The sequence below is a fragment of the Legionella quateirensis genome, from assembly GCF_001467955.1.
Classification (GTDB): domain Bacteria; phylum Pseudomonadota; class Gammaproteobacteria; order Legionellales; family Legionellaceae; genus Legionella; species Legionella quateirensis.
This window is the reverse complement of sequence record NZ_LNYR01000031.1, coordinates 179,777-270,688: the sequence shown is the minus strand read 5'-3', so window position 1 is coordinate 270,688 and position 90,912 is coordinate 179,777. Positions and strand designations below refer to the sequence as shown.

The following is a 90,912-nucleotide window of genomic DNA, read 5'->3' as shown; positions in this document are numbered from 1 at the left end:
GTAAGTACTTCTTTAGTACTCACTCCAGAAATACGCTCTGAGCCTTCAACAGCCAATAAATATCTGCTGAAGTTATCCGTGACAGTTAATGGATAGCATAATTGGTTATTACCCAATCGAAATTGTCCTTTATAATCGATACTCCAGGAGTCATTAGGATGCTCTATCTTGATAAAGGGCTCCATATAAGGCGCTGTACGTCTTTTACGTTTAGAGGCTCGCACTAAGCCATGTCTTTTAAATAGTTCATCGATAGTGCTTTTAGCAGGCCATTGGGTTTCTTGATATTCTTGCGTCAGCCAATTACTTATCTTTTTAGAGCCCCAATAAGGATACTTAGTTTTCGCTTCCAGTATTCGTTCCTCTATCTGCTGAGGTAGTTTTTTTGCATTATTATGCGGCGCTCTTGAGCGCTCCTTTAAACCATCAATCCCTTCTGATTCATAACGATTGATGTACTTATAGCCCGTCTTGCAGCTTATATTAAATCGGGAGCAGAGTTCTTTAAATGTACATTCGTGTTTCAACTCTAAAAATGCCGATATAAACTTTATTTTTTCATTCATAGGTTCAGTCTCTAACCAACTCATTACAGACACTCCTTTTTCTGGTCTGTATGAATGTTAACTGTTACCTATGTGTCCGGTCATTTGTGTTACCGATGTGTCCGGGTCGGACCATCGGCTCCCTTCTCCCTTTCTAAGGGAGAAGGGCTGGGGATGAGGGTTCCTTATCAACTGTCACGATGACAGTTTTTAATTAGGTTTTGTGGCAAAAGCAACATCAATAACGTCATTGGGCTCAAACATCTCTATAAAATACTGCAACATTTCAATTCTGAACTGATCATTTTGATCCCGTGCAAGCAAATCGGTCCCATATAAAGCTAAATCTTCAACAATACGTTCATGTCTATAATAAGACAACATCGTTTTGTCGATAGTTGTTGTACCATAACCCTCATAAAAATAATCAATTTCATGAGGCTTATTCCAGACATTACCCACACCACCGCCTATAAACATCAGATCTCGTTCTTTAGGGCCCATCATTGGCTCATCCCAATCAATAATATAAATCGAGTCATCATTGGCGACTAGGATATTGCCTGCATGAATGTCTGAATGACACAGAACATAGTGCTCCGGAACTGGATGAATTTTCATTGATAACTCTTCTGTAGAGTCAACTAATCGATGAATTTGATCATTATTTTGTTTAAAAAAAGATTTGAAGTCCGCTGTAATTTTATCATCTGATGTATCAGGTTCAATCCGGCTATAAAAGGATCGAACCATTTCTCGCCATTTAGATGAGAAGGTTTCTTTTCTTAATTGGTTCTGAATCAATTCAGGTACCGGTGTATCGTGAATTTTTCGTAATGCTGTTCCGAGCTGATTCCATTGTTTTTCTGATAATTTTTGAGTGAAACCATTGGGGGCATGGATAAAAGGATAAACTATTGTTCTAAATTGATCTGTTTGCTGTGATGATTTTCCTTCAAGTGTGTTAATTGGAACAATCAGTTCTTTTATTCCAGAATCGTGAAGGAGACGTATAATCGATAAACTAATATCATCATGCTCGCCATGTTTAAATTTGATGAAATAGGCGTTAGAGTTGTCTTTAGCATCTGCTCTATAGGTAAGCGCGTTGAAATCAGCACCGTCAGAGATCAACTGCGCTGAATGAACATTAATTCCATAATAAATCTTCAGGAGTTGGATAAGTTCCTCTTCTTGAATTGGTTTCTTTGGCATAGCGATCAGTTATTTGTGTTAAACAGATGCTCATGTTAAATCAAATAATAATACGAGGATACTGATAAACTGCTGTTCTGATTAAGCTAATGATTTATTCAGAATATTCAAGAGAAATTTGTCTGGTAATTTCCTCAATAGGCAATCCCATAACATTGTAATAGGAGCCTTTTATATCTTTCACAAAGGTATCATATACATTCTGAATGCCATATGCTCCTGCCTTATCAAAAGGATCGCCCGTATCAATATAATTTTGAATTTGCTGTTCTGTAAGGGTATGAAAAGTGATTTTCGTTGTCACATAATCAATACACCATCGTTGCTCTGGTAAAAAAATCAGAGCATAGCCGGTATAAACTTCATGTGATTTGCCACTTAGCATACTCAACATTCTATATGCATCATTGTGGTCGATCGGTTTTTCTAAAATATGGTCCTGAAATACCACTGTTGTATCTGCGGCTAGAATTAAATCAGCATTATCGACTTCAACCAGCGATAAAATAGTTTCAGCTTTTTCTTTGGCAAGTCGAGTTACATATGATTTAGCATCCTCCCCTTTTTGCTGAATCTCTGCAATATTGGCGGGCATAGCATTAACATTCAATCCGTGTTCTTGCAAGATTCGCAGACGTCTTGGTGACGCGCTGGCTAGAATGATTTTTAGTTGGTTATCAGGTTTCATAAAAAAGTTCTGCTCTTATGCAGCAAATGTAGGCTGAGCTGTAAAGCTCAGCCTACTCTGAATAACTGTCTTACTACTTGGCAGCTGCAGCTTTCTTTTCTTTCTCTTTGGCAATCACTGCTTCAGCAACACTGGTTGGGCATGGAGCGTAGTGTGAGAATTCCATAGAGAATTGACCACGACCCGATGTAAGTGTACGCAAGGTACTGATGTAACCAAACATTTCTGAAAGAGGAACATCGGCTTTAATGCGAACGCCAGATGCGCAAGGTTCTTGTCCGGAGATCATACCGCGACGACGGTTCAAGTCCCCTATAACATTACCCACATCATCTTCTGTGCTGTATACGTCAACTTTCATGATTGGTTCAAGCAATTGTGGAGCAGCTTTTGGAATCGATTGACGAAATGCGCCTTTTGCAGCAATTTCAAATGCAATTGCCGAAGAGTCAACGGCATGGTAAGCACCGTCAGTGAGGTTAATTGCAACATCCAAGACTGGGAAACCGGCTAAAGTACCTGAGTCCATCATTGAACGGAAGCCTTTCTCAATTGCAGGGAAGAATTCTTTAGGAACGTTACCACCCACAACAGAGGTCACAAAAGTGAATCCAGAGTTTGGTTCCCCTGGGGAAATAGTGTAGTCAATTTTACCGTATTGACCAGAACCACCTGATTGTTTCTTGTGAGTATAGCTATCCTGAATCTCTTTTGTGATGGTTTCGCGGTAAGCAACCTGGGGTTGACCTACTATTAATTCAACATCATAAGTACGTTTCAAAATATCCACTTTAATATCAAGGTGCAATTCACCCATACCACGAAGTATGGTTTCACCTGAATCTTCATCAGTTTCAACCCTGAATGTTGGATCTTCAGCAACCATCTTACCGATAGCAATACTCATTTTTTCAGTAGAGCCTTTATCTTTTGGCGTAACCGCAATAGAGATTACCGGTTCTGGGAATACCATCGCTTCAAGGGTACACTCGTGATTAGGATCGCAAAGAGTATGACCGGTTCGAACGTTCTTCATGCCCACGATAGCAATGATGTCGCCTGCTTCAGCATGATGCAATTCATTACGCTCATTCGCCTGCATCTCCACCATACGGCCAACACGTTCTGTTTTACCAGTAAAGGAGTTCAGAATGGTATCGCCTTTATTCAATTGTCCTGAGTATATACGTACGAAAGTCAGAGCACCAAAACGGTCATCCATGATTTTAAATGCCAATGCGCGGAATGGCTCATCAGGAGAAACGATAGCGAATTCGCCATTTGGCTCACCTTCAGCATTGGTCAAAGGCTGTGGATTAACTTCATGTGGAGCAGGCAAATAGTCAACCACCGCATCCAGTAATAGTTGCATTCCTTTGTTTTTAAATGCTGAACCGCAATAAGTCGGGAAGAAGGCTAGTTCGAGAGTACCTTTACGGATACAACGCTTGATGTCTTCTATTGAAGGCTCTTCACCATCCAGGTAAGCCATCAGTAAATCATCATCCATTTCAAGTGCCGTTTCAATTAATTGAGCGCGGTACATTTCAACGTCGTCATGCATATTGGCAGGAACGTCAGTAACGGTGTAATTTTCAGGCTGACCTGATTCATCCCAAACGTATGCTTTTCGAGTTAATAAATCAACAACACCTACGAAGTCATCTTCAATGCCTATTGGCAAAGTCATAATTAATGGGTGTGCACCCAATACTTTTTTCACTTGCTCAGTTACTTTCAAGAAGTCTGCGCCGACACGATCCAGTTTGTTTACGAAAATCAAACGAGATACTTTTGAATTGTTCGCATAGCGCCAGTTGGTTTCTGACTGAGGCTCAACACCACCGGAACCACAGAATACTCCGATACCACCATCGAGTACTTTCAGTGAACGATATACTTCTACAGTAAAGTCGACGTGTCCTGGGGTATCGATAACGTTGAAACGAGTACCTTTCCAGAAACAACTTACAGCTGCTGACTGGATAGTAATACCGCGTTCCGCTTCCTGTTCCATGAAATCGGTTGTTGATTCACCTTCGTGAACTTCACCCATTTTGTGGATTCTACCGGTGAGCTTAAGAATTCGTTCGGTAGTGGTGGTTTTTCCGGCATCAACGTGGGCGAAGATACCAATGTTTCTATAAAGGTTTAAGTCAGTCATAGCGCTCTTATAATTTTAAATGGAATAAAAATAGTGGCATAGTATACAGTATAATAACCAGATTTGCAGCAGTTCCGTGCATCGAGTTAAAGAAATTGATCAGAATAAAAAGTACTCGCTTAAACAGAGGTGAAAATAGAGGCACTCATGGACCTTTGAATGAGTTTAAATAATTAACAGTCCCTCCAATAATGTACTAAAATTATCAATATAAACCCTATCTATCAGGTGCATCATGAATAACCAGGATCCTGCAATTACCTGTTCCAATCCACGGTTAATCTCAGCCATTTACTTTGGATTATTATCCGTTGTAGGCACCATTCTTATAAATGCTTTTCTAACTTCTATTGGAATTAAAGAAATCATTCCGATTTTTGAAGCAGTGATTTTGGGGATGGTTATTGCTTCATGCACCGGCGCATTAATGGGAGAGAAAATTATTCACTGCCCAGCACCATACAAAGCCAAAACTTTTCTGTTTGGGTTTTCCATGGTTATAGCCTCTTTACCCATTTTTGATTTAGGACTTTTATTGTTTATGATAAAAGAAAGTTCAAGTTTATTACCTATCGCACAGATTCAGAAGATGATTTATTTCTATCTGTATATACTGGCCTATAGCTATATTCTTTTTGGTATCCTACTGGCCATAGGCGCAGGACTGGCAGCCATGTATTTACGTGGTCAACTGGTATACGATATTTTATCTACCTATCAACCCAAAGAAAAAATATCAAAATTGCCAGATTCACCATTAGAAAAAAGCAAAATTGAACATTCTGATCGGGTGAGCATCAAGCATCACTGAGATACCTGACCAATGCACAAATTTAGTTTGCGTTATTATGTGCTGTAATTAAATCTGGAATTATAACAGGTGATTTATAATTTAAATTATCAGTTCCTCTAAATATATAAACCTTATGAATAAAGAACGGATAGATACAGAAGGGAATAAAACGCTTCGCTTGCAGACGATTAAAGCGATTACTTTCGATGTACAGGGAACCTGCGTTGATTTTGTTCAACCTCTTCTGCGCGCCGGAGCAAAACTCAATCATCTAAAAAACATGAATATCGATTGGGCTACTTTGTCATTTGAATGGCGAGAATTATATCGCAACAGGCTTGATGAAGTAATTTCGGGCCAACGTTCATGGATGAGGGTTGATCACATCTACCGTGAAACGTTAGATATCTTGTTAGAAAACAAGAAACTGTCATCGTATTTCTCCATCGCGGAACGAGATGAGCTCAACATGATTTGGAGCCATCTGGAACCTTGGCCAGACAGTAGAGAAGGGCTTGGCCGATTACGCCAAAAGTTCGTTCTTTCAACACTTTCCAATACAGGCATGTCGACAATGGTTTCTATCGTTAAACATGCCAGGCTGCCGTTCGATGCCTTGCTAACCGCTGAACTGGCACATGACTACAAACCTTCCCCCGCTGTGTATCAGCTTGCGGTAGATTATCTGGGTTATAAACCAGATGAACTACTAATGGTGGCTTGTCATAAATATGATTTGAACGCTGCGCGATCCTTTGGAATGCGTACTGCTTTTGTAACCCGCCCGCTGGAATTTGGTCCAAACGGTAATCCAGACCTTGCTCCTGAACCTTGGTTTGATTTATATGTCGATAGCCTTATTACCCTGGCCAAAGCTTTAGGAGCATAATTACGACAAAGTCATCATTGCTATTATATTAATGAATCTTAAGTAATACATGAAATTATGTACGACATTTCATACCAATAAATTGAGACTAATTCCCCCGTACTGCATAGCATATCCTGGTGAATCAATAAAAGCTGATGCTTGATGGGTATTTACATAATAAACTGTTACAAAAAGAGTTTTGAATAGTGGGCCATTTATACCCATACCCCATTGGTAGGTCGGACTGGAATTTGTTTCTGAGTCTGGAAGATTTTTAATATATTGTCTTCCCAGTCCACCATCCAAATAATAGTGCCAGGTAGCCCCCAACTTTCTACCTAACTTTACTAATATCTTTTTTTCCTGATATTGAGCAGGACTGAAATAATTACGTGATCTGAACTGATTGGTAAAACCTCTAACTATTGCTGTTGCAGTTAATCCTAAATCAGGATTTACAATCAAAGATGGTGCAAGATAATAGCCATTTCTTTCATTATTATCACTGATCCTCATATGTGAATAGGAACTGTCAAGAGACAGGTAAGGCAACGGACTCAATGTAATGTTTGTTCCGTATAGAGTAGTGGTAATTCGATTATTAAAGGCCGGAAACGTTTCCAGAACTTCCTTCTGACCTAACCATTTTAACTTGATGTAATCATTAGGCGAAAATGACAAAGAGGTATGCCACAAAAACGGGGACCAACTATCATGTTGCCCAAAAGTTCCATTCCTGTATTCCATAGGCTCCAACGTTCCATCTAAAATCAGGTAACGGCCTGAGCGAATAATTTGGCCTACGTAAAATCCTTTTGCATTCATCTCTCTTAAATAATTCTGAGTATATTTTATGTATTCAGGCCCTAATACCGTTTGACTTTGCTGACTCCAATAATGTCTGTAATCCAGAGTTGTTTTACTCTTTGAAAATGTCTCTGAATCCACTGACCTATAGTAGGACGGACTGATGACGTTCGGCCACGTAACCAAGTTGGTTTGCCATGCCAAATCCCTGAGATCTCTACCTAGTCCAGATTTTAAATCAACCTTATCAAGAATCTTTCGATTTTGATTCAATGTTCTATGGGTCAAGTCAGACCAGTCAGACCAGGAACTTGCCTGAGATGATGCGATAACCATTTCAGGTGTTGTAAACTCCTGGTTTGATGGAATCTGACTGTAAGCCAATCGGGGCCTATCATAATAAGCAAGACTTTTCACTAACCCGGCAAGGGCAAGCTCATGTTGTTTGTTTGACAAATCATAAGTTAATAATTGTTTGTAAAGATTTTTTGCCCTGACATAACGAGCCATCCAAAATTGCATTTTCGCCATGCCAAACAATGCAATAATGTGATCCTTTGGTTTACTGGAGCAGTTGAACATCAGCTGATAATAATTAAAGGCAAATTGAGGCTGATTCATCATGGCCATACTTTCTGCTGCCAAACGATATAACAAAGGATTTTTTTCTACATCAAGATACCATTTAATCGAGTTATACATCTCCTGCCCATTATTTAATTCAAGATAGTGTTCTGCTTCTTTTATTTGATCGTCAATCTTTAATTGGTTCAATTGTTCTATAAATTCTTGCTTTTTTTTCTCTATTCCGTGGAGATTTTGGATTGAGGACATTTTATCAAGGAGAAACAAATAGTGCTCTGCTACAGTTCTATTATTTAACGCCAGTTGCATTTTGATCATGCCCATGAGAGCAATAGAGTGATCCGTTGCATTCTTGCTGATGAAATATGCTTTTTGGTAATAAGTGAAAGATTGTTTGGGTTTATCCATAATTGCCATAGATTGAGCAGCAATTATCATGATTTGAAAAGACTCTTGTGAAATCAAATAAGGGTGAATTAAACGAAAAGCATCTTGACCCTGATTGCTATCAATTAACTCACGAGCGCGTTTAATTATTGCATCTTTCTTAAGCTCTTCTGCTTGTTCTAAACCTGTTTTTGCCACTCTAGAGTCCTGATCATTCAAACACATTGACAAGAGACGTTGATATAACTTAATTGCCTCTTCATAATTCAGCAACCAAAGCTGGGTACGAGCTATTTTGAATAAGGCGATCCGTTGAAGAAGGTCATTTTTGATAAACAAAGCCATTCCATATGCTTGTTGATAAGTATTGAGGGCTTTAGCTGGCTCTTCCTTTTCGGCAAATTGATTACCTTTTTTAATCAAGCTGTTGGTTACAATATTGATTTGTTCCTGAGCGGTATCAATGCCCGATTTTGCGATAGAATAGTCTTCTTTATCCAGTTTGAAGGACAGCAAGGTTTGATACGTTTTAAAAGCCGATTCATAATCTTTTAATTGAGTTTGTAATTTACCTATTTTAAATAAAGCTACTCGTTCAATAACAATATTATTATTTAATTTTCCATGGTAAAGCGCTGAATTGTAACTATCCAATCCTTTCTGTAAATAGCCTAGTGCTGAATAAGTATCTCCCAAGGTCAGCTCAATATTATAATTTTTTTGCCTTTGCTCCAGCTGCTCCAGTATCCTTAATGCCTCTGAAAACTTATTTTGATTATATAATTCCTTAGCCTTTGAGTAGTCCCGCCAATAACTAGTACCTGCAGAATCCGCATAAGAGCAATTCATAATAGAATGCGCCAGTAATAGAACAAGCAGCTTGCGAATCAACAATTAAATCTCCATATTTTTGGATCGGTATTCAACACAATATTCAAGATCGCCCTATTATTTTTTTGTACCCCAAGTTTTTTTACGTTGCAATAATTCTGAAACATATCCATAGATCACGGCTGGATTCATTAGAAATTGATAAAAAAGAACATAAAGTACAAATCCTAATATATTTTTCCTGACTTTAAAGTTACATCGTTGAAATAAATTACGTTGCCCCACATAAAAAATTAAATTACTCAAAATTCCCAAGGGCAAAACCGCAAGTGTCATAGGACCAGCAATATAAAAATACCCGAAAAATGCAGCAATTACACCCGGAATAAATATGAAAAAAAATACATTATCAAATAATATAAAAAATAAATTCCAGTATACATAAAATGTCGAAAGACGAGGTCGCAACAATATATCAGGATATTGATAAAACGCTTCAAACAAACCTCTTGCCCAACGACTTCGTTGAAAGAAAAACTGCTTGTATGTTTCTGGAACATTAGTAAAAGATATCGCCTCCTCCGCAAAATCAATTCGATAGCCTTTATTTAATAGAGCCCATGTAAGAACAATATCTTCTCCTACAACTTCTGGCCATCCTTTTACTTCCTGCAAGGATTCTTTGGTATAAACAGAAAAACATCCTTGAGCAACCAAAGTACCTTGATAGAAACTTTGAGAGCGTTTAATAACTGCAATTGCATGAAAATAATCCCACTCCTGGATACGTGTTATTAAAGTAGCACGGGAGTTTTTAACATAAACAGATCCAGCACATGCAATTGTTCCTTGTGGTCCGGTCAGTAGTTTGTTCATGAGATTTTTAATAGCCTCAGATTGTAAAAAGGTATCTGCATCAATGGTAATTACATAATCAGTTGTTACATGCTGTAAAGCAAGATTTAGAGCCGCAGCCTTACCTTTATGTTTGGCTTTCAGTATACGAAAATTATTTAATTTCAAGTTTTTTGCTTTTTCAACAGTTCTATCAACGGATCCATCGTCTATCAGAAAGAGCTCGATTTTAGCAGGATACTTCTGATTTTTTATGGAGTTCAAAGTAAATTCAATAGAATTTTCTTCGTTGTATGCTGCAATCAGAACCGAAACAGCAGGATATTGAAGTTCATAAGTTTTGTTTTTACGTGAATCAGTCAAATAACTGGTCAATAAAAACATGTACATAAAACCAGGAACTAAGGCAATGGAGAAAATAATGATTACTGAAAATACTAACGTAACAAGCCCTGCCAATTCTTTTATCCAAGAGATGGATAAATAAAAGCATAAAAAAAACCACCCCAAAGCTATAATGAGATTGAATATAAATTTTGTTCTAACTTTAATATACATAATTCAGTCTATGGAGCATTTCGCAAATAGCAAGTATTGATATCAGTTAATTTCAAAAAATATAAAAGCGTAAGGCAAAAGCCTATTTAACTAATATGGAGCTTAAGGCACAGGAAAAAAAAATAATACGGCTATCTGAGATAAGAATGAATAAAGATTAAAAAAAATTTCAAGAATTCTTAATTTTGGATTGAGGCAGACCGATTAGAAACTCATAAATTTTATCAGGAAGATCTGGTGCTTTATAAAAATATCCTTGGGCAAAATCACATCCATGGGACACTACAAAATCTCTTTGAAACTCATTTTCTATTCCTTCAGCCAATACCTGAATATTCAGACTATGGCCTAAGTTAATAATCGCTTTGGCAATAGCTGCATCATTAGGATTGGATGCCATCTCACTGATGAACGAACGATCAATCTTCAACTTATCTACCGGGAATTGTTTTAGATAGGATAGACTTGAATAACCTGTACCAAAATCATCGATAACCAACTTGGTCCCCATATCTTTTAATGCATACATGGTTTCAACCACATGATCTATGTCTTCAATCAATAAACTTTCAGTTAATTCAAGTTCCAGATATTTTGCCTGTAATCCGCTGGATGTTAATGCCCTTGAAATCATCTCAGGCAAATTGGTTTGACGGAATTGTCTTCCTGATATATTCACTGCAACACTTAAATTCTTTAGTCCTTGTTTTTGCCATGTTTTCATTTGTCTGCACGCTTCATTCATGGCCCACTCCCCCATCTCAAGAATTAGACCATTTTCTTCAGCCATGGGTATAAAATCAACAGGACTTACCAGGCCCAAAACGCTGCTGTGCCACCGCATTAACGCCTCAAAACCAACCACTTTAGATTGCTTCAAATCAATTAAGGGTTGATAAACCAAAAAAAACTCCTTATTTTTTAGAGCATCTCTTAATGCAGAATCTAATTGCATATGATTAATAACTCGCCTGTTCATTTCCGGTTCGTAAACTCGATAGGTATTCCGCCCACTATCTTTCGCATGATACATGGACAAATCAGCACTCTTCATCAAGGTCTCATAATCACCTCCATCTCGAGGATAATAACTAATACCTAGACTCGCTGTAATTTTTAAACTATGTTGATCAATTTGTATTGGTTTTTCTATTGTATGTAAAATTTCTTGAGCCAAAACCTCAGCCTGTTGATAAGAGTCAATTTCTGAAAGCAAGATCACAAATTCATCGCCGCCAAGTCTTGCAACGGTATCAAAATCATCTGTTGCGATTAAAAGTCTGTTCGATATAGCTTGTAATAATTTATCACCCATAGTATGACCCAAAGTATCATTGGTCATCTTGAATCGATCCAAATCTAAAAACAGAAAAGCTAAAATGGCTTTTTTCTTTTTGGCCAGAAGAATAGCTTGGTCAACTCGGTCCATTAATAACACACGATTGGGTAAATGAGTCAATGAATCATAGGTTGCCTGCATTACCAATTGATTTTCCATATCCCTGCGCTGCGTAATATCATTTAAAATACAAATATAATGTTTCACATGACCAAATGAGTCTTTTACGGGAGCAACACTTATTTCACACCAAAAAACTTCTCCATTTCTTTTAATGCTTTCCATTTCAACCGTTTCTTCACGTAATTCTCTTATCGCCAGCTCTATCCTTTTATTATTCACCTCTTCAGAGTTTGAACCTAATAAACTGATCAAACTTTTTCCAAGGGCCTGTTGCTCGGAATATCCTGTCGTCCGTTCAAATGCCCGATTGACATAAATCACTTTATTTTCATTTTTTGAAATATCGATAATTGCTATTCCATGAGTACTTGCTTCAATGGCTCGCTCACGTATTCGTAATTCATCCTGGGCAAGGCGTTTTTGAGTTACATCTCGAAAACTGTATACCCGCCCAACAATCTGTGATCCCACGCGTTGTGGTTGAGTGAAACGCTCATATATTCGACCGTCCTTAAAAATCAATTCGGGTAATTCCCCTTGCCACTCAGGATTTTGATATAGATATTGAACATCAGAAATTAACGATTGAGGATCAATCAACTGCTCCAATATATACTCAAAACTCATGCTCTCCTTTCCAGACTCGAGCATATAAGAAGGAATGCGCCACATTTCAACAAACTTTTGGTTCCAGTCAACTACAGCTCCATGACCGTTTACCATCATGATCCCATCCGCAGTGGATTCCAAAGTGGCTCGAAGTAAGGACAGGGATTTCTCAAGCTCGAGGTTTTTTTCAACAATTTCATCGGTTTTAATAGATATATTCTCAGTCAAAGGAGATTGACTTGAACGCTGAAACTCAGGTTGTGTGTGATACCATTGCTCCAACAGATCGGATAAGCCGGGATGATTACCCACGATTCCCAATTCGTCACTAATATCTGTTACAGACGGCTCTTTGCCTCTTTTTTTTATTTTTTCTGCGGCAGCGGCAACTTTTTCGTAATTGATTTCTTGCCTACGCATGCATCCCTCACTAGAATGTCCTTCATGATAATTAGCGGCATTTTCTATATTTACTTTAGCAAATAAAGAACCGAAAGTACAGTTAATGAACAAATAAGGGTCTGGTTACTCAGGAACAATACTGAGTTTGAATTTATAAAAAAGGATTACAATAAAATGAAAAAAACTCACTTTGATACACGGGCAATTCACGCAGGTCAAGAACCTTGCCCAAGCACCGGTGCTGTAATGACCCCTATATATGCTACATCTACTTATAAACAAATTGCTCCAGGTGAGCATCTTGGTTATGAATATTCCCGAACAAAAAATCCAACCCGATCAGCTTATGAAGCGTGTATTGCCAGTCTGGAATCAGGTCAACATGGATTTGCATTTGCATCAGGTATGGCTGCCATCAATACAGTGATCGATCTTCTGGATGCTGGAGATCACGTGATAGCTATGGATGATTTATACGGTGGTACCTTTAGATTATTCGATAAAGTAAAAACGCGTACTTCCCATTTATCATTTTCCTTTATTGATATGTCAAATCCAGCAACTATAGAAGCAGCTATTACCCCAAAAACAAAATTAATATGGATAGAAACACCATCAAATCCCATGTTAAAATTAGCCAATTTACGTGAAATAGCGGCCATTGCTAAAAAGCATGGACTCATCACTGTTGCAGACAACACTTTTGCAACGCCCTGGATTCAACGACCAATAGAACTGGGCTTTGATATAGTGCTTCATTCTGCGACCAAATACCTCAATGGACATTCAGATGTTGTCAGTGGTGTTGTCGTTGTGGGAGATAAGCCTGAATTAGCGGAACGAATAGCTTATCTGCAAAACTCCTGTGGTGGAATTGCAGGTCCCTTTGACAGTTTCCTGGTTTTACGAAGTCTGAAAACCTTATCCATTCGCATGGAACGGCACTGTCAAAATGCCAATCAGCTTGCAAAGTGGCTAAGCAGCCATCACAAAATCAAAAAAGTTATTTATCCTGGTTTAACAAGCCATCCGCAGCATTCATTGGCAAAAGAACAAATGCATGATTTTGGAGGTATGATTTCCATGGTAATTGATGGCGATCTGGAGCAGGCCAAAAGATTTTTATCCCGTTGTGAACTTTTTACTCTTGCAGAAAGTCTCGGAGGGGTTGAGAGTCTGATTGAACATCCTGCAATTATGACTCATGCTTCTGTGCCACCCAAACAACGACAAGCCTTAGGTATCGATGACGGTTTAATCAGATTATCTGTTGGAATTGAACATATAGATGATTTACGTGCTGATCTGGAATATGCCTTAAGTTAAAAATATCAGTTACTATCAGGAGTAGTGATTCATGCAAATACCAAATAAATTTCGGGGGCAAATTCATGCCGTAATTGCTACCCTGCTTCTTATTTTTTCGACTACCCTTTGCTTTATCCCCATCCTGTTTATTGGGTTATTTAAATTGTTTCCCAATAAATCGTGGCAGGCTCTCTGCACTCGATGTGTGGATGCTATTGCCACGTTCTGGTGCGGGGTTAACAATTACTATATAAATAACGTACAAAAAATTAATTGGGAAGTTACTGGTTTGAATAACCTCAACCCAAAAGACTGGTATCTTGTTGTTGCCAATCATCAAAGCTGGCTTGATATTGTTATTCTTCAGCGAATATTTAACAGAAAAATTCCCGTGTTAAAATTTTTTATAAAAGATCAATTAAAATGGGTCCCTTTGCTCGGATTTTCCTGGTGGGCTATGGGCTGTCCTTTTATGAAAAGATACAGCAAAGAATATCTGGCTAAAAAGCCACATAAACAAGGAAAAGACTTGATTTCCACGTTCAAAGCCATAGAAACATTTAAAAGAACTCCGGCATCAATCATGAATTTTGTTGAAGGGACCCGCTTTACCTTATCTAAAAAAGAACAACAGCAATCACCTTACAATCACCTGCTCAAACCCAAAGCCGGAGGCATCAGTTTTATTATCAGTTCTATGGGGTCACAAATCAGCAGCCTGCTGGATGTAACCATAGTCTATTCAGAAAAGAATCATTCACTTTGGGATTTTCTATGTAAACGAGTAAAATCCATTAAAATAAATATTCGACAGATTCCCATACCAACTCAATTTACCTCATTAAATCTCATTAATGACAACACGACACAAAATGAATTTAAAGACTGGTTAAACAAGCAATGGGCTGAAAAAGATGCTCTAATTGCCTCACTACAGGAATAAAAAATGAACTCACTGCAAACTATAATTGAACACGCATTTGAACATCGTCAAAGCCTATCCATGAATACTGCTTCACCAGAGCTGATTGCCGCCATTGACGAAGTCCTATCCTGTCTTGATAATGGGCAAGTTCGTGTCGCAGAACAAATAAATGGTGAATGGACCGTTCATCAATGGATAAAAAAGGCAGTGCTTTTATCATTTAAACTCTTTCCAAATCAGGTGATTGATTCTGGCTTTTGTCAGTTCTATGACAAAGTCCCTCTAAAATATACTGGTTATAGTAATGAACAATTCCAACAATCAGGAGTTCGGGTTGTACCTCATGCCATGGTTCGACGAGGAGCCTATATTGCAAAGAATACGGTATTAATGCCTTCCTATGTTAACGTAGGAGCTTATATTGATGAAGGCGTTATGGTAGATACCTGGGCAACAGTCGGTTCCTGTGCCCAGATTGGCAAAAACGTTCATTTATCTGGAGGAGCCGGCATAGGTGGGGTTCTAGAACCGCTCCAAGCCAATCCAACTATTATTGAAGACAATTGTTTTATAGGAGCACGCTCGGAAGTTGTTGAAGGTGTCATTGTAGAACGAGATTCAGTCATCTCTATGGGCGTGTTTTTAGGCCAAAGTACGAAAATATACAATCGTCTGACGGGAAGCATTACCTATGGCAGAATCCCTGCAGGATCAGTAGTCGTAGCAGGTAATCTGCCCAGCGAAGATGGCAGTCACAGTTTATATTGTGCCGTTATTGTAAAGCAGGTTGATGAAAAAACACGCGCTAAAGTAAGCATCAATGAATTACTAAGAGCTAATTAAAATGAATGATATTGAAAGTATCCTGGCTAAGCTTGTTAGCTTTCCTTCCATAACTCCAGAGGATGCAGGTTGTCAGGACTTTATGATCCAATTCCTGAAGAAATTGGGATTTTCTTGCCAAATAATGAATCAAGGACCTGTATCTAACTTTTTTGCCTGTTATGGATCTATTGGACCTTTATTAGTATTTGCAGGACATACAGATGTAGTTCCGGTTGGCGAGATCACGAAATGGAATTCCGATCCTTTTGTGCTCCAAGCGAAGGGCGATACGCTTTACGGGCGTGGAGTTGCCGACATGAAAGGCAGCTTGGCGAGTATGTTGGTTATGGCCGAACGTTTTATCAAAACCCATCCTTCATTTTTGGGAAGATTGGGATTTTTGATCACCAGTGGTGAAGAAGGTGATGATTTTGATTTTGGAACCCCCTATGTTATGGAGCAATTACAAAAGCAGGATACCCAGATCGACTATTGTGTTGTAGGTGAACCATCAAGCACCACTCAAGCCGGAGATGTAATTAAAATCGGCAGACGAGGTTCCTTGAGTGCCAAAATCACCCTGAACGGCAAACAGGGTCATGTAGCCTACCCTCATTTGGCTGATAATCCAATTCATAAAATTAGCCCTGTACTTGCAGAATTAACCGCAATTCAATGGGATAATGGTAATGCTTTTTTTCCTCCGACTTCCATGCAAATTACTCATATTCACTCGGGTGGACAAGCCAATAACATCATACCTGGTGAGTTGAATCTGCATCTTAATTTCAGATACTCTACTGAACAAACTGAAAGCACGCTAATCGAAAAAGTAATGAGTACTTTCAATCATCATCATTTGGTTCCCATTATAGAATGGCGCCTCAATGGAGAGCCATTCCTGACGGATAAAGGAGACCTTCTTGAAAGTTGCAAACAGGCCGTAACCAAAATTACTGGGTTAACCCCCGATTTATCGACCAGCGGTGGTACTTCAGATGGTCGGTTCATTGCTCCTTATGGGGTTGAAGTAGTCGAGCTTGGTCCAAGCAATGCAACAATTCACCAGGTGAATGAATGTGTTTCACTAAGGGATCTTCAATTATTGGAGGCCATGTATTTTTCGATTTGTGAACACTTATTACTTAATTAAAGTCAGGACTTACGAATTACCACTGCCGTGTGTCTGAGAGTATAATTTCGAACCCGTATTACATTCTGCTAATACGGGTTGGAAGGGTTTTGTAAAAACACTCTGAATACCCTGAGTATGGCTATAATTATCCCAGCTCAAGCTCTAAAGCAGAGTGCTTTTTAGGCTTTATTTTTAACTCTTCTTCAGATACCGCTTTATCATTAACTACTTTAGTGACACAAGCATCTGACCAGACATTTAAAGCCGTTTCCAACATATCAATCAAAGCATAGAAAGGTAAAATAACGCCCATTAAGGTAATTGGAACATTCATACTGGATAATAAACTGATGCTAAGGAAAAAACAGCCCATTGGCACCCCCGCATTTCCTATGGCCGCAATCGTTGAAACCAAAATCCACAAGCCCATGGCAGAATAAGATATTGGCATACCATGACTTTGCATCAAATAAATCACGGTTGCAAATATAAACGCAGCACATCCATTCATATTAATGCTGGTGCATAATGGCAATACAAAACGGCTGATCTTCGGTTTGACCTGCAAATTGGTTTCTACTGTATTCATCGTTACCGGTAAGGTGCCTACAGAGGATTTTGAGAAAAAAGCTACTGATAATGCAGGTATCATTGCACGCATCGTGGCAAAGGGTTTAATACCATTCAGTCTCAGCCACAAAGGTAAAATTATAAATCCTTGTATCAGATTAGCTAATACGATAATCAATAAATACTGACCTATACCCTTAATATCCATCCCTGAACGCAACTGAACTACTGTGGAAGTGATAAATCCAAATAACCCTAAAGGGATTAGTGTAATAATCCAACGGGTCATGACTAAAAACATGCCATGAGCACCGCGGAAAAATTGAGTAAGAGTTTCTCTTGAATCATCTTCGGGAATTTGACGTATCGCAAATCCAATAACAATACTCAGCAACAATACTCCCATTACTTGCTGCTCCAGGAACGGAGATAATATGTTAGTAGGAATAATATTAGCCAAATAACTCAGATAGCCCAGATTATTCACTGAATTTGAAGCTGTTGCCTGCAAATTTACCTGGACCGTATTAGGGTTAATGATTATATATAGCAAGCAGCTGATCGTTGCTGCAACCAGGGTGGTTAAAAAGGTATATTTAATGGTTCGTTGCCAAATCCGTTTCATCACCCCATCAGTTTTATAATTTGCCAGAGTAACAATTATTGAAAGAGAAATAATAGGTAAACTGATGCATTTAAATATTTTTATGAACAATTCAGAAATTAGCAGTCCCAGGCCTTTTAAAAAAACGATATCAGACATACCGCTAATAATTCCCAAGCCAATCATGAGAAAATAGATTAAAGGAGTAGTTAAAATAATTTTTTTACTTTGTTGATGTGCTGCACACATGTTTAAATCCTTAATTTAAATAATTAAAAAACAAGAAATATCAGGGATTTAACAGCAACAACAATACAATAGTTTAGTGTTAGAGTTAGATAGAAGGCGGGTAAAATGTATGGGTTGAATTGACATAAACACATTGCCTTGATTAAAATTTGAACATATCGGATATATTCTAACACATTATGATTTTAGGTCAATACTATACAGCAATAATATGCAAAATAATCAATGTTATAAAAAAACAGGAATAAACTCATTGTCTCACTATAATGTCTCTATTAGTTCCTGTTTCGTCATTCTTAACGCAGTGAAGGATCTCCAAATGCAGGCACTTTGTCGAGTTCAGGAGATCGCTCACTGTGTTCGAGATGTTGGGAAATACTCAGAAATGAGTAATCCCTTCATAATTTATAATGCCGAAAATGTATTTATTTAATTCTCAATGGTCAATTTAATATCCGTCTTTACGTGCAACGCGAATCAACCCAGAACGGAGCCATGTTGGAACTGTGTTCTGGGTTGCTTCACTTCGTTCGCAAAGACGAATGTCTATACTGTATAGTAGATAATTAACTTCACAAAGTGATGCTTTACTACCATCACTAATTCAACGCCAAATTAATTTCTAATAATCCACCAGTTCAATACTGTTGATTTGTTGCTTGAAACGCATAATGCGTCTGAACGCATCATCTATCCGTTTGGGATCAATCGTATTATTTATTACTAATTGCTCAATGCAATCAATCACTTGAGTCGCCGAAATACTGTCTAATTGATTCGCAAATATCATCATATCTGCACCTGCATTAATTGTAAGGGCAAGTGACTCATCTAAAGTATAATGTTTTGAAATAGCCTGCATTTGCAAATCATCACTGATGATAACGCCATCGTATCCCATAGTCTCTCTTAAAAGCCCGGTTAAGATTTCATGAGAAAGTGTTGCTGGAAGTCCGTCACTGTCCAATTTCTTATTAACAACATGAGCAGTCATTACCATAACTGGTTTATCACTATCTCTTAATAAATTACGATAGGGAACCAATTCATCAAATTGAAAGGTATCAGTAACATCGACAAATCCTTCATGCGTGTCACCAACAGCACTTCCATGTCCCGGAAAATGCTTATAGCAGCATCCTATTCCATAATTGCTGAATATCGCAACAAATTGTCTGGCGACTTGAGCTACGAGTTCAGGATTATTTGAAAAACTCCGACCCAATTTGCCAATGATACCTTGTTGATCATTTAAATTTAAATCCACTACTGGAGCAAAGTTAAGATTAAAACCTAAAGATTTTAATGTGGATGCCATTTGACCTGTTTCTTCGTTAAAATCAAGTGTTGATAATTTAGCAAGATCGCAAGGTCTCATTGTGGTCATACATCCAGCGATTTTCGATAATCGATCAACAGCACCACCTTCATAATCTAATGAGATGAGTAATGGAAGCTTCTCATCGTCAGTAAATAACTTTGCAGAGTAATGATTTAGCTGATGAGTCAAATGTTTGATTTGAGCCTGGTTTTTTAGATTTTTACCATACATATCAGTAGACAGGTCTTTATCAAATAATAAAACACCTCCGAGTCCATCATTGGATAACCACTGAGCTATAGGGCTATGTTCGTGTAATTCAGCACCACTAAACCCCATAATCAACATTTGTCCAATTTTATTTCTAAGAGTAATCATTTGCTTGCCCCATCCTGACTTATGCACGAAATAATACACAAAGATATGAAGTAAGGCTATGTGTTAATCGCAGAACATACAAAAAACGCGTGCTATGCCACTACTGTTCGGATTTGGGCTCAGGAATACTACCAAAATCACACTTACAATTTCCTCTCGCATCCGGAGGTAACGGAACCTGTGAAAAATCAGCAGTAAAACAAACAGGAATAGTCCAGGCTACATGCTCTGGATTAGTTGTCCTGGGTAAAGTCCAGCTTTTAAGAGCAGAATAAGTTTTACCTTCCTCACTTTGCCAAAAAACGGGAGAATATCGCGCATAATAAAGTAAACGTTGACCAGCAGTACAAGTAAACTCCGTCCGTCCCCAAGATTTTCCTTTTGGTACAGTGAGACTGAATAATTTACTATTATTGGTTGCATCAAAAACGTCTACAGTTACATCATAATTAGCCCAACAACTGTCCTTAGCCAATGTATAATAACAAGTAAAGGACCAGATAGAGCTACTAAAAAAAATCATCCAGGAAAGAACTACTAGACGCATCATCATAATAAGCCCTTGTTTAACCAGATCGATGAATATTATCTTTAGTATATACACTTCTTGATAGAAATGTATGGTGCTCTAATTCAACTTAGGCAAAAAAGGACAATATCCAGTTCACGAACACCATGTGCTATGCACTACTGTTTAGGTTTTGGTTTAGGAATGGTACTAAAATCACACTTACAATTTCCTTCCGCATCTGGTGGTAAAGGAACTTGTGAAAAATCAGCTGGGAAACAAACAGGGATAGTCCAGGCTAAATCACCTGGATTTATTTTACCCGGTAAAGTCCAGTTTCTTAAGGCAGGATATGTTTTGCCTTGTTCACTTTGCCAAAAAACGGGAGCATATCGCGCATAATAAAGTAAACTTTGAGCCTTAGTACAAGTAAACTCCGTCCGTCCCCAGGATTTTCCTTTCGGAACAGTAAGGCTGAATACTTTCTTTAGATTAGTTGCGTCAATGACGTCTACAGTTACATCATAATTAGTCCAACAATTGTCTTTAGCCAATGTATAGAAACAAGTGAAAGACCAGATTGGGCTACTAAAAAAAATAATCCAGGAAAGAACTACTAGACGCATCATCATAATAAGACCGTGTTTTAACCAGATCAAATAATATCTTTAGTATATACAATTCTTGATAAAATTGTATCGTCGTCGTTTTTTACACGGAAAAGAAGTGGGAGGTACTACAAGAAAGAATGAGTTGAATTCCCTTTCAACTGGCGCTCATGTTAATTGTTATTCCATAAATCAGGGGCAAAAACAACAGCTGCCTTCATAATCTTCATCTCGTTCAGACTCAGCTTCCATTCCTGGATTAATTGCCTGTCCCAACGCCATCAAACCAAATCCCAAGGCCAGTACTGTAGCTGCCAAAGCCCAACCTGCCAAGATCGCCGCACCTACTGCTGGAACTCCTAATGCAACTGATAAACCTACCGCAATTATTGAAGTAATAGGAGAGGCAATAAGCAAAGGAAGAGGATCAAATTTTGGTCCCCAAAACATTGTTCCCAAAATATATCCGGTTAAAAAACTATTATGATTTTTTTCAGCATAGGCAAGAAGGACGATATCAATTGAAACTGTACCAATTGCAGCCATAATCAATAAACCAGCTCCACCGCCGTACATTAAGCCTTTTCCTATGATTAAACTAAAATCTGCAACTCCTTTTTGCATGGTATTCTCTAAAGACATAATTAATCCCTCTCCAGTAAAAAAAAAATGCAAAATACATCATATTTAAACCATAATCAATAAATTTTAAACATATATTTTTTATATAAGTACTATTAAGATGTAAGAACAACTCCAAAATCGAGGCCAGATAAATTTTGTCACTGTTCAATAATCCCGGAACTTTTGTCATCATGAAGTCATAAATGACACATTTTCTTACCCAATTTTAAGTTCATTTCATGCATGGTCTTGCATTTATTTTCTGACAAGTATAAGCTTGGCCGGTTGGAGAGGTGGCCGAGTGGTTGAAGGCGCACGCCTGGAAAGTGTGTATACGGCAACGTATCGAGGGTTCGAATCCCTCTCTCTCCGCCATAATAAATCTCACGCCCATACACTATAAAAATAAGATTCGCTTTCTGAATGAACTAATTTATTTAGGGATATGACAGATGAAAATGAAATTACAATTATTCACATTAGGAATTTTATTCTCAGTCAACGTATTCGCAGACGGATACTACCCCGAATTAACGTCACAAGATCAGCCCTGGACTGTCACAGCGAGTGTAGGTAATGGGAGATTTCAAGATATATATTCTAAAGATGGAAAAACAGTTATAGGACGCCTGGCTCTTGGAAATGAACTGATGCTGTCTGGAGATTTTGCCCTGGGACTGGAATTAGGTATGCAGAATGGCAATCAGATGCGTCTTAATATTCCTAATGAAACATTAGCTGTTCTGGAATGGCTTCCTGTTAAAACGACTCTTGGCCCCATGCTTGATTTATTAATTACAGCTAAAAGCGACCCTTTATTTGGCAGTTCCTTCTTTGCTCAGTTGAAAGGTGGTGTTGCTTACCGATACTGGCAAGTAGAACATCGGCCAATTAAAGAAATCTCACAACTGGCAGGTGAACTACAAGCTGGTTTTGGTTATCCAATTACTGCTTTGGCCAGTTTAAATGTGTTGTATCAGGGTGTATATGGTAACGACCCGAAACTGAAATTCTATACGTCCACTAAAACTGCAAGTATATCTAATATACCTATTTTGCACGCAGTATTATTAGGCCTTACTGTAAACCTCTAAATTCTAAACAGACGATCCGCTGGATTGGTAATGAATTAAAAGAAAAATGAATTCATTGCTGATTATCTTTATTTTCTATAAATTGCACTTAAATCAATATAAATGACTATAATTTAGTCATCAGATGTTAATAAAACCACTATAGAGATCGAGTTTAGTATCCAATTTGCAATGATGAATTCAATGGAGTAGTACCATGAAAGAAAAACATTATGCCTATAAGATAACTCAATCCCCTGCAGATCTGGTTTGTACCCATGCTGAAATTGAAGAAGATAAAATGCTGGACCTCTTAATTGAAATTCAGAATGATCATACGGAAGGTATATTCTGGATATTTAAGCAGTTTGGTGATCTACCGAAAGAACCTTTGAGTATTATCGATTGTGCGCATAACAGAATATACTACCACTACTCTGGAGAAGTAGAACAATTGAAGGATGCCATAAAAAAATTAACTCATTGATGAGTACTATTCAATGAGAGCACAATACCATTGACTTTTTTCTGCATACACAAAGTTGTTTTTGCTTGCTTTCATTATTCGAAGCACGACATTTAGAACGTCATTAAGAGTGTTTGCTCATCACTCCTTATAACCAAAAATACGATCATCAAGATTTAATCATCATCAATTATCAAGATAAAATTCAACACGTTCGCAAAAACCCAATTGTATATTTCTTGATCTTTTTAATATTAATTGTACCTAAAAGAATAAAATAAAATTTATATGTTCTTTTTTAGATCCATAAATCTCTAGACAAATGCATGATTTTTAGTAACCATTCAGCTCATTATTCTTTCTAATCTTAAAGAGGCACAATGATGTACTTAAATAAAACTAAAATAACAGTAATTCTCACCTCCATAATTTTAAGCTTATTTCAATTGGCTTTTGCAGGAAAATCAATAGAGAAAGCCAACAATGATACAGCCATCCAAAATTCCATATTGTATTACATTAATGAATACAGACAGCAGCATGGATTAAGTCCTCTCAAAATGGACAAACGAATTGTAAAAGAAGCAAAGCAGCACTCCTTAGATATGGCAAATCATAAAATGCCATTTGGTCATAAATATTTTAAAAGTCGCATCGACCGTTTACATAGCCAAATCAAAGATTCCAACGCTGGTGCTGAAAACGTAGCGTTTAATTATAAAGATGCACAGGATGTAGTAAAGAACTGGTTACGCAGTCCAGGACACAAACAAAACATTGATGGAAATTATAATCTTACTGGTATTGGAATTGCTCGTGACAAGAATGGAAAAATATACTTTACTCAGATTTTTCTAAAAACAGGGGCTACAAGTAAATACGCAGCGAGAAGGCCATTTACTCATTTATTCAATAATTCACTATTCAGAAGAACAACTTAAGATTAATGGATCACGGGGACAAAAATTGTGTTCAACCAGTGTTTACAAAGAGCATCCAGGCACTTAACGAAATCTTTGCAATAAACCCATTTTAGTCAGTGGATTTAATAAAAATTGTAGCCTATTATAGAATCATAGGCGGTACACATTGTTCAGCCAACATCACAACATTGGAAGCCAGATTGAGAATGTGGTGAGCATGCTTAGCCAGACTAAGAAGCCAAAAACATTCCGGAGGAGTCCACCTAGTGAACTAGGACTGTAATCAATCTTGCTGTCTATATCCACTTTTAAAAAACAGGGCGTATGTGATACGCCCTTTTTATTTTATCAAGGTACTATTCCCCGAACACAACGTACAGCATAAGTATTGGCTTTACTGATTGGAAATCTGGCTCCTGCTAATGAAAAGTTCTGAGCCCATGCTTGAACCGGGTGCATGGCATTAGGTGGATCTTCTGTGGACGACCAATAGATACCCGATGCGATTAAGAGATTACCATAGATACAATTAAGCTGCTCTTTAGCCGGTAAAAACCAATCACTATAACACTCATTCCCCGTTTGACAGGGAGAATTTCCTTGTGAGTCCACTGAGAAAGCATCACAAAGACCCGCAGCATAATTGGTTGAACTGCCCAGTGTATTAACTATCGCAGTAGTGTTGGCCGCTCCATCAAAATTATGCTGTGCGCTGACTCCAATTACGGTATTTGTTCCTCCCCATTGGATCCCGGAACTATTATCTACCGTGGTCATTATAAATTGCTGTACCGCACCAACATTCAAACAGGCAATCACTCCCCCACCTGATGGCTGCCCTACAGCTGTAGCTAAATACGTGAACCCATTAACTAATGAAGTACTTCCTTGAGTCGCGGTGAGCACCACATTAACCAGTCCCGGTACCGCTCTTGGTGGTGTTACCGCGGTAACAGTGTTTGAATCGACCACATGAACAAACGAAGCTGGTGTCCCTCCAAACGTAATAGTTTGCGTTGAAGATAAATTATCTCCCGTCAAAGTCACTCCAGTTCCCCCTATTTGTGGGCCCGAAGCAGGAGAAATTCCAGTGAGCGAGGGTATCCCCTCATAGGTAAAACCATCATTCAAAGTATCGCTGCCACCTGAAGTCGTAATACTGACATCTACAGAACCTACAGGATGAGCCGGTGTGACTGCGATCACTGTTGTAGAATTAACTACGTTTAGACCAGTAGCCTCTATTCCACCAAAAGTAACTCGTGTGGTATCCATTAAATTAACACCCGTCAGAGTAACTGAGGTTCCACCCAGTTGTGTTCCAGCAGCAGGATTAATCGCCGTTATTACAGGAACCAAAGCAGGTGCCTTGCTGATATGCAATATATTAAATTGGCCAGGTCTATAACATTCATTAATTAAGCCCTGCTGGCAGACAACTGGCCCATCATTAATGGGTTGGGTTAATTGACTGCCTTTGATTTGTAAGGACAAAATACAAGAACGGCCTTTCGTAGATAAAACAAAAACGCTTCCACAAATATCCTGTCCAGTAGTAACCTGGGTCACTCCAGGAATGGGAGTCATTACCAAAGTATGAGGCCTATTCGTTTGACTGGTCACCCGATACTGAATTGTCACCGTGCTGTTTTCAGGAACCGCGACTTGCGTAGCTGTCAAAGGGCTAAAAGTCCATAGAGGAATCCCTGAATGTACTGCCGTCAACATAAGTAAGGATATAAATCCCAACAAGACTCTGGACAGTATATTATTTACTTTCATCGTTTATCAGCCAGCTACTACTGTGATGTTGAACATAACACCATGAGTATAATAGTGATTTAAACTTAAACCAGTACCCAAAGTTTGTCCGAAAGCTCTACCCAATTGACTTTTCCCCCAATCAGCAAACTCATAACCAACACCGATTTGCCAATTTTGATTCAGTGCTTTTTGCACTCCAGCCCCGAGAGTATAAGTAAAAGTTGTCTTATTATGAGAAACGAAATCTGGATTAGGCAAAGCTTCAAAAATAACAGGAACATTGGAAAAATCTGATGCTCGATTAAATCCAGCTCCCGCACTGGCACTGATCCAGGGAGTAACAATAAATCCTAAATCGGATAATAACTTTCCTTTTAGTGCAATATGACTGTGCTTTATTTTATAGCTGTATACAAAATTATTATGTTCAGGGTCAGCATCATCCCAGATTTCACCATTAAGCCTGGCCTTGCTGGTCGTAGCGAATGCGATCCCTAATTGACCGGTAAAGGAATGATGTATTTTTTTTTGTATACCCAGAAAAAACTCGCCATCAGCTAAAGTGCCGGTAGATTTGTTTGCTGCATAAGTTTTTTCAATTTCAGGTGTTAAAAAGAATGTCTGAGTTTCACCACCATTTTGCCAAACGGGACCCGCACTCAATGTAGCAATATAATTCCAAGGAGCTGTTTGAGGAGTACCCATAGTGCCAGATACAGCATCAGGGCTTGATACAACAACAAATAATGAGAGCATTACGGTTGATAAATTCAGTTTAATATGAGTCATCCATTCTATCCATTGAAAATTAAGGTTCAATTACATCATATAAAGAATCCACATTAATGCCAACACGTTTTCCTGCATTTGACATTTTATTCAGTAGCAAATTATTCTAATTTACAATAGGATAGTTTATAGAACGGTAAAAGGATTACCCCATGAAAATAGCAACCTTACTTGAATCAGGTCGGGAAACCCGTGTAGCAATTACTCCCAATTCAGCAAAACAACTTATAAAATTAGGATTTGAAGTTGCCATTGAGAAGAATGCGGGATTGGCTTCCGATTTCTCTAATGAAGAATACCAACGTGTTGGTGTTCAAATAATTGATAATAAAAAAACATTGCTCCAACAGACGAATATTCTTCTGTGCATCAATGAACCCAATCCCGATGATTTAAATGGATTGGCTCAAAACGCATTGATCATTGGACACATCGACAATGATCCACAAAGTAAACTGATTCAATGGTGCCAAAAACAGCACATTAATTTATTTTCCATGAACTTGATCCCCAGAATCAGCCGGGCGCAAAGTATGGATAGTCTGTCATCCCAAGCAAACCTTGCAGGTTATAGAGCGGTGCTGGAAGCAGTAACTCAATTCCACCGTGCCATACCAATGATGATGACCGCTGCAGGCATGATTCAACCTTCTAAAATCTTGATACTGGGTGCAGGCGTAGCAGGATTACAGGCTATAGCTACCGCCAAACGACTGGGTGCGGTTGTTTATGCGTTTGACGTAAGAAAAGCAGCCAAAGAACAGGTTGAAAGTTTAGGGGCTGAGTTTGTAGAAGTAAGCCAGGAACTGGACAGCGAAACCAAAGGTGGGTATGCCTCGGAAACCAGCGATGAATATAAAAAATTACAGGCCGAGTTGATCGATCAGTACGCTAAAATGTCCGACATTGTCATCTCTACCGCATTAATACCAGGACGTAAAGCTCCTGTTTTGCTCTATAAAACCACCGTTGAACAGATGAAACCTGGGTCTGTCATTGTAGATCTGGCTACCTCGCGAGGTGGAAACTGTGAAGTAAGCGTTCCCGATCAGGTTATAAAGCACGGTACAATCACCGTTATCGGAATAAGTAATATGGCAGGCCTCGTACCAGCAACGGCCAGTGATCTCTACGCAAATAATCTGGTTCATTTAATTAATTTATTGGCTGCGACTCCTCCAGAGATTAAATTTAACCCTGAAGATGAGATTATTCAGCAGGCTGTTCTTTGTTGCGAAGGAAATTACTTACCTTTTCAAGCAAACAAGGAGAGACAAAATGCATGAAGTTCACTCTATAGCTAATCCTTATATAACCATACTGACTATTTTTGTCCTGGCCTGTTTTGTAGGTTATTACGTAGTATGGAAAGTCACACCAGCACTCCATACCCCCTTAATGTCTGTTACTAATGCGATTTCAAGCATTATTGTATTAGGCGCATTAATCGCAGCAGGAAGCGAAATGGTTGGGTCCATCACCTGGTTAGGGGGCTTGGCAATATTCATTACTTCTATAAATATTTTTGGTGGATTTGTTGTAACCCAACGCATGCTTCGCATGTATAAAAAATAATGACTTAAAGGATGGAATCAGTAATGAATTCAATTGTTCCCCTATTCTATTTATTAGCCGCTGTCTGTTTTATTCTTGCTTTAAAAGGATTGGCCAGTCCAGCCACATCCAGAAGAGGAAATCTCCTGGGAATTTTAGGTATGACACTTGCAGTAGGCTCTACGTTGATGATGCCTACCATATTCCATCACTATATTCTGATTGGATTAATCGTCGCCGGTGGAATCATTGGCACATTCATCGCACTAAAAATTAATATGACTGCCATACCTCAACTTGTAGCAGCGTTCCACTCACTGGTTGGTATGGCTGCCGTTTTAGTAGCGTTTTGCGCCTTTTTATCTCCCGAATCGTTTCATATTGGCAGCACTGGCGACATAGAAAAAGCCAGTCTGATTGAAATGAGTTTAGGGTTAATTATCGGTGCAATAACTTTTTCAGGCTCAGTAATTGCCTTTCTAAAACTCCAGGGGATCATGTCCGGAGTACCGGTACGATTTATGGGACAAAGCATTGTAAATCTGATTATCGCTTTGTCAATTCTAGGATTTTTTGTTGTATTTTTACTAAATCAAAGTTTATTGCTTTTTGGTGTATTAGCCGGGTTAGCCTTTCTCATTGGTGTATTGCTGATCATCCCTATAGGCGGTGCTGATATGCCCGTAGTGATTTCCATGCTCAACTCTTATTCCGGATGGGCTGCAGCAGGTATAGGATTCACCCTGAGTAATGATCTGCTGGTAATCACTGGGGCTTTAGTCGGAGCCAGTGGAGCCATCCTAAGCTACATCATGTGTGTTGGAATGAATCGTTCCATTTTCAATGTGATTTTTGGAGGAATTAACTCAGCGGGAAATACCCAGCAAGCTCATGCAGGTGACGAATCCAGATCGGTAAGACAAGCAAATGGGGAGGATGCCGCTTTTCTATTAAGTAATGCCAGAGATGTGATAATTGTACCCGGTTATGGTATGGCTGTTGCTCATGCACAACATGCGGTTAAAGAGTTGGTTGATGCCCTGGAAGCTCGCTCTATCAAAGTCCGTTTTGCTATTCACCCTGTTGCAGGCCGTATGCCAGGCCATATGAACGTTTTACTTGCAGAAGCCAATATTCCCTATGATCGCGTTTTTGAGCAAAGCGAAATTAACAGGGATTTTGCAGCCTGCGATGTTGCTTTTGTTATAGGGGCAAATGATATTACGAATCCGGCTGCTAAAACAGACTCCAGCTCCCCCATTTACGGCATGCCTGTATTAGAAGTTGAAAAAGCTAAAACCGTTTTATTTGTAAAACGTGGAATGTCCCCAGGATATGCGGGTGTCGAAAACAGTCTATTTTTTCATGACAATACGTATATGTTATTTGGAGATGCAAAAACCATGACTGAATCAATTTCCAAAGCATTAGGAGAAATATAACCCAATAATTTTATTATTTATTCAAATACTTGGGGTGGGATCCCATTTGCTCTGCGCAAATGCCTTTTAATTTGCCAAGGAAACAAAATAATTGTATCTTAGCCTGTTAATTTTTCACACTGGAGATATCTATGCTACGAAAAATCGGCTTTTCCTTATTATGCGCAGCCACAGCATTCAGTACGAATGTTCATTCAATAGTCACTAATACCCTTCAACCGAGCATGACAATTGATTATGAATTAGTACCTAACGAACCTCAAGTATTTATTAATTACCTGTATTGGGATATTGAAGCTAAATGTAAAATTATTACCAAAGATGAAAGTAATGTGCTGTTTGCTGAAGCATTAGCCAAACAAGGTAAAGTAAACGATGTCACGTTAACCAAAGGAAGTTCAATGCAGGTGACTGTACATCAAGGCGACACGCTAAAAATCAGTGCCGAATCTGGTGCAAAAGTTAGAATTACAAATCTGGGACAACACACCGTTAAAGCGAGCTGTACAACCTAGTTTTAAAGAGAAAATCCATTAAGTCAAATGACCTGCATCTACCTAAGGTGGATACAGGTTATAAGTATGTGTATCTCCAGTTAATGCTCTCTTGTCGCTCGGAACTTAATCTTTGGGTAGCGCTCTTCCGCCATTGTTAAATTCACTCGTGTAGGTGCGAGATACATTAAGGTATCACTGCCATCCAGGGCTAGATAATCATAGGCTTTATCACGGAATTCACTCAAGGCTTTGTCATCCTCAGCGTACACCCAACGGGCACAAGTCACGCTGACTGATTCATAAAGGCAATCTACCTTGTATTCATGCTTTAATCTGTGGGCTACTACATCGAACTGCAGAATCCCTACGGCCCCAAGAATAAGCTGGTTACTATTTAATGGTCTGAATACCTGCGTTGCGCCCTCTTCAGATAATTCAATTAAACCTTTCAATAACGCTTTGCTTTTCAAAGGATCTCTTAAGCGTACCAGACGAAATAATTCGGGTGCAAAATTAGGAATCCCGGTGAATTTCAGTTGCTCGCCCTGAGTAAATGTATCACCTATACGAATGGTACCGTGATTATGCAAACCTATAATATCTCCTGCCAAAGCAATTTCAGTATGCGATCTATCCCCTGCCATAAAGGTTAAAGCATTGGCAATTTGCACCTCTTTACCAATACGTAAATGACTCAGCTTCATCCCTTTTCTATATGCGCCGGAACAAATGCGTACAAAAGCGATTCTATCTCGATGTTTGGGATCCATATTGGCCTGAATTTTAAATACAAACCCGGTAAAAGCTTCTTCCTGAGGATTCACTATTCGTTCCGTCGTTGCTCTGGGTTGAGGGCCTGGGGCGTATTGAACAAAATCGTCTAACAATTCCTTAATGCCGAAATTATTAATTGCGGAACCAAAATAAACAGGGGTCATTTTACCTGCTAGGTAAGCATCCAGATTAAACTCATGTGATGCACCCTTTACTAATTCAATCTCATCACGAAGTTCCTGCGCACTGTCGCCCAGCAATTCATCTAATTGAGGATTATCCAGTCCTTTAATTCGGACCGCTTCCTGTTTTTGAGCATTTTTACCGTGCTGATAGAGATAAACTGTATCTTCATAGCGATGATAAATTCCTTTAAAACGTTTCCCCATACCTACAGGCCAGGTGATAGGAGCACACTGAATCCCTAATACAGATTCGACTTCATCAAGCAAATCAATGGGCTCACGTCCTTCACGGTCTAATTTATTAATAAAAGTCATAATGGGAGTATCACGAAGACGACATACCTCCATCAGTTTCACGGTTCTGTCCTCTACCCCTTTGGCAACGTCTATTACCATTAAAGCAGAATCTACAGCAGTCAAAGTACGATAAGTATCCTCTGAAAAGTCTTCATGTCCAGGAGTATCCAGCAAATTCATAACATGTTCATTATGAACAAACTGCATCACCGAAGTAGTAATTGAAATTCCACGCTCCTTTTCCATTTCCATCCAGTCGGAAGTAGCATGTCGGTCTGCTTTTCGTCCTTTTACTGTACCAGCCATCTGTATAGCTCCCCCAAATAACAGGAGTTTTTCAGTAACGGTGGTTTTACCCGCGTCAGGGTGAGAAATAATGGCAAAGGTTCTTCTCTTATTAAAGTCCTGATAAAAATCAGACATAAATCTCTCTAAATAAATAATTTAATAATGATGTGAATTCTAAGGGAAATGCATCAAACTAACAATTTTTTCCTCCATTTATACCCAAATTCTGACAAATCATCATGAAAATCATCCTGAGTTCAAACCAGGAATAGCTGTAGCGAATTAAATTCATTCATGTATACTCGAAACAGGGCCTTTTAAAAATACGATCACATTTGATTAAATTTTATTTAATTTGTTCAATATTTAATAGGCACCTTAAATTAAAGGATTTAATTTAAAAAAAATAAGGAGTTTGCCATGAGACGTAACTACTTTATTGCTCCTCTTGTTTTAATTCCACTGTGTGCATTCAGTCAATCAGAATTACCAACCGATTCGATGAGATTAACGCACAATCCACTATCCAAAAACTCCATACAAAAAATATACTCCAATACTACAGAGAATCTGAATCAACTCCAATCTTTTACCCGGAGTGCGGATTATCCTACCCAAGTTATTCGCATGTCGGGAACAATGGAAAACCAAGAACTAACCTGTGATCAAGTCAATGAAGCCATTGAAGAAAAAATAGTAGATTATATTACTTCAGATAAATTTTCTTATCAGACTTATTTCAGTTGCACCTATAATCCAGACACTAATTATGCCATCAGCTTCCAGATCAACAGTTATTTCGATCCGATTAATGATGAAGCCGTTAGTTACTTAAAATCCTATCTGTCAGCGAATAATGGCTCTGAATTTCTTGGAACCCAATTAAATATAGAATCAGCCAAAGGACTCGTCGTTGCGCTTAATTTTTCAGCAGGAATGAAGAAAAATCCCAAAAATCCTCCATTTATAGAATACAGACAGGATCGCAGTAACTTCTATTTCAAAAACAATTATGAAATGAATAAAAAATTGTTTACTGATATTAATCAGAATTTTTATTCCAACGATCCGGAAAAAATTCTGCCATTCCTCGAAAGATGGTTATTTCCATATGCAGGGACTATTTATAAAGCAGTTTTAAGAGACTCTAACTATGCGGAACTGCAACCAGAACAAATTTTCCTCATGGAAAATGGTGAAAAGATATTTGTCTCTGGCCTAAAATACCATTTTGCTCATAATTGCAATACCTATGAAAATCATCGCTGCCTGGTACAGGGCGTTTAACGATTTAGATGTGGCTCGCCCAATAAAAGCGAGCCCTTTTTCAATCTGGATGAGTACTAGACGACTATCAACTCCAAACCGGAATGAAACCGCTCAAAATAATTCACAACCATATTGTCTGTTACCAAATCCAGGTGAGCTGGTTTCCAATTTGGTTTTTTATCCTTAATGATTAACAAGCAACGTACGCCTTCATAAAAATCGCTGTCACTCATAAAATGCGCGACCAAATCAAAATCCATTTTCAAACATTCAGCCAGGGACAGATCTTTTGCCTTATGTAACTGAGCAAGGGTCACTTTAAGACTTAATGGAGATTTTTGCCCAAGAGCATTATAAACACCTTCGGCCCATATACCGTCACAATCACGCAGAGCTTCTCTGATAAGTTCCACTGTCGGCTGAGAAAAACATACATCGATTAAGGGCTTAATCTGAGTGACTTCATTATCCGAATCTGATTGAGTAAACGTTTGAATGCACTGATCAACACGGGCATAAGCGTCTTCTGATAAATCAGTAGACATTAGGGCTTCGGCTAAAGCGCCCATTTTTATGGAAGGTACACGATATTTAATCAATCCAGCCTTTAATGCATCCTGAGAACCTAATCGATTACCTGTTAATCCTAAGTAAATCCCTAGAGATCCAGGACAACGATTTAATAAATGACTTGCCCCAATATCCGGGAAAAAACCAATCCCGGTCTCTGGCATGGCAAAAACAAATTGCTCGCTGGCAACCGGATGGCTACCATGCAGAGAAATTCCTACTCCGCCTCCCATGGTGATGCCATCCATTAAAGCGATATAAGGCTTACCATAATGGTGAATATAATGGTTAAGTCTGTATTCATGCCAGAAGAACTGCATTTGCTCTGACTCAGTACTTCTTCCTGAATTGTAGAGCCAGCGCACATCTCCCCCAGCACAAAAGGCATTACCGGGAACTGCTCGAACCACTATTGCTTTAATGGAATTGTCTTCTTTCCAAAGCTCCAATTGTTTTTGCATGGCCAGAATCATGGGTAACGAGAGCGCATTTAATGCACTGGCTCTGTTTAAAGTAATTAACCCTATTTGACCTTTCTGGGCAAAAAGTATCTCTTCGATCATCATTATTCTCCCTTAAAGACGGCAGTTCGCTTACCCAGAAAAGCCTCTACTCCTTCTTTTTTATCCTCAGTAGCACACACTTTGGCAAAATGAATGGCTTCCAGATGCAAGGCTTCCTGAAGGGATAAATCATAACCATGGTCAATAACTTCCATCACTCCTGCTACAGCCAGAGGAGCCATAGTTAAAATTCCCTTTAATAGAGTTCTCCCCTGCTCTAATAAATGCTCAGGTTCTGTGACTTCTGAGACCAACCCCCAATTCAAAGCCGTTTCAGCATTAATAAATCGCCCGGTCAGGCACAAATCCATAGCGCGCCCTTTGCCGACAAGGCGGGCTAATCTCTGAGTACCGCCATATCCAGGTATAACGCCCAGTTTGACTTCAGGTTGCCCAAACATCGCTTTGGTTGAAGCAATTCTCAACGTTGCGGAAATTGCCAGTTCACAACCTCCACCAAAAGCAAATCCATTAATCGCCGCCAGGGAGGGCTTACCCATGTTTTCCAGCAAACGAAACACTTCCTGACCATGACAAGCAAACTCGTATCCGGTTTGAGCAGTACATTCAGCAAGTCGATTGATATCAGCACCAGCACAAAACGCTTTACCATTGCCAGTTATTATTAATGCCTTAACTTTTGGATTTGCTTTTGCAGAGCGGAATAATTCAGCCAGAGCATCTAAAACTTCGGTACTTAATGCATTCAGTTTTTCTGGTCTATTTAACGTTAATGTTAAAATTCCATTTCCATCCAACTCATGTTCAATTAAATTCATTAACAGACTCCTGGTATATTCCTAATCAATAAAAAACTCTTCATCCAAACTTGCTTTTGCAACAATTTCTCGCATGATCTCATTAGTACCTTCAAGAATCTGGTGCACTCTTAAATCTCTGAATATTCGCTCGATCTGATAATCGCGTAAATAGCCATATCCACCATGCAATTGCATTGCCTTATCACTAATCCGAAATGCTACGTCAGTAGCGAGTCGTTTGGCCATCGCACAATACATCGGAGCATTGACTTCATTATTATCCATAGCCGTTGCAGCTCTATATACCATTAATCGTGCCGCTTCATAATCGGTTAACATATCGGCAAAATAAAAGCGCAAAGCCTGCATTTTAGTTAATGATTTACCGAACTGCTTACGCTCATGAAGATAGGCTTGCGTTAATCGCAAACAGGCAAGTGCGCCACCCAGTGAACATGATGCGATATTAACCCGTCCACCATTTAATGCATTAAGAGCAATTTTAAATCCCATCCCTTCTTCGCCAACTCGGTTGGATACTGGGACTCGACAATTTTCAAAATAGATCATACACGTAGGTTGACTACGCCAACCCATTTTCTTTTCCAGTTTTCCAAAAGTAAAACCTGGTGTATTCTTCTCGATTAACAGACAACTGATCCCGTGATGCGATTCATCTCCAGTGCGAACCATACATAAATAGACATCACTTACGCTTCCGCCTGAAATAAAAGCCTTGGCACCATTAAGAATATAATAATCCCCGTCTCGTACAGCTCTGGTCTTTAATGAAGCCGCATCAGATCCCGATTCCGGTTCTGTAAGACAATAACTGGATATGACTTCCATCGCAGTTAATTTAGGTCCCCAAAAGGAACGCAACTCATCATTAGCATAACGATCAACCAATGAGGTCACCATATTATGAATTGAAAGATAAGCGCTGGTAGTAATACAACCGGTAGCTAATTGCTCAAATATCAAAGACGCATCCAAACGAGTGAGTTGCGCACCGCCAATATCCTCTCGAGCCACCATACCAGCCATTCCTAATGCTGCAGCTTCACGTAAAATATCGGTTGGAAAGTGACTGTGCTCATCCCAACTATCGGCCATGGGAGCCAATTTATTTTGGGCAAAATCTGATGCCATCTGACGAAATGCCTGATGTTCAGCGGTGAATTCAAAATTCATAGACCATCCTTAGAAAGTTTGTTTTTAACACCCTATATACCCATCGGACATAGGTATAAACCTGAAAGAGTTTAATCTACTGAAACGATTACGGCACTAAATTTTGTAAAAATTCCTAGACTTAGCACATAAATTTTCAGGTTCTCATTAAACTGCTCTGTTTACAGGTTAAAAGATGTTATTATTGCGAATTTTTAGCGCCTGTGAAATACAACAAGAATAATCACATGGAAACATTAGCGCAACCTACATTGACAAATAAAAATGCCCTGACCGTTTTAAAAGACTATTTCGGCTTTGATTCCTTTAGAGCTCCACAGGAAGAAATTATCAATGATGTGATTTCTGGGGTAGACGTACTCGTTCTCATGCCGACGGGCGGCGGAAAATCTCTGTGCTATCAAATACCTTCCATAGTTCGATCTGGAGTTGGTATCGTAGTTTCACCCTTAATCGCATTAATGGAAGATCAGGTAGCCTCGCTTAAATTACAAGGCATTAACGCAGCCTATTATAACTCGTCACTGTCAAGCGAAGAGGCCAGAAAAGTATTAGCACAATTGCATAATGACGAATTGGATTTGTTATATATTGCGCCGGAACGACTTATCAGTACTTCCTTTTTAGAGCGTCTGCAAGAATGTCATATCGCTCTGTTCGCAATTGATGAGGCGCATTGCGTTTCTCAATGGGGGCATGATTTCAGACCTGAATATGCTGCGCTCGGACTATTAAAAACTCATTTTCCCAATGTTCCCATGATCGCGTTAACCGCGACTGCAGATAAACAAACCCGCGAAGATATCGTTGTAAAATTAAATTACAATCCGAAAAAATACGTCGCCTCCTTTAACAGACCTAATATTCACTACAAAGTAGTCCCTAAAATTAATCCAGCGAAACAATTAAATCAATTTTTGCAATCTGAAGTGCAACAATCCGGAATTATCTATTGCGGAACACGTAACAGCGTTGAACGTCTTGCGGAAAAGCTGCAAGATATGGGATTTAAAGCACGCGCCTATCATGCCGGCCTTCCGCATAACGAGCGTCGCGAAGTACAAACTTTATTCCGCCATGATCGTATTGATATTGTTGTCGCAACGATTGCCTTCGGAATGGGCATTGATAAACCCAATGTACGCTTCGTGGTGCATCATGATTTACCCAAAAATATAGAAGGATACTACCAAGAAACCGGTCGCGCTGGTCGTGATGGCTTACCTGCCAGAGCCCTTCTGCTTTATGATGCGGCAGACAGCGCAAGGCTCCGTTCCTGGATAATCAATACGCCACTTGACGAACAAAGACGGGTGGAAACCAATAAATTAAATCACATGCTGGCTTTTGCAGAAGCCTCTCATTGCCGTCGCCAGATTCTCTTACGTTATTTTGACGAGCCCTGTGATACTGAATGCAAGTATTGTGATGTGTGTGACAATCCACCTGAAATGGCTGACGCAACAGAAGATGCTCAGAAATTATTATCATGTATCTATCGATTAAAACAGAATTATGGATTAACCCATACCATAGAAGTACTCAGAGGTGCCGTAACTGACAAAATCAAACAATTTGGACATGACCAACTCAGCACCTATGGCATTGGTAAAGATAAATCAGCAAATTACTGGAAACAACTGGCTTGGCAACTTATCCATAAGGATTATTGTTTGCAGGACATCAGTCATTTTAATGTGGTACGTCTGACTCCAAAAGCGATCCCCCTTTTAAAGGGAGAAGAAAGGATTTCACTGACCATCCCCAATAATGACCTAAAGGGTACTAAAAAGAAAAGTAAGGAACGCAGCTCTGTTAAGCCTGAAAATAGTCCTTTATTTGAAGTACTGCGTAGTTTAAGACGTAAACTGGCAGATGAAGAAAACAAACCTCCATTTATGATTTTCAGTGATGCTACCTTACACGAAATGACCCAATTAAAACCCCAAAATACAGAGCAGCTTCTAGATGTCTCAGGAGTAGGTCAACACAAACTAACCCACTATGGACATCATTTTCTCAAAGCGTTAAAAGAATTTAGCGATTCTTGAGATGGAAATGCCAGCTCCGACTCCCCATTATTATTTATTCAATAATGAAAGAGCAAGTTCCTTCCGAGAGCACTGTTTAAAATCAAAGAGTTAACTCCGGTTAGACTCTCTTGATCTAACTATTGATCAAAAATTTTGTCGGCTAGATCTATGAATAAAGTGATTATTATGGAATAATTATCAACCAATTACAGTAAATTTTGTCTATTTATATGAAAATTAAAGCAATTCCCTTATTGATCGCTCTTCTATTTCCTGTTGTTCTATTTGCCAGTAATTCAACCTGTCCTTTATCAGACGGAATCAATGTACACACATCAAAGCGAACTTTAAATATTTGTAAACACGGCTCGGTAATTAAGACCTTTAAAGTAGCTCTCGGATATAAAGGAATCGGCAAAAAGAAAGCGGGTGATAATAAAACACCAATTGGTTTATATGGATTAGCTTATCCAAGAAAATCCAATCAATTTAAAATATTTATTCCAATTCTATACCCAACTTCAAAGCAAGCTGCGGCTGGATATACAGGCAGAGATGTAGGCATTCATGGACCTACCCAGTCATCCAAAGGGTTTAACTGGTTAAACAGTTTGCCCTACTCAACTCGTGGATGTATTGCCGTAGGCAATAATAACTATATTGACTATGTAGCTAATTGGGTAAAATCAAATCCCGGAACTAAGGTTTTAATTATTTAATTTCAAGATTCATGAAATCAAACTTGATTGATTTCTGTTAGCTTAAACCAGGGTGTGTTGACAATTCCGATTTCGACGTCCCGCGACTTGTTCGCGGGATCCAGTTCGAACTTAATAAATACATTATGTTCGTTATTGATTCTAAGTCTCTGGATCCCGCGAACAAGTCGCGGGACGTTGTGAATAATTTAATGAATTGTCAACAAGCTCCAGTACTGGAGCTTGCCACCCCCCTAATAACTCCTCCAAACGTTTGGCTACAGCCAGTGCCACATCATCGTGCCAGGCTTTTGCAACAATTTGCACCCCAATCGGAAGACCTTCATCTGAAGTACCGCAACGAACAACAACTGCAGGCCAACCTGTAATATTATAGGGCAAGTTATAAGTCAAATCATAAGCCAAATCAAAACCTTCTTTTACCTCAATCTTTTGCTCATATAAATTAGCTGGAGTGGTAGCAGCGGGACAAATAATCACATCATAATCTCGCATAAATTCCATCATTGAATATTTAAATTCTTCAATTAATTCCAACCGTCGACGTAACTCAGTAACTGAGAAATGACACACTGCCGCTCTGTCTAAAATAGCCTGAAAAGGCTTTTCTACTTTAGTAACGTGCATGGCAATCATACGATCAATTAACCACTGCCCGCCATCACCACCGTAGAAAAACAACTCCTCGAACATAGAGCACGTTTCTTTAGTATTTGGTGGATATTGTTCATCAATACTATGCACTTCAGACTTAAGCAGATTACCCGCCTTGTTCACAACACTTACGATATCTTCTCTTGGTACAGTAATGTTGTTCTTTGTATATAGAGCAATACGTAATTGACTTAAATCAACTTGATTCGGATCTTTTACGGCAATCGGTATTGTATTGGGATCTACTCCATCAGGGCCGCTAATTATAGGTAAAACATGGATTAAATCATCTACATAACGAGCCATAGGCCCTTGAGTCAAAATGTTTTTAAAAATACCATAGAAACCATTTCCGGGAAAAACTCCGGTATCAGGTATTAAACCAAGTGTTGGCTTTAATCCTGCGATACCGCAATTATGTGCTGGTTGCCTGATGCTTCCACCGCTATCAGCCCCAATACCCAAATAAGAGCCACAGGCAGCAATAAGAGCAGCCTCACCACCACTGCTGCCTCCTGGAGAGCGATTCAAATCATAAGGATTGCGTGTTCGACCGTATAAACTGTTATCGGTATCATAAGACATTGAGAAATCAGGAATATTAGTAATCCCTGTGATTATCGCTCCAGCTTTTCTTAAACGCGCAGCGACCGTGCAATCTTTTTTAGCACGATAATTAAATGGACTTTGATTTCCATAAGAACATAAAAAACCACGGACTTCGCGCGCGTCTTTTATAGTAACAGGTAGTCCATGCAAGAGACCTGTTTCTCTATGTTTAGCGATTTCTTTATCAGCTTTATGTGCTTGTTTTAAAGCTTCTTCTGGTGATAAATGCTGAATCATCGCGTTAATTGAAGGATTTACTTTTGCAACCTGATCCAGATGCGTTTGCATCACTTCCACGCAAGATACTTCCTTTTTTTTCATCAGTTCGACTACTGATTTTCCTGATAAAGAACTCAGTGTTTTCATGAAGCAAACTCCTTTTCCAAAAAAACTCCTTTGTAGCAGTTTAGATCACTATTGCCCATCTGCAAAACGATCTTAAGGCAGGTAAAAAATGTATATAAAAAATATTAAGAGCTGAATGACCATACTCTTTATTAATCCCCTCAGTGTCATTAAGTTAAGGATTATTTACTGTAGACTGACTTTTTTCGTAGCCCGTATTAGCGAAGCGTAATACGGGGAAACTATGGAGTTTGTTGCCATTTTGATCCTGTATTACGCTTCGCTAATACAGGCTACTTAGGCTTTTAGTAGAGGGGACAGAGGAAAATCCACCGGGCTCAAGCAGAATAGAATCCGTGAGATTCCGTACTTTAAATCACCATTTTTTTATATAGGTATTATTAATATTTAAGACGAAAATTTAACAATTTATTAATCTATTTGCCATAAAATTAAACAATAATATACTATATTGGGCAAATGAAATGAGTAATACTTCAATTTATATCGATGGGATCTTGGTTAGCTCTCAGAACATTTCAGCTAAATCCAGTTCAAGCAACGAGTGGAATATAGGCCTGTTAGAGATTCTTGAGAAAAAAAACCTGTCGCCGAATCTTTTTCATCAGGATAATACAAAAAACCTAAGTTTTGATAGTGATATCAATGAGCATGCAAAATGGTTATTTAATAACATCTATAAAATACCTTATCCCGTTTCGAAACAAGAAGTTATTGTTCCCGGGTTTGCCAGATATGCACATGGATTAACGCACGTTTCTCGAGCTGCTCATTATATTCCAGTTTTTTCTAATCTGTATCGCAGACATCGTATTAAGGACTCAGAGAAACTCACCGAAGAAGACATTAAATTATTACAAATTGCCACATTATTCCATGATTCTGCGCGCGAAGATGAAAATGAGGATCAATGGGATCATGAGAGTGCTATTTTACTTTATCATTATTTAAGACACGTATTAGGCGTCAATAGAGATAAGGCTTGTTCGATTGCAGAGGCAACTGCAAATAAGGATCTTCATAAAACAGGTTATTTTAAAATTTACGAAACGGATAATGGTCAGATAAGCTGGCAATTTGATTCAAGCATCACTAAGGATAATTACCAGAAAAGCATCTACCATCAATTGATTCATGATGTGGACTGTCTCGACATTATCAGAGCAAGGCCAGCTTTTGATGCAAAATATCTTGATTTTTATCAGATTGCAGCAAAAGATAATCCTTTGGCTCTGGATGAGATGGCCCAATTAATTTGTGAAGCAAGAAGCTTAATTACCTATCATGGGGATGCTTACGGAACGATTGATCCCTCCTGCAAAATCAACTACGAACAGGAAAATGGATTTCAAGCAATAGCTCAGGATATTGAACGATACAATTATCCTATTCTTAAAGCATTAAATAAGGAATTACTCCCTTTTGAGCTGGTTATTGAATTGCCACTTGTTGAGTTAACTCCTTATGACCCTCAAAAAGAATTAACGCAGGAAAACCTTGAAGCTGCATTGCGTGAGGGAAAAATTCTTGCCAGATCCATCATCTATGTATCAGAAGAGGTTGCTTTTAATTCTACCTCTGGAATCAAAGGTAACAAAGCCAAAATCGAAATTGAAAAATCCATGCGTAGGCCTGGTGTAGCTACACCCAGCTCTAAACCAGATCGGTTTAATAAGCATGGTAACCCATACCGATCTGTCTCGTTACTCGGATATGGCGCGGGAGTATGGTCTAATGTTGGTTTTTTAATGATCAATCCCAATCCTGCTGACATTCAATTGATTAGCAGTATTGATGCAGACACAGGCTATCAAAAAAAATCCATTTGGAAAAATAACGTGACACAAGATATTGATGAAATCAATCAACAATATGCTGACTTGCATCAAGCATTGAAGTTGGGTGGGCAATATCGGATGATGCATAATGGGGACTTTACAACGCACTCCGAACTTTTATATCACTGCAAAAAAATAGATGCAATTTACTTCACTCAGGACCAGACTCCTAACACCCCCTTCCTTCCACCATTTTTTGGCATATTACAGGCCGTTTATTTACGGAACGAATATGAAACGGCTTATGAGAACACCAAAGCAGCCTATATTTTGACTTATGGACCAGAACAAGGTGAACAAGAATTCATAGCAGAATTTGGAGAAAAAAGGATACTGCCAATAATTGAATATTCATTCAAGCATAACCAAATTCATCCTATCGCTGAGAATGAGCTTAACGATGAACTATTAATTAAACAATGGACGGCTATGTGTTCACGCTATATCAGAACACAAATATCAACAGGACATACCGATGTACTTGAAGATAATTTTGATTCAATTAAAGTTAAGAGCATGTATTACATCCAAGAGTATCAACCTGATTGTTATTATTCAGATGAGGAACTTCAATCACTCCTTCACCAGACAGATTATTATCTTTTTAACAAACAGTACATTCATGGGAACAGAGTTCTGCCTGCAGATACTAATTACCCGGCACATTTACGAGACCGAATTAATCATGCAATAGATGAGGAACGGCAAGCTATTTCAATTGAAATAGAAGACAGATTGTATGATGAGCTAGTGTCAGAAAAAAGTTCTATTCTTTCAGAACATAGCTACGCTCTAATTATGCAAAGCACACGCTTGCAAAATAAATTAAAAAATAGCAGTGGTGTATTGGAACGATTATTTAATAATATCCCCGTGATTCCTGATAATAAATCCGAAAAGTATGCATACAATCCTATGATAGGACCTCAAAAAGAAATACTCAGGCATGGAAGTAATCGTAAAGACCCATACTATGGTACCCCTATCATCCCAAACGTGTGCATCAGCCTTGATAAACAAATAAAGCTGATTCGTACCCTGAGCCTGGATATGAATGCATGTTTGTATGCGCGAATAAATGCCGAAAGTAAACTGGATAGAGAAGATATTGTTCATCTGGTTTATGGGCAATGCAGCATCATCTTTATGTCTGAGGAACCCACAAGTGAAAGTCAAAGGACGGCTACTGAATCACAGTATATTATTACTGAAAATAGATTTTACTATTATGATCAATTAAATGAGACTCTTCATGAGATACCAATAAATGAAAATCAGACAACCTATTTACAGTATTATCGTGCGTTGGCTCCTAAAAAATTATCTTTTGAGCAACTGTCCAGAATAACAAGCTTTATTACTGCTTATTCCCCAATAGGTCAGTTCAAATTAAATCCGGAACTTTTTTCACTTATCATGAATAAAATCAAGAATGATGTTTTTTCTGACGGAACATACGATAACAGTTTGTTTCAATATAGGTTCCAGGAATTTTGTACTGTATTTTTTGAGTTATTAAAGCTTCTTCCTGGCGGAAATTTATCACCGAATGAATTACATATTTTGGAACGTCTTTTAGCTGAAATTCAAACGGCGCATGCCAGTGATATGTCTTATTCCCAAGAAACGATGGAACCCATTTTACATTTTTTCAGAGAAAAGATACAAAATGAACAAGTTGATTCACATCAATCAGGCATACCTACGCCCAGTTCTAATGGATCGGGTACTACAGTTCAGTATGATGAACAAGTAACTATCAACCCGGTAGAAAGTACTGCTGAATCAGAAGCAATACTCCAACATGTGAATCATGACTCTCCATCTTTTCTTAATCAGCATATAGGAAAAGTGACTGGAACTGCACTTGGGATTATAGGATCCTTATTCATTTCATCTTTTGATGCACCAGAATTTATTACAAAGAAACTGTCCTCACTTTCATCAGCGACAGTCCGTATTCTGTCAACAGCGATAGGTGCGCTGATTGGCTTTGGTGTAGGTGCTGTGCTTGATGAGAAACGAAGTGCGTCCAACGCGCAGACATTATCCAATGATGCCATTAGTTTATGTTCCACGAGTAAATTATTGGCGGGTTTATCTGCGAACTCCAATCAGGAACATGGTAATAGTATTGATGTCGATCCTGTTTACACCACTATTTATTCTGAACAAACATCCGGGACTGAACTTCAAATAGAGGATAATTCACAAGATGACTTGCAGTTGAGTAATTAAATGTAGGTTTCGATGCATCAGGATCCGTTTCCATTGATTCTTTATTATTTATATTGTAAATTCGATTACCATAAACAATGCAGATTGATGCGTGTAATCAGTTTAACAAGCAGTAAAGGAGTGATGCAAATGGTTAAGCAAGAGACAACAAAACAACCTGAAAGCTGGTACAATCTTTTAACCTGGAGTAATGCATACCGAGGTTACAATGCATTAATCGCCAGTCTTGTTTTGCTTGAATACATCAATAACCCAGAAGCAGCTGCAATTGAATATCTTCCTGATGTTGCTGTTCATGCATTTGAAGCAATAGCCCCTGATTCATTAAACAATTTGGCAATAACGGCAAATATTACCAGAGGAATACAAGCAGGCTTCGCATTTTTTTCAGGGAATTCGACTATTCCCAGTGCTGCTAATTTTGCTGATGTAGTCAATCATGGACTCAGTGTTTATCGCAGACTGTCTTAATTAACAGGACAAGAGAATCGATTCATTATTGACACAATTGATTCAATCATTAAACTATTGTCCAGTGTAATGAAGTAATTGTTCTACAATATCTTTTTGATTGTCAGTCAAATAACAACTCTTCATTACGTTAATGAGTTCTTCTTTTGAATAAAGTCGTAATCCTCTCGCTTTGAAAAGTTCCAACTCCTCTTCAGTAGGAAATGAATAAAATCCTGTATCGGTTGCATTTTGAACCAAAGCTGATAATGGTTCCTTTCTCGATAATTTAAGTAAATTGGTCGTGACGAGTTCAACTCCAGCTGGAATCAGATCGAGGATGTTTTGCATCATGGATTGTGTATAATCAAGATCGCAAGTTCGTGAGTCGATAATAGAGCCTTCATCCAATTGTTCGGATATTCGAAGCAAGGTGATGCCATAGTGTTGTTCCTGATTCAACATGGCGGCAAACATGGGCATAATCCCTCTGTATTTCGGCAACAAACCAGGATGAACATTCCATAAATAATGTTCGTTTGAACGCGTAAAGTAATGAATAAGCTGTGCATCAAGTTTGACAATACATCTTATAGAAATAACCACATCAATCTTCCAAATGTTTGCTTGTTCTAAAATAAATTGGGACGCATTTTTATTATCAATAAAGGGACAAAAAGCATAATTGATGGCATATTTTTGAACCAAGGTATCTAATCCTACATACTTGCCCTCATTCCGATGATTTTTGAGGAAAGGGATTAGAGCTTCACTAAATAAGGTTCGCTCATAAAATATTAATTGGCGTATATCTTCGTGTATTTTTTCTGGTTTAAATGCCAATTCATTCTTAAATACCAAAAAAGATGCCTTAAATTGAGTTTGTCCAAATTTAATGCATATTTCATTTGCCATATTATAAGAATATAAATCGCTGCCTATAAGAAAAAGTATATTCATCGAATTCTCTTTAAAGAGCCTATAATTGACTAAGTAGACTCCAATTTACTTTAAATAAGTGATAGTCCAATTTATCTACCCCATTAATTTTGAGGAACTTTATATATGGATGTCGCATCATTAAAAATATATAGACTTAAATATAAATTACCACAACCTCTTTCTATTGCCACTTATACCTGGACCCACCTGGAAAACATTATAGTCCAACTTCATTATCATGATTTGATTGGTATTGGAGAAGCTGCTCCATTTGTACTGATGACAGGTGAGACCTTCGATGATGTTGTTTCACAGCTACAGGCTGTCAAAGAGCATCCCATTGATCCAAATGCTGCACCTCACGTTTTTTATCAATTTCTCAAGGAACAGGTTAAGAGTTCTCATGCTTCCGCTGCTTTAGATAGTGCTTTTCATGACTTACTAGGAAAAATAAAAAATAAACCTGTATACAGGATTTTTGGTAATGAGAAGAAGATCACCCCAAATAGCTTAACTATACCTATTTTAGATTTAGAAGAAACCAATGATTTTGCGTTGTCTATTCTTAAACATCATCCCCAGGTTCAACTGATTAAGATTAAAATGGACCTAAATACGATTAATCACAAAACGATACAATTAATCAAAAGTATATTTGCTAAAGAAGTAGCTTATGTGATTGACCCCAATCAATGTTTTAATGATGCAAACGAGGCTATTGAAGTATTAAAAGAAGTGCAATCGATTTTAAAATCTGTAATTGCGGTTGAACAGCCTGTAGAAAAATACGATTATCAAGGATTATTGGCGATAAAAAATCAGCTTGGTGGCATTCATATTTATGCTGATGAGAGCATCGTGGGCATGGATGATCTGGAAGAACTAATTCGTTTGAAGGCCGTCAATGGAGTTAATATCAAAATCCAAAAAGCAGGCGGAATTTGGAAAGCTCGGCTTATGGCACAAAGAGCTTATGAGGCAGGATTAAAGGTAATGGTAGGATGTATGATGGAAAGCTCTTTGGGTGTGGCTGCAGGCATTCATTTTGCAGCATCAATGCCAAATATCGCATTTACTGATTTAGATAGTGACTTATTTTTATTTGAGGATTTAAAGAATCCTATTTTTACTCAATCTCCCTTCACTCAGGGTATGAGAATACCCTTCGAAAATCCAGGTTTAGGAATAGAGATAAATGACTCTGTTCTGGAGCATCTGGCAAAACGAAATGAGCTGATTTATGAAGAACTGTAATTTTCTGGTTGTATGTGTACCAGATGTGCTTTTTTTAAGGTGAGAAAATCTTGATAGAGATGATCAAAGCACGAATTGCTTAATATGATTGTCGCCGCAATATTGGAAGGTTTAACCAAAATGTCGTATTCTCCGCTGGGCTGCATTTGAATTAAATCTCCAGGCTTTACATTCCATTCAATACTCAACTCACTATTCAGTTTGGGTAATTCAAGACTCAAAACGAGTCCATTTTTTTTAGGAACATAACAAAAAAAAGAAAACTCAGTTATTCGTTGGGTTTGAATGGTTATGGGTCTTTGCAGTCTTAACATAAAATGAGCCAATTCGATATTTACTCCTGTCATACGTTCAATCATGGAAACAACCAAGGCCCCAGAAGGCCTTGCTGCTATTTCCAAAAAAACGACTTCATTATTTTGTGTAAGAAACAATTCACAATGAGTGACTCCTTCAGGTGGTTGTAACAAAGCAATGATCTGTTGATGCACTACGTTCAATTGGTTCCAGCGCGAATCATGTTCAGGCAGCACGATGCTGCCCGTTGGATAGCCCTCTTTAAACAATGCCATAGGCCATAAGTATTCCGAAATGGAGACAAATCGAATTTCCTTATTTTGCACAATCGCATCACAGTGAAATAAAGTTCCCTCAATAAACTCTTCAATTTGAAAGGAGATGTCTGAATGTACTATTTGCTCAACATAAGCGAACCACTCGGTTCTATTATGAATTTTCTTAAAACTGGCACTACCGTATAAGGCAATCGGTTTTACAACAAAGGGATAATTGAATTTTTTTTCCAGCTCAGTGATGTAATGCACTTTATCTGTAAGGTATTCATCTCTATTAAACTTCTGGTGATATGGAGTACGAATTCCTTGAGCATCTAATGTATTTTTCATGACAATTTTATCAATAAATTTGATTAAAACTTTTTCTCCCTCTCCTTTTAATCCTAAATAGTCTATAAGCTTTCCTACAACAAGGATGCATGCTTCATCGTTAGTCACTAATTTTATTTGGTCGCGACTTACTTCTTTTAAATAGTGTACGACTATGGGTAATGTAGTCTCGAACGTTATGGGATCAATCACATATATTTTTTCAAAAAAGACCTTGTGTTCTTCTTTTAATTGAGAATAAATCGTTGAATTAATTAATAAAACAGTGCGTGTATCAGAACACCTTAATAAGCTCAAATCACTTTTAAAAGGGGTTATTGCATTAAAAAATAGTGCTACTGAGTTCATTTTATCCCTCTATATTCCAAGCAACGACTATGCTCCTGTATTAATTATATATAAGATTCAGTACTTTCCATGGCTTATCGAGTTTAAATATAAAATTATCGATTCTGGAATCACTCTTTATTATCAATCCTAACACCATTAGACTTATGACTCATTCCAGACAACAATGAAAATCAATGCAGAAACTTCCTAAAGAATTTTATCAAAGAGACACGATACAGGTTGCCAAAGACCTGTTAGGTAAAGTTCTGGTACATGATGATGAAGGTATGAAACGGATCGGTAAAATTGTAGAAGTGGAGGCATATCTTGGACAACAGGATTTAGCGTCGCATTCATCGAAAGGAATAACCAAACGTACTGAAGTGATGTATGGACCTGCAGGATTTGCCTATATTTATTTGATCTATGGAATGTACTATTGCACTAACGTAGTTACAGAAAAAGAAGGAATTGGTTCAGCGGTATTAATAAGGGCATTGGAACCTGTTCAAAATACCATAGGAAGAACTCAGGGGCCTGGATTATTATCCAGGGCCATGAATATTGATAAAAGATTTAATCGACATGATTTAACTGGCGACACTTTTTATATAGCGGACGCCAATGATCAAACACTCTTCACGATAATGGAAAAACCTAGAATCGGTGTTCACTATGCTAAAGATTGGACTGATAAATTATTAAGGTTTTATATAAAAAATAATGCGTTTATTTCCAAACCTTGATATCTAGTGAAACGCTGTACTAACTGTAATAACCAATTTTCACATGAACCTGATAGTATTTGACTTTATTATTATCGATAAAGCCTCTGGTTTCCATCACTTCAAACCACTCCAGTTTACCGTGAGATTTTGCTGCCATTATTGCATTATCAATAGCCTTCTCTATACTTTCCTGTGAAGTACCAATTAATTCAATTAATCGATATACTTTATCCGTCATTTTTACTTACTCCCTAAATTAATTTGATCCTGCGCTTTTGCAATAGCCTTACGAATAGATTGAGATTCTTCAGATTGATCTGGCGCCATAACTAACAGCCGTTGCCAATAAGCTATCGCATCTTTGTAATCATGACTCATGTAAGCGTTCATGGCAAGCATGGCTAACGCATCGGGTTGATTAGGATTCTTGTTCAGTAGATTTTTAAATAACTTAATAATTTCTGCACTGAATTGTTGATTGTTCATCAACCAGAGACTGTGTGCATAATTCACAGCATACTGTTCATCTTCGGGATTTAAAAGATGCGCCTTAGCAAAGGCTTGAGACGCATTGTTTGTCTCATTATTACTGGTATATAACCTACCCAATAAATACCACCCTTTAGCACTCTTTGGACTGTCATCCAGTTTTGCTCTCAATTTATCGATCAATTCCTGAGGGCTTTTGATTGATTTAAGCACTTGTTGAGCGCGTTCCCTGGACTCATTTTGATGAATATAATCCTGCCACTCTGCAAATCCACCCCAAAAATAATAACCGGTAGAAGCCATCAAAAAAATTATGGGCACCAGCACGATACGCGTCAATACAGTAGACTTTAAGGGATATATTATTAGAATACTTGCAGCAATGGTTATTAAAACCAAAATACTGATTAACCACCATTCATTCATAGGATCTTCGCTTAAAACATGTTCGCCAAAAAATCAGGAAGCCCAGCAATAAAAAGACAAATGGGCCAAACCATAATAATAATGTAACTGCCTTTACTGGCGGTTTAAAAAGAATAAAGTCACCGTACCGGGAAGTCAGGTAGTCATTGATCTCATTATCGCTTTTGCCTTCTTGAACCAAGTGATAGACCTGTAAACGTAAATCCTTAGCCAATTCGGCATTTGAATCTGCCAAATCCTGGTTCTGACAGACCAAACATCGCAAATCTTTTAATAGATGATTAAATTGAGCTTCCTTTCTGGCTGAATCCAGAGGGTATACGCTGTTGGCAAAACACACAGGCATGAGCAAAAAAACAACTAACCCGAAGCATAATAAATAAGCTGCTCTCATGAAACCTGCTCCAATTTCTTCATTAGAGGCAATATATCCTTTAACCAGACCTCCTGAGTCATTATCCCAACATGCCTATAACGAATAATACCCTGTTTATCAATAACAAAAGTCTCAGGTGCTCCATAAACACCTAAATCAATTGCGACCTTGCCTTCGCTATCCTGAGCCACCAGTTTATAAGGATTACCCCATTGCTCTAGCCACTGTAGTGCATCAGCCGATGTATCTTTATAATTTAGCCCATACACAGGCACCCCTTCACGAGCCAATTGCAGCATAAAAACCTGTTCTTCAACACAGGCCTGACACCAACTGGCCCAAACATTAAGCAAAACGACCTGATTACGTAGTTGATTTGAACTGAATGTCGCCGCAGGATTTTGGAGTTGCGGTAAAGTAAATTCGGGGACTGCCTTTCCAAGTTGTACCGAGGGTAATTGATGCGGATCTAAAGAAAGTCCGCGCCAAAGAAAAAAACTCAATAATAAAAACAGAACAACAGGAATTATTCTCCAACCAATTGTTTTCATGCCTCCAACTCCTGAGTACGAAGAGCAACTGCTTTTCTGCTTTTATAATACCTTCTATCAGTCAAGGCTAGAAAACCGCCAGCAAGAATCATAAACCCTCCACCCCAGATCCAGCGTACAAAAGGTTTATAATAAAGTCGTACAGACCAGGAGTTATCATTCAGTGGCTCACCCAAAGCGACGTAGATGTCTCTAAATGGAGTCACGTCTATGGCTGACTCTGTCATAGCCATTTGTCCAATTGAGTACACTCTTTTTTCAGGATAGATCAGGCTGGTTTGGTCATTATGGCTGATTTTAAACTCGGCTCTTGTCCCTTTATAGTTCGGTCCAACCAAATCAGATTGATTAATAAATTCTATTTGATAGGCAACAAGAGAAACTTTAGAGCCAGGCGCCATCTGCACATCGTCCTGTACTCCATATGCAGTGGAAACCGCAACGCCAATGACGGAAGCCGCAACACCACAATGTGCCACTACCATGCCCCAATAGGCTTGACCAACTCCATCAAAACCTCGTTCCTTGATGCGCCGGATTACCGCATTCGATGTACTTAATAAAACCCAGAAGGCCAACATCAACCCCATTAAGGCTGATCCATCAAACTGGCTGGATGTCACCCACAATAAAGCTACGGGTACTAACAAACTAACAAGAGCAGTCCAGTTTAACCTTTTATGAACTGCCTTCCATCCATCACTATTCCACTTTAAATGAATCCCGATACCCATGATCAACAACATAGGTATCATCAACGGTACGAATACCGCATTGAAATAAGGAGCCCCTACAGAGAGTTTACCCAGCCCCAAACCTTCAACCAATAAAGGATATACTGTACCCATTAGTACGGTCAGCATTATAACAACCAGAAAAACATTATTCAGGAGTAACGCACTCTCCCGAGACAAAGGACTGGGGCTGTTGCCAGTCTGCAGTGTTTGTGCGCGAAACAAAAACATGAGTAACGAACCGCCAATTACAATCAATAGAAAAGCCAAAATAAACAAGCCACGCTGCGGATCCACAGCAAAAGCATGCACTGAGGTTAAAACTCCAGAACGAACAAGAAAAGTTCCAATGAGGCTTAAAGAGAATGCAGCAATCGCCAATAGCATGGTCCAGGCTTTAAATTGTTGACGTTGTTCGGTCACGGCAAGAGAATGAAGTAATGCGGTACCGACTAGCCAGGGCATAAATGAAGCATTCTCAACGGGGTCCCAGAACCACCAGCCGCCCCAACCTAACTCGCGGTAGGCCCACCAGCTTCCCAGCGTTATGCCTGCTGTTAAACAGCACCAGGCTGCCAAAGTCCATGGCCTGGTCCATTTAGACCAGCTGGCTTCAACTTTACCTGCCCACAATGCAGCTATAGCAAAAGCAAAAGCCACAGAAAAACCGACATACCCCATGTACAACATAGGCGGATGAAACAGGAATCCTGGATCCTGTAATAATGGATTCAGATCACGTCCCTGAGTATTTAAAACCTGAAATTGACGTAAAAAAGGATTGGATGTAGTTAATAAAAAAAGAATGAATCCTATACTCAGCCATCCCAATACCACCAATACTCGAGTGCGCATTTCCTTGTCCAAACTGGAACTTAAATATCCTACCAGAATCATCCAGAAACTAAGAATAGCGACCCATAAAAGCATGGAGCCTTCGTGCCCACCCCAGACAGCACAGAGTTTATAAAACCAGGGTAATAATATACTGGAATTACTCACTACATATAAAACAGAGAAATCATCACTTAAAAAGCAGAACGTTAAACAAATATAGGCAAGACTGACAAACAGAAACTGCAATCCAGCATACGTCTTAGCTGAATCCATCCAGGCTTCACGTTTCAGATATAAACCCGCCAGAGGAATTATCGCCAACATCAGGGCAACAATTAATGCGAGGATTAACGAAAAAAGGCCGATTTCTGCTATCATGAATTCACCTTTTTAGCCAAAGCGGCTTTAACTTCGGGGGGCATATAATTGGCATCGTGTTTTGCTAACACTTGACTGGCCCGAAAATGGTGCAAATCAATGACCTCACCTTCGGCAACAATTCCCTGACCTTCCCGAAATAAATCAGGCAGTATACCTTTATACGTTACGGTTATGGTTTTATTAAAATCCGTAATTTTAAATTGAACTTCCAAGCCTTCCTTAGCTCTTATAATACTGTTCTTTTCAACCATCCCCCCTACTCGAACAGGATGAGCCAGCGGCGCTTCTCCGGCTATGACCTGGGTTGGGGTATAAAATAAGCTAATATTTTGTCTTAAAGCATATAAAACCAGACCAGAGGCTATAGCTAAAATCGACATAAAAAAAAGTATCATGAGTAACTTTCGTTTTCTTGCCGGGTTCATAAATTTTATCTCTTAAACCATCGTTGCAGTTTTTGACGAGTCCGAGTCTTTTGCCGTTTAATCCCATAAAGATTCATTATCAACACAAAACCAACCAATCCGTAGGCAGGCCAGACATAAGCAGAATAACCACCCATTGCCAGCCATTCAAAAAATGGATTCATTAACGCTCTCCTTCGAATTGAATTTTAACCCAGGCTTGCTTCTTTTCCCTGATTAATAATTCATTTCGTGCCTTTTCCAAAATAATCCATAAACAATAGAAGAAAAATCCAATCAGAGTAAACAATAATGGATACAACATACTGCTTTCGATTTTAGGTTTTGCAAACGCGGATAAGGTAGCCCCTTGATGCAAAGTATTCCACCAGTAAACCGAGTAATGAATAATAGGTAAATCAATCAAGCCTACCAAAGTGAGTATCGCAATGATTTTATCACCGTCTTCCTTATTTTTTACTGCATGATGAGTCGCTAAAATAGCAGCATAAAGCAATAAAAGGACTAATTCAGAAGTCAAACGTGCATCCCAAACCCACCACGCTCCCCACATGGGCTTACCCCAAATACTGCCAGTAACCAACGCGAGAAAAGCCATACAAAGACCCAGTTGAGCTACCAGGCTAATCAACAAACCAGCAATTTTAATACGCCAAACTAAAAGCAGAACGGCCAGGAAGCCCATCCAGGCATACAGAGCCATTGAGAGGAATGCGCTTGGAACATGTACATAAATTATACGAAATGCGTCGCCTTGTTGATAATCCGGTGGGGCAAATACAAGCCCCCAAATGACACCAATCAGTATAGTTAGCAATGCGCCAGTTGCTAACCAGGGGATAATTCGCCCGGAAAGAGTGTAAAATGTTTTAGGTGAGGCTAATTGATATAAAAACTTCCACATAGGAAACAATAAAGTCAGAAAAAAGAATCGGATTTTACCATGTCTCAGTGCTTTCGCAAAATATACCGAAAAGATGCATTAATCGACCTGACTGATTCGAACTACTCCAGAAATAGCATAAGGCAAAAAACCAGCTGCAATTACGGACATTGCCAATAGTAATGCCAAATACCCACTGATTGGTAATCCCTGCATGGCAATGTTCAAAGTTCCACTGCCAAATATTAGTAAAGGAAGAGTTAAAGGCAATAATATCAGTGCCATTAAGGCTCCCCTTTGATTCACTCCCACGCCAAAAGCAGCTGCCAGTGCGCACAGATAGAATAATGCGGGTGTACCGCAAAGCAGACTAAGTACTAATATCCAGGTTTCCCATACTGAAAAAGAAAATAGAACTGCCACCAAAGGAGACAGCAGTAATAAAGGTATCAAATTGAACAACCAATGTGCCAATACTTTTGCGCTGATTATAAGATTTAGTGATTGTCCTGAAACCAGCCATTGCTCGATAACACCTTGTTCATAGTCCTGTTGAAACAGTCGCTCCGCTGAGAGCAACATGGAGAGTAAAATAGCCATCCATATTAGACCGGGTGCTATGGTTCTCATCAAAAGAACTTCTGGTCTTATCGTTAAAGGAAAAATAAACAGCAACATTAAAAAAAATAAACACGAATTAACCAAATATCTGATTTGCCGCATCTGGATTAACCATTCACGCTTGAATTGGGTTACAAATAATACAAAGCTGGAATTCACAAATGATACTCCAGATAGTCACTATCGCTTAATGGCAGATTTTGATGAGAAGTAAGTAATACCGTGCCGCCTTGTAATCGATGCTGTTCTATTTTATTCATGAGTGTCATCAGCGCTGTATGATCCAGAGCGACCAGTGGTTCGTCCAACAACCATAATGCCTTATCAGACATCCATAATCGAAGAAGCCCCACCTGCCTTCTTTGCCCTGCAGAAAGCAAACCACAAGGTTGATCTAAAAATCGCTCCAGGTGAAACAGTCCGGCCAGTTCAGTGATATCGGTCTTGTTATCCCCATAATTCAGATCAAACAGACAGTTTTCTTTCAGGGTAAGATAAGGGTTAATGCCCGTTTTATGACCTACAAAACACAGTTCCCTTTGATATGCATCACGTTGTTCGGATATAGGTCGGCCAGCAAAACAAATCTGCCCCTGCGAAGGTTGATGCAATCCCGCAATTAACTTGAGTAAGGTAGTTTTTCCGGCTCCATTGGCTCCTTTCAAATGCAAAATCCCTCCCTGGGGCACTTTAAAAGAAACATGATGTAACAGAGGTTGTTCCTGGTAATCAAAATAAAGATCGATAACTTCAAGCATAGGAATGTATTTTTACCATAAAAAGTGAGACTAACTATAAATAAAAGACAAAACAAGTTTTTTAACTCTCAAACCTTTTAATTTCCCGATTTTTGTCTTGCGAAGTCACCCTAGGATCGCCATAATCTGTTTTATTTATTTAAAGGTCAACAATGGAATTTCTTAGTGAATACGGTATGTTTCTCCTCAAGTGCTTTACCCTGGTTATTGCATTTTTAATACTGATCGGAGGCATCTTTTCTATCGGCCGTAAACCCAAGCCTAAATTGGAAATTATTTCTCTGAATGAACAATATGAACACATTCAATCCCTAATGAACAAAGAGATTCTAGGTAAAAAATTAAGTAAAACGAAAAAAAGTAAAGAAAAAAAACCAACTCTATACGTCATTGATTTCAGTGGCGATATAAAAGCATCTCAAGTCGAACAACTCCGTGAAGAAATTACCTCCATTCTGAGTATTGCCAAACCTGAAGATGAAGTTTTGATAAGATTGGATAGTCCTGGCGGTGCTGTTAATGGTTATGGACTTGCGGCATCTCAACTGCAAAGAATACGTGAAAAGAACATTCCTTTGACTGTGAGTATCGATAAAGTGGCAGCAAGCGGGGGTTATTTAATGGCTTGTGTAGCCAATCAAATTATAGCCGCTCCATTTGCAATCATTGGTTCAATTGGTGTTGTGGCTCAAATCCCGAATTTTCACCGCTGGCTAAAGAAAAATGATATTGATATTGAATTATTAACTGCTGGTGAATACAAACGAACCTTGACTCTTTTCGCTGAAAACACAGATAAAGGCCGGAAAAAATTTCAGGAAGATCTGGAAAAAATACATACTGCATTTAGAGACTATGTCCTAATGAACAGAAGTCAATTGGATATGGATAAGGTATCTACGGGTGAGCATTGGCTGGCAACAGATGCGTTTCAACTCAGCCTGGTAGATAAACTATCCACCAGTGATGAATATCTTGTCGAAAAAATGGGGCGCTACAAGGCATATAAAGTAACCGTCCAACCGAAGTCAACGTTGATGAATAAACTGCTTAAACCAGCTATGAACTTGATGCATCCCTGGGCTTGATTGAACAGCCCAGTGATCGGATAAGGGAAGCTCAACAAAAGATTTAATATGAGTATATAATTATATAATCAATATATTTTCTGCAAGGGAGTGAAACATGAGCGATTTTAAATCCAAGCTACCTGATTTAAAAGAATTATCTTCAATGACCAGTAAACTCTTTAAAGGCATAAAGAACAGTGTTGAAGAGATTATTCAAGACTACAAACATAAAAGAGAACATCAGGAAGCACCTGCTGAAGAGGTAAAAACTGAAGCCGTTAAAACTGAAGAAGTAAAAACTGCAGAGGTCAAAACTGAAACGATCAATAAAACTGAAAAAACTGAAGAAGAATCCACTGAGAATAAGCCTTAGTCTAAAAACTAAGGCATAGTTTCAATTTCACTTGCGGCCATTCCTGAATTTTGATCACATCTTTGCCCTGTCCCACGGAGTTTCCGCGGGACGTCAGAGAGAAGAGCTGAACTGTTTTTTTTGCAGATGGTCGAAGATTCAGCCCCCCGCCATAAAGTCCCTAGGAATAGTCCTCTGTAAATGCAGGTTTAGAGCAAATCAACTTAAGATGGACGCATTAGTTGGAGTCATTCCGGCTAATTTCGCGGATTTTCTTATTAAATGACTTTCTTTTGGGTGTAGATAGCCAGATTGCTCTTCAAGCTCAACCAAATCATCATAAATTTCATTAAGCGAATCACGATTTTTTGAGAAGATACGTACAGTACCATAAGGATTGTAGTCACCCATTGCCTGTTCGTTTTTTAATCCACTACTGATTGTTAAAATAAGCTCGAGATTAGGTCGCTGTTCATAGAGTCGCACCAGCGTTTCATTAATTTCTCGAGTTGTAGCTGAAGTGACATCTATGGCACAAATACGATCCTTTTTATCAATTAAAGCAATTTCATCCGCCATTTCCTCATGCGTTGTGTTGCAATGATTTATGTCGAAAAATCCCACGTTTGTCTGAACTCTTTTTTTAGTTTTTTCATGGACATAATCAATAGGAATTGGATGTTTTGATAATGCTTCATCCGTTTCATAATACATTTGGCTCGCAGTGAAAGTAAGATACAAGGGATCTATTTGATATTTATCATGCAGGTATTTTCTACTTACAGCATGAATCAGTTGTATTGCCCGCATTCCTGTTGCTGTAATTATTTTCTTTGCATGAACAGTCTGAGACTCACCTTTAACTTCAAGTTCGCCTTCTTCTTCAGAATCAGATCCATTGCCATCCTCAACCGAATTATCTTCTTTAGGCTGAAAAATGAAATTTGCAACCCAGGCTTCAAAACACGAATGAAAATCTTCAGTTTTTTGTTTCTTTATAAGAGTCGCAACCTCTCTTTTGGTGGCCCCCAACTGCTCTGCCATTTCTCCTGCCAAGGCCCAAAACTCATCGTCCTCAACATTTTGGGCCGCACCCCATTCATAAGATTTTAGATCCTCACAATCAAGTTGAATCGAAAGGGATTTGCCATTCAATTTAATGGATTGAAGCACCTTTTTGAGGGGTTCTATGAACGCCTTACTATAAGCTTTTTTATCTTCGAATAGATCTTCTAATGGCTGAGCTAGACAAGCATTTTGAATCAAATCGACTAAACACTCTTTAACTACTGATTTTCTGAATATTTGACTTGCAAAAGATTTATTTGAACTATCACCTGGAGCCCATAAAGTATTCCAAAGGGTATCTTTAAGTTGAATGTTCACTGGTTTTGTTTTCGTTGATTTTATTTTATTATAATTATTCAGTGTGTTAGTCAATGCCACAGATTGAAATGGAATTTTAAAGGCTTTCTGGTTCTTGGCAAATTTTTGCAAATATAAGATCGCATCAACCACGCAATCTGCATAGGGTTTTGGAGTTAATCCTAGATTAACACGCACACTTTCGCCACAATCTGCAACCGAAGGTCTCAAGCACCCAAAGCTTGATCGATGTACCATTTCAATATTTATTCCTCGTTCATGAGCAAGGGTATTTGCAAATGCAATGAGGTATACTGATAAAAATTGACTCCAAATTTTAGGATTTTTCTCACCCTTTGGTTTAGGTAAGGAAAACAGTGCGCAGGTATAATCATTATCTGCGTTAATAAGAATATCCGGATCTCGTTCTTTAACTTGTTTGACAACATAAGCAGCCATGTTTTTTTGCTGTACTAAAAGCCTGTCATACCATAGAGCAGGCTCTGAAATTGTCAGTGCTTTTTTTACCGGCTTTAAGGCTTTTTTATAACTCGTAAAATGAAATGGGTTGTAAAAATTACCCGTTTTAGGATACATACCCGTAGTTATTGACTCCTGATTTCCCTGAAATTTAAACTGATCTTTAGTTGCTCCCTCGATTTTTTTAAAATCACTTCTGTGGTAAGTAGTCCATCGCACCGGATCGGTCATATCCAATAATGACGGATACCTGCAATGAAATTCTGATCGGGGTAAATAAACTCGATCCCTCACTGGTTTTATTGTTCCTGAGGCGGTTCGCGTAATTTGAATAATTTTCATAAGTACATCTCTAAAAGGGTAAGAATCATCATCCTTAAAGAGTAAATAATTATTCCATTAGCATTTTATTCCCACGATTGTATTATATGCAGCGCATTCTTCCAATATATTTTCCATTCTATCTCACGGTGATTACTTCTAAATATCAAATAGTTCTTACAGAGATGAGGATCGAAAAGCCAACTCGTACTTTTATGACATAAACGGTAGCAGAACGATAGATCTGATAAAAACAATCAGGAATGGGGCAAACGATACAACAAATGTTCTCTGTTCCCGAACCTCGCAGTGTATACTGCGGGGCTAATAAGATCTCACATAATATACAAACTTTTACTTAAACACCTTACTGATTCACGGGTTGTCCATAATAAGATGCTGATTGTCTATCGCTCCTCTTTTTCAGGACGTGTCAAACCATACTTACGCATTTTCTCTACTAATGTTGTCCGTCGCATATTGAGATAACTTGCTGCATGGGCTACTACCCAGTCGGATTCTTCCAGAGCCTGACTTATTAAGGCTAGCTCTGTTTTGACTAAATGCTCCTTCAAATCAATACCATCTGTATTAGGCGTTTGATCCTGACTGATGATTTGCAATAAGGTTTCACGCTCAGTACCTGATGAATTCATTTCCATATAAGAAAGCTTGTATTCACCTTGAAATCGTTGGGGTAAATCATTTTTACATACAATACCATTAGGATATAAAATGGATAATCGTTCCACTAAGTTAGCCAGCTCACGAACGTTTCCTGGCCAACTGTAATTACATAATGCATCCATAGCATCAGGCATTAATCGGACAATTGGCCTGTGTTCACCTTCGATACGCGAAATGAGTTCATTAAATAAGAGCACCACATCTGCACTTCGACTTCTCAGTGGCGGCATTTCAATAGGAAAAACATTAAGCCTATAAAATAAATCCTCTCTGAATTTACCTTCTTGTATTGCAACTTCCAAATTTCGATGGGTTGCTGCAATGATTCGAACGTTCACATCAATGCTCTTGTTCGATCCCACTCGCTCAAAACAACGCTCCTGTAAAACTCTTAGTAATTTAACTTGCATGGCTAAGGGCATATCGCCAATTTCATCAAGAAACAGAGTTCCTCCGTTAGCTAATTCAAAACGACCTTGCCTTGAAGTAATAGCCCCGGTAAAAGCTCCTTTTTCATGACCGAATAATTCACTTTCTAATAATTCGCCTGGAATAGCACCACAATTAATCGGTATAAACGGTTTATTTGATCGAGCTGATAGAGAATGAATATTACGAGCAACAACTTCCTTACCAGTTCCTGACTCTCCTAAAATCAGTACGCTTGCTTCAGTATTTGCAACCTGCTCAATCAATTTACGAACCTGACTAATACTTTCACTAGTACCCACTAAACTACGGAATAAAGGAGTTCTTTGAGAGCTCGCAGTAATGAATTTAACCGCTTCTTTAGCAATTTGACAACGATGCAATGCTTCTAGCATTTGAGCATAGCTGAATGGAAAAGAGAGACATGCAACGACATTTCGATCTTCACATTGAATGGAACTTAACTGTTGATCAATAACGATTATCGGAACCTTGGAAAAATGCTTTACCAATGCGTCTAGTTCATCCATGGTTTTTTCGAGCATTAATTCTGCGCCCAGAATAATTACCCCGGGGTTAGGATTAGTAATAATTTGCCAGTTGTTATATTTGCTAATTTCTGTAGCTTGTCCTAAAAAATCAAATATAGTTCGTAATTTGTCACAACGATTTTCATTTTCATCAATGATGTATATTTTCTCATTGTCACTCATAAACCTATCCTTAAGTTCGAGATAATTTATTTTAAGTATCGGATACGCACTTCACAACTGTCAAACTTCTGGCATTAAATTTACTTAACTGTCATAAAACCTATCGCTCTAAAATTATACGTGCGATTTTATGGTGGTTTTACAAAAAAATCCTCAGCAGAGTCTTGATTCTGTATATTCCCCGATATTACCAGCTCTTTTTTTATTAAATACATACAATTTACTCGACCAACGGATTGCCCGCAGTTACTACGATAAAGATCAGGTTTTATCCTTCATTAACCATTACTGATACTGAATTGTTCCATCCATTCATAAGATTGTTCTGACATTAACCTTCTTTTCGAGTTAAACACTATTCGGTATATTCACGGGAATCGCCATGAAGAAGACAAAAAATTCCCGTTAATCCTGAGTATAATCAAAAACACCTGTTTAACATTCAACAAAGCCTTTTATTCAAATCTGAATGAAATAATTTATCGATAGCACAGTATGGATTTAAAAGCATTACATTGGTTACCAAAGCACAACTCCTGGCTTCCAATTGATTTAGTTGCACTGATTTGAGCTTCCTTCACAAATCGTTTTGCCTGGAGAAAACCCATTCGACTGCAAAACGAATTAGCAGCTCTTGCTCCACATCCCTTATTTTTGTCATAACACCAATCCACTCGATAATCATTGTATCGAGGATAAGCAAATTGTTTCTCACGATAATGATAGGGTTTAGGCGGATTATGTGACAATCCTATGGTACAACTAATGGTCATAAACCCATTGCAACGCCAACCTTTGCATTGTGCTCTGCTGGCTAAATAATTCGTTAATCCAACATTATAAGCAATCACATTTTGACTGGAATAATCATAGCCCAACATTTGACAATAACGATTAGCAACTTCCTTACCACACTCTTTACCATCAAAACTGCAATAATCCAGACGCTCTCCAAGGTAAGTTGGATGCCAGATCGTTCTAAATGCTTTATTTTGTAATCCCTTCGCATTTATTTGCAGCGAAAAAAAACAAAGCACAAATATAAAGACCAGGAATCTTCTAAAATTGATCATTATAACAATCCTTTAGCAACTATTGTCACATGTTAGCCCACTATACCGGGCAGGCACAAGAGAGATTGCTACAGGACAGAATAAAAATATAGTGAAACCTGTATATCTGTTTTAATAAATTCCAATTTGATGGTCTAATGTGAAATTTTCAATTAATTATATGATTAAACAGGATTATTGCTGTCCAGAAACAGATGGGTCAAATTAAAATTACTTGCTAAATAATTTCCTAATGCCTGAATCCCGTACCGCTCCGTTGCATGATGTCCACAAGCAAAATAATGGATTCCTAATTCTTTCGCTTGATAATAAGTACGTTCAGATACCTCACCACTTATATAAGCATCAACGCCCAAAGCATGAGCATTTTCGATATAATCCTGAGCAGCACCAGTACACAGCGCTATTGATTTTATGTCTTTGGAATTACCCGCTATATGAAGAGGCTTACGGCCAAAAGAGTGTTCCAGAACGTCATTAAATTGAGTATCTGTCATTTGTTCAGGCAGAAGGCCAGTCCATAACATATTTTCTGTAGAACCGACTTTATGCATCTGTACAGAATCCAGTAACAATAACTTAGCCAAACAGGCATTATTGCCAAGCTCAGGATGACAATCAAGGGGCAAATGATAAGCAAACAGGTTAATGTCGTGATTCAATAATTTAAAGATCCGTTGGCGCTTCATTCCTGTGATAACAGGATCTTCGCCTCGCCAAAAATAACCATGATGTACTAAAAGCGCATCTGCACGCCATTCAACTGCCTGAGAAATAATATCCTCAGATGCAGTTACTGCAGTACAGATGCGTTTGATTTGCTCTTTTCCTTCAACCTGAATGCCATTTGGAGCATAGTCATTGTATTTACTACAATTCAACAAATCATTCAGGAAAAGGCTAAATTCACTACGTTTAATCACCGTTCAGAAACCCGCTTGATGTCAGCACCCAGAAGAGATAATTTTTCTTCTATACGCTCATAACCTCTATCAACATGATAAATTCGCTCAACGGCAGTTTCTCCCTCAGCCACCAAACCCGCTAATATCAGACTGGCTGAAGCACGAAGATCAGTTGCCATTACAGGTGCTCCCGTTAATTTTTCAACCCCATTAATAATCGCGGTATTACCATTAAGCTGAATCTGGGCGCCCATTCGTTGCAATTCCTGCACATGCATAAAACGGTTTTCAAAAATTGTTTCAACTATCGTTGAAGAACCTTCAGCGACTGAATTCATCGCCATAAATTGCGCTTGCATATCAGTTGCAAAAGCAGGATAAGGAGCCGTTGAAATATTTACCGCCTGAGGACGTTTGCCATGCATATTTAAACTGACCCAGTCTTCGCCTATAGTCAGCTCTGCCCCAGCTTCCTCAAACTTGCATAATTGAGACAGTAAGGTATCGGGTCGTACTCTTTTTACAGTTACATGCCCCCTGGTCAATGCTCCCGCGGCAAGATAAGTACCTGCTTCTATTCGGTCAGACATAACTGAGTAAGTTCCACCAGCAAGTGACTCAACACCTTCAACTTCAATAGTTGATGTTCCGGCTCCTGAAATTCTGGCGCCCATCTGAATCAGGAAATTCGCTAAATCAACCACTTCCGGTTCACGAGCAGCATTCTTAATAATAGAAGTACCTTCTGCAAGCACTGCAGCCATGAGTATATTCTCAGTACCCGTTACGGTAACGGTATCAAACATTAATCGACGTCCTTGCAAGCGTCCTCGCTTACAACGTGCATTGATATAACCATTCTTAACAGTAATATCAGCGCCCATGGCCTTTAATGCTTTTAGATGCAAATCCACTGGACGAGTACCAATCGCACAACCCCCGGGAAGAGAAACATCAGCTTTCCCAAAACGCGCTAACATTGGCCCTAAAACCAGAATGGAAGCACGCATTGTTTTAACTAAATCATAAGGAGCCACAAACTCATTGACCTGGCTGGCATCTACCTGCACATTCATTTTTTCGTCAACAATTAAATGTGCACCTAGTTGTCCCAGAAGTTCCATCATTGTAGTGATGTCTTTTAAATGAGGAACATTTGAAATGGTTACATGGTCACTGGCAAGTAAACTGGCAGCCATTATGGGTAATGCTGCATTTTTCGCACCCGAAATAACTACTTCCCCATGTAATGCCTTACCACCGTTTATTAATAATTTATCCATGTTGCTTCCCCCATTCTTCTTTTGTCCATGTCTTCATGCTTAAAGCATGAAGCCTGCCAGTGGTAATTAAGTCATTGAGCTGTGCATAGACCCATTGCTGTCGAGCGACCCTGGTTTTATTTAAAAAAATATCGGTTACTATAATTAATTGATACTGGTAACCATCGCCTGTTACTTCGACATGAAGCACTTCGTCAATGCTTTTAAGTCTCTGTTCAATTTCTTCATTACTTAACATAAAGTTAGCTCACTAATTGAAATAAATACAATTTTTTTACCCTAGTTGTAAAAAAAAAAATAAATGAGGATTATACAGTCATACCAAAGGAGGTTTTATATTAAAAAAACGAGCCTGCGCGAAAGGCAGGCCAGGGTCTTAGGGATGATGAGTATTGACCTAATTCAGGTTATTCTATTCATGCTGTTTCTAAAATACTCTTTACTCCACAAAATTCGGCTAAAGACTGAGTTTCTGGAGATATCCCTATCACTTCAAATATCTTGTTACTGTGTTTACACAGTTTTCTTGCTTCAATCAGCAATGCCAAGCCCGCGCTATCACAATGCGTCACATCGCTTAAATCAAGACAAAAGGTATTACTGGTATCATCCATTAACGCTTTAAACAGCTTTGCGCGTACAGACACCACTGATTTAAAAGTAAGTTCAGAACCGGGTTTAAAATTAATTTTATCCACAATTATGAAGCCTTTTTAACTTGTTTTTTCTGCATTTCCTTAATCACTTCATTAATGCTGGAATGTTGCAGTGCCTGGGCGAACTGAGATCGGAAACTCTGTAATAAACTAACCCCTTCAACACTTATATCATAGATTTTCCATTGTCCATTTTTTGCAACCAAACTGTAACTTAAGGGAATATTTTGTCCTTTTGAACGAACAATTACACTATTAACCCGGATAAACCGACTGTTCAAAGAACCACGTAAGGGTAAAAACTGGATGGTTTCATCAGAATATTGAGCCAGTGGGCTGGAGTAAGTTCTTATAACCAATCGGGTAAAAGCTTGAGAAAACTCAGTCCGTTCAGCTGGAGATGCCTTATTCCATGCTTGACGGCCTAAAACTGATCGGGACATACCTGCTACATCTACATTAGGTAACAAATAGGTTTCTACTGCTTTGTAAATAATGGAAGGATTACTCTTCAGACTAGACTTGTTTTCCTTGAGAGTAGAAATAATATCATTAGCAGCGCGTTCAAGCATAGGTACAGGAGATGTCTGTGCCGCCATCATTTGAGATAAGGACATACAAGCAACTAATAAAATGGTTTTCAATACTCTCATGGTTCACCTATTTCTTAATATTAAATAATAATTGGCCTATAAGATTCTCAAGAATGATCGCTTCCTGAGTTTTAGCAATCACATCCCCTTCCCGCAAATAAGGATGATTATTACTTTCCTCATCTTCAAAACCGGGAACAATACTAATATAATTGGAACCAAGCAAGCCTTCGGTCAAAATTCGTGCAGAGGAATCTTCGTAGGGTATCTTTTTATCACTTCTTAAAGTCATTGTAACCCTGGCGTTGAGTTCACCTGGTTGTAACTCAATTCGACTCACTTCACCAATTCGAACACCAGCAACAGTAACAGGAGCTCTTACCTTTAAACCACCAATATCAGTAAAATCCGCAGTTACCTGATAGCCTTTACGAGAGATGAAATCATTAAAACTGCTGACTTTCATTGCCATTACCAATAATGCCAATAGGCCAAGCAACATAAATATTCCTACACTTATGTCTACATAACGTTGCTTTTTCATTTACCAATCTCCAATCATCATTGCAGTCAACAAAAAATCGAGCCCTAAAACAGCAAGCGATGAATATACTACTGTCTTAGTCGTCGCCTGACTAATGCCCTCCGCTGTTGGCACACACTCAAACCCCTGGAATACCGCTATCCAGGTCACAACAAAAGCAAAAACAAAACTTTTAATAATGCCACTAAATATATCAATACGAAAATTAACAGCCGCCTGCATATTAGACCAGAAACTGCCGTCATCAACACCTAACCAATGTACCCCAATAAAATACCCGCCATAAATAGCTACAGCAGAAAAAATCAATGCAAGGACAGGTAAAGCAATAAACCCAGCCATAAAACGCGGATAAATCACTCTGCCTAATGGATCAACACCCATCATATCCATACTGGATAATTGCTCTGTTGCTTTCATCAGGCCAATTTCAGCAGTCAGTGCTGATCCCGCCCTTCCGGCAAACAACAAGGCACTGATAACCGGTCCTAACTCTCTTGCAATACTTAAGGCCAGTAATTGTCCCAGCTGACTTGCTGCGCCAAATTTTTGCAATGTATTATAACCTTGCAATCCAACAACCATGCCAATAAATAAAGCCGATACAATGATAATCAAACAGGACAATACACCAACGAAATACAGTTGATGGCGCAACAAAGGCCATAACTTAGGTATATTAGGCCTTCTGAACAACATGGTAAATAAGAATAAACCTGAATTACCGATATTTTGTAATACCTGTATACCCCGATTACCAAGACGCGCGATAGTATCAAGCATCTAATAACTCCTCTGTATAAGGTCTGGCCGGGTAATGAAAAGGCACTACTCCATCTGCTTCACCGTGCATAAACTGTTTTACCTGTGGTTCAGCGGATTGAATTAATTCAGCAGGAGTTCCCTGGCCAATAATTTTTCCACCTGAAATCAAATAAATATAATCTGCGATCGAACAGGTTTCTTCAACATCATGAGACACAATAATGGTTGTGGTATGTAACAACTGATTCAGCCGTTTTATTAAACGCACTAAAACCCCCATTGAAATTGGATCCTGTCCCGTAAATGGTTCATCATACATCATAAGCTCAGGGTCAAGCGCTATGGTTCTCGCCAATGCCACTCGCCTTGCCATTCCACCAGATAACTGGGCTGGCATCAGTTCCGCTGCGCCACGTAAACCTACAGCTTCAAGCTTCATTAATACTATATCACGCAACATGGAAGAATTTAATTGGGTATGTTCTCTCAATGGGAATGCCACATTGTCAAATACGGAGAGATGAGTAAACAGCGCGCTGCTTTGAAACAGCAGCCCCATATTACGCCTCGCTTCATATAAAGCTTTGCGGGAAAGCTGATGTATGTTTTGTCCGTGGACGTACACGTCACCATTATCAGGTGTCAATTGGGCACCTATCAACCTTAGTAATGTGGTTTTCCCTGAACCGCTAGGCCCCATAATAGCAGTGATTTTCCCCTGTTTCACTACCATATCAATGCCATCAAAAATGTAGCGGTTATCCCGTGTAAAGGTCAGATTTTTTATTTCAACCCAATTTTCAGGCATGCTCTCATTTCCAATTTTAGTATGAATTTAGAAGTATATACTGGTTATAAAAAAAATGTGGTTTTTAATTGCGTTTGAATTAAAAAAAAGTTCATTTATAAAAAAAAATAGGGATACATCATTCAAAAGCATTGTGTTAGAATGAAAAATACACAAAAAAAAATACAAATTGCCTATGAATTTTTGTACACTTGGACTAGCAGTTATTGAAACTGAAGCACAAGCTGTCTTCGAATTAACTCAGCGAATTGATGCTCGATTTGAAAAAGCCTGTGAGTTATTACTTGCCTGTAAAGGGCGTATCGTAGTAACCGGGATGGGCAAATCCGGGCATATAGCCAATAAATTGGCCGCTACTTTCTCCAGTACCGGCAGCCCCGCTTTTTTTATGCATCCCGGAGAAGCAAGTCATGGTGATCTGGGCATGATCACTCGTCAGGATACCGTTGTAGCAATTTCTCATTCCGGTAATACCGTAGAAATTGTAACCATCCTGCCCTTATTAAAACGTCTTGAAGTACCGTTGATAACTCTAACCGGCAATGTTGATTCTACCTTGGCTAAATCAGCTGATGTCAATCTGGATGTCAGCATCAAACAAGAAGCATGTCCATTGGGTCTTGCTCCGACAACAAGTACTACCGTTTCCCTGGTTATGGGAGATGCATTAGCCATAGCCCTTCTTCAGGCACGCGGGTTTAGTGCCGAAGACTTTGCCTTGTCGCATCCAGGTGGTGCATTGGGTAAAAAACTGTTACTCCGAATTGATGATTTATGTCATAAAGGTGATCAGCTCCCTCTGACAAATGAGAAGGCAACTATTAGTGAAGCCTTGATTGAAGTAACCGACAAAAAGCTGGGCATGACCTGCGTTGTAGACAATCAAGGGTATCTGGTCGGTGTTTATACTGATGGTGATGTTCGAAGAACCTTAACCCGTCAATACGATATTAATACTACTCAGCTTAAAGAAGTAATGACCCGCAACTGCAGAACCATCCATATGGGAATGCTGGCAGCTGAAGCTTTGGCGATTATGCAAAAATTCAGTATCACTTCATTAGTAGTAGTGGATGATATGAACAGACCTCATGCTGTGCTCCATTTACATGATTTATTAAGAGCCGGTGTTTTTTAATTTAGAGAATAAAATGAACGAATTATTTGAAAAAGCAAAAAAAATTCAATGCCTTATTTGTGATGTCGATGGAGTCCTTAGCGATGGGCTGCTGCACATAGACAATCATGGCAATGAATTAAAATCATTTCATGTCCAGGACGGGATGGGTTTAAAACTTCTTATGGCAATTGGCATAGAAGTTGCAGTGATTACTACCGCTCGAAATGCAGTTGTAGACCACAGAATGAAACAATTAGGAATTACTCATTATTTCAAGGGGCAAGTTGACAAACGCGATGCTTACCAACAACTTAAAAAAACCCTGGGTCTACACGATGAACAATTCGCATATATTGGCGATGATTTACCCGACTTACCACTAATTCAGCAAGTAGGATTGGGAGTAGCAGTTGGAAATGCCGTACCCCAGGTTAAAGAATTTGCTGATTGGCAAACCCAACAAACAGGTGGTCGTGGAGCAGTAAGGGAACTGTGCGACTTAATTTTGAACGCACAAGATAAAATGGAATTAGCACTTGAAGGTTATCTAAAACAATGAATGCCATCAAACAAGTAATGTGGTTGTTTTTAACACTGGCACTTTTGACCTGCTCAAGTTGGTATCTGAGCAACTCCAAGAAACATATCAGTTTGGATAATGATGTTTTATCGACTACTATTGATACCACAATCACTCAACTCACGGTCAGTCAATTTAATAATGAAGGGATACTTATTAATTTATTAACCACTCCGCTAATGGAACATATTCCAAAAGATGACATTCACCTGCTTAAGACACCACATATTATTATCAATCAGGAAGATCAACCTGCATGGGAAATTAATTCACTGCGAGCTAAATCCTATGATGGTGGTAAACGCATTAAGTTTATAGAACAGGTTGTTGTTCATCAAAATCCTGGTGATAAAACTCAGGAAAGCACCTTGAAAACAGAAGAAGTAACCTATTATCCTAAAGAAAAAAAAGCAACTACAGATTTGTTCGTAACTTTTGAACAACCAGGAAATATCATTCAGTCAACTGGAATGAATGCTTACCTTGATGAAAAACGCGTCGAATTGCTCCACCAAGCCAGAGGTAGCTATGAGCCAGCCAAAGGTTAACTTCAGTTTATTTTTAATTCTGATGCTGAACCTGATGGTTGGATATGCCCTGCCCACGGACAAAGAACAGATAATGCATGTAGTATCTGACTCTGCTGATTTAAATCAAAAAAACCATAAAGGAATTTATACGGGGAATGTTGAATTCATCCAGGGTACAACCAACTTAAACGCTGCAAAGGCGATAACTAATGGTGATGCCAAAAATCAGTTAACCCTGGCCATAGCCAGTGGTGAAAACGGCAAACAAGCCCATTACTGGACAGAAACCGGGCCAGACAAACCGCCCTTCCATGCCTATGCCGATACTATAAAATATTATCCATTAAAACATCTGATTGAGTTAATTGGTAACGCACGTATAGAACAAGGAACCAATTCATTATCTGCGGCTAAAATTAGCTATGATACCCTGGAGCAGCATGTTGTATCTGAAAGCGACGGGAAAACCAGAACAACAATCATTATCTATCCAGAAAAGAAACCGACATGAGTCTATTAGAAGCCAAAGAGTTAAAAAAATCATTTAAATCCAGAACTGTTGTTAATGGCATTAGCATTAATATCAAAAAAGGCGAATGTGTTGGATTACTTGGGCCTAATGGAGCAGGTAAAACCACCTGTTTTTATATGATAGTTGGCCTGCAATCCTGTGATGAAGGTCAAATAATTCTTAATGGTAAAGACATTACACATTCAGCAATGCACCAAAGAGCTCGATTAGGCATCAGCTATCTGCCACAGGAAGCTTCGGTATTCCGTAAACTGACCGTTGCCGAAAACATCATGGCAATATTGCAACTCAGAACTGATTTAGACGATCAGGCTCGCGAAGAAAAGCTGGATCTGCTTCTTCAGGAATTCCATATTACCCATATTGAAAAAAGTTTAGGGATGTCCTTATCTGGCGGAGAAAGAAGACGAGTTGAAATCGCCAGAGCTTTGGCCATTGAACCTTCCTTTATTTTACTTGATGAACCTTTTGCCGGTGTTGATCCTATTTCGGTCATAGACATTAAAAAAATTATTCAGCATTTATGCGATCATGGTATTGGCGTATTAATTACTGATCATAATGTCCGGGAAACACTGGATATTTGTGAACGAGCCTATATTGTAAGCCAGGGCAAAATTTTATGTGAAGGCGCTCCGGAAGTCATTCTAGCGAATAAACAAGTAAGGGCTGTATACCTCGGCGAGGATTTTGCTTTATAGGATCCGAATGCTATTACTGATTGATAACTACGACTCATTTACTTATAACCTGGTACAATATTTTCAATGTTTGAACCAGGAAGTTACGGTTCATCCTCATGATCAAATTACTATAAGCGATTTAAGAGAGCTTGCGCCTGAATTTCTTGTCATCTCACCCGGCCCAAAATCGCCAGATGAGGCAGGTATTTCATTAGAAGCAATCAAAGCATTACATCAAGAAATTCCCATATTAGGTGTTTGTCTTGGCCATCAGTGCCTGGCTCAGGCTTTTGGGGGAACGATTATCCCTGCTCCTGAAATCATGCATGGCAAAACCTCAGAAATCCACCATAACAACCAAGGACTCTTCAAGAACATTCCCAATAACTTCAAAGCCACAAGATACCACTCTCTGGCAGTCGAAGAATCCAGTTTACCAGACTGTTTTTCTATAGATGCCTGGACGGATAATACAATTATGGCAATTTCACATCGTCAATATCCTCTTTTTGGTCTACAATTTCATCCGGAAGCAATTTTAAGCCAATACGGTTTGCAATTATTAGAGAATTTTTTAAGTTATGAAACCCAATCAGCTATTTGAACAACTAATCGCGAAGAAGGATCTGAGTCCTTCTCAAATGTATGAAGTAATTAATGACTGTATGACGGGTCAATTGAATGATTCGCAAATCGCTACCTTTTTGGCGCTCATGAGAATGAAGGGTGAAACAGCCAATGAACTGACCGCCGCCGCAGAGGTAATGCGGAAATTAGCTCATCCTATTGAACTGGGAGCGGATCTGATTGATATCGTTGGCACTGGTGGTGACGGTAAAAATACGTTTAACGTATCCACTGCATGCAGTTTTGTAGTAGCTGGAGCAGGAATTCAAGTTGCTAAACACGGGAATCGCTCCGTATCAAGCCGTAGTGGTAGTGCCGATTTATTGGAACAGGCGGGATTTATTCTGAATCTTACTGACGACCAGATGCATACTTGCATCAAACAATGTGGTTTGGCTTTTCTGTTTGCCCCCCATTATCACCCGGCCATGCAGCATGCACGATCAGCGCGTCAACAATTAGGAATTAGAACTCTGTTTAATTTACTGGGTCCATTGGTCAATCCGGCGCAAGTTAAAAAACAGGTTGTTGGAGTTTACCCTGGTACCTGGTTAAAACCTGTATCTACTGTACTGGCTAATTTAGGCTGTAAACGATCACTGGTGATCAGCTCGCATGATGGACTGGATGAAATCAGTATTGCTTCACCTACTGATGTTATCGAGTACCGTAATGGCGCTTATAAAGAATGGTTAATCAATCCTGAGCATTATGGTATAAAACACAGATCGCTGGATGCAATTATTGTAGATTCACCCCAGCAAAGTCTTGAATTGATTACATCCGTATTTTCCGGGGTATCGGGGCCAGCGCGTGACATGGTTCTGCTTAATTCTGCAGCAGCAATTTATTGTGCCAAAGATGATTTATCATTTGACCTTGCTCTTGAACAGGCTAAAACGTCAATAGACAGTGGTAAAGCGGCTCAATGTTTCACCAATCTTCGTACCCTAACTCAAAATTTAAATAAAGAATCACACCATGAATAGTATTTTACAACGCATTGCTCAACATAAGCTGGAAGAAGTTGCACACTCAAAAAAAAATAAGCCCCTGAGTTCCCTTTCCAAAGAACACTCTATTGAGAGAAGAGATTTTGTGGCAGCACTTCACGGCCAGTCCCCTGCAATCATTGCAGAAATTAAGAAGGCTTCTCCAAGTAAAGGACTCATTAGAGAAGACTTTGATGTCGGGGAAATTGCTACTATTTATGCAAAAAATGGCGCAAAATGTCTTTCTGTTCTGACCGATAAAAATTTTTTTCAAGGTCACCCTGATTATTTAGCGCTAGCAAAATCACAATGCAATCTACCCGTTTTACGAAAGGATTTTATTATCGATCCGTATCAAATCCATGAGAGTCTGGCTTTGGGCGCTGATTGCATACTTCTTATTGTTGCGATGCTGGATGACCTACAGTTAACCGACTTTTGTCAGCTAGCCCAGGAACTTAACCTGTCTGTACTGGTTGAAAGTCATACTAGAGAAGAACTGGAACGAGCCATAAAATTACCTACCCCACTAATAGGCATAAACAACCGCAGTTTGCATACTTTTAAGACCGACATGCAATTAAGCATTCAGTTAAAACAGTATGTACCCGTAGATAAAATGATTATTACAGAAAGCGGAATCAATACACGTGACGACATTAAATTAATGCAGTCTCATGGAATTAATACATTTCTTATCGGGGAAAGCCTCATGCGCTCTAAAAATATTGGTGAAGCACTCAAGGGATTAATGGGCGATCCCTGTTAAATTATTCTTCATATCCTGGTTCAGGAGTTTGAATGGGTTCAGGTTCAGGCAATTCAGGGTAACCAGGTTCAAATGGCTCTGGAGTTATTGGATATTCCATCGGCTCCTCGGGATACTCATATGGGTCATCTGGTATTTCGCTGTTTCTCAAAGTAACACCTTTCAGTTGTCATTTTAATTAATTATAGCAAAGGCAATTTCACGTAGTGCTGGTAATTCAAATTATTTCTAGCGAATTATAAAATCAGGACTTACAAAAATGCGCTAACGTCTCTAGAAATTAAGGAATACCGTCATCCTGAACGCAGTGCTGAGGTATTCCCTCATAATTCTAGAGAAGATAATTATCTACCATTCAGTATAAACTGTCGTCTTTACGAACGAAGTGAAGTAATCCAGAATACAGTTCCAATAAGGCTCCGTTCTGGATTGCTTCGCGTTGCTCGCAAAGACGGGTAATAATTGACCCTTGATACTTAAATTATTACATGTTCGGTGTTATAAATTATGAAAGGATACCTCAGAATGCAGTGGAGGATCACCAAATACAGGCACCGCACCACATTCAGGAGATCCCTCATTGCATTCGGGATGACGATTTTCGGAATTATTAAGAAATGACACAATGAGACTCAAGATTGATGATAGTTTGGTATCAGAATAAATTGTGATACCCTGCTGAAATTGAGAGTGAACGACTGAATCTTCAACACACTCTATTCGTTTATGAAGTACAATCAAATAAATATCAGAATACTGGGGAACTAAAATGAAGGTTGCTGTAATTACTGGTGCTGCAAGCGGCATAGGACTAGCTCTAAGCCAGATATGCCTACAACGTGGTATCAAGGTAGTCATGGTGGATAAGGACGGTTCCAGACTAATTAAAGAGGCCAACGCGCTGATTGCATTATTTCCTGGTTCAGTACTCAATAAAACTTGCGATATCACAAAACCTGATGAAATTGAGCAACTGATGCACTATGTTGATACCCATTGTGGAAGAATAGACTGGCTTTTTAATAATGCAGGAATCATTGGAACTTTGGCTCCCGTCTGGGAGTTACAGCCAGAACAATTGAGCCAGGTCATGGATGTCAATTTATATGGGATGATTCATGTAATCCGAGTTTTTATGCCTTATTTATTCAACCAACAATTCCATTCCCATATTATAAATATGGGAAGTATGTATGGGCTGTGCTCCGGTTCACAAATTGCAGCATATTCCATGTCAAAACATGCTGTTCTGGCATTATCTGAATCACTGTTTTATGATCTTAAACGACTGGAAAAACCTGTTGATGTTTCAGTCGTCTTCCCTTCATTTACTGATACCTCATTACTATCCAATAATTCTGCTGAATCCCATTCTGCATTTCACGAATCTTTAAATTCACTGTTAGCACATTCACGCCCTGCATCAGATGTTGCGTTGCATATTATTCAAGAAGTGGAACTCAAAAGATTTTATATATTGCCTGATAAGGAAGTTAAAGGTTATTGTGAGGAACGAACAAACGCTATTCTCCGGCAGGAAAACCCTTATATTAATAATATTGAAAAACTAATGAATTCTCTTATCAAGCGTAAACGCATTTTAGTTTAAGCGATATTTTTTAAATTATAATCAACAGGATAAAAAGTCTAAGTACCGAGCTTTATGCCTGAGAAATCCTAAATTTTATATTTAATCCTTGCGAAAACGGGGATCCCTGCAAAAATGTGTCATTCTTAGAGCATAACCCTGCGTAATCTCCTCATAATTTATAACGCAAGGAATGTTATTTAACTCTTGATGGACCTATTAATACCCCGTCTTTGCGAGCAACGCGAAGTAATCCACTACAGAGCTTCATTGGATATAGGTTCTGGATTGCTTCACTTCGTTCGCAAAGACGAACGTTTGTATTAAATAGTAGATAATTATCCTCGATAGAACAATGAGCAGATTACTCAGAGAATGTATTCAATTAACTCTTGATGGTCTTATTAATACCTCGTCTTTGCGAGCAACGCGAAGCAATCCACTACGGAGCTTCATTGGAACTGTGTTCTGGATTGCTTCACTTCGTTCGCAAAGACGAACGTTTATACTGAATAATAGATAATTATCCTCGATAGAATAAGGGGATTACTCAGGGAGTAGCCTGTATTACGACTTCGTCAATTACAGGCTCCGGCTTGATTGCTCTTCCAGGAGAGCAATCAAAAATTAAATTTTAAACCAAATCGTTTTTTACCCAGCATTTCTAATAATTCACGCCGAAACATGTGATAGTCAACTTCCAGTGCATGACGCCTGTTGGATTTGAAGCGATAATGCGGTTTATTAATTTCTTTCTCAATTTTTTTATGCAACTGCTCTGGTCGCTTTAAACTTCCAGTAATAATGCGTGCGACAATTTTCGATTGATAATCAGCTAAAGGCCAAATACAACCTTGTGGTTGACAAAGACCAATAAAATACAAATTATCAAAATCCGGATGCATCATCTTTCGATAAAGGGGGATTTTGGTGGAATTACTAAAATCCAGACACTCTTTATCAAAAAAAGGAAAACTGATTTGATAACCTGTTGCAAAAATGACTGTATCAAACTCATCCTTGCTGCCATCTGTAAAATGCACTTCATTTCCTTCGAAGTGGGATATTCCTGGACGAGGTATTATTTTTCCATGACGAATAAAATAAAGTAGTTCCGAGTTGATTGTGGGATGAATTTCTAAAGGGCCGCAATCGGGTTGCATTAATTTGTATTTACCGTAGCGTCCCTGTAGGCCTCTGACTACCAAACTGATAAATTTCTGTCGTAACCAGGACGGCATCCACTGAATTTTAGCTACAGCTACATCAGTAGGTTTACCAAAAATAAATTTGGGAAAAATATGATATCCACGGCGCATGCTAATGCAGGTTTGGGGTGACACTCGAGAAATTTCTACTGCCACATCACAGGCCGAGTTTCCGCCACCGACAACTAACACTCGCTTATCTTTAAAAATTGATGCTTTTTTATACTGATGGGAATGAAGCACCTCACCGGAAAATTCCCCCGGATATTGGGGCATAGTGGGATCCCAATGATGGCCATTTGCTATTAACAAAAAGTCATAGCACTCTTCATGAGTACCTTGTGAATCCTCATAAAGTACATTCCATTTCTGATCATCAGTACGTGTAACTTTTAAAACCGTGGTATTAAAACGAACATACTTGTTCAGATCAAAATGTTGAGCATAGCTCTTAAAATAATTTAATAACTGCGCATGAGATGGATAGTCAGAATATTCTGCGGGCATAGGAAAGTCTTCAAACTCGGACCATCTCTTTGAACTGATAATATGAGTAGTTTCATAAACGCTTGAATGATTATTGTTCTCATCATAAACCCAATTGCCGCCGATTTGATTGTTTTTTTCAAAAGCTGTGATACTGGTTAAACCTTGTTCCTGTAAATTTTTAATTGCTGCAATTCCACTTGGGCCAGCTCCAATAACACAGATACGAGGAGATAAACAGTTTTTATGCGCCCTTACTATTTCCATCAATTAACACCTTTTCAACTTTATCTAATATCATCGCCTGTACGACTTTATCTTTATCAATAGTAAAGTGGTTTACATTAACCTCTTTTAATGAATCTACATTAACGTTTTCAATATGAGTTGCTTCTGGATTTACTGCCCTTAACTTTAAACCACTGAACATAGGAACATAACCTGGTTTATAAACATTAAGCACCTGTTTAACGTTTGGAGGTACTATGGTTTGAGATACGGCATCAACCGTAACTAACAGTGCTACAGGTACACCTGCATCATTTAGATTACGCGCTACCTTTATCTGCTCATTGGCGCCCAATGAATGGCCAATTAAAATAATTGGTCTGTGTTCTTTTTGTCTGTAATACCGATCGATGATGTTTCGGCTTACTTCTCCTGCGTTATACCACATAGTACTTCGAGATGATATGTGGTATTTATCTGCTACAGTATCTCTTAATTGATTCATTCCCTTACTAAAAATACCTAATCCACCGCGCATGGTATGCACTTCACCTTTTTTAACAGGTGTTGTGTTCACATTGGGCGTATTTTTATTCACTGTACTGGTATTATGTGTCGCTTTTTTTCTATAAGCACTTCGGGAACCGGATAAATCGACGCATCCAGTTAAAATAACACTCGTTAACAACAATAAGAACGGTATAAAGAAATATGTTTGCTGTTTGCGAAAATAGTTCATATTATTTTTATTGTGATTTATCGAAAGTTTATCATAACGTATTCTTGATTTATTTTACAGAGGCTTAGCCCGTCAAATGTTCAGGAACTCTATCAATACACCTTCAGTGCATGTACTGTTATGTACAATCCCTTAATCTAATAAAGCAATTGAATCCAGATAACGCCCCTGACCCCAGGAAACATGAACCAGTTCCAATGCATGCCATTGGGCTTCCTGTTCTACCTGTGTTGCAACGACCTGAATGTCCAGGGTTTTAGCCATTTCGTTAAAATAGTGAATGAAAAACTGCTTGCTTTCGTTTTCATCAATATCCTGCACCAGGCTTCCATGTAATTTTACATAATCAACATGTAGATCACTTAAATAATGCAGAGGAGAAAAATGAATTCCAACGCGATCCACGCCTATCTTTACTCCCAATTTTTGAGCCTGTTTAGCAAATACCTTCACCTGAGAAAATGAATCCAGTACCTTATTCTCGCTTATTTCTAATGATAGATTTTTTAATATCTCTGGAGGTGTATTTTTTAATTGTTTTAAATAAGCTTCTCTATGCTCTTTATTCACCAGAGTATCTTCGGATATATTCAGTGCAAAACACTCAGTGGAAGCAATTTTTTTGTCAGTCAATTCTTTAAGAACATACAAATCAATAAGAAAAGCCAATCCCATTTTCTCCGCTACTGGCATAAAATAACCGGCACCCAATTCCTCGTTATCCTGATCTTGAATTCTTACAAAGATCTCTTTATGTAAATAATCTTTGCCATTTGTAACCCCTTGAGCATACAAATGCATATTTTTTTTGTTCAAGAAATTAATCAGATCATCACGAGTAATTAACCGAGGATATTTAAACGTATCATGCTCTTTCTGGCAATAGAACACCTGTAGTTCACGGGCTTTTTTAACCGATAAATCAACCATGGATAATAAGTTGGACACACTTTGATGAGCAAAATATCCAGCTGCTCCCATATGGGATTCACAGGGTTTAATATCACTGATTATCTGTCTTAAACGACTCTCAAACTCCCTACATTGCTTATCAAAGACCTCAGGGTCTTGCTCGTGATTAATTACCGCAAATGTACTTCCGCTAATTCGTGCAATAGAACTGACAGAAGAGCACCCCCAGAATTCCTTGCAAATCCGCGCAACGACCATCACCAGATTATCACCTTGCTGATAGCCATGCTTTTGATTCAGTTCATCCAATCCATCAATAACGATCATTAAAACATAACCGGGAATGAACTCATCCTCATTATCTAAAATTGCAGATAATTGTTGTAAAAAATATCTTCGATTGCTTAATCCAGTCAACGGATCCTGATAAACCTGTACTCGTAATAATTCCGCTTGCTGTAATTGATCTTCAAATAATGATTTAATTTTTAGCACCATCTGATTCATCGCCAGTGTCACTTGCTTCAATTCAGGCGTTCGAGGTATGTGTTTTTCAATTGGAAATTCATGCTCTGATATCGCTAGAGCTTGTGAAGTAACTCTTTTTAAAGGTCTTAATAACAGCTGAATGAAGCCATAAGTTAATAGCAGGACGACTAAAGCAAAAATAATATAAGCCTTAACCATTTCTACTGCATTACGCCACAAAGAACTATAAACATTGCTAGGATCACTGATTACAGATACTACTCCTGCCTGCATCCATCCATTCATCACCAGCGACGATTTTTCAGTTAACGGCCATTGGATCAAATGTACAAACCATTGCGGAACTTCATTTTGTTGAGCCATCAGTTTTTTGGTAATAAGAACCTTACCTTTAATGTCTTTAACCCGAATAAATGAAAAGTAACCTCTATCAAAGACTGCTTGAACCATTGCGTTCATGGTTGGCAGATCATGACTTAATAAAGATTGAGATAAGGACAATCCTAAGGAGGTCGCCGTATCCTGTGCATTACTTTCAATTTGCTGGATAAAAAAGTTACGGGCATTATTCATTGTAATAAAATAAGTGCCAATAAAAACGAGCAGTAACATCATTAAAGCACCCAAAGCCATTTTCTTGATCAGTGTCATGGTCTTTCACCTTTTATTGCATACGCTTCATTAATTCTTCCCATTTGCCCAAACCGTTGGAATGTCCCATAAAAGAACCTTGACCACGCTGTTTAGCAAGCCATAAACCTTCTCCATTAAAACTGTATATTGGTTTGAGATCAGTGCGTTTGGACGCCCGCATTATCTCAGGTTCCAAACTGTCTAAAATAAGGGGCTCAGCTTCGGGAGATGGATAATAAGATAAAACCATATGTGCCTGATTTAATTTTAGTGATGTAACGTAAGTAATTCTCAATCGTTCTGTTGGCACACCTAAGGTGATCAAAGTAAAATACTTAATTATCGCATAATCCTCACAATCTCCTCCGCCATCGATAATAAATTCCTCAGGAGATTTCCAATAATCCTCAATACCTTCAGATTGCAAATCAGATTCATACCTGAATTGATTAAAAAAAGAATTTACTTTCTCTAATTTTATGTCGATGGATTCATGTTCAAGAGCTTTTATTAAATTACCCCAGGCTCGAAATCTTTTTTTAATATCACCTTGGGTTTTTTGCTCCATTTGTTGAATTTTTTCAATACTTATAGGAGTTGAAGCATAAAGACCGGAATGAAATGAATAAAAAAAAGCCAGGCACATCAACAGAAGTGTGCCTGGAATTCCATTATGCTTTTGGGGGCCGATTTTTGAATGTAACAAGTACCCCTTGTACATGAGCCAGTTCCTTTAATCGTTCCATTCCATTACCTGCATGCCCACGATATTCATAAGGTCCTACAAGCACTGACAAGTGATTATCACACTTGGTTACGAACGCTGAAAAACCAAGTCCAATCAGACGATTTGCCAGTGCAACAGCATTACTTTTCACATTGAAAACACCCGCTGAAACATACCACAACTTCGGTGTTACCTGCTGAGGAGTAGTTGTATTCTTATCGATTATCGCCTTGTTAATCGGAGTGGTTTCCATATTTTTAACAGGCTCAGCCAAAAGCATGGGATGATCCGTATCATTAGGATAAGGTATTTCATCCATTTTTTTATTTAACAATATATGCGTTTGAGCTGAGCTAAATACATCATTATTTACCACATTAACAGGCAATCTTAATTTTAAATAATACAATAATCTACCCATTCCATTCAGAATTCTAAAGCGTGACAGCATCTCGTCGTTTTGACCCCGAGCCAGCTCAATCTCTGCTTGATAATATTCATTCTGAGAATCCAGCAGGTCGAGCAGAGTTCTTTTTCCTACCTTAAACTCATCCTGATAAGCAGTACGTGTTTTGCGTGAAGCAACGACGTGCGTTTTTAAAGGTCTTAATCTGAGTGCTGCAGATGTATACGCATTCCAGGACAACCTGATTGCTTCTTTCAATTGTAGCAAACTACGATTTTTTATTTCATATGCTTCCTGCACCTGATAAGCAGTCTGACGCACATTAGCCTCATCTGCTCCACCGCGGAACGCATTATAATTCATTCGAATTGCAGCAAGATCTGAATTATTGGGTCCAACCAAACCGCTAAGATTCCTGTTTTTGGAAGCACTCAATACCAAATCCACTTTGGGATAATATGCTGCTCTTGCTACTTGATATTGAGCTTTAGCCTGCTTGATGTCTGCATAACTGGATTTAATTGTAGGATGGTTATCCAAACCTTTTTCAAGTGCCTTAGTCAAGGTACTTGGTAATTCCTTATTAGTTGGTATATGGGGCCACGTCAAATGTTCAGGCCATTTTCCTACCAGTTTCGCATAGTTAATACGCACTTCCTGAAGATTGGCCTGCGCACTGATTTTATTGGATTCAGCCAGTGCAAGTCTTGCTACTGCCTGATCTACTTCAGCTTCACGCGAAATTCCTGCATCCGCTCGCTCTTTAATCATTTTAAAAACAGCTCTATGAGCTTGCAGGTTACTTATAGAATAAGTATATAAACGCTCATTCAATAACACTTCCAGATAAACCTTAGTGATATCCAGTGCCAAATCTTCAGCAACACCCTGGGTTTTCCAACGTTGACCTTGAGTTAAATATTGATTTCGTTTGACTTCATTAACTATCCCGCCGCCAGCAAACAAATTCTGCTTAAACTCCACTGCAGATTCTGTACGATCTAATATCGCAACATTGGTATCATCAATGGCAGTGGTGGTCGGATTTAAACTTCGCTCACGCCCAAAGCCACCTGTTACATCTATTGTAGGATAATAGGCACCTTTAGCTTTATCTATCCCTTGTTTGGCAGACAATCCCTTTGCTGTATTTGACAACACATCCGGATTTGAAATCATGCCATGTTGAACAGCATCATATAATGTATCAGCAGCCGCATAGGATGAACCAAGAACAGCAACCAATATTATCGCATGTCTCATGCCACGTCCTCATCCCTATTAAAAGAAAAAAATTATAGAATATTCCGATCCTACTAAGTTAATTCATGTGACAGCATGCTTCAATAGATTTTGAATTCTTTTTTTATCTGATAGTATAAGCAAATGATTGATTTGCAGGATATTTTTTCATTATGGTTGCTCTTTTCTCAGTAGTGTCGGTCAGTCAACTGAACAGACAAGTAAAAAGCTATCTCGAAAATGAATTGGGGGTTGTTCATGTTGAAGGTGAAATTTCAAATTTGAGCAAACCCTCATCCGGACATTTTTATTTCACTTTAAAAGACAGCTCAGCACAAATTCGATGTGTTTTTTTTAAAAACAGGCATTTTGGTTCTGCAGCTGGACAACTTGGTGATGGGAAGCAAATCGTGGCTAGTGGAACATTAAGCCTTTACGAAGCTCGGGGAGACTATCAGCTCATAGTCGATCAAATAACGGATGCAGGTCTTGGAGAACTCTATCAACGATTTGAAGAACTGAAAAATAAACTTGCAGCCGAAGGATTATTTAATCCATCCAGGAAAAAAAAGATACCCGAGATACCAAATACTATTGGAATTATCACTTCAGCGAGTGGCGCTGCTCTTCGTGATATTTTATCTACTCTGGCACGACGTTTTCCCTTGGCAAATATCATCATTTATCCAAGTGAAGTCCAAGGCGCAACAGCACCGCAACAACTGATTAAAGCCTTGCAATTTGCTAATGCAAACCCTCGATGCGATGTACTGATACTGGCTCGCGGTGGAGGGAGCATAGAGGATTTATGGGCATTCAATAACGAACAGCTGGCACGTGAAATCGCCGTCAGTACCATTCCCATAGTATCGGGTGTAGGGCATGAAACCGATTTTACCATTGCAGATTTCGTAGCTGATCTCAGAGCCGAAACACCAACAGCCGCCGCGATTGCCGTTACCCCAAACTGTATTGAGCTCATTAATCGTATTAATCATGCAATAACCCGCTTACAAACGACAATATCGAGATTCATACAGAATCATCAGTTGAAAGTCAGCCACTTGTTAGACAAAATCTCATCGCCACGGCAAACCATCATTTCGTATTGGCAAACAATAGACTATATGGAACGTCAATTGGTAGCAAACCAGACTCAATTGATTAACCGAAAGCAACACGATGTGAGTCGCTGTTTATTTTTGTTGCATGCAAACAATCCGAAAACGCAAATAGAACAAACCCAGATCCGCATCAATCAGATCGTTTCTCAGCTTGTTCATCATATCAAAAATAAAGTCATTCAACTGAGACATCAGTTGGCAAATAATTTGTCAACTTTGCACGCGGTAAGCCCCTTGGCTACACTAGAAAGAGGATATGCAATAGCCACGATAGACGAAAAAGTTATTTTTACTACACAACAAGTACATATTGGAGATGCCATAGAGGTACGTTTGGCAAAAGGTAATCTAGCATGTGAAGTAACTTACATTAAGGACTAAACACGATCATGAACAAACTTATTCTTTGCACCGCCCTATTCATATGGAGTTTGTCTACCGGAATTTTTGCTATGGCTCTACCCGAGAATCATGCGGTCAATGGTGGATTAACCATAATTCCCATAGACATTAAAAAACAACCCGAAGCCTATTATCATGGGAACAAAATACCGGTCGTTCCCAGTGTTATACCGAATCAGTGGTTGCTTATTGTAGCCATACCATTGAATACTAATGAACCAATTCAATATCTGGACATTACAAAACCCGTAAAAACAACCATCCCATTTCAAGTCAGCGATAAATTTTACACTACACAATTTTTAAATATTAAAGATATTAGCAAGGTAGATCCACAACCTCAAGATTTGCTTCGTATCCAAAATGAGACCCAAAAATTAGCCCAGATCTATGCAAACTACTCCAATGCCAATCCATTCAAACAACAATTTACAGCCCCGCTACGTGGACCTATAAGCAGTTTGTTTGGTTTGAAAAGAGTTTATAACCAACAACCCAGAGATCCTCATTCAGGACTGGATATTGCGACACCTGAAGGTGAACCTATTCATGCAGTAAACGATGGTATTGTGGTAGAAACAGGAGACTATTTTTTTACTGGAAATACAGTGATTATTGACCATGGTATGGGAGTATTTTCGCTTTATGCGCATTTGAGCAAAATCCTTGTAAAAACTGGTGAAACAATAAAACAGGGGCAAGAACTTGGCCTTGTGGGAATGACCGGAAGAGTTACAGGACCTCATCTGCATTGGTCCATGATAGTCAATCAAACGCTGGTTGAACCCTTACTTTTTGTGCCCGTTCGCAATATTGCAATCACTCCGCCAGTTCAACCCAAAAAATCGGTTAAAAACACCGAATCGCCCAGGGTAAAATCATGATCAATGAACTCAGGAGCAGCCTTGATTTAATTATCCTTCAAACGCAGAATAATTCCAGAACCCTAGGAATTATTTTGCTTATTCCATGGTCATTGTTTTTTATCAGTCATTTTATTACGAAACGAATCCTGCTGCTGGGTATTATTCCAAGACACCTTCGTGGACTCCCTGGAATTATTTGTGCTCCGTTGCTTCATGCAAACTTTAATCATATATTTTTCAACTCAATTCCTTTGCTGGTATTAAGTAATTTTATTCTAATTAATGGCCTCTACTATTATCTGGTAGTGACCTTATTCATTACTGTACTCAGCGGCCTGGCAATCTGGTGTTTCGCAAAACCTGGTTTGCATATTGGCGCCAGTGCTTTAATAACGGGTTATTGGGGATTTCTAATTTGTAATATTTATCAACAAGGCACATTAACCACAGTCATTCTGGGTTTTGTGAGTCTGTATTATTTTGCCGGTATCTTTTTTGGAATATTTCCAAGAGAAAAGGGAGTATCCTGGGAAGGTCACTTATTCGGATTACTTGCTGGTTTGGCAACCAGTTACTTGCTTACACACTATGCAAATCAAATCCTTTAATGTAATAAAGTGCTCCAATAGGACTCATTTCTACCGTTTAACTAATGACCATTCAGGATTTGATAGGTAACCTCTAATATTCTTTCTTAGTCTGTGCTATTCTAAAATTAATAAATCTTGAGAGACACAAAATGCCATCACTTAAAACTCTATTAATATCAAGTATGTTAAGCATGGTTTTCTCTCCAGCATTCGCTGGTGGATGTTGTAGTAAAATGGGAGGGATTAACTACTGTGATTCATCTGCTGGCCGTTTAGTCTGTAATAATGGTTTTTACTCAACCTGTTATTGTACTCGCCATGCAGTGATGGATTTACAACTTCTAAAAGGCTGTTGCTTATGGCAAGGCGGCGTTTCTCCGGATTATACCGCTTCTGGCCTGGTCGTCTGCAATGACGGCTCAATATCAGAAGAATGTACCTTGCAAAATCCGCAAAAAAGCGTCGCTACCTGGTAATTGATTGATTTATTAAAATCATCATGATCACAAGTTAGACATCATGCGACTCTTCAGTTAGTATAATGTTATGAAAAATTGTTCCATTACTTAATAGATGGAATATGAGTGAATCACGTTGTTATGAGCGCAGAATTTTATAAATTAATGTTGGTTACCCACCGACAGGATGTTCCCATACCCCAATACCTGAATTTTATAAAACAATGCATCTCATCAGGGGTCACATCCGTCCAATTAAGAGAAAAAAATACCAATGAATCATTAAAATTGGAATTTGCTCTTGAGCTAAAACACCTACTAGGTACTTATCAAATTCCCCTGATTATCAATGATGATATTCATCTTGCTCTGCAGGTTAATGCTGAGGGTGTACATCTTGGGCAATCAGATGCTTGTCCCTTGTATGCCCGAAATCAATTGGGCACTCAAAAATTCATAGGGCTCTCAATTGAGTCTGAGTCTGATTTAACTCAAGCCAATACTTCAGAATTAACTTATGTTGCCGCAAGCGCCGTTTTTCCAAGCCAAAATAAAAATAACCTGAAAAAAATCTGGGGCATAGAGGGACTTAGCCGCTTGTGCAACCAATCCAGTCACCCCGTGATCGGCATTGGTGGAATTGACCAGGATAATTTAAACAAGGTATTACAGTCTGGTGCTCAGGGGGTAGCAGTAATAGGGGCCCTGCATCAGGCCAAAAATCCGGCTGCTATGGCATTAACGCTTCGAAAAATCATTGATCACAGGAGTTTTTAGAAGATGATTGATTATATAAAATCCTCGTTCTTACAAATCAGACAAAAAAAGCCATTAATACTGTGTTTGACCAATTACGTTACTATGGATTTTATGGCAAACAGCCTGCTTGCGCTTGGAGCAGCTCCTTTGATGTCAGAATCTGTTTCCGAATTAGAAGAATTAGTGAATATTAGTCAGGCTGTATACATTAATATAGGTACTTTAAACGATACCTTTATGGAAAGAGCTCTTTATGCAGCTGACAAGGCACATGCTCTTAAAAAACCAGTCATATGTGATCCAGTCGGTTCTGGAGCCAGTAAATTAAGAACAGCTGCCTCGCTAAAAATCCTGGGTTTTGCTGATATTATTAGAGGTAATGCCAGTGAAATCATTTCGTTATCCGGAATGAATGGACGGACCAAGGGAGTTGAAACCTCTCATCAAGTCGAGAGCGCAATGGACAGCGCAATAACCTTGGCTCATCAGCACAATAAAATCATTGTGATTAGTGGGCCAGAAGACTTTATAACCGATGGCACTCAAAAACAAGTACTTCCTTTTGGCTCAGATTTAATGCCCTTAATTACCGGTATGGGATGCACTATGACCGCAGTCCTTAGTGCATTCGCTGCCGTTAATCCCGATCACTTTCAGGCAAGCACCCATGGTACCGCCTATTTTAGCCTGTGCGGCCAACTGACGCATCAACATACTCAAACACCCGGCACGTTTAGGCAGGCATTTATTGATAATTTATATAATCCGGACTGGAATTTTTTTACTGATGCAATCAACCACTCAAGAGTAAATATCTGATGCGATATAAAGCCTTATCTATTGCAGGTTTTGATGGTTCTGGAGGAGCAGGAATACAGGCTGACCTTAAAACTTTTTCAGCTTTAGGCTGTTATGGGATGACGGTTCTTACCGCACTACCAGTACAGAATACCTGTGGCGTAAGAACCTGTTATGAAATCCCCTTACAAGCAATTGAAGATCAACTGAATGTCATTTTTGATGATATAAGACCCGATAGTATTAAAATCGGTATGTTGTTTAAAAGTGAGATTATCGAGCTGGTTGCTTCTTTTCTCAAAAAAAGAGCCGGTACTATTCCTATAGTTCTTGATCCAGTAACAGTCGCCAAAAGCGGCGATGCCTTATTGTTGCCCGAAGCAATAGATACATTAACTTCGTTACTCATGCCTCTTGCAACTTTAATTACTCCGAATATCCCTGAAGCCTTGTCTTTTACAGGCATCAATGCCGCTTCAGAAACCGAAATGATAACGGTCGCTCAGAAACTCCTTGAATTAGGTCCTAAACATGTCTTACTAAAAGGAGGTCATCTTCAGTCAAAAGAATCGAATGATCTATTGTATGGCGCTAACAAAACTGCAATCTGGTACAAAAATACGAGGATTGATTCCAAAAACACGCACGGAACGGGTTGCACTCTCTCTGCGGCAATTGCTGCGTGCCTTGCTCAAAATATGAAATTGGAAGAAGCCTGCGGCTTCGCAAAAAACTATTTAACACATGCCATTCAGGCGGCTAAAGATACATCTGTAGGTTTTGGTAATGGCCCGGTCCATCACTTTTATCACCTTTGGCCAAACCTCTCTATTAAATTGGGAACACCTTGATTCCATCATCAACAGAAGTCAGATTAGATTCTTTTACGCTCTTAATCATACGTTTTTCAATTAGCTCGCCAAAGCATAAAGCGCTCATTACTACTAATAAATAACCTGCTGTTGAATAGCATAAAATAGTATCCGAGAACGAACCGATACAAAATGAAATTAATATTCCTAAAATAATAGGTTTCGTTTCTGTCAATTGAAATGAAGTAATAAATAAACTGCCTAAAAAGATCATTAATAATATCAAACCAATTATTCCCTGCTCGGATAGAGTCATCCAATATTGACTATGAGGATCAGTCAATTCTTTTCCCCAACTAGGTACTGGATTATCTTGAGAGAAGCTGTATTTAAAACCACCCGTTCCAGTTCCAATAACAGGGTGTTTATCCCATAATGATTCAGCGTACCTATGGAACTGAATTCTGTATCCTAACGACGTATTTTGGTTGTTCTGTTTTAAAGCCTTAATATCCGAAATTAAATCATGCACTCTGCCATGCATAGTTGGACTTTCATGATAGACAATTGCTACCATGCTGCTGAACACAAGAACACCCACCAAGGCTTTTTTGATGCTTAGCTTTTGCATAATGAGAAAAGCCATTAAAATAAAATACACAATATAACCTGTCCTGCCTGTGTTGATAAAAAGTACTTGATAACTCATTAATACTACCAGGAATGCATACCCTGCCCTTGCCCAGCCTTTATATTTAAAAACATAAAGACCAGCTATATAAGCAGCAAAAGCCATCATAAAGCCAGTAATTATATGATTATAAAAAACTTCACCAGGATCTCCTGGAGTCAAAATATTCAGTGCTTTAAGTATTGAAATAATGCAGGTCAAAAACATGGCAGCCAAATAGCTGTTCAGAGTGAGATTTCTTGTTTTTGAATGTATAAAAGCAACGGCAAGCACTGGTAGATAAATTAATTTTGAATATTTACCTACAACCGTCAATTGCATGAAAAAAGGTGCAGGACTCCAAAGGCAGGCAATTACAGAAAATACCAATAAAGCTAAAGCAGCTCCGCCCCATAATGAGCTAAATGCATGATAAATGTATTGACTGTAATGCGGTGTAAGTAAAATTGCTCCAACAGCACAAGCAAAAAAAATCGATTTTAATGTAGGACTGATCGGAATAAAAAACATAAATAGGACAAATAATATTGGAGTTAACAATATACCCTTCCCTTCTAACAATGTTAGTCTCACAATTCGTCCTTATCTGTATTTGTTAAACTGGGTAATTGATTGATATTTCGGTCTTTGTATATTTGCTTTATTCCACGATAAAAAGTGCCTTGGGCGCTAAACACGGCAAATAAAAATCCAAGTTTACCGTCTAAAAAACCACGCTGTAATATAAAACAACGACCAAACATCCATCCTGTATTCATCAAAACCCAAATAAACCTCGTTTTTTTATTCGACTCAATTCGAATTTTGGCGCTATATGAGGAATATTTGTTAAGTTTATAAAGCAAATGACTGACATCTCTGTAAGAATGATGTTGTATGGCATTTTTTAATTTGCCAATTCGTGCAGACGAAGATACAACCACTTTTTCATGAACAATGTCATTACTGTAATTGGCATTAGCGCGTTTAAACAGTCGAATGTGCCTTTTTGGTGACGCAGAATATTTTAAAAGCTGGTTATAAAAAAACATTTGAATTGGAATACGGAATGCATCAGCAGAGTCAGAGGTAATCACTTTCATCATTTCTTCCTTCAACTCATTACTTACCGACTCATCCGCATCAAGGTTCAAAACCCAATCCCCGGTTGCCTTCGCCAATGCTCTTTGCTTTTGAATACCATATCCCTGCCAATCATCCGTCTGAAACACCATTTCAGTATATTCACGAGCAATAGCCACGGTATTATCAGTACTTCCTGAATCAACAACTATAATTTCGTCAGCAAAACGAACAGATTCCAGACATCTTCGGATGTTAGACTCTTCATTTTTAGTTATTATAATTACAGTGAGCATAGCCAATGGGATCAGCAGATAAAAGAACATTATATCCAGAATTAATCAGGATTGTAACTGGCATCACTTACGAAAACAGTTCAAGCTCCTCGTTAAAAGGAATTTTCGAAACTTATCAATAACCTCGACAATTTAGTCATCCTGCACGTAGTAAAGAATTTCCAAATACAGGCACCACACCACATTCAGGAGATCCCTCATTGCATTCGGGATGACAATGAAATTTCGTCATCCTGAACGCAGTGAAGGATCTCCCAATACAAGCACCCTACCACGTTCAGGAGATCCCTCATTGCATTCGGGATGACGATGAAATTTCGTCATCCTGAACGTAGTGAAGGAGCTCCCATTACAGGCACCGTACCACGTTCAGGAGATCCCTCATCGAATTCGGGATTACGATGAAATTTCGTCATCCTGAACGTAGTGAAGGATCTCCCAATGCAGGCACCACACCACATTCAGGAGATCCCTCATTGCATTCGGGATGACGATTAAATTTCGTCATCCTGAACGTAGTGAAGGATCTCCCATTACAGGCACCGTACCACGTTCAGGAGATCCCTCATCGAATTCGGGATTACGATTAAATTTCGTCATCCTGAGCGTAGTGAAGGATCTCCCATTACAGGCACCGCACCACGTTCAGGAGATCCCTCATTGCATTCGGGATGACGTTGAAATTTCGTCATCCTGAACGTAGTGAAGGATCTCCCATTACAGGCACCGTACCACG

At 38.7% G+C, this 90,912-nt stretch carries 87 protein-coding genes, 1 tRNA gene and 1 other RNA gene; 40 read left to right on the top strand and 49 right to left on the bottom strand.

Annotation, left to right across the window (positions count from 1 at the left end; genetic code table 11):
* The 4 genes from Lqua_RS10870 to fusA form a co-directional block, all read right to left on the bottom strand.
* Positions 1-590: helix-turn-helix domain-containing protein (locus Lqua_RS10870; protein ID WP_193787180.1), on the bottom strand; the 590-nt coding region annotated here is incomplete at its 3' end.
* A 165-nt stretch (positions 591-755) separates the two neighbouring features.
* Positions 756-1,760, bottom strand: coding sequence for an aminoglycoside phosphotransferase family protein (locus Lqua_RS10865; protein ID WP_058474295.1), 1,005 nt, complete (start codon positions 1,758-1,760; stop codon positions 756-758).
* Between the two features lie 94 nt (positions 1,761-1,854).
* The gene (locus Lqua_RS10860; protein WP_058474294.1) at positions 1,855-2,448 is read right to left on the bottom strand and encodes a Maf family protein; all 594 of its coding nucleotides are present in this window, start codon (positions 2,446-2,448) and stop codon (positions 1,855-1,857) included.
* A 73-nt stretch (positions 2,449-2,521) separates the two neighbouring features.
* Positions 2,522-4,612, bottom strand: coding sequence for an elongation factor G (gene fusA, locus Lqua_RS10855; protein ID WP_058474293.1), 2,091 nt, complete (start codon positions 4,610-4,612; stop codon positions 2,522-2,524).
* Between the two features lie 235 nt (positions 4,613-4,847).
* Between fusA and Lqua_RS10850 the strand changes: the two genes are divergently transcribed.
* Together Lqua_RS10850 and Lqua_RS10845 are read left to right on the top strand one after the other, a co-directional pair.
* Positions 4,848-5,423, top strand: a complete 576-nt coding sequence (locus Lqua_RS10850; protein ID WP_058474292.1) for a hypothetical protein — start codon at positions 4,848-4,850, stop codon at positions 5,421-5,423.
* A 115-nt stretch (positions 5,424-5,538) separates the two neighbouring features.
* The gene (locus Lqua_RS10845) at positions 5,539-6,294 is read left to right on the top strand and encodes a haloacid dehalogenase type II (RefSeq protein WP_058474291.1); all 756 of its coding nucleotides are present in this window, start codon (positions 5,539-5,541) and stop codon (positions 6,292-6,294) included.
* Positions 6,295-6,363: 69 nt separating this feature from the next.
* Here Lqua_RS10845 and Lqua_RS10840 read toward each other — a convergent pair whose 3' ends face one another.
* From Lqua_RS10840 to Lqua_RS10830, 3 genes are all read right to left on the bottom strand, one after another.
* Positions 6,364-8,949 (bottom strand): tetratricopeptide repeat protein, encoded by a 2,586-nt coding sequence (locus Lqua_RS10840; RefSeq protein ID WP_058474290.1) that lies wholly within the window; start codon positions 8,947-8,949, stop codon positions 6,364-6,366.
* A gap of 54 nt (positions 8,950-9,003) precedes the next feature.
* Complete coding sequence (locus Lqua_RS10835; RefSeq protein ID WP_058474289.1) at positions 9,004-10,299, bottom strand: glycosyltransferase family 2 protein; 1,296 nt, start codon at positions 10,297-10,299, stop codon at positions 9,004-9,006.
* A gap of 169 nt (positions 10,300-10,468) precedes the next feature.
* On the bottom strand, positions 10,469-12,790 hold the full coding sequence (locus Lqua_RS10830) for a putative bifunctional diguanylate cyclase/phosphodiesterase (RefSeq protein WP_058474288.1): 2,322 nt from the start codon (positions 12,788-12,790) through the stop codon (positions 10,469-10,471).
* A 156-nt stretch (positions 12,791-12,946) separates the two neighbouring features.
* Here Lqua_RS10830 and Lqua_RS10825 point away from each other — a divergent pair, with 156 nt between their 5' ends.
* Genes Lqua_RS10825 through dapE form a run of 4 tightly spaced genes read left to right on the top strand, consistent with a single transcriptional unit; the run spans position 12,947 to position 16,983 of the window.
* On the top strand, positions 12,947-14,098 hold the full coding sequence (locus tag Lqua_RS10825; protein ID WP_058474287.1) for a trans-sulfuration enzyme family protein: 1,152 nt from the start codon (positions 12,947-12,949) through the stop codon (positions 14,096-14,098).
* Between the two features lie 31 nt (positions 14,099-14,129).
* Entirely contained in the window at positions 14,130-15,023 is an 894-nt protein-coding gene (locus tag Lqua_RS10820) for an acyltransferase (protein ID WP_058474286.1), read from the top strand.
* Positions 15,024-15,026: 3 nt separating this feature from the next.
* The gene (dapD, locus tag Lqua_RS10815) at positions 15,027-15,848 is read left to right on the top strand and encodes a 2,3,4,5-tetrahydropyridine-2,6-dicarboxylate N-succinyltransferase (protein WP_058474285.1); all 822 of its coding nucleotides are present in this window, start codon (positions 15,027-15,029) and stop codon (positions 15,846-15,848) included.
* A gap of 1 nt (position 15,849) precedes the next feature.
* On the top strand, positions 15,850-16,983 hold the full coding sequence (dapE, locus tag Lqua_RS10810; protein ID WP_058474284.1) for a succinyl-diaminopimelate desuccinylase: 1,134 nt from the start codon (positions 15,850-15,852) through the stop codon (positions 16,981-16,983).
* Between the two features lie 127 nt (positions 16,984-17,110).
* Here the strand turns inward: dapE and Lqua_RS10805 are convergent, their stop codons facing one another.
* From Lqua_RS10805 to Lqua_RS10785, 5 genes are all read right to left on the bottom strand, one after another.
* Entirely contained in the window at positions 17,111-18,388 is a 1,278-nt protein-coding gene (locus tag Lqua_RS10805; protein WP_058474283.1) for a dicarboxylate/amino acid:cation symporter, read from the bottom strand.
* Positions 18,389-19,010: 622 nt separating this feature from the next.
* Complete coding sequence (locus tag Lqua_RS10800; RefSeq protein ID WP_058474282.1) at positions 19,011-20,087, bottom strand: glycoside hydrolase family 3 protein; 1,077 nt, start codon at positions 20,085-20,087, stop codon at positions 19,011-19,013.
* Between the two features lie 100 nt (positions 20,088-20,187).
* Positions 20,188-20,640 carry a hypothetical protein gene (locus tag Lqua_RS10795; protein WP_058474281.1) on the bottom strand — a complete coding sequence of 151 codons (453 nt, stop codon included), beginning with the start codon at positions 20,638-20,640 and terminating at the stop codon, positions 20,188-20,190.
* Between the two features lie 134 nt (positions 20,641-20,774).
* The gene (locus Lqua_RS10790; protein ID WP_058474280.1) at positions 20,775-21,227 is read right to left on the bottom strand and encodes a hypothetical protein; all 453 of its coding nucleotides are present in this window, start codon (positions 21,225-21,227) and stop codon (positions 20,775-20,777) included.
* A gap of 168 nt (positions 21,228-21,395) precedes the next feature.
* Positions 21,396-21,845 carry a hypothetical protein gene (locus tag Lqua_RS10785; protein ID WP_058474279.1) on the bottom strand — a complete coding sequence of 150 codons (450 nt, stop codon included), beginning with the start codon at positions 21,843-21,845 and terminating at the stop codon, positions 21,396-21,398.
* 269 nt (positions 21,846-22,114) lie between these two features.
* Here Lqua_RS10785 and Lqua_RS10780 point away from each other — a divergent pair.
* The 5 genes from Lqua_RS10780 to ssrS all read left to right on the top strand — a co-directional run bounded on the left by Lqua_RS10780 (position 22,115) and on the right by ssrS (position 24,590).
* Positions 22,115-22,202, top strand: a tRNA-Ser gene (locus Lqua_RS10780).
* A gap of 77 nt (positions 22,203-22,279) precedes the next feature.
* Positions 22,280-22,921, top strand: coding sequence for a hypothetical protein (locus Lqua_RS10775; RefSeq protein ID WP_058474278.1), 642 nt, complete (start codon positions 22,280-22,282; stop codon positions 22,919-22,921).
* 196 nt (positions 22,922-23,117) lie between these two features.
* A complete protein-coding gene (locus Lqua_RS10770; protein ID WP_058474277.1) occupies positions 23,118-23,387 on the top strand; it encodes a hypothetical protein in 270 nt (89 codons plus the stop codon).
* Positions 23,388-23,749: 362 nt separating this feature from the next.
* Positions 23,750-24,307, top strand: a complete 558-nt coding sequence (locus Lqua_RS10765) for a CAP domain-containing protein (protein WP_058474407.1) — start codon at positions 23,750-23,752, stop codon at positions 24,305-24,307.
* A gap of 134 nt (positions 24,308-24,441) precedes the next feature.
* Positions 24,442-24,590: non-coding RNA, 6S RNA (gene ssrS / locus Lqua_RS19095), on the top strand.
* Positions 24,591-24,637: 47 nt separating this feature from the next.
* Here the strand turns inward: ssrS and Lqua_RS10760 are convergent.
* Together Lqua_RS10760 and Lqua_RS10755 are read right to left on the bottom strand one after the other, a co-directional pair.
* Positions 24,638-26,071: an IPT/TIG domain-containing protein gene (locus Lqua_RS10760; protein ID WP_058474276.1), complete on the bottom strand. Its 1,434-nt coding sequence runs from the start codon at positions 26,069-26,071 to the stop codon at positions 24,638-24,640.
* A 6-nt stretch (positions 26,072-26,077) separates the two neighbouring features.
* Positions 26,078-26,842: an outer membrane protein gene (locus tag Lqua_RS10755; protein ID WP_420798060.1), complete on the bottom strand. Its 765-nt coding sequence runs from the start codon at positions 26,840-26,842 to the stop codon at positions 26,078-26,080.
* Positions 26,843-26,994: 152 nt separating this feature from the next.
* Between Lqua_RS10755 and Lqua_RS10750 the strand changes: the two genes are divergently transcribed.
* From Lqua_RS10750 to Lqua_RS10735, 4 genes are all read left to right on the top strand, one after another.
* Positions 26,995-28,128 carry a Re/Si-specific NAD(P)(+) transhydrogenase subunit alpha gene (locus tag Lqua_RS10750; protein WP_058474275.1) on the top strand — a complete coding sequence of 378 codons (1,134 nt, stop codon included), beginning with the start codon at positions 26,995-26,997 and terminating at the stop codon, positions 28,126-28,128.
* Positions 28,121-28,417, top strand: a complete 297-nt coding sequence (locus Lqua_RS10745; RefSeq protein WP_058474274.1) for a proton-translocating transhydrogenase family protein — start codon at positions 28,121-28,123, stop codon at positions 28,415-28,417. Before Lqua_RS10750 ends, Lqua_RS10745 begins: the two co-directional genes overlap by 8 nt.
* 23 nt (positions 28,418-28,440) lie before the next feature.
* Positions 28,441-29,838, top strand: a complete 1,398-nt coding sequence (locus Lqua_RS10740) for an NAD(P)(+) transhydrogenase (Re/Si-specific) subunit beta (RefSeq protein ID WP_058474273.1) — start codon at positions 28,441-28,443, stop codon at positions 29,836-29,838.
* Positions 29,839-29,969: 131 nt separating this feature from the next.
* The gene (locus Lqua_RS10735; protein ID WP_058474272.1) at positions 29,970-30,353 is read left to right on the top strand and encodes a hypothetical protein; all 384 of its coding nucleotides are present in this window, start codon (positions 29,970-29,972) and stop codon (positions 30,351-30,353) included.
* A gap of 80 nt (positions 30,354-30,433) precedes the next feature.
* On the opposite strand, the gene Lqua_RS10730 is transcribed toward Lqua_RS10735, so the two are convergent.
* The gene (locus Lqua_RS10730) at positions 30,434-32,014 is read right to left on the bottom strand and encodes a peptide chain release factor 3 (protein ID WP_058474271.1); all 1,581 of its coding nucleotides are present in this window, start codon (positions 32,012-32,014) and stop codon (positions 30,434-30,436) included.
* Positions 32,015-32,299: 285 nt separating this feature from the next.
* Here Lqua_RS10730 and Lqua_RS10725 point away from each other — a divergent pair, with 285 nt between their 5' ends.
* Entirely contained in the window at positions 32,300-33,166 is an 867-nt protein-coding gene (locus Lqua_RS10725; protein ID WP_058474270.1) for an Lpg0189 family type II secretion system effector, read from the top strand.
* Positions 33,167-33,222: 56 nt separating this feature from the next.
* Here the strand turns inward: Lqua_RS10725 and Lqua_RS10720 are convergent, their stop codons facing one another.
* From Lqua_RS10720 to Lqua_RS10710, 3 genes are read right to left on the bottom strand one after another with little or no spacing between them, the layout of a single operon-like run.
* Positions 33,223-34,281 carry an enoyl-CoA hydratase/isomerase family protein gene (locus Lqua_RS10720; RefSeq protein WP_058474269.1) on the bottom strand — a complete coding sequence of 353 codons (1,059 nt, stop codon included), beginning with the start codon at positions 34,279-34,281 and terminating at the stop codon, positions 33,223-33,225.
* 2 nt (positions 34,282-34,283) lie between these two features.
* Entirely contained in the window at positions 34,284-35,060 is a 777-nt protein-coding gene (locus Lqua_RS10715) for an enoyl-CoA hydratase/isomerase family protein (RefSeq protein WP_058474268.1), read from the bottom strand.
* A gap of 21 nt (positions 35,061-35,081) precedes the next feature.
* A complete protein-coding gene (locus Lqua_RS10710) occupies positions 35,082-36,236 on the bottom strand; it encodes an acyl-CoA dehydrogenase family protein (protein WP_058474267.1) in 1,155 nt (384 codons plus the stop codon).
* Between the two features lie 227 nt (positions 36,237-36,463).
* Between Lqua_RS10710 and recQ the strand changes: the two genes are divergently transcribed.
* Entirely contained in the window at positions 36,464-38,287 is a 1,824-nt protein-coding gene (gene recQ / locus Lqua_RS10705; protein WP_058474266.1) for a DNA helicase RecQ, read from the top strand.
* Between the two features lie 212 nt (positions 38,288-38,499).
* Positions 38,500-38,988, top strand: a complete 489-nt coding sequence (locus tag Lqua_RS10700; RefSeq protein ID WP_058474265.1) for a L,D-transpeptidase family protein — start codon at positions 38,500-38,502, stop codon at positions 38,986-38,988.
* Between the two features lie 141 nt (positions 38,989-39,129).
* Here Lqua_RS10700 and Lqua_RS10695 read toward each other — a convergent pair whose 3' ends face one another.
* Positions 39,130-40,617, bottom strand: a complete 1,488-nt coding sequence (locus Lqua_RS10695; protein WP_058474264.1) for an amidase — start codon at positions 40,615-40,617, stop codon at positions 39,130-39,132.
* Positions 40,618-41,081: 464 nt separating this feature from the next.
* On the opposite strand from Lqua_RS10695, the gene Lqua_RS10690 reads away from it, so the two are divergent.
* Positions 41,082-44,693 carry a SidE phosphodiesterase domain-containing protein gene (locus tag Lqua_RS10690; protein ID WP_058474263.1) on the top strand — a complete coding sequence of 1,204 codons (3,612 nt, stop codon included), beginning with the start codon at positions 41,082-41,084 and terminating at the stop codon, positions 44,691-44,693.
* A gap of 129 nt (positions 44,694-44,822) precedes the next feature.
* Positions 44,823-45,164: a hypothetical protein gene (locus tag Lqua_RS10685; protein WP_058474405.1), complete on the top strand. Its 342-nt coding sequence runs from the start codon at positions 44,823-44,825 to the stop codon at positions 45,162-45,164.
* A gap of 54 nt (positions 45,165-45,218) precedes the next feature.
* Here Lqua_RS10685 and Lqua_RS10680 read toward each other — a convergent pair whose 3' ends face one another.
* On the bottom strand, positions 45,219-46,103 hold the full coding sequence (locus Lqua_RS10680; protein ID WP_058474262.1) for a formyltransferase family protein: 885 nt from the start codon (positions 46,101-46,103) through the stop codon (positions 45,219-45,221).
* A gap of 105 nt (positions 46,104-46,208) precedes the next feature.
* Here Lqua_RS10680 and Lqua_RS10675 point away from each other — a divergent pair, with 105 nt between their 5' ends.
* Positions 46,209-47,339 carry a mandelate racemase/muconate lactonizing enzyme family protein gene (locus tag Lqua_RS10675; RefSeq protein ID WP_058474261.1) on the top strand — a complete coding sequence of 377 codons (1,131 nt, stop codon included), beginning with the start codon at positions 46,209-46,211 and terminating at the stop codon, positions 47,337-47,339.
* On the opposite strand, the gene Lqua_RS10670 is transcribed toward Lqua_RS10675, so the two are convergent.
* Positions 47,324-48,592, bottom strand: a complete 1,269-nt coding sequence (locus Lqua_RS10670; protein ID WP_058474260.1) for an ATP-grasp domain-containing protein — start codon at positions 48,590-48,592, stop codon at positions 47,324-47,326. The two genes, Lqua_RS10675 and Lqua_RS10670, sit on opposite strands and share 16 nt — an antisense overlap.
* Before the next feature lie 176 nt (positions 48,593-48,768).
* Between Lqua_RS10670 and Lqua_RS10665 the strand changes: the two genes are divergently transcribed.
* On the top strand, positions 48,769-49,320 hold the full coding sequence (locus Lqua_RS10665; RefSeq protein WP_058474259.1) for a DNA-3-methyladenine glycosylase: 552 nt from the start codon (positions 48,769-48,771) through the stop codon (positions 49,318-49,320).
* Between the two features lie 19 nt (positions 49,321-49,339).
* On the opposite strand, the gene Lqua_RS10660 is transcribed toward Lqua_RS10665, so the two are convergent.
* The 10 genes from Lqua_RS10660 to ccmA all read right to left on the bottom strand — a co-directional run bounded on the left by Lqua_RS10660 (position 49,340) and on the right by ccmA (position 55,783).
* Positions 49,340-49,540: a dodecin gene (locus Lqua_RS10660; RefSeq protein WP_058474258.1), complete on the bottom strand. Its 201-nt coding sequence runs from the start codon at positions 49,538-49,540 to the stop codon at positions 49,340-49,342.
* Between the two features lie 2 nt (positions 49,541-49,542).
* The gene (locus Lqua_RS10655; RefSeq protein ID WP_058474257.1) at positions 49,543-50,217 is read right to left on the bottom strand and encodes a tetratricopeptide repeat protein; all 675 of its coding nucleotides are present in this window, start codon (positions 50,215-50,217) and stop codon (positions 49,543-49,545) included.
* Complete coding sequence (locus tag Lqua_RS10650) at positions 50,210-50,611, bottom strand: cytochrome c-type biogenesis protein (protein ID WP_058474256.1); 402 nt, start codon at positions 50,609-50,611, stop codon at positions 50,210-50,212. Before Lqua_RS10650 ends, Lqua_RS10655 begins: the two co-directional genes overlap by 8 nt.
* Positions 50,608-51,144 (bottom strand): DsbE family thiol:disulfide interchange protein, encoded by a 537-nt coding sequence (locus tag Lqua_RS10645; protein WP_058474255.1) that lies wholly within the window; start codon positions 51,142-51,144, stop codon positions 50,608-50,610. The genes Lqua_RS10650 and Lqua_RS10645 overlap by 4 nt, the downstream gene beginning before the upstream one ends.
* Positions 51,141-53,093 carry a heme lyase CcmF/NrfE family subunit gene (locus Lqua_RS10640; protein ID WP_058474254.1) on the bottom strand — a complete coding sequence of 651 codons (1,953 nt, stop codon included), beginning with the start codon at positions 53,091-53,093 and terminating at the stop codon, positions 51,141-51,143. Before Lqua_RS10640 ends, Lqua_RS10645 begins: the two co-directional genes overlap by 4 nt.
* Positions 53,090-53,521 carry a cytochrome c maturation protein CcmE gene (ccmE, locus tag Lqua_RS10635; protein WP_058474253.1) on the bottom strand — a complete coding sequence of 144 codons (432 nt, stop codon included), beginning with the start codon at positions 53,519-53,521 and terminating at the stop codon, positions 53,090-53,092. Before ccmE ends, Lqua_RS10640 begins: the two co-directional genes overlap by 4 nt.
* Positions 53,522-53,526: 5 nt before the next feature.
* Positions 53,527-53,685, bottom strand: coding sequence for a heme exporter protein CcmD (gene ccmD / locus Lqua_RS10630; protein WP_058474252.1), 159 nt, complete (start codon positions 53,683-53,685; stop codon positions 53,527-53,529).
* A complete protein-coding gene (ccmC, locus tag Lqua_RS10625) occupies positions 53,685-54,425 on the bottom strand; it encodes a heme ABC transporter permease CcmC (RefSeq protein ID WP_058474251.1) in 741 nt (246 codons plus the stop codon). Before ccmC ends, ccmD begins: the two co-directional genes overlap by 1 nt.
* Before the next feature lie 78 nt (positions 54,426-54,503).
* On the bottom strand, positions 54,504-55,184 hold the full coding sequence (gene ccmB / locus Lqua_RS10620) for a heme exporter protein CcmB (RefSeq protein WP_058474250.1): 681 nt from the start codon (positions 55,182-55,184) through the stop codon (positions 54,504-54,506).
* On the bottom strand, positions 55,181-55,783 hold the full coding sequence (ccmA, locus tag Lqua_RS10615; RefSeq protein WP_058474249.1) for a cytochrome c biogenesis heme-transporting ATPase CcmA: 603 nt from the start codon (positions 55,781-55,783) through the stop codon (positions 55,181-55,183). Before ccmA ends, ccmB begins: the two co-directional genes overlap by 4 nt.
* Positions 55,784-55,935: 152 nt before the next feature.
* On the opposite strand from ccmA, the gene sohB reads away from it, so the two are divergent.
* A complete protein-coding gene (gene sohB, locus Lqua_RS10610) occupies positions 55,936-56,871 on the top strand; it encodes a protease SohB (protein ID WP_058474248.1) in 936 nt (311 codons plus the stop codon).
* A 97-nt stretch (positions 56,872-56,968) separates the two neighbouring features.
* Positions 56,969-57,226, top strand: coding sequence for a hypothetical protein (locus Lqua_RS10605; RefSeq protein WP_058474247.1), 258 nt, complete (start codon positions 56,969-56,971; stop codon positions 57,224-57,226).
* A gap of 198 nt (positions 57,227-57,424) precedes the next feature.
* Here the strand turns inward: Lqua_RS10605 and Lqua_RS10600 are convergent, their stop codons facing one another.
* The 11 genes from Lqua_RS10600 to Lqua_RS10550 all read right to left on the bottom strand — a co-directional run bounded on the left by Lqua_RS10600 (position 57,425) and on the right by Lqua_RS10550 (position 67,827).
* Positions 57,425-59,392: a hypothetical protein gene (locus Lqua_RS10600; protein ID WP_058474246.1), complete on the bottom strand. Its 1,968-nt coding sequence runs from the start codon at positions 59,390-59,392 to the stop codon at positions 57,425-57,427.
* Positions 59,393-59,778: 386 nt separating this feature from the next.
* A complete protein-coding gene (locus Lqua_RS10595) occupies positions 59,779-61,200 on the bottom strand; it encodes a sigma-54 dependent transcriptional regulator (protein WP_058474245.1) in 1,422 nt (473 codons plus the stop codon).
* Positions 61,201-61,679: 479 nt separating this feature from the next.
* Complete coding sequence (locus Lqua_RS10590) at positions 61,680-62,273, bottom strand: hypothetical protein (RefSeq protein ID WP_058474244.1); 594 nt, start codon at positions 62,271-62,273, stop codon at positions 61,680-61,682.
* Positions 62,274-62,437: 164 nt separating this feature from the next.
* Positions 62,438-63,196 (bottom strand): Nif3-like dinuclear metal center hexameric protein, encoded by a 759-nt coding sequence (locus Lqua_RS10585; RefSeq protein WP_083501310.1) that lies wholly within the window; start codon positions 63,194-63,196, stop codon positions 62,438-62,440.
* The gene (murA, locus tag Lqua_RS10580; protein ID WP_058474243.1) at positions 63,193-64,461 is read right to left on the bottom strand and encodes a UDP-N-acetylglucosamine 1-carboxyvinyltransferase; all 1,269 of its coding nucleotides are present in this window, start codon (positions 64,459-64,461) and stop codon (positions 63,193-63,195) included. The genes Lqua_RS10585 and murA overlap by 4 nt, the downstream gene beginning before the upstream one ends.
* Positions 64,454-64,699 (bottom strand): BolA family protein, encoded by a 246-nt coding sequence (locus tag Lqua_RS10575; protein WP_028385145.1) that lies wholly within the window; start codon positions 64,697-64,699, stop codon positions 64,454-64,456. The genes murA and Lqua_RS10575 overlap by 8 nt, the downstream gene beginning before the upstream one ends.
* Before the next feature lie 178 nt (positions 64,700-64,877).
* Positions 64,878-65,159: an STAS domain-containing protein gene (locus Lqua_RS10570; RefSeq protein ID WP_058474242.1), complete on the bottom strand. Its 282-nt coding sequence runs from the start codon at positions 65,157-65,159 to the stop codon at positions 64,878-64,880.
* A gap of 2 nt (positions 65,160-65,161) precedes the next feature.
* Positions 65,162-65,770, bottom strand: a complete 609-nt coding sequence (locus Lqua_RS10565) for an MlaC/ttg2D family ABC transporter substrate-binding protein (protein WP_058474241.1) — start codon at positions 65,768-65,770, stop codon at positions 65,162-65,164.
* A gap of 7 nt (positions 65,771-65,777) precedes the next feature.
* On the bottom strand, positions 65,778-66,254 hold the full coding sequence (gene mlaD / locus Lqua_RS10560; protein WP_058474240.1) for an outer membrane lipid asymmetry maintenance protein MlaD: 477 nt from the start codon (positions 66,252-66,254) through the stop codon (positions 65,778-65,780).
* On the bottom strand, positions 66,255-67,037 hold the full coding sequence (gene mlaE / locus Lqua_RS10555; protein ID WP_058474239.1) for a lipid asymmetry maintenance ABC transporter permease subunit MlaE: 783 nt from the start codon (positions 67,035-67,037) through the stop codon (positions 66,255-66,257). It abuts the gene before it with no gap.
* On the bottom strand, positions 67,030-67,827 hold the full coding sequence (locus Lqua_RS10550) for an ATP-binding cassette domain-containing protein (protein ID WP_058474238.1): 798 nt from the start codon (positions 67,825-67,827) through the stop codon (positions 67,030-67,032). Before Lqua_RS10550 ends, mlaE begins: the two co-directional genes overlap by 8 nt.
* Positions 67,828-68,002: 175 nt before the next feature.
* Between Lqua_RS10550 and Lqua_RS10545 the strand changes: the two genes are divergently transcribed.
* The 9 genes from Lqua_RS10545 to Lqua_RS10500 all read left to right on the top strand — a co-directional run bounded on the left by Lqua_RS10545 (position 68,003) and on the right by Lqua_RS10500 (position 75,269).
* Positions 68,003-68,965: a KpsF/GutQ family sugar-phosphate isomerase gene (locus Lqua_RS10545; protein ID WP_058474237.1), complete on the top strand. Its 963-nt coding sequence runs from the start codon at positions 68,003-68,005 to the stop codon at positions 68,963-68,965.
* A 13-nt stretch (positions 68,966-68,978) separates the two neighbouring features.
* Positions 68,979-69,506, top strand: a complete 528-nt coding sequence (gene kdsC / locus Lqua_RS10540) for a 3-deoxy-manno-octulosonate-8-phosphatase KdsC (protein WP_058474403.1) — start codon at positions 68,979-68,981, stop codon at positions 69,504-69,506.
* On the top strand, positions 69,503-70,075 hold the full coding sequence (lptC, locus tag Lqua_RS10535) for an LPS export ABC transporter periplasmic protein LptC (RefSeq protein ID WP_058474236.1): 573 nt from the start codon (positions 69,503-69,505) through the stop codon (positions 70,073-70,075). The genes kdsC and lptC overlap by 4 nt, the downstream gene beginning before the upstream one ends.
* On the top strand, positions 70,056-70,568 hold the full coding sequence (gene lptA, locus Lqua_RS10530) for a lipopolysaccharide transport periplasmic protein LptA (protein ID WP_058474235.1): 513 nt from the start codon (positions 70,056-70,058) through the stop codon (positions 70,566-70,568). Before lptC ends, lptA begins: the two co-directional genes overlap by 20 nt.
* Positions 70,565-71,290: an LPS export ABC transporter ATP-binding protein gene (lptB, locus tag Lqua_RS10525; protein WP_058474234.1), complete on the top strand. Its 726-nt coding sequence runs from the start codon at positions 70,565-70,567 to the stop codon at positions 71,288-71,290. The genes lptA and lptB overlap by 4 nt, the downstream gene beginning before the upstream one ends.
* A gap of 7 nt (positions 71,291-71,297) precedes the next feature.
* Positions 71,298-71,876, top strand: a complete 579-nt coding sequence (locus tag Lqua_RS10520; protein ID WP_058474233.1) for an anthranilate synthase component II — start codon at positions 71,298-71,300, stop codon at positions 71,874-71,876.
* Entirely contained in the window at positions 71,854-72,888 is a 1,035-nt protein-coding gene (gene trpD, locus Lqua_RS10515; RefSeq protein WP_058474232.1) for an anthranilate phosphoribosyltransferase, read from the top strand. Before Lqua_RS10520 ends, trpD begins: the two co-directional genes overlap by 23 nt.
* Positions 72,881-73,660, top strand: coding sequence for an indole-3-glycerol phosphate synthase TrpC (gene trpC, locus Lqua_RS10510; protein ID WP_058474231.1), 780 nt, complete (start codon positions 72,881-72,883; stop codon positions 73,658-73,660). Before trpD ends, trpC begins: the two co-directional genes overlap by 8 nt.
* Before the next feature lie 769 nt (positions 73,661-74,429).
* Positions 74,430-75,269, top strand: a complete 840-nt coding sequence (locus tag Lqua_RS10500; protein ID WP_058474229.1) for an SDR family NAD(P)-dependent oxidoreductase — start codon at positions 74,430-74,432, stop codon at positions 75,267-75,269.
* A 599-nt stretch (positions 75,270-75,868) separates the two neighbouring features.
* Here Lqua_RS10500 and Lqua_RS10495 read toward each other — a convergent pair.
* The 5 genes from Lqua_RS10495 to Lqua_RS10475 form a co-directional block, all read right to left on the bottom strand.
* Positions 75,869-77,209: a flavin-containing monooxygenase gene (locus Lqua_RS10495; protein WP_058474228.1), complete on the bottom strand. Its 1,341-nt coding sequence runs from the start codon at positions 77,207-77,209 to the stop codon at positions 75,869-75,871.
* Entirely contained in the window at positions 77,187-77,909 is a 723-nt protein-coding gene (locus Lqua_RS10490; RefSeq protein ID WP_058474227.1) for a hypothetical protein, read from the bottom strand. The genes Lqua_RS10495 and Lqua_RS10490 overlap by 23 nt, the downstream gene beginning before the upstream one ends.
* A 132-nt stretch (positions 77,910-78,041) precedes the next feature.
* Positions 78,042-79,961 (bottom strand): bifunctional diguanylate cyclase/phosphodiesterase, encoded by a 1,920-nt coding sequence (locus Lqua_RS10485; protein ID WP_058474226.1) that lies wholly within the window; start codon positions 79,959-79,961, stop codon positions 78,042-78,044.
* 13 nt (positions 79,962-79,974) lie between these two features.
* A complete protein-coding gene (locus tag Lqua_RS10480; RefSeq protein ID WP_083501309.1) occupies positions 79,975-80,664 on the bottom strand; it encodes a transglutaminase-like cysteine peptidase in 690 nt (229 codons plus the stop codon).
* Complete coding sequence (locus tag Lqua_RS10475; RefSeq protein WP_058474225.1) at positions 80,615-82,339, bottom strand: TolC family outer membrane protein; 1,725 nt, start codon at positions 82,337-82,339, stop codon at positions 80,615-80,617. Before Lqua_RS10475 ends, Lqua_RS10480 begins: the two co-directional genes overlap by 50 nt.
* A gap of 152 nt (positions 82,340-82,491) precedes the next feature.
* On the opposite strand from Lqua_RS10475, the gene xseA reads away from it, so the two are divergent.
* The 7 genes from xseA to thiD all read left to right on the top strand — a co-directional run bounded on the left by xseA (position 82,492) and on the right by thiD (position 88,166).
* Entirely contained in the window at positions 82,492-83,823 is a 1,332-nt protein-coding gene (xseA, locus tag Lqua_RS10470; RefSeq protein ID WP_058474224.1) for an exodeoxyribonuclease VII large subunit, read from the top strand.
* Between the two features lie 8 nt (positions 83,824-83,831).
* Positions 83,832-84,728 carry a M23 family metallopeptidase gene (locus Lqua_RS10465; protein WP_058474223.1) on the top strand — a complete coding sequence of 299 codons (897 nt, stop codon included), beginning with the start codon at positions 83,832-83,834 and terminating at the stop codon, positions 84,726-84,728.
* Positions 84,725-85,318 (top strand): rhomboid family intramembrane serine protease, encoded by a 594-nt coding sequence (locus Lqua_RS10460; protein ID WP_058474222.1) that lies wholly within the window; start codon positions 84,725-84,727, stop codon positions 85,316-85,318. The genes Lqua_RS10465 and Lqua_RS10460 overlap by 4 nt, the downstream gene beginning before the upstream one ends.
* A gap of 131 nt (positions 85,319-85,449) precedes the next feature.
* Positions 85,450-85,776 carry a hypothetical protein gene (locus Lqua_RS10455; RefSeq protein ID WP_058474221.1) on the top strand — a complete coding sequence of 109 codons (327 nt, stop codon included), beginning with the start codon at positions 85,450-85,452 and terminating at the stop codon, positions 85,774-85,776.
* 108 nt (positions 85,777-85,884) lie between these two features.
* Entirely contained in the window at positions 85,885-86,535 is a 651-nt protein-coding gene (thiE, locus tag Lqua_RS10450; RefSeq protein ID WP_115148760.1) for a thiamine phosphate synthase, read from the top strand.
* Positions 86,536-86,538: 3 nt separating this feature from the next.
* Positions 86,539-87,336 carry a hydroxyethylthiazole kinase gene (gene thiM, locus Lqua_RS10445; protein WP_058474219.1) on the top strand — a complete coding sequence of 266 codons (798 nt, stop codon included), beginning with the start codon at positions 86,539-86,541 and terminating at the stop codon, positions 87,334-87,336.
* Positions 87,336-88,166, top strand: coding sequence for a bifunctional hydroxymethylpyrimidine kinase/phosphomethylpyrimidine kinase (gene thiD / locus Lqua_RS10440; RefSeq protein WP_058474218.1), 831 nt, complete (start codon positions 87,336-87,338; stop codon positions 88,164-88,166). The genes thiM and thiD overlap by 1 nt, the downstream gene beginning before the upstream one ends.
* On the opposite strand, the gene Lqua_RS10435 is transcribed toward thiD, so the two are convergent.
* Together Lqua_RS10435 and Lqua_RS10430 are read right to left on the bottom strand one after the other, a co-directional pair.
* Positions 88,147-89,391 (bottom strand): O-antigen ligase family protein, encoded by a 1,245-nt coding sequence (locus Lqua_RS10435; protein WP_058474217.1) that lies wholly within the window; start codon positions 89,389-89,391, stop codon positions 88,147-88,149. The two genes, thiD and Lqua_RS10435, sit on opposite strands and share 20 nt — an antisense overlap.
* Positions 89,388-90,176: a glycosyltransferase family 2 protein gene (locus Lqua_RS10430; protein WP_058474401.1), complete on the bottom strand. Its 789-nt coding sequence runs from the start codon at positions 90,174-90,176 to the stop codon at positions 89,388-89,390. The genes Lqua_RS10435 and Lqua_RS10430 overlap by 4 nt, the downstream gene beginning before the upstream one ends.
* Between the last annotated feature and the right edge of the window lie 736 nt (positions 90,177-90,912).

Coding starts and splice junctions, on each gene's coding strand:
- Lqua_RS10865 (WP_058474295.1), bottom strand. CDS start 1,760: ATGCCAAAGAAACCAATTCAAGAAGAGGAACTTATCCAACTCCTGAAG.
- Lqua_RS10860 (WP_058474294.1), bottom strand. CDS start 2,448: ATGAAACCTGATAACCAACTAAAAATCATTCTAGCCAGCGCGTCACCA.
- fusA (WP_058474293.1), bottom strand. CDS start 4,612: ATGACTGACTTAAACCTTTATAGAAACATTGGTATCTTCGCCCACGTT.
- Lqua_RS10850 (WP_058474292.1), top strand. CDS start 4,848: ATGAATAACCAGGATCCTGCAATTACCTGTTCCAATCCACGGTTAATC.
- Lqua_RS10845 (WP_058474291.1), top strand. CDS start 5,539: ATGAATAAAGAACGGATAGATACAGAAGGGAATAAAACGCTTCGCTTG.
- Lqua_RS10835 (WP_058474289.1), bottom strand. CDS start 10,299: ATGTATATTAAAGTTAGAACAAAATTTATATTCAATCTCATTATAGCT.
- Lqua_RS10830 (WP_058474288.1), bottom strand. CDS start 12,790: ATGCGTAGGCAAGAAATCAATTACGAAAAAGTTGCCGCTGCCGCAGAA.
- Lqua_RS10825 (WP_058474287.1), top strand. CDS start 12,947: ATGAAAAAAACTCACTTTGATACACGGGCAATTCACGCAGGTCAAGAA.
- Lqua_RS10820 (WP_058474286.1), top strand. CDS start 14,130: ATGCAAATACCAAATAAATTTCGGGGGCAAATTCATGCCGTAATTGCT.
- dapD (WP_058474285.1), top strand. CDS start 15,027: ATGAACTCACTGCAAACTATAATTGAACACGCATTTGAACATCGTCAA.
- dapE (WP_058474284.1), top strand. CDS start 15,850: ATGAATGATATTGAAAGTATCCTGGCTAAGCTTGTTAGCTTTCCTTCC.
- Lqua_RS10805 (WP_058474283.1), bottom strand. CDS start 18,388: ATGTGTGCAGCACATCAACAAAGTAAAAAAATTATTTTAACTACTCCT.
- Lqua_RS10800 (WP_058474282.1), bottom strand. CDS start 20,087: ATGATTACTCTTAGAAATAAAATTGGACAAATGTTGATTATGGGGTTT.
- Lqua_RS10795 (WP_058474281.1), bottom strand. CDS start 20,640: ATGATGATGCGTCTAGTAGTTCTTTCCTGGATGATTTTTTTTAGTAGC.
- Lqua_RS10790 (WP_058474280.1), bottom strand. CDS start 21,227: ATGATGATGCGTCTAGTAGTTCTTTCCTGGATTATTTTTTTTAGTAGC.
- Lqua_RS10785 (WP_058474279.1), bottom strand. CDS start 21,845: ATGTCTTTAGAGAATACCATGCAAAAAGGAGTTGCAGATTTTAGTTTA.
- Lqua_RS10775 (WP_058474278.1), top strand. CDS start 22,280: ATGAAAATGAAATTACAATTATTCACATTAGGAATTTTATTCTCAGTC.
- Lqua_RS10770 (WP_058474277.1), top strand. CDS start 23,118: ATGAAAGAAAAACATTATGCCTATAAGATAACTCAATCCCCTGCAGAT.
- Lqua_RS10765 (WP_058474407.1), top strand. CDS start 23,750: ATGTACTTAAATAAAACTAAAATAACAGTAATTCTCACCTCCATAATT.
- Lqua_RS10760 (WP_058474276.1), bottom strand. CDS start 26,071: ATGAAAGTAAATAATATACTGTCCAGAGTCTTGTTGGGATTTATATCC.
- Lqua_RS10755 (WP_420798060.1), bottom strand. CDS start 26,842: ATGACTCATATTAAACTGAATTTATCAACCGTAATGCTCTCATTATTT.
- Lqua_RS10750 (WP_058474275.1), top strand. CDS start 26,995: ATGAAAATAGCAACCTTACTTGAATCAGGTCGGGAAACCCGTGTAGCA.
- Lqua_RS10745 (WP_058474274.1), top strand. CDS start 28,121: ATGCATGAAGTTCACTCTATAGCTAATCCTTATATAACCATACTGACT.
- Lqua_RS10740 (WP_058474273.1), top strand. CDS start 28,441: ATGAATTCAATTGTTCCCCTATTCTATTTATTAGCCGCTGTCTGTTTT.
- Lqua_RS10735 (WP_058474272.1), top strand. CDS start 29,970: ATGCTACGAAAAATCGGCTTTTCCTTATTATGCGCAGCCACAGCATTC.
- Lqua_RS10730 (WP_058474271.1), bottom strand. CDS start 32,014: ATGTCTGATTTTTATCAGGACTTTAATAAGAGAAGAACCTTTGCCATT.
- Lqua_RS10725 (WP_058474270.1), top strand. CDS start 32,300: ATGAGACGTAACTACTTTATTGCTCCTCTTGTTTTAATTCCACTGTGT.
- Lqua_RS10720 (WP_058474269.1), bottom strand. CDS start 34,281: ATGATCGAAGAGATACTTTTTGCCCAGAAAGGTCAAATAGGGTTAATT.
- Lqua_RS10715 (WP_058474268.1), bottom strand. CDS start 35,060: ATGAATTTAATTGAACATGAGTTGGATGGAAATGGAATTTTAACATTA.
- Lqua_RS10710 (WP_058474267.1), bottom strand. CDS start 36,236: ATGAATTTTGAATTCACCGCTGAACATCAGGCATTTCGTCAGATGGCA.
- recQ (WP_058474266.1), top strand. CDS start 36,464: ATGGAAACATTAGCGCAACCTACATTGACAAATAAAAATGCCCTGACC.
- Lqua_RS10700 (WP_058474265.1), top strand. CDS start 38,500: ATGAAAATTAAAGCAATTCCCTTATTGATCGCTCTTCTATTTCCTGTT.
- Lqua_RS10695 (WP_058474264.1), bottom strand. CDS start 40,617: ATGAAAACACTGAGTTCTTTATCAGGAAAATCAGTAGTCGAACTGATG.
- Lqua_RS10690 (WP_058474263.1), top strand. CDS start 41,082: ATGAGTAATACTTCAATTTATATCGATGGGATCTTGGTTAGCTCTCAG.
- Lqua_RS10685 (WP_058474405.1), top strand. CDS start 44,823: ATGGTTAAGCAAGAGACAACAAAACAACCTGAAAGCTGGTACAATCTT.
- Lqua_RS10680 (WP_058474262.1), bottom strand. CDS start 46,103: ATGAATATACTTTTTCTTATAGGCAGCGATTTATATTCTTATAATATG.
- Lqua_RS10675 (WP_058474261.1), top strand. CDS start 46,209: ATGGATGTCGCATCATTAAAAATATATAGACTTAAATATAAATTACCA.
- Lqua_RS10670 (WP_058474260.1), bottom strand. CDS start 48,592: ATGAACTCAGTAGCACTATTTTTTAATGCAATAACCCCTTTTAAAAGT.
- Lqua_RS10665 (WP_058474259.1), top strand. CDS start 48,769: ATGCAGAAACTTCCTAAAGAATTTTATCAAAGAGACACGATACAGGTT.
- Lqua_RS10660 (WP_058474258.1), bottom strand. CDS start 49,540: ATGACGGATAAAGTATATCGATTAATTGAATTAATTGGTACTTCACAG.
- Lqua_RS10655 (WP_058474257.1), bottom strand. CDS start 50,217: ATGAATGAATGGTGGTTAATCAGTATTTTGGTTTTAATAACCATTGCT.
- Lqua_RS10650 (WP_058474256.1), bottom strand. CDS start 50,611: ATGAGAGCAGCTTATTTATTATGCTTCGGGTTAGTTGTTTTTTTGCTC.
- Lqua_RS10645 (WP_058474255.1), bottom strand. CDS start 51,144: ATGAAAACAATTGGTTGGAGAATAATTCCTGTTGTTCTGTTTTTATTA.
- Lqua_RS10640 (WP_058474254.1), bottom strand. CDS start 53,093: ATGATAGCAGAAATCGGCCTTTTTTCGTTAATCCTCGCATTAATTGTT.
- ccmE (WP_058474253.1), bottom strand. CDS start 53,521: ATGAACCCGGCAAGAAAACGAAAGTTACTCATGATACTTTTTTTTATG.
- ccmD (WP_058474252.1), bottom strand. CDS start 53,685: ATGAATCCATTTTTTGAATGGCTGGCAATGGGTGGTTATTCTGCTTAT.
- ccmC (WP_058474251.1), bottom strand. CDS start 54,425: ATGTGGAAGTTTTTATATCAATTAGCCTCACCTAAAACATTTTACACT.
- ccmA (WP_058474249.1), bottom strand. CDS start 55,783: ATGCTTGAAGTTATCGATCTTTATTTTGATTACCAGGAACAACCTCTG.
- sohB (WP_058474248.1), top strand. CDS start 55,936: ATGGAATTTCTTAGTGAATACGGTATGTTTCTCCTCAAGTGCTTTACC.
- Lqua_RS10605 (WP_058474247.1), top strand. CDS start 56,969: ATGAGCGATTTTAAATCCAAGCTACCTGATTTAAAAGAATTATCTTCA.
- Lqua_RS10600 (WP_058474246.1), bottom strand. CDS start 59,392: ATGAAAATTATTCAAATTACGCGAACCGCCTCAGGAACAATAAAACCA.
- Lqua_RS10595 (WP_058474245.1), bottom strand. CDS start 61,200: ATGAGTGACAATGAGAAAATATACATCATTGATGAAAATGAAAATCGT.
- Lqua_RS10590 (WP_058474244.1), bottom strand. CDS start 62,273: ATGATCAATTTTAGAAGATTCCTGGTCTTTATATTTGTGCTTTGTTTT.
- murA (WP_058474243.1), bottom strand. CDS start 64,461: ATGGATAAATTATTAATAAACGGTGGTAAGGCATTACATGGGGAAGTA.
- Lqua_RS10575 (WP_028385145.1), bottom strand. CDS start 64,699: ATGTTAAGTAATGAAGAAATTGAACAGAGACTTAAAAGCATTGACGAA.
- Lqua_RS10565 (WP_058474241.1), bottom strand. CDS start 65,770: ATGAGAGTATTGAAAACCATTTTATTAGTTGCTTGTATGTCCTTATCT.
- mlaD (WP_058474240.1), bottom strand. CDS start 66,254: ATGAAAAAGCAACGTTATGTAGACATAAGTGTAGGAATATTTATGTTG.
- mlaE (WP_058474239.1), bottom strand. CDS start 67,037: ATGCTTGATACTATCGCGCGTCTTGGTAATCGGGGTATACAGGTATTA.
- Lqua_RS10550 (WP_058474238.1), bottom strand. CDS start 67,827: ATGCCTGAAAATTGGGTTGAAATAAAAAATCTGACCTTTACACGGGAT.
- Lqua_RS10545 (WP_058474237.1), top strand. CDS start 68,003: ATGAATTTTTGTACACTTGGACTAGCAGTTATTGAAACTGAAGCACAA.
- kdsC (WP_058474403.1), top strand. CDS start 68,979: ATGAACGAATTATTTGAAAAAGCAAAAAAAATTCAATGCCTTATTTGT.
- lptC (WP_058474236.1), top strand. CDS start 69,503: ATGAATGCCATCAAACAAGTAATGTGGTTGTTTTTAACACTGGCACTT.
- lptA (WP_058474235.1), top strand. CDS start 70,056: ATGAGCCAGCCAAAGGTTAACTTCAGTTTATTTTTAATTCTGATGCTG.
- lptB (WP_058474234.1), top strand. CDS start 70,565: ATGAGTCTATTAGAAGCCAAAGAGTTAAAAAAATCATTTAAATCCAGA.
- Lqua_RS10520 (WP_058474233.1), top strand. CDS start 71,298: ATGCTATTACTGATTGATAACTACGACTCATTTACTTATAACCTGGTA.
- trpD (WP_058474232.1), top strand. CDS start 71,854: ATGAAACCCAATCAGCTATTTGAACAACTAATCGCGAAGAAGGATCTG.
- trpC (WP_058474231.1), top strand. CDS start 72,881: ATGAATAGTATTTTACAACGCATTGCTCAACATAAGCTGGAAGAAGTT.
- Lqua_RS10500 (WP_058474229.1), top strand. CDS start 74,430: ATGAAGGTTGCTGTAATTACTGGTGCTGCAAGCGGCATAGGACTAGCT.
- Lqua_RS10495 (WP_058474228.1), bottom strand. CDS start 77,209: ATGGAAATAGTAAGGGCGCATAAAAACTGTTTATCTCCTCGTATCTGT.
- Lqua_RS10490 (WP_058474227.1), bottom strand. CDS start 77,909: ATGAACTATTTTCGCAAACAGCAAACATATTTCTTTATACCGTTCTTA.
- Lqua_RS10485 (WP_058474226.1), bottom strand. CDS start 79,961: ATGACACTGATCAAGAAAATGGCTTTGGGTGCTTTAATGATGTTACTG.
- Lqua_RS10480 (WP_083501309.1), bottom strand. CDS start 80,664: ATGTACAAGGGGTACTTGTTACATTCAAAAATCGGCCCCCAAAAGCAT.
- Lqua_RS10475 (WP_058474225.1), bottom strand. CDS start 82,339: ATGAGACATGCGATAATATTGGTTGCTGTTCTTGGTTCATCCTATGCG.
- xseA (WP_058474224.1), top strand. CDS start 82,492: ATGGTTGCTCTTTTCTCAGTAGTGTCGGTCAGTCAACTGAACAGACAA.
- Lqua_RS10465 (WP_058474223.1), top strand. CDS start 83,832: ATGAACAAACTTATTCTTTGCACCGCCCTATTCATATGGAGTTTGTCT.
- Lqua_RS10460 (WP_058474222.1), top strand. CDS start 84,725: ATGATCAATGAACTCAGGAGCAGCCTTGATTTAATTATCCTTCAAACG.
- Lqua_RS10455 (WP_058474221.1), top strand. CDS start 85,450: ATGCCATCACTTAAAACTCTATTAATATCAAGTATGTTAAGCATGGTT.
- thiM (WP_058474219.1), top strand. CDS start 86,539: ATGATTGATTATATAAAATCCTCGTTCTTACAAATCAGACAAAAAAAG.
- thiD (WP_058474218.1), top strand. CDS start 87,336: ATGCGATATAAAGCCTTATCTATTGCAGGTTTTGATGGTTCTGGAGGA.
- Lqua_RS10430 (WP_058474401.1), bottom strand. CDS start 90,176: ATGCTCACTGTAATTATAATAACTAAAAATGAAGAGTCTAACATCCGA.